The organism is Amycolatopsis sp. WAC 01376 (genome assembly GCF_003947415.1).
Lineage (GTDB): Bacteria > Actinomycetota > Actinomycetes > Mycobacteriales > Pseudonocardiaceae > Amycolatopsis.
Genome location: NZ_QHKL01000003.1, coordinates 680,471 through 790,690, shown reverse-complemented (window position 1 = coordinate 790,690; position 110,220 = coordinate 680,471). Strand labels below are relative to the sequence as shown.

Annotated in this window: 111 protein-coding genes (2 of these 111 only partly in view); 48 read left to right on the top strand and 63 right to left on the bottom strand. The window is 69.0% G+C overall.

Going from position 1 to position 110,220, the window contains the following annotated elements; all coding sequences use genetic code 11:
• The 3 genes in view from DMH03_RS20530 to DMH03_RS20520 are tightly spaced (at most 31 nt apart) and all read left to right on the top strand, a layout consistent with a single transcriptional unit that may run on beyond the window.
• Positions 1–63: the end of a CoA-transferase subunit beta gene (locus DMH03_RS20530; protein WP_125793594.1), read on the top strand. 663 nt of this gene lie to the left of the window's left edge; 63 of the gene's 726 nt are visible here — the last part of the coding sequence; its start codon lies beyond the left edge, outside the window; the stop codon is at positions 61–63.
• Positions 60–1,106 carry a nitronate monooxygenase family protein gene (locus DMH03_RS20525; RefSeq protein ID WP_125793593.1) on the top strand — a complete coding sequence of 349 codons (1,047 nt, stop codon included), beginning with the start codon at positions 60–62 and terminating at the stop codon, positions 1,104–1,106. Before DMH03_RS20530 ends, DMH03_RS20525 begins: the two co-directional genes overlap by 4 nt.
• Before the next feature lie 31 nt (positions 1,107–1,137).
• Positions 1,138–1,929, top strand: a complete 792-nt coding sequence (locus DMH03_RS20520) for an alpha/beta fold hydrolase (RefSeq protein WP_125793592.1) — start codon at positions 1,138–1,140, stop codon at positions 1,927–1,929.
• Between the two features lie 682 nt (positions 1,930–2,611).
• On the opposite strand, the gene DMH03_RS20515 is transcribed toward DMH03_RS20520, so the two are convergent.
• Positions 2,612–3,088, bottom strand: coding sequence for a DUF2000 domain-containing protein (locus tag DMH03_RS20515; protein ID WP_125793591.1), 477 nt, complete (start codon positions 3,086–3,088; stop codon positions 2,612–2,614).
• Between the two features lie 103 nt (positions 3,089–3,191).
• Between DMH03_RS20515 and DMH03_RS20510 the strand changes: the two genes are divergently transcribed.
• Positions 3,192–3,659: an Lrp/AsnC family transcriptional regulator gene (locus DMH03_RS20510; RefSeq protein WP_199745424.1), complete on the top strand. Its 468-nt coding sequence runs from the start codon at positions 3,192–3,194 to the stop codon at positions 3,657–3,659.
• 4 nt (positions 3,660–3,663) lie between these two features.
• Here DMH03_RS20510 and DMH03_RS20505 read toward each other — a convergent pair whose 3' ends face one another.
• The 4 genes from DMH03_RS20505 to DMH03_RS20490 all read right to left on the bottom strand — a co-directional run bounded on the left by DMH03_RS20505 (position 3,664) and on the right by DMH03_RS20490 (position 7,109).
• Positions 3,664–4,221, bottom strand: coding sequence for a sugar O-acetyltransferase (locus DMH03_RS20505; protein WP_125793590.1), 558 nt, complete (start codon positions 4,219–4,221; stop codon positions 3,664–3,666).
• Between the two features lie 209 nt (positions 4,222–4,430).
• Positions 4,431–5,603 (bottom strand): DUF1996 domain-containing protein, encoded by a 1,173-nt coding sequence (locus DMH03_RS20500; RefSeq protein WP_125793589.1) that lies wholly within the window; start codon positions 5,601–5,603, stop codon positions 4,431–4,433.
• A 202-nt stretch (positions 5,604–5,805) separates the two neighbouring features.
• Positions 5,806–6,561 carry an anti-sigma factor gene (locus tag DMH03_RS20495; RefSeq protein ID WP_125793588.1) on the bottom strand — a complete coding sequence of 252 codons (756 nt, stop codon included), beginning with the start codon at positions 6,559–6,561 and terminating at the stop codon, positions 5,806–5,808.
• Positions 6,558–7,109: a sigma-70 family RNA polymerase sigma factor gene (locus DMH03_RS20490; protein ID WP_034317190.1), complete on the bottom strand. Its 552-nt coding sequence runs from the start codon at positions 7,107–7,109 to the stop codon at positions 6,558–6,560. Before DMH03_RS20490 ends, DMH03_RS20495 begins: the two co-directional genes overlap by 4 nt.
• Positions 7,110–7,380: 271 nt before the next feature.
• On the opposite strand from DMH03_RS20490, the gene DMH03_RS20485 reads away from it, so the two are divergent.
• The 5 genes from DMH03_RS20485 to DMH03_RS20465 are packed head-to-tail and all read left to right on the top strand — an operon-like array spanning position 7,381 to position 10,864.
• Entirely contained in the window at positions 7,381–7,941 is a 561-nt protein-coding gene (locus DMH03_RS20485; protein ID WP_125793587.1) for a hypothetical protein, read from the top strand.
• The gene (locus DMH03_RS20480) at positions 7,925–8,695 is read left to right on the top strand and encodes a DUF4142 domain-containing protein (protein ID WP_125793586.1); all 771 of its coding nucleotides are present in this window, start codon (positions 7,925–7,927) and stop codon (positions 8,693–8,695) included. The genes DMH03_RS20485 and DMH03_RS20480 overlap by 17 nt, the downstream gene beginning before the upstream one ends.
• Positions 8,688–9,293 carry a ferric reductase-like transmembrane domain-containing protein gene (locus tag DMH03_RS20475; protein WP_125793585.1) on the top strand — a complete coding sequence of 202 codons (606 nt, stop codon included), beginning with the start codon at positions 8,688–8,690 and terminating at the stop codon, positions 9,291–9,293. The genes DMH03_RS20480 and DMH03_RS20475 overlap by 8 nt, the downstream gene beginning before the upstream one ends.
• A 19-nt stretch (positions 9,294–9,312) precedes the next feature.
• A complete protein-coding gene (locus tag DMH03_RS20470; protein WP_005164337.1) occupies positions 9,313–9,549 on the top strand; it encodes a ferredoxin in 237 nt (78 codons plus the stop codon).
• Positions 9,542–10,864, top strand: coding sequence for an NAD(P)/FAD-dependent oxidoreductase (locus tag DMH03_RS20465; protein WP_125793584.1), 1,323 nt, complete (start codon positions 9,542–9,544; stop codon positions 10,862–10,864). The genes DMH03_RS20470 and DMH03_RS20465 overlap by 8 nt, the downstream gene beginning before the upstream one ends.
• A gap of 463 nt (positions 10,865–11,327) precedes the next feature.
• Here the strand turns inward: DMH03_RS20465 and DMH03_RS20460 are convergent, their stop codons facing one another.
• Positions 11,328–11,840 (bottom strand): helix-turn-helix domain-containing protein, encoded by a 513-nt coding sequence (locus DMH03_RS20460; RefSeq protein ID WP_233611564.1) that lies wholly within the window; start codon positions 11,838–11,840, stop codon positions 11,328–11,330.
• A gap of 68 nt (positions 11,841–11,908) precedes the next feature.
• Between DMH03_RS20460 and DMH03_RS20455 the strand changes: the two genes are divergently transcribed.
• Positions 11,909–13,051 carry an MFS transporter gene (locus tag DMH03_RS20455; RefSeq protein WP_199748948.1) on the top strand — a complete coding sequence of 381 codons (1,143 nt, stop codon included), beginning with the start codon at positions 11,909–11,911 and terminating at the stop codon, positions 13,049–13,051.
• Here DMH03_RS20455 and DMH03_RS20450 read toward each other — a convergent pair.
• From DMH03_RS20450 to DMH03_RS20435, 4 genes are read right to left on the bottom strand one after another with little or no spacing between them, the layout of a single operon-like run.
• The gene (locus DMH03_RS20450) at positions 13,035–14,186 is read right to left on the bottom strand and encodes an acetyl-CoA C-acetyltransferase (protein WP_125793582.1); all 1,152 of its coding nucleotides are present in this window, start codon (positions 14,184–14,186) and stop codon (positions 13,035–13,037) included. The genes DMH03_RS20455 and DMH03_RS20450 overlap by 17 nt on opposite strands.
• Positions 14,179–14,784, bottom strand: a complete 606-nt coding sequence (locus DMH03_RS20445; RefSeq protein ID WP_125793581.1) for a TetR/AcrR family transcriptional regulator — start codon at positions 14,782–14,784, stop codon at positions 14,179–14,181. The genes DMH03_RS20450 and DMH03_RS20445 overlap by 8 nt, the downstream gene beginning before the upstream one ends.
• Positions 14,785–14,791: 7 nt before the next feature.
• Positions 14,792–15,559, bottom strand: a complete 768-nt coding sequence (locus DMH03_RS20440) for an SDR family oxidoreductase (RefSeq protein ID WP_125793580.1) — start codon at positions 15,557–15,559, stop codon at positions 14,792–14,794.
• Positions 15,556–16,674, bottom strand: coding sequence for an acyl-CoA dehydrogenase family protein (locus tag DMH03_RS20435; protein ID WP_125793579.1), 1,119 nt, complete (start codon positions 16,672–16,674; stop codon positions 15,556–15,558). Before DMH03_RS20435 ends, DMH03_RS20440 begins: the two co-directional genes overlap by 4 nt.
• Positions 16,675–16,745: 71 nt before the next feature.
• On the opposite strand from DMH03_RS20435, the gene DMH03_RS20430 reads away from it, so the two are divergent.
• Genes DMH03_RS20430 through DMH03_RS20405 form a run of 6 tightly spaced genes read left to right on the top strand, consistent with a single transcriptional unit; the run spans position 16,746 to position 22,505 of the window.
• A complete protein-coding gene (locus DMH03_RS20430; RefSeq protein ID WP_125793578.1) occupies positions 16,746–18,236 on the top strand; it encodes a FadD3 family acyl-CoA ligase in 1,491 nt (496 codons plus the stop codon).
• Positions 18,233–19,066, top strand: coding sequence for an enoyl-CoA hydratase (locus DMH03_RS20425; protein WP_101606529.1), 834 nt, complete (start codon positions 18,233–18,235; stop codon positions 19,064–19,066). The genes DMH03_RS20430 and DMH03_RS20425 overlap by 4 nt, the downstream gene beginning before the upstream one ends.
• Positions 19,066–20,199: an acyl-CoA dehydrogenase family protein gene (locus tag DMH03_RS20420; protein WP_125793577.1), complete on the top strand. Its 1,134-nt coding sequence runs from the start codon at positions 19,066–19,068 to the stop codon at positions 20,197–20,199. The genes DMH03_RS20425 and DMH03_RS20420 overlap by 1 nt, the downstream gene beginning before the upstream one ends.
• Complete coding sequence (locus DMH03_RS20415; protein WP_125793576.1) at positions 20,196–21,125, top strand: acyl-CoA dehydrogenase family protein; 930 nt, start codon at positions 20,196–20,198, stop codon at positions 21,123–21,125. The genes DMH03_RS20420 and DMH03_RS20415 overlap by 4 nt, the downstream gene beginning before the upstream one ends.
• Positions 21,122–22,093 (top strand): acyl-CoA dehydrogenase family protein, encoded by a 972-nt coding sequence (locus DMH03_RS20410; protein ID WP_125793575.1) that lies wholly within the window; start codon positions 21,122–21,124, stop codon positions 22,091–22,093. The genes DMH03_RS20415 and DMH03_RS20410 overlap by 4 nt, the downstream gene beginning before the upstream one ends.
• Positions 22,094–22,097: 4 nt before the next feature.
• A complete protein-coding gene (locus DMH03_RS20405; protein ID WP_125793574.1) occupies positions 22,098–22,505 on the top strand; it encodes an HIT family protein in 408 nt (135 codons plus the stop codon).
• Here DMH03_RS20405 and DMH03_RS20400 read toward each other — a convergent pair.
• A complete protein-coding gene (locus tag DMH03_RS20400; protein WP_125793573.1) occupies positions 22,496–23,392 on the bottom strand; it encodes an RNA polymerase subunit sigma-70 in 897 nt (298 codons plus the stop codon). The genes DMH03_RS20405 and DMH03_RS20400 overlap by 10 nt on opposite strands.
• An 88-nt stretch (positions 23,393–23,480) precedes the next feature.
• Here DMH03_RS20400 and DMH03_RS20395 point away from each other — a divergent pair, with 88 nt between their 5' ends.
• Complete coding sequence (locus DMH03_RS20395; RefSeq protein ID WP_125793572.1) at positions 23,481–23,849, top strand: nuclear transport factor 2 family protein; 369 nt, start codon at positions 23,481–23,483, stop codon at positions 23,847–23,849.
• Positions 23,850–24,193: 344 nt separating this feature from the next.
• Here the strand turns inward: DMH03_RS20395 and DMH03_RS20390 are convergent, their stop codons facing one another.
• Positions 24,194–25,201 carry a MerR family transcriptional regulator gene (locus tag DMH03_RS20390; protein ID WP_125793571.1) on the bottom strand — a complete coding sequence of 336 codons (1,008 nt, stop codon included), beginning with the start codon at positions 25,199–25,201 and terminating at the stop codon, positions 24,194–24,196.
• Positions 25,202–25,882: a HEAT repeat domain-containing protein gene (locus tag DMH03_RS20385; RefSeq protein ID WP_125793570.1), complete on the bottom strand. Its 681-nt coding sequence runs from the start codon at positions 25,880–25,882 to the stop codon at positions 25,202–25,204.
• A 134-nt stretch (positions 25,883–26,016) separates the two neighbouring features.
• Here DMH03_RS20385 and DMH03_RS20380 point away from each other — a divergent pair, with 134 nt between their 5' ends.
• Positions 26,017–27,054: an acyl-CoA desaturase gene (locus DMH03_RS20380; RefSeq protein WP_125793569.1), complete on the top strand. Its 1,038-nt coding sequence runs from the start codon at positions 26,017–26,019 to the stop codon at positions 27,052–27,054.
• On the opposite strand, the gene hsaB is transcribed toward DMH03_RS20380, so the two are convergent.
• From hsaB to DMH03_RS20355, 5 genes are read right to left on the bottom strand one after another with little or no spacing between them, the layout of a single operon-like run.
• On the bottom strand, positions 27,020–27,574 hold the full coding sequence (hsaB, locus tag DMH03_RS20375) for a 3-hydroxy-9,10-secoandrosta-1,3,5(10)-triene-9,17-dione monooxygenase reductase subunit (RefSeq protein ID WP_125793568.1): 555 nt from the start codon (positions 27,572–27,574) through the stop codon (positions 27,020–27,022). The two genes, DMH03_RS20380 and hsaB, sit on opposite strands and share 35 nt — an antisense overlap.
• The gene (hsaC, locus tag DMH03_RS20370; protein ID WP_125785496.1) at positions 27,571–28,485 is read right to left on the bottom strand and encodes an iron-dependent extradiol dioxygenase HsaC; all 915 of its coding nucleotides are present in this window, start codon (positions 28,483–28,485) and stop codon (positions 27,571–27,573) included. Before hsaC ends, hsaB begins: the two co-directional genes overlap by 4 nt.
• Positions 28,485–29,333 carry a 4,5:9,10-diseco-3-hydroxy-5,9,17-trioxoandrosta-1(10),2-diene-4-oate hydrolase gene (gene hsaD, locus DMH03_RS20365; protein WP_125793567.1) on the bottom strand — a complete coding sequence of 283 codons (849 nt, stop codon included), beginning with the start codon at positions 29,331–29,333 and terminating at the stop codon, positions 28,485–28,487. Before hsaD ends, hsaC begins: the two co-directional genes overlap by 1 nt.
• Entirely contained in the window at positions 29,333–30,508 is a 1,176-nt protein-coding gene (gene hsaA / locus DMH03_RS20360; RefSeq protein WP_125793566.1) for a 3-hydroxy-9,10-secoandrosta-1,3,5(10)-triene-9,17-dione monooxygenase oxygenase subunit, read from the bottom strand. The genes hsaD and hsaA overlap by 1 nt, the downstream gene beginning before the upstream one ends.
• Positions 30,509–30,551: 43 nt before the next feature.
• Positions 30,552–32,150, bottom strand: a complete 1,599-nt coding sequence (locus tag DMH03_RS20355; protein ID WP_125793565.1) for an FAD-binding protein — start codon at positions 32,148–32,150, stop codon at positions 30,552–30,554.
• A 99-nt stretch (positions 32,151–32,249) separates the two neighbouring features.
• Here DMH03_RS20355 and kstD point away from each other — a divergent pair, with 99 nt between their 5' ends.
• The 7 genes from kstD (at position 32,250) to DMH03_RS20320 (ending at position 38,853) form a co-directional block, all read left to right on the top strand.
• Positions 32,250–33,920 (top strand): 3-oxosteroid 1-dehydrogenase, encoded by a 1,671-nt coding sequence (gene kstD / locus DMH03_RS20350; protein WP_125793564.1) that lies wholly within the window; start codon positions 32,250–32,252, stop codon positions 33,918–33,920.
• Positions 33,917–35,056: a Rieske 2Fe-2S domain-containing protein gene (locus tag DMH03_RS20345; protein WP_125793563.1), complete on the top strand. Its 1,140-nt coding sequence runs from the start codon at positions 33,917–33,919 to the stop codon at positions 35,054–35,056. The genes kstD and DMH03_RS20345 overlap by 4 nt, the downstream gene beginning before the upstream one ends.
• Positions 35,053–35,313, top strand: a complete 261-nt coding sequence (locus tag DMH03_RS20340; protein ID WP_125785490.1) for a hypothetical protein — start codon at positions 35,053–35,055, stop codon at positions 35,311–35,313. The genes DMH03_RS20345 and DMH03_RS20340 overlap by 4 nt, the downstream gene beginning before the upstream one ends.
• Complete coding sequence (locus tag DMH03_RS20335) at positions 35,310–36,335, top strand: ferredoxin--NADP reductase (protein ID WP_125793562.1); 1,026 nt, start codon at positions 35,310–35,312, stop codon at positions 36,333–36,335. Before DMH03_RS20340 ends, DMH03_RS20335 begins: the two co-directional genes overlap by 4 nt.
• A gap of 119 nt (positions 36,336–36,454) precedes the next feature.
• Entirely contained in the window at positions 36,455–37,318 is an 864-nt protein-coding gene (locus DMH03_RS20330; RefSeq protein ID WP_125793561.1) for a MaoC/PaaZ C-terminal domain-containing protein, read from the top strand.
• A 52-nt stretch (positions 37,319–37,370) separates the two neighbouring features.
• Positions 37,371–38,120: a class I SAM-dependent methyltransferase gene (locus DMH03_RS20325; RefSeq protein ID WP_125793998.1), complete on the top strand. Its 750-nt coding sequence runs from the start codon at positions 37,371–37,373 to the stop codon at positions 38,118–38,120.
• 274 nt (positions 38,121–38,394) lie between these two features.
• A complete protein-coding gene (locus tag DMH03_RS20320) occupies positions 38,395–38,853 on the top strand; it encodes a riboflavin kinase (RefSeq protein ID WP_125793997.1) in 459 nt (152 codons plus the stop codon).
• Positions 38,854–38,902: 49 nt separating this feature from the next.
• Here DMH03_RS20320 and DMH03_RS20315 read toward each other — a convergent pair whose 3' ends face one another.
• The 7 genes from DMH03_RS20315 to DMH03_RS20285 all read right to left on the bottom strand — a co-directional run bounded on the left by DMH03_RS20315 (position 38,903) and on the right by DMH03_RS20285 (position 45,734).
• Positions 38,903–39,466: a DUF5134 domain-containing protein gene (locus DMH03_RS20315; protein ID WP_125793560.1), complete on the bottom strand. Its 564-nt coding sequence runs from the start codon at positions 39,464–39,466 to the stop codon at positions 38,903–38,905.
• Positions 39,467–39,540: 74 nt separating this feature from the next.
• On the bottom strand, positions 39,541–40,710 hold the full coding sequence (locus DMH03_RS20310) for a lipid-transfer protein (RefSeq protein WP_125793559.1): 1,170 nt from the start codon (positions 40,708–40,710) through the stop codon (positions 39,541–39,543).
• Complete coding sequence (locus DMH03_RS20305; protein WP_125793558.1) at positions 40,710–41,105, bottom strand: MaoC family dehydratase; 396 nt, start codon at positions 41,103–41,105, stop codon at positions 40,710–40,712. Before DMH03_RS20305 ends, DMH03_RS20310 begins: the two co-directional genes overlap by 1 nt.
• Positions 41,102–42,016 carry a bifunctional MaoC family dehydratase N-terminal/OB-fold nucleic acid binding domain-containing protein gene (locus DMH03_RS20300; protein WP_125793557.1) on the bottom strand — a complete coding sequence of 305 codons (915 nt, stop codon included), beginning with the start codon at positions 42,014–42,016 and terminating at the stop codon, positions 41,102–41,104. The genes DMH03_RS20305 and DMH03_RS20300 overlap by 4 nt, the downstream gene beginning before the upstream one ends.
• Entirely contained in the window at positions 42,013–43,185 is a 1,173-nt protein-coding gene (locus DMH03_RS20295; RefSeq protein WP_125793556.1) for an acyl-CoA dehydrogenase family protein, read from the bottom strand. Before DMH03_RS20295 ends, DMH03_RS20300 begins: the two co-directional genes overlap by 4 nt.
• Before the next feature lie 4 nt (positions 43,186–43,189).
• Complete coding sequence (locus DMH03_RS20290) at positions 43,190–44,254, bottom strand: acyl-CoA dehydrogenase family protein (protein ID WP_125793555.1); 1,065 nt, start codon at positions 44,252–44,254, stop codon at positions 43,190–43,192.
• Positions 44,255–44,342: 88 nt separating this feature from the next.
• A complete protein-coding gene (locus DMH03_RS20285) occupies positions 44,343–45,734 on the bottom strand; it encodes a wax ester/triacylglycerol synthase family O-acyltransferase (protein ID WP_125793554.1) in 1,392 nt (463 codons plus the stop codon).
• Between the two features lie 66 nt (positions 45,735–45,800).
• Here DMH03_RS20285 and DMH03_RS20280 point away from each other — a divergent pair, with 66 nt between their 5' ends.
• Entirely contained in the window at positions 45,801–47,048 is a 1,248-nt protein-coding gene (locus DMH03_RS20280; RefSeq protein ID WP_125793553.1) for an alpha/beta hydrolase, read from the top strand.
• A 543-nt stretch (positions 47,049–47,591) separates the two neighbouring features.
• Here DMH03_RS20280 and DMH03_RS20275 read toward each other — a convergent pair.
• The 3 genes from DMH03_RS20275 to DMH03_RS20265 all read right to left on the bottom strand — a co-directional run bounded on the left by DMH03_RS20275 (position 47,592) and on the right by DMH03_RS20265 (position 53,732).
• Entirely contained in the window at positions 47,592–48,776 is a 1,185-nt protein-coding gene (locus DMH03_RS20275) for an SWIM zinc finger family protein (RefSeq protein ID WP_125793552.1), read from the bottom strand.
• Positions 48,776–51,541, bottom strand: a complete 2,766-nt coding sequence (locus DMH03_RS20270; RefSeq protein ID WP_199748947.1) for a DEAD/DEAH box helicase — start codon at positions 51,539–51,541, stop codon at positions 48,776–48,778. The genes DMH03_RS20275 and DMH03_RS20270 overlap by 1 nt, the downstream gene beginning before the upstream one ends.
• A 115-nt stretch (positions 51,542–51,656) precedes the next feature.
• Positions 51,657–53,732, bottom strand: a complete 2,076-nt coding sequence (locus tag DMH03_RS20265; protein ID WP_125793550.1) for an acyl-CoA dehydrogenase — start codon at positions 53,730–53,732, stop codon at positions 51,657–51,659.
• A gap of 149 nt (positions 53,733–53,881) precedes the next feature.
• Here DMH03_RS20265 and kstR point away from each other — a divergent pair, with 149 nt between their 5' ends.
• Entirely contained in the window at positions 53,882–54,529 is a 648-nt protein-coding gene (gene kstR, locus DMH03_RS20260; protein ID WP_034322562.1) for a cholesterol catabolism transcriptional regulator KstR, read from the top strand.
• 70 nt (positions 54,530–54,599) lie between these two features.
• Here the strand turns inward: kstR and DMH03_RS20255 are convergent, their stop codons facing one another.
• Genes DMH03_RS20255 through icmF form a run of 3 tightly spaced genes read right to left on the bottom strand, consistent with a single transcriptional unit; the run spans position 54,600 to position 59,709 of the window.
• Positions 54,600–55,589, bottom strand: a complete 990-nt coding sequence (locus tag DMH03_RS20255; RefSeq protein WP_125793549.1) for a TIGR03557 family F420-dependent LLM class oxidoreductase — start codon at positions 55,587–55,589, stop codon at positions 54,600–54,602.
• Positions 55,586–56,431: an LLM class F420-dependent oxidoreductase gene (locus DMH03_RS20250; RefSeq protein WP_125793548.1), complete on the bottom strand. Its 846-nt coding sequence runs from the start codon at positions 56,429–56,431 to the stop codon at positions 55,586–55,588. The genes DMH03_RS20255 and DMH03_RS20250 overlap by 4 nt, the downstream gene beginning before the upstream one ends.
• 41 nt (positions 56,432–56,472) lie before the next feature.
• Entirely contained in the window at positions 56,473–59,709 is a 3,237-nt protein-coding gene (icmF, locus tag DMH03_RS20245) for a fused isobutyryl-CoA mutase/GTPase IcmF (protein WP_125793547.1), read from the bottom strand.
• A gap of 135 nt (positions 59,710–59,844) precedes the next feature.
• Here icmF and DMH03_RS20240 point away from each other — a divergent pair, with 135 nt between their 5' ends.
• The 4 genes from DMH03_RS20240 to DMH03_RS20225 all read left to right on the top strand — a co-directional run bounded on the left by DMH03_RS20240 (position 59,845) and on the right by DMH03_RS20225 (position 62,093).
• Positions 59,845–60,183 (top strand): helix-turn-helix transcriptional regulator, encoded by a 339-nt coding sequence (locus DMH03_RS20240; protein WP_125785473.1) that lies wholly within the window; start codon positions 59,845–59,847, stop codon positions 60,181–60,183.
• The gene (locus tag DMH03_RS20235; protein ID WP_125793546.1) at positions 60,176–60,619 is read left to right on the top strand and encodes an SRPBCC domain-containing protein; all 444 of its coding nucleotides are present in this window, start codon (positions 60,176–60,178) and stop codon (positions 60,617–60,619) included. The genes DMH03_RS20240 and DMH03_RS20235 overlap by 8 nt, the downstream gene beginning before the upstream one ends.
• Positions 60,616–61,266, top strand: coding sequence for a DUF899 domain-containing protein (locus DMH03_RS20230; RefSeq protein ID WP_125793545.1), 651 nt, complete (start codon positions 60,616–60,618; stop codon positions 61,264–61,266). Before DMH03_RS20235 ends, DMH03_RS20230 begins: the two co-directional genes overlap by 4 nt.
• 269 nt (positions 61,267–61,535) lie before the next feature.
• Entirely contained in the window at positions 61,536–62,093 is a 558-nt protein-coding gene (locus DMH03_RS20225) for a dihydrofolate reductase family protein (protein ID WP_125793544.1), read from the top strand.
• Between the two features lie 36 nt (positions 62,094–62,129).
• Here the strand turns inward: DMH03_RS20225 and DMH03_RS20220 are convergent, their stop codons facing one another.
• Genes DMH03_RS20220 through DMH03_RS20205 form a run of 4 tightly spaced genes read right to left on the bottom strand, consistent with a single transcriptional unit; the run spans position 62,130 to position 67,347 of the window.
• Positions 62,130–62,693: an ATP/GTP-binding protein gene (locus DMH03_RS20220; RefSeq protein WP_125785469.1), complete on the bottom strand. Its 564-nt coding sequence runs from the start codon at positions 62,691–62,693 to the stop codon at positions 62,130–62,132.
• A 28-nt stretch (positions 62,694–62,721) separates the two neighbouring features.
• On the bottom strand, positions 62,722–63,468 hold the full coding sequence (locus DMH03_RS42360; RefSeq protein WP_199748946.1) for a DUF742 domain-containing protein: 747 nt from the start codon (positions 63,466–63,468) through the stop codon (positions 62,722–62,724).
• 7 nt (positions 63,469–63,475) lie between these two features.
• Entirely contained in the window at positions 63,476–63,928 is a 453-nt protein-coding gene (locus DMH03_RS20210; protein WP_005166055.1) for a roadblock/LC7 domain-containing protein, read from the bottom strand.
• A complete protein-coding gene (locus DMH03_RS20205; protein WP_125793543.1) occupies positions 63,925–67,347 on the bottom strand; it encodes a nitrate- and nitrite sensing domain-containing protein in 3,423 nt (1,140 codons plus the stop codon). Before DMH03_RS20205 ends, DMH03_RS20210 begins: the two co-directional genes overlap by 4 nt.
• Before the next feature lie 978 nt (positions 67,348–68,325).
• Between DMH03_RS20205 and DMH03_RS20200 the strand changes: the two genes are divergently transcribed.
• Positions 68,326–68,748 (top strand): DUF485 domain-containing protein, encoded by a 423-nt coding sequence (locus DMH03_RS20200; protein WP_125793542.1) that lies wholly within the window; start codon positions 68,326–68,328, stop codon positions 68,746–68,748.
• A complete protein-coding gene (locus DMH03_RS20195; RefSeq protein WP_125793541.1) occupies positions 68,745–70,319 on the top strand; it encodes a cation acetate symporter in 1,575 nt (524 codons plus the stop codon). Before DMH03_RS20200 ends, DMH03_RS20195 begins: the two co-directional genes overlap by 4 nt.
• A 221-nt stretch (positions 70,320–70,540) precedes the next feature.
• Here DMH03_RS20195 and DMH03_RS20190 read toward each other — a convergent pair whose 3' ends face one another.
• On the bottom strand, positions 70,541–71,110 hold the full coding sequence (locus DMH03_RS20190; protein WP_125793540.1) for a TetR/AcrR family transcriptional regulator: 570 nt from the start codon (positions 71,108–71,110) through the stop codon (positions 70,541–70,543).
• A 137-nt stretch (positions 71,111–71,247) separates the two neighbouring features.
• Between DMH03_RS20190 and DMH03_RS20185 the strand changes: the two genes are divergently transcribed.
• The gene (locus DMH03_RS20185) at positions 71,248–72,669 is read left to right on the top strand and encodes an MFS transporter (RefSeq protein WP_233611563.1); all 1,422 of its coding nucleotides are present in this window, start codon (positions 71,248–71,250) and stop codon (positions 72,667–72,669) included.
• Here DMH03_RS20185 and DMH03_RS20180 read toward each other — a convergent pair.
• The 5 genes from DMH03_RS20180 to DMH03_RS42355 all read right to left on the bottom strand — a co-directional run bounded on the left by DMH03_RS20180 (position 72,666) and on the right by DMH03_RS42355 (position 75,605).
• Positions 72,666–73,019 carry a DUF3817 domain-containing protein gene (locus DMH03_RS20180; RefSeq protein ID WP_125785463.1) on the bottom strand — a complete coding sequence of 118 codons (354 nt, stop codon included), beginning with the start codon at positions 73,017–73,019 and terminating at the stop codon, positions 72,666–72,668. The genes DMH03_RS20185 and DMH03_RS20180 overlap by 4 nt on opposite strands.
• Before the next feature lie 24 nt (positions 73,020–73,043).
• The gene (locus DMH03_RS20175) at positions 73,044–73,415 is read right to left on the bottom strand and encodes a hypothetical protein (protein WP_199748945.1); all 372 of its coding nucleotides are present in this window, start codon (positions 73,413–73,415) and stop codon (positions 73,044–73,046) included.
• A 185-nt stretch (positions 73,416–73,600) separates the two neighbouring features.
• Positions 73,601–74,488 carry a lytic transglycosylase domain-containing protein gene (locus DMH03_RS20170; protein WP_125793539.1) on the bottom strand — a complete coding sequence of 296 codons (888 nt, stop codon included), beginning with the start codon at positions 74,486–74,488 and terminating at the stop codon, positions 73,601–73,603.
• Between the two features lie 131 nt (positions 74,489–74,619).
• Positions 74,620–75,099, bottom strand: a complete 480-nt coding sequence (locus tag DMH03_RS20165) for a helix-turn-helix transcriptional regulator (RefSeq protein WP_125793538.1) — start codon at positions 75,097–75,099, stop codon at positions 74,620–74,622.
• 350 nt (positions 75,100–75,449) lie between these two features.
• The gene (locus tag DMH03_RS42355) at positions 75,450–75,605 is read right to left on the bottom strand and encodes a hypothetical protein (protein WP_162182762.1); all 156 of its coding nucleotides are present in this window, start codon (positions 75,603–75,605) and stop codon (positions 75,450–75,452) included.
• Positions 75,606–75,736: 131 nt separating this feature from the next.
• On the opposite strand from DMH03_RS42355, the gene DMH03_RS20160 reads away from it, so the two are divergent.
• Positions 75,737–76,522 (top strand): crotonase/enoyl-CoA hydratase family protein, encoded by a 786-nt coding sequence (locus DMH03_RS20160; protein ID WP_125793537.1) that lies wholly within the window; start codon positions 75,737–75,739, stop codon positions 76,520–76,522.
• A 10-nt stretch (positions 76,523–76,532) separates the two neighbouring features.
• Entirely contained in the window at positions 76,533–77,069 is a 537-nt protein-coding gene (locus DMH03_RS20155; protein ID WP_125793536.1) for a GNAT family N-acetyltransferase, read from the top strand.
• Here DMH03_RS20155 and DMH03_RS20150 read toward each other — a convergent pair.
• Together DMH03_RS20150 and DMH03_RS20145 are read right to left on the bottom strand one after the other, a co-directional pair.
• A complete protein-coding gene (locus DMH03_RS20150) occupies positions 77,066–78,208 on the bottom strand; it encodes a CaiB/BaiF CoA-transferase family protein (protein ID WP_125793535.1) in 1,143 nt (380 codons plus the stop codon). The genes DMH03_RS20155 and DMH03_RS20150 overlap by 4 nt on opposite strands.
• 32 nt (positions 78,209–78,240) lie before the next feature.
• On the bottom strand, positions 78,241–79,392 hold the full coding sequence (locus DMH03_RS20145) for an acyl-CoA dehydrogenase family protein (protein ID WP_125785522.1): 1,152 nt from the start codon (positions 79,390–79,392) through the stop codon (positions 78,241–78,243).
• Between the two features lie 104 nt (positions 79,393–79,496).
• Here DMH03_RS20145 and DMH03_RS20140 point away from each other — a divergent pair, with 104 nt between their 5' ends.
• The 3 genes from DMH03_RS20140 to DMH03_RS20130 all read left to right on the top strand — a co-directional run bounded on the left by DMH03_RS20140 (position 79,497) and on the right by DMH03_RS20130 (position 82,734).
• The gene (locus DMH03_RS20140; protein WP_199748944.1) at positions 79,497–80,111 is read left to right on the top strand and encodes a TetR/AcrR family transcriptional regulator; all 615 of its coding nucleotides are present in this window, start codon (positions 79,497–79,499) and stop codon (positions 80,109–80,111) included.
• A gap of 103 nt (positions 80,112–80,214) precedes the next feature.
• Positions 80,215–81,003, top strand: coding sequence for a hypothetical protein (locus DMH03_RS20135; protein WP_125793534.1), 789 nt, complete (start codon positions 80,215–80,217; stop codon positions 81,001–81,003).
• 117 nt (positions 81,004–81,120) lie between these two features.
• Positions 81,121–82,734 carry a succinic semialdehyde dehydrogenase gene (locus tag DMH03_RS20130; protein WP_125793533.1) on the top strand — a complete coding sequence of 538 codons (1,614 nt, stop codon included), beginning with the start codon at positions 81,121–81,123 and terminating at the stop codon, positions 82,732–82,734.
• Between the two features lie 69 nt (positions 82,735–82,803).
• On the opposite strand, the gene DMH03_RS20125 is transcribed toward DMH03_RS20130, so the two are convergent.
• The 8 genes from DMH03_RS20125 to DMH03_RS20090 all read right to left on the bottom strand — a co-directional run bounded on the left by DMH03_RS20125 (position 82,804) and on the right by DMH03_RS20090 (position 92,588).
• Positions 82,804–85,827 (bottom strand): helix-turn-helix transcriptional regulator, encoded by a 3,024-nt coding sequence (locus DMH03_RS20125; protein WP_125793532.1) that lies wholly within the window; start codon positions 85,825–85,827, stop codon positions 82,804–82,806.
• Positions 85,828–85,890: 63 nt separating this feature from the next.
• Positions 85,891–86,103, bottom strand: coding sequence for a hypothetical protein (locus DMH03_RS20120; RefSeq protein WP_125785453.1), 213 nt, complete (start codon positions 86,101–86,103; stop codon positions 85,891–85,893).
• 155 nt (positions 86,104–86,258) lie between these two features.
• Positions 86,259–86,477: a DUF397 domain-containing protein gene (locus tag DMH03_RS20115; protein ID WP_125785452.1), complete on the bottom strand. Its 219-nt coding sequence runs from the start codon at positions 86,475–86,477 to the stop codon at positions 86,259–86,261.
• A gap of 12 nt (positions 86,478–86,489) precedes the next feature.
• Positions 86,490–87,377 (bottom strand): helix-turn-helix transcriptional regulator, encoded by an 888-nt coding sequence (locus tag DMH03_RS20110; protein WP_125793531.1) that lies wholly within the window; start codon positions 87,375–87,377, stop codon positions 86,490–86,492.
• A 459-nt stretch (positions 87,378–87,836) separates the two neighbouring features.
• The gene (locus DMH03_RS20105; protein ID WP_125793530.1) at positions 87,837–88,736 is read right to left on the bottom strand and encodes an acyl-CoA thioesterase II; all 900 of its coding nucleotides are present in this window, start codon (positions 88,734–88,736) and stop codon (positions 87,837–87,839) included.
• A 330-nt stretch (positions 88,737–89,066) separates the two neighbouring features.
• Complete coding sequence (pyk, locus tag DMH03_RS20100) at positions 89,067–90,491, bottom strand: pyruvate kinase (RefSeq protein ID WP_125793529.1); 1,425 nt, start codon at positions 90,489–90,491, stop codon at positions 89,067–89,069.
• A gap of 108 nt (positions 90,492–90,599) precedes the next feature.
• Positions 90,600–91,265, bottom strand: a complete 666-nt coding sequence (locus DMH03_RS20095) for a DUF2461 domain-containing protein (protein ID WP_125793528.1) — start codon at positions 91,263–91,265, stop codon at positions 90,600–90,602.
• Between the two features lie 99 nt (positions 91,266–91,364).
• On the bottom strand, positions 91,365–92,588 hold the full coding sequence (locus tag DMH03_RS20090) for a glycoside hydrolase family 18 protein (protein WP_125793527.1): 1,224 nt from the start codon (positions 92,586–92,588) through the stop codon (positions 91,365–91,367).
• Between the two features lie 163 nt (positions 92,589–92,751).
• Between DMH03_RS20090 and DMH03_RS20085 the strand changes: the two genes are divergently transcribed.
• A complete protein-coding gene (locus tag DMH03_RS20085; protein WP_037304077.1) occupies positions 92,752–93,060 on the top strand; it encodes a metalloregulator ArsR/SmtB family transcription factor in 309 nt (102 codons plus the stop codon).
• Here the strand turns inward: DMH03_RS20085 and DMH03_RS20080 are convergent.
• Complete coding sequence (locus tag DMH03_RS20080) at positions 93,054–93,395, bottom strand: helix-turn-helix domain-containing protein (RefSeq protein WP_125785446.1); 342 nt, start codon at positions 93,393–93,395, stop codon at positions 93,054–93,056. The two genes, DMH03_RS20085 and DMH03_RS20080, sit on opposite strands and share 7 nt — an antisense overlap.
• 105 nt (positions 93,396–93,500) lie before the next feature.
• Between DMH03_RS20080 and DMH03_RS20075 the strand changes: the two genes are divergently transcribed.
• The 3 genes from DMH03_RS20075 to DMH03_RS20065 all read left to right on the top strand — a co-directional run bounded on the left by DMH03_RS20075 (position 93,501) and on the right by DMH03_RS20065 (position 95,961).
• Positions 93,501–93,971, top strand: coding sequence for a group II truncated hemoglobin (locus tag DMH03_RS20075; RefSeq protein WP_125793526.1), 471 nt, complete (start codon positions 93,501–93,503; stop codon positions 93,969–93,971).
• Between the two features lie 38 nt (positions 93,972–94,009).
• Positions 94,010–95,452: an aromatic amino acid ammonia-lyase gene (locus DMH03_RS20070; protein WP_125793525.1), complete on the top strand. Its 1,443-nt coding sequence runs from the start codon at positions 94,010–94,012 to the stop codon at positions 95,450–95,452.
• A gap of 71 nt (positions 95,453–95,523) precedes the next feature.
• A complete protein-coding gene (locus DMH03_RS20065; protein ID WP_125793992.1) occupies positions 95,524–95,961 on the top strand; it encodes a VOC family protein in 438 nt (145 codons plus the stop codon).
• Positions 95,962–95,965: 4 nt separating this feature from the next.
• On the opposite strand, the gene DMH03_RS20060 is transcribed toward DMH03_RS20065, so the two are convergent.
• Entirely contained in the window at positions 95,966–97,477 is a 1,512-nt protein-coding gene (locus DMH03_RS20060; protein WP_125793524.1) for an amidohydrolase family protein, read from the bottom strand.
• 133 nt (positions 97,478–97,610) lie between these two features.
• Positions 97,611–98,636 (bottom strand): 6-phosphofructokinase, encoded by a 1,026-nt coding sequence (locus DMH03_RS20055; RefSeq protein WP_125793523.1) that lies wholly within the window; start codon positions 98,634–98,636, stop codon positions 97,611–97,613.
• Positions 98,637–98,918: 282 nt separating this feature from the next.
• Here DMH03_RS20055 and DMH03_RS20050 point away from each other — a divergent pair, with 282 nt between their 5' ends.
• Positions 98,919–99,995, top strand: a complete 1,077-nt coding sequence (locus tag DMH03_RS20050) for a 3-deoxy-7-phosphoheptulonate synthase (protein ID WP_125793522.1) — start codon at positions 98,919–98,921, stop codon at positions 99,993–99,995.
• Positions 99,996–100,348: 353 nt separating this feature from the next.
• Here the strand turns inward: DMH03_RS20050 and DMH03_RS20045 are convergent, their stop codons facing one another.
• Together DMH03_RS20045 and DMH03_RS20040 are read right to left on the bottom strand one after the other, a co-directional pair.
• Positions 100,349–100,834 carry a polyadenylate-specific 3'-exoribonuclease AS gene (locus tag DMH03_RS20045; RefSeq protein ID WP_034322519.1) on the bottom strand — a complete coding sequence of 162 codons (486 nt, stop codon included), beginning with the start codon at positions 100,832–100,834 and terminating at the stop codon, positions 100,349–100,351.
• Positions 100,835–100,854: 20 nt separating this feature from the next.
• Positions 100,855–101,616: a 1-acyl-sn-glycerol-3-phosphate acyltransferase gene (locus tag DMH03_RS20040; RefSeq protein ID WP_125793521.1), complete on the bottom strand. Its 762-nt coding sequence runs from the start codon at positions 101,614–101,616 to the stop codon at positions 100,855–100,857.
• A gap of 214 nt (positions 101,617–101,830) precedes the next feature.
• Between DMH03_RS20040 and DMH03_RS20035 the strand changes: the two genes are divergently transcribed.
• The 3 genes from DMH03_RS20035 to DMH03_RS20025 are packed head-to-tail and all read left to right on the top strand — an operon-like array spanning position 101,831 to position 104,264.
• On the top strand, positions 101,831–102,601 hold the full coding sequence (locus DMH03_RS20035; protein WP_125793520.1) for a carboxylesterase: 771 nt from the start codon (positions 101,831–101,833) through the stop codon (positions 102,599–102,601).
• Entirely contained in the window at positions 102,598–103,101 is a 504-nt protein-coding gene (locus DMH03_RS20030; protein WP_125793519.1) for a hypothetical protein, read from the top strand. Before DMH03_RS20035 ends, DMH03_RS20030 begins: the two co-directional genes overlap by 4 nt.
• A 20-nt stretch (positions 103,102–103,121) precedes the next feature.
• Positions 103,122–104,264, top strand: coding sequence for a glutamate--cysteine ligase (locus tag DMH03_RS20025; protein WP_125793518.1), 1,143 nt, complete (start codon positions 103,122–103,124; stop codon positions 104,262–104,264).
• A 63-nt stretch (positions 104,265–104,327) separates the two neighbouring features.
• On the opposite strand, the gene DMH03_RS20020 is transcribed toward DMH03_RS20025, so the two are convergent.
• The 7 genes from DMH03_RS20020 to DMH03_RS19990 are packed head-to-tail and all read right to left on the bottom strand — an operon-like array spanning position 104,328 to position 109,468.
• Entirely contained in the window at positions 104,328–105,200 is an 873-nt protein-coding gene (locus tag DMH03_RS20020; RefSeq protein WP_125793517.1) for an NUDIX domain-containing protein, read from the bottom strand.
• 4 nt (positions 105,201–105,204) lie between these two features.
• Positions 105,205–106,164 carry an ROK family protein gene (locus DMH03_RS20015; RefSeq protein WP_125793991.1) on the bottom strand — a complete coding sequence of 320 codons (960 nt, stop codon included), beginning with the start codon at positions 106,162–106,164 and terminating at the stop codon, positions 105,205–105,207.
• Positions 106,165–106,180: 16 nt separating this feature from the next.
• A complete protein-coding gene (locus tag DMH03_RS20010; RefSeq protein WP_125793516.1) occupies positions 106,181–106,603 on the bottom strand; it encodes a hypothetical protein in 423 nt (140 codons plus the stop codon).
• Positions 106,600–107,778 carry an ArsA family ATPase gene (locus tag DMH03_RS20005; RefSeq protein ID WP_125793515.1) on the bottom strand — a complete coding sequence of 393 codons (1,179 nt, stop codon included), beginning with the start codon at positions 107,776–107,778 and terminating at the stop codon, positions 106,600–106,602. Before DMH03_RS20005 ends, DMH03_RS20010 begins: the two co-directional genes overlap by 4 nt.
• Before the next feature lie 14 nt (positions 107,779–107,792).
• Positions 107,793–108,233: an SRPBCC family protein gene (locus DMH03_RS20000; RefSeq protein ID WP_125785432.1), complete on the bottom strand. Its 441-nt coding sequence runs from the start codon at positions 108,231–108,233 to the stop codon at positions 107,793–107,795.
• Positions 108,234–108,260: 27 nt separating this feature from the next.
• Positions 108,261–109,049: a metallophosphoesterase gene (locus DMH03_RS19995; protein ID WP_125793514.1), complete on the bottom strand. Its 789-nt coding sequence runs from the start codon at positions 109,047–109,049 to the stop codon at positions 108,261–108,263.
• A gap of 8 nt (positions 109,050–109,057) precedes the next feature.
• A complete protein-coding gene (locus DMH03_RS19990) occupies positions 109,058–109,468 on the bottom strand; it encodes a polyketide cyclase / dehydrase and lipid transport (protein WP_125793513.1) in 411 nt (136 codons plus the stop codon).
• A gap of 125 nt (positions 109,469–109,593) precedes the next feature.
• Between DMH03_RS19990 and DMH03_RS19985 the strand changes: the two genes are divergently transcribed.
• Positions 109,594–110,220: the 5' end (the start) of a long-chain fatty acid--CoA ligase gene (locus DMH03_RS19985; protein ID WP_125793512.1), read on the top strand. The gene runs 1,164 nt beyond the window's last position; the window shows 627 of its 1,791 coding nt (coding positions 1–627); the start codon lies at positions 109,594–109,596; the stop codon falls past the right edge of the window.

Sequence of the window (110,220 nt, the reverse complement as noted above, 5' to 3'; positions counted from 1 at the left end):
CTGCTGTTGATCCGCACCAGCCTGGATCCGAAGTCCTTGCGGGACAAGGAAGTCCCGTCGTGAAGACCGCGCTGACCGAGCTGGCCGGGATCCGGCATCCGATCGTGCAGACCGGGATGGGCTGGGTCGCCGGGCCGCGGCTGGTGTCCGCGACGGCGGAAGCGGGCGGCCTCGGCATCCTCGCGTCCGCGACGATGACCTACGACGAGCTGGCGGCGGCCATCAGGGAGGTCAAGAGCCGCACATCCCAGCCGTTCGGCGTCAATCTCCGCGCGGACGCCGAAGATGCCGCGCGCCGGGTGGAACTGCTCATCACCGAGGAGGTCCGCGTCGCGTCCTTCGCGCTCGCGCCGAAGAAGGACATGATCGCGCGACTCAAGGACAACGGCGTCCTCGTCGTCCCTTCGGTCGGCGCGGCCAGGCACGCGGAGAAGGTCGCGGGCTGGGGCGCCGACGCCGTCATCGTGCAGGGCGGCGAGGGCGGCGGGCACACCGGCGGGGTCGCGACGACACTGCTGCTGCCGTCGGTGCTGGACGCCGTCGACATCCCGGTGGTCGCGGCGGGCGGCTTCTTCGACGGCCGGGGGCTGGCCGCCGCGCTCGCCTACGGGGCGGCCGGCGTCGCCATGGGCACCCGGTTCCTCCTGACGAGGGAAAGCACCGTGCCCGACGAGATCAAGCAGGCCTACCTCGCCCGTGACCTCAACGGCACCGTCGTCACCCGCAAGGTGGACGGGATGCCGCATCGCGTCCTCCGCACGGAACTGGTCGACGCGCTCGAGTCCGCCGGTCCGGTGCGCGGGCTCGCCAGGGCCGCCCGCAACGCCTCGAAGTTCCGGAAACTGACCGGGCTGTCGTGGCGCTCGCTGGCCATCGAGGGAGTGCGGATGAAACGTGGCGGCGACCGGACCTGGTCGCAGGTCCTGATGGCCGCCAACACGCCGATGCTGCTGCGCGCCGGGCTCGTCGAGGGCGACCGGAGCGCCGGGGTGCTGGCGTCCGGGCAGGTCGTCGGCCTGCTCGACGACCTGCCCGCGGTCGGCGACCTCATCGAGACCATCGTGGCCGACGCCACCGGCATCCTGCGGCGGCTGGCCTCGGAGTGAGGGGCCGAACGCGCTGTGCTTGACTTCGGCCATGATCTCGGAGAGTCGTTGTCCGGTCGAGGACGGTGAGCTGTACGTCCGCAGCACCGGCGAAGGGCCGCTTCTGCTCCTGATCGCCGGTGGGCTGGGCTCGGCGGACACGTTCCGGGCGATGACGAAGCTGCTCGCCGACGACTACACCGTCGTCACCTACGACCGGCGTGGTCACTTCCGCAGCACCGACACCAGCACCGGTCCGGTCAGTGTGCCGAAGCAGGCCGACGACGCCCACGCGGTTCTTCAGCACGTCGGCGGCGGGCCCGCCAGCGTGTTCGGGACCAGCGCGGGCGCCATGATCGGTCTCGACCTCGTCGCCCGCTACCCGGACGCGGCGACCGTGCTGGTCGCCCACGAGCCCCCCGCCATCCAGCTGCTGCCGGACGCGCTCGGCTGGCTCGACGAGGCCAACGCGCAGGTCCGGCTCGCTCAGGCAGGCGACCTGATGGGGGCGTTCAAACGGTTCACCGACGGGATCGCCGGCGCCGCGCTGCCCGAACTGCGCGCGATCCGGCTGCCGAACGAGGAGGACTGGAAACGGCTCTTCGGCCGCGAACTGGCCGAGATCCTCGACTACCTTCCCGACCTTCGGGCGCTGCGGAAGACGAGGACCGAGATCGTCCCTGTCGCGGGCGTCGGCAGCCGGGGGCACTACCACTACCAGCCCGCGAAGGTCCTCGCGCTCGAACTGGGTCTGCCGTTCACCGAGATGCCCGGGGCACATCTGGCGCCACAACGGAACCCCGCCCAGTTCACCGAAGCGCTGCGGGACCTCCTCGAAGGCTGAAGCCGGCGTCGGTACAGGTGGTCGTGAGTGGCGTTTCGGGTTAGGGCCGACCGTGTTCCAGGTGCCTACGGCGGGTGGGTCGGGATCGCGGGTCCGTGAGGGCCTCCTTCCCTACCCTGAAGATCAGGGTCCCTGCAAAGTCGCATAACCGCTGGTGAGGTGAGTGGCGAGTGACAATTCGGGTTCTGATGACGGGTGCGGGCCCGTCACAGTGGCCTGACACCTCCTCGACTGTCCACAGGGGACCCTTTCCAGGTAACAGTGCCCGATTCGGGCGCTTTGTGAAGGGGTCGTGAGTGGCAATGATCGTTCTAACGATCATTGCCACTCACGACCCCCATCAAGAACCGCACATCCAGCCATCAATCAGACATTTCACCGCTCGAAAGTGTCCCTTATGGACACCCAGGGGCTTGGCGCACGCCTCGAGTAGCACACGACCCAGAACCGAACAGCGATTATGCGACTTTGCCGGGACCCTGCCCCTGAGCTCAGCCTGGCCCGAGGCAGACGGGCGGGCAGGAACGCCCCCTGGAGCCTCGGCACTACAGCGACAGCGCGTGAAGGCCCCCTTCCCTCGGCTCAGCCGAGGAAACTCGACCTTCACCCCTTCCTGCAGGTGGCGTTTCGGGTTAGAACACGAATCGCCACTCACGACCACCTGTACCGAACGGCCACCCGCTCACGGCATCAGCGGCAACTTCCCGACCAGTTTGTCGATCCGGTTGCGCGGGCCGACGATGCCGATCGCGCAGAAGTCCATCTCCTCGGTCGGGATCTCCTTCATCGTCGCGAGGAAATCGGTGTAGACCCGGATCTGCTGGGCGACGGCTGGCATGTCGGCGACGTGGCACCCCGGCGAGGCCGCGGCCTTGGCACGGATGGCGCGCAGCTTCTCCGCGTCGGCCGACAGAATCGAGCAGCCGACCCAGGGCAGGCCGGTGTAGTGCTCGCCGTTCGCGTCGACCGCTTCGTCTCCCAGGAGACCGGTCACGGACTTCGCCGTGGCGACGGCGGTGCAGACCGCCGCGTTGACCGCACGGCCGGGCGGCAGCTCGCTGTTGACCACGATGACCCACTTCAACCTCGCCGATCGGGTGGACGCGGTGAGGTCGATCTCGTCGGGGGTGAATCCGATGGCCGTACCGTACTCGGACATTCAGCTGATCTCCTGCTCACATCAACGGATGAACAAGGCCAAGCTAAGAGGACATACGAGTACAGTCCACCGTACTCGTACTTAATACGGTGGAAGGGCTGAGATGGCGCGCTTGGACGAACTTGATAAGGCGATCCTGGCGCAATTGCAGTCGGACGCACGGAAGACCAACCGCGAAGTGGCCGCCGCGGTGGGCGTTTCGCCGACCACCGCGCTGGACCGCACCCGCGGGCTGCGGGAACGCGGCGTCATCCGCGGCGCGCTGCTGGACGTGGACCTGCCGTCGATCGGCCGCGGGGTGCAGGCGCTCATCGCGGTGCGGGTGCGCCCGCCCTCGCGACGGAACATCGAAGGCTTCCGGAACTGGGTCAACGCCCTCCCCGACCTCGTCGGGCTCTACGTGACCACCGGGACCGAGGACTTCATCCTGCATGTCGCGGTCCCGGACAACGACAGCCTCTACGCCTTCGTGATCGACAAGCTGACCGAACGCCCCGAGGTGGCCGACGTGCGCACCTCGATGGTGTTCGAGCACAGCCGGCGCACGCGGATCACGCCGGTGGACCGGTAGAACCTCAGAGCTCGCGGATGACGCGGGCCGGGTTGCCCGCCGCGAACACTTTCGACGGCAGGTCGCGGGTGACCACACTCCCCGCGCCCACCACGGTGTCGTCGCCGATGGTGACCCCGGCGCAGACGATGACGCCGCCGCCGAACCAGACGTTGTCCCCGATGGTGATCGGCGCGGCCGATTCCCAGCGAGCCCGCCGCAGTTCGTGGTCCTCCATCGGATGCAGCGCGGTCAGCAGCTGGCAGCGCGGGCCGATCGAGCAGTCCGAGCCGATCTTGATCGGCGCGCAGTCGAGCAGGATGGCGTCGTAGTTGAGGAAACTGTTGGCGCCGATCTCGATCAGATAGCCGTAGTCGCACTGGAACCGCGGCATGATCCAGGAACCTTCGCCGAGTTTGCCCAGCAACTCACGCAAAATCGTGTCCCGCTCACCGGTCTCTTCGCCGCCTGTGCCGTTGAACCGGTCGACGAGCGCCTGCGCACGCCTGCGGTCCGAGACCAGTTCAGGGTCGTTGTCCCGGTACAGCTCCCCGCGCAGCATGCGGTCCTTTTGCTCACCCATACCGCCAACCTACCGAAAGTGCCCCGCCGGCGAGCCTCCCTCGGGAAGCCGCCGACAGGGCGGGTGAACGCTTGCGGAGCGTTCTTCAGTTGTGTCGATCCGTTTTCCGGGGAGGGCCGGCCCGGCGGGTGGGTGAGGTGTAAGGGGGGACCCGCCGGGCCGGAGTATCTTCCTTTCTCTTCGCAGGTTCCTGCTTCCGTTTCAGTGCGTCATTCGCGGCACTTGCGGCCTTCGTTGACGCAGTCGACGAGCCGGTCCATGATCTGGTCCGACATCACGTTCGCGAAATCGTCGTGATCGGAGAACGGGTTGTGGTCCTCTTCGGGGAAAGAGTCCACTTTGTACTGGCCGTTGACCTGGATCTGCCGGGGGATCTCGTAGGTCAGTGAGATCGTGAGCTCCGGGACGGCGGTGAGGCCGTTCGCGCATTCGCCGTTCTCGTCCGGGTACTTGATGTGGTCCCGGTGATTCTCGCTGTCGATGTTGTTGCCGTCGAGACAGCTCGGGAACGTGTGCACCCGCTTGACGTCGCTGCCCTCGGGGCAGATCGGGTACTGCTTGATCACCCTGTTCTCGAAACCGGTGCAGGTCCAGCTCTCCCGCGCGTTGGCGGGACCGTTGGTGGTGACTTTCGCGTCACCGTAAAGGATCCGGAGGAACTTCGGCATCTCCTGCACCTTCTCCTGGGCATTGCCCTTGAAGGTGATGTCGACGACCGCGGGCCGCTGGATCTCCCCGTCGTTGCCGGCGAGTTCGTTGTCCGCGTTCGGCTCTTCCAGTTGAGCCTGGTTCTGCTGGTCCTGGTTCTGGTTGTTCTGCTGGTTCTGCTGGTCGTTGTCCTGGTTCCGCTGCCGGTTCCGGTCACCGTCGCGGTTCTGGTCCCGGCCACTCTGCTGCTGATCCTGGTTCTGGTTCTGTCGCCCTTCGGCTTCCTCCGCGGTGTCGATCCGCACCACCGGCCAGAAGTACGTCGACTCGTCACCGTTCTCGCAGGTGGTGCCGGCGCCCAGCAGGCTGTCGTTGTCCGAATCCGCGTTCGTGGAAAGGTTTCCGACGTAATCGTGCAGATGCTGGGCACCGTTGCGGACACCCGGCTGCGCGATGAAGTTGTCGGGATTGAAATGCCCGTTCTCGTTCTTGCCGCAGTCGACGGTGAACGAACCCGTGGAGGCGTTCCGGCCCGGTTCCGGCTTGTCGACGTTCGGCCGGACCTGGGTGATGTCCACGAACTGCGACTTGTCCACCTCGTCCGCGGCGGCGCTGTCGGAGTCGCCGGTCGTGGTGGACACCACCAGCCCACCGACCGCGATCGACAGGCCGAACAACGCGGTCGCGATCTTGGTCCTGCGGGCGATGCGATGGCGCCCTTGATTTCGTGCCATTGACTTGCTCACCTCATTACGTTTCCGGGCACGCGAACAATCGCGCCCAGGCATGAGCCACGCCTTTGTCGAATAAGCGGATTCCCGATTTCGCGGCGAACCTTCCGTTCGCCCGCCGAGGGACATCCGGCTACTGGGAGATACGGCTCCAGCCGGGAGGCGGTTCAAAAAGCGATCTCGCCGTTATCTTTCCGTTATAAGACTAGCGGCGCACGATGGCCAACACGGTGCCGTCCTGCTTGTGCACCTCGAAGCGTTCGATGTCGGCCTTCTGCAACGCCGTCGAACCGGTGATGACGAGGGGATCCGGGGAACCGGGGACGCCGTATCCCTTGGACGGCACGCTCCAGTTGTTGACGACGTACGCCTCTCCGCCGTGGGAGTAGGCGAAAAGCTGGCAGACCATCGGGCCGATGAGGCCGCGCAGTTCGAGTTCGACGGCGCTGCCCCACTCCTTCTCCTGCACCGTGACCTCCGCGGCGACCGCGTTGCCCGCTTCGGACCAGCCGAACGGGGCGGCGCCGCCGTCCGGGCCCGCGTCCCGTTCCCGGGAGGAGGAGGGCGCAGGCACCACCGACGTGACGACGGTGGGAGCGGCCTGCGTGATGACCGGTTCACGGTCGGTGAGCGACAGAACGGTGAGCGGGCCGCCGACGACGAGCACGAGTACGGCGGCGGCCGTCGCGAGCCGGATGACCTTGCGCCGGCGGCCCGCCTTGGCGGCGTCCGCGAGCAGCATCCGCAGCACCCGCGGCCCCGGGCCCTTCACGGGCGGATCCGGCCAGCTCTTCTTGACCATGTCCAGGATGTCGGGCAGGTGGTACATCTCCACCAGTTCGACCTGACACTCTGGACACTCCAGCAGATGCGCCTCGAACCTCGCGTGATCCTCCTCGCCGAGGACGCCGAGCACGTAGGCGGCGATGTCCGTGTGGACGGTTCCGGACACGTCGCTCACCCCCGCTCCTGCAACGCCCTGCGCAACGCGCGCACAGCGTGGTGGATCCGCGATTTCACCGTACCCGGCGGAACCCCCAGCGTCGCCGCGACCTCGTTCACGGTGCGGTCACGCAAGTAGGTCTGCTGGACGGCTTCACGTTGCTCCGGGGAAAGATTGCGCAGGGCCTCGTAAACGATCATGGCCGCGAGCGTCTTCTCCGATTCGTCCGGCACTCCGATCGAATCCGACTCCAGTTCCTCCACCTCTTGAGGGCGGGCGCTCCGGCTCCGCCAGCCGTCGATGACGATGCGCCTGGCCACGGTGAAGAGCCAGGCACGCAGCATTTCCGGCTGCCGGTCGAGTTTGCCGGCGTTGCGCCACGCCTTGATGAGCGTCTCCTGGACCACGTCCTCGGCCCACTGGCGATCGTGGCCGGTCAGCTTCAGCACGAACGCCATCAGGCTCGATCCGAACTCCTGGTACAACGCCCTGATGAGGTCGTCATGCCCGTTCGACGCGGGTTCATGATCGACTATTGGCTGCAGTATCCGAGAGTGGCGTCCCACGCGGCACATCTTTGTGTGCGCGAGGGCGATAAGTCCAGTACCAAAACCGTTCGGACCCCGTTCTCCGAGGACGGGAAAGTTTTTTGAACCGTTTCCGACTCGTGACCGTATCCCCTACCGAAGGCCCCGACCCGGCGCTGTCCCCCGCATCGCCGAAATCCACTGTGGATCTTGAGTGTCCCTCTTGAGTGTCCACAGTGGAGTCAAACCTGCCTGCACACCATCTCCCCGCGGTGATGGCGTTCTCCTCTTCCCCGACAGGAGGATTTCCGTGAACCCCGTGTCACGCTCGGTCATACCTCTGACCCTCACCTTGGCCGCGATCACGCTGACCGCGGCCTGCACCACCGGTACCGCGGGACCGAACGGCTCTCCGGGTACGGCCCCGGCCGCCGGAGCGGCGGAAATCCCGGGAATGCCCGACCCCGCGGCCGAAGCGGCGCCCGGTGTCGCCGCGGCGATCCTGTTCGACCTCGGACCGATCGTCACCGACACCAACGGCTTCACGCTTTACCGCTATGACAAGGACTCGGTCGACCCGCCCAAATCGAATTGCACCGAAACCTGTTCTCGGACCTGGATTCCCGCCAAAGCGGACGGCGAACTCGTGGTCACCGGAATCGATCGGGCCCTCGTCGGCACCGTGACCAGGGACGACGGCAGCAAGCAGGTCACGCTCGCGGGCTGGCCGCTCTACCGCAACGCCGACGACGCGATGCCCGGCAACACCGGCGGGCAGGGCGTCGACGACGCGTGGTTCCCCGCCAAACCGGACGGGACGAAAGTGCTGCTCACCGCGGACACCTGGCAGGCCGATGACCTCGGCATCTGACACCCCTCGCGGGTTCTTTCGCCTGGTGCTCGTCCTGGTGACGACAGCCGCGGTGACGTTGCTCGGCCCCGTCGGTGACGCGCACGCCCAAGAACTCTCCGCGGCGGACAAGAACCTGATCGTCAACGTCAAACTGGCGGGCCTGTGGGAAATGCCCGCCGGGATGTGGGCGCAGGAGCGCGGGAAGAGCCGGCGGACCCGTGAAGTCGGCCGCACGCTGATGATCGACCACGGCAGGCTCGACACCGCGACGCACGTCATCGCCGACCGTTTCGGCATCGCCCTTCCGCGCGAACCGTCGGATCAGCAGTCCGCGTGGCTCGGCGAGATGAAGGCCGCCCGCGACGACAGCGAGTTCGACCGGATCTTCGCGAACCGGCTCCGGTACGCGCACGGGGTGCTGTTCCCCGTCATCGCCCAGGTCAGGGCCGGAACCCGCAACGACGTCGTCCGTGACTACGCCACCACGGCCAACCAGGCGGTGCTGCGGCATATGACCCTGCTGGAGAGCACCGGCGTCGTCGACCAGTCGCTGCTGCCGGAGGCCCCGGTGCCGCAGTCGAATTCGGCCAACAGCGCGATGGACGTCGGCTTCGGCGACTTCGCCCTCGGCCTGCTGCTCGCCGTGGTGCTCGGCGGCGGGCTGTTCTACGCCCTCCGGACGCTGCGCAGCAAGAACACCCGGACCCGCGAACGCGCGGCCGCCGCCGAACCGGAACCGGTTCCCAGTGCCCCAGGAGAGATCAATGTATGACCAGTGGTCCGAGGTGGTGATCGTCCTGACCCAGAGAACGGACACCGACACCGGCATCAAGGGCATGGCGCAGACCTCCGCCCGGATCTCGTACGGCTTCATGTGCCTCACCCTGTGCTGGGGTGTGTTCACGGCGACCGGCTGGATCAAGTCGCTGACCGGGCGGAAGGCGCTGCGGAACTCGCATATGGTGCTCGGCATCCTGACGCTGTCGTTCGGCGTCGTGCACGCGATGTCGTTCCTGTTCCTGCCCGACGGCTTCACGCTCGCGCAGATCACCATCCCGCTCCTGCCGGGCACGCTGGCGCGGCACGAACTCGGTGTCCTCGGGCTCGAGGTCATGATCGCCGTCGCACTGACCGGCGGGATCAGCCGGTTCAGCTCCTACCGGCGCTTCCTGTGGATCCACCGGCTCGCCTATCCGGCGGTCGCGATCACCGCGCTGCACGCCTTCTTCGGTGCCATGGCCAACGGGCACCTCGGCCTCCTGTGGTTCGGCGGGATCACGCTGCTGGTCCCCGTGGTGGTGCTGACCGCGCTGCGGTTCACGCCCACCCGGTACCTGGAACGGCTGGGCCTGGTCGAAGAACTGGTCTGACGACTTGGAGAAACGAAAAATGATCTTCGGAAGCGTACGGCGCGGCACTCGCGTCAGCGTCGACAACGAGCGGTGCGAGATCTTCGGCTTCTGCGAGATGGAAGCGCCGGCCACCTTCAAGATCGGACCGGACGGCAAGCTCCGCATCCGCCGGATGGTCGACCGGGACGGGTTGGACCAGGCCATCTCCGCCGCCCGGCTCTGCCCGAAACAAGCCATCAGAGTCAAGGGAGAAGGGGCGTACGACGATGAGTGACGGAGATCGGATCGTCATCGTCGGTGCCGGCGTCGCCGGTCTCCGCTCCGCGGAACGGTTGCGGGAACTAGGTTTCGACGGCGAGATCGTGCTGGTCGGCGACGAGCCGCGCAAGCCGTACCACCGGCCGATGGTGTCGAAGGAACTCATCACCGGCGGGGTGAAACCGGTGGCCGCGAGCCTGGAGCCGTACCTCGATTTGGATGTCCACTGGCGGCTCGGCACCCGCGCGACCTGGCTCGACACGAAGGAACGCACGGTGCACCTGCCGGGCGGGGAATCCCTCTGGTACGACGGCCTGATCGTCGCGACCGGCGTCTACCCCCGGCATCTGCCCGGCTCGCCGCGCCACGACCCCCGGGTCCGGGTGCTGCGCACGGTGGAGGATTCGCTGGCCGTGCGGCGGGCGTTGGGGAACAGCAACAAATCCGTCGTGGTGATCGGCAGCGGCCTGATCGGGAACGAGTTCGCCGCGTCGATGCGGTACATGGGCCGGGACGTCACCCTCATCGGTCACGCGAAGGCGCCTTTGCACCGCTTCGGGGAGCGGATCGCGTCGGCGCTCACCAAGGAACATCAGCACCATCGCGCCAAGCTGGCGATGAACACCGAGGTGCGGAACTGGATCAGCACCAAGGAGACGGTCGGGCTGCACCTGACCAACAACCAGTTCCTGGTGGCCAGCTGCGTGGTGCTCTCGATCGGCAGCGTGCCCGCCGTGGACTGGCTGCGCGGCTCGGAACTGACCATCGACGACGGCGTCCTGTGCGAATCGACCCTGTTCGCCGTCGGGGCGGAGGACGTCGTGGTCGCCGGCGACGTCGCGAAATGGCCGAACCTGCGCATCGACGAGACGCCGCGGCGGGTCGAGCACTGGATGAACGGCGTCGAATCCGGCCGCGCCGCGGCGGAAAGCCTGATGCTGGGCCGCGGCAACGCCCGGCCGTACACGCCGCTCCCCCGCGCCTGGTCCTCCCTGTACGACGCGCGGTTGCAGACCGTCGGGATGCCGTCGCTGGGCAAGGACACGATCGAACTCTCCGACGGGGTCACCGGTTTCGTCCGCGACGGAAGGCTCATCGGCGCGGCGGGCTGGGACCGGCCGAAGGCGATGATCCACTGGACCGCCGAACTCGACCGGCGGCTGCCGGTGCCCGAGCCGGTGTCCCCCGCCCCCGCCGCGCCTTCGTTCGCGGCGACGCCGATCGGGGAGGACATCCTGGCCCCGTTCGAGCGGGACTTCCTTTCCGAAACGCCGACCGAAGCCGTTCCCGCGCCGGAAAGGATGCCCTGGGCTCGCGTTCCCGCCGGGTGACCCGGGATCGCGATCGGACCGGGGCCGCGCGCGGCGGCCGCGGTCCCTCAGGTGGCGGTGGGTCGCCGGGCCTCCGCGCCCACCGCCACCCCCTTCGGGGACGCCGGGAGGAACCGGGACCGACGGTGATTCGGGCTCCGTCGGAACCCCGCCCTCCGGGCTCCCCTTATCCGGTCGGGGCCCTTCCAGGCATGACTCACCTGGGAGGGCCCCGATCCATACCGCTCGGCTCCCGCGATCCTGGGTCATTGAGGGATTGGTCGGGGGTGTGTGGAAATAGGGACGTTGAGTGTCCCTATTTCCACACACCCCTTTATGACAGGGGCGCCCACGCCATGACCTGCCCGTGGAGGCGAGGCTCCTCTTAGGCGCCTGCTGCGTGACCCGCGGCGCTTCGTGCGTGATGCCAGGTTGAAGTACATGAAGGACCCCTTCCTGCACCTAGGCGCAAGGATGGGGTCCTTCATGTACTGGGGAGGTAGTGAACGGCCCCTTCCCTACCTTCAGGGTAGGCAAGGAGGCCCTCACGGACCGGCGCCTTCACGACCACGGTGTCGTCCGGCCCGACGACACGTCCGTCCGCTGCCCGGACCTCGAGTCCGCGCAGCGGACGTCCACCGTCCCGGTCCACCAGTTCCGACCGCGGCTCGCCCTCGGCGAAGAAGTGCGCCTCTCCCCATTGCCGCAGCGCGACGATCACCGGGAACAGGTCGCGTCCCTTCGGCGTCAGGGCGTATTCGCTGTAGGCGCTCCCGTCGGAGGCCGGGACCACGTCGAGGACCCCGTGCCCGACGAGCGCCCGCAGTCGCGCGGACAGGATGTTCTTCGCGACGCCCAGGCTGCGCTGGAACTCGCCGAAGCGGCGGACGCCATCGAAGGCGTCGCGCACGATCAGGAGTGACCACCAGTCGCCGATCGTGTCGACCGAGCGCGCCACCGGGCACGAAGCTTCGTCGAACGTCGTCCGCTTCACCATGGTTGCATCTTACAACCACGATGCTCTACCGTCCGAGTGGTAGCAACTTGAAACCACTTGGAGGATTCGTGCACCGCGGGGTCGTCCTGTTGTTCGCCGTGGCCGCCGGGACGGCCGTCGCCACGATCTACTTCGCCCAGCCGTTGCTCGTCACCATGGGCGCGGATCTCGGTATCGCCGCGTCGACCGTGGGCGGCATCGTCACGCTCACCCAGCTCGGCTACGGGCTGGGTCTGTTCCTGCTTGTCCCGCTCGGCGACCTGCTCGACCGGCGGCGGCTCGTCGTCGGGCTGCTGACGTTGCTGGCGATCGCCGAACTGGTCGCCGCGACCGCCGCGAACGGCGTGGTGCTGCTCGCCGGCATGGCGGCGATCGGTGTGCTCGCGGTGGTCACGCAGCTCCTGGTCGCGTTCGCGGCGTCGCTGGCCGAGCCCGCCGAACGCGGGCGCGTGGTCGGTCTCGTGACGACCGGCGTCGTCCTCGGGATCCTGCTCGCGCGCACGGTGTCCGGCACGCTGGCGGACCTCGCCGGCTGGCGCGCGGTGTACGTCGTGTCCGCGGGCGTGACCGTGCTGATCGCGATCGTTCTGTACCGGATACTTCCCGCCACAGCTCCGGGAAACGCCATGAACTACGGGCGGCTGCTGCGTTCCACGTTGTCGCTTTTCGCCGAAGAACCCGTCTTCCGGACACGCGGCACGCTCGCGCTGCTGATCTTCGCCGCGTTCGGCACCTTGTGGAGTTCGGTCGCCTTGCCGCTCAGCGAGGACGGCCTGTCGCACACCGCCATCGGCGCTTTCGGGCTCGCCGGGGCGGCGGGCGCGCTGGCGGCGGCACCCGCGGGTCGGCTCGCGGACCGCGGCCGGGCGCAGTGGACGACCGGGTTCGCGCTCGGGCTGCTCCTGCTGTCGTGGGTGCCGCTGGGTTTCACCCGCGCGTCACTGTGGGCCTTGGTGGCGGGCGCGATCCTGCTCGACCTCGCCGTCCAGGCCGTGCACGTCTCGAGTCAGACCCTGATCTACCCATTGCGCCCGGACGCCGGGAGCAGGCTGATCGGCGGGTACATGATCTTCTACTCGGTCGGCAGCGGCGTCGGGGCCATCAGTTCGACGGCCGTCTACGCCGTCGCGGGCTGGACCGGCGTTTGCCTGCTGGGCGCGGGTTTCAGCGCATTGGCACTCGGCGTGTGGAGCGTCAAAGGCGCTCGATGATCGTCACGTTCGCCGTCCCGCCGCCCTCACACATCGTCTGTAGCCCATAGCGCCCGCCTCGCCGTTCGAGTTCGTGCAGCAGGGTCGCGAACAGTTTCGTGCCGGTCGCCCCGATGGGATGACCGAGCGCGATGCCGCCGCCGTTGACGTTGACGCGGTCAGGATCGGCGCCCGTCTCCTCGATCCACGCCAGGACGACACTCGCGAACGCCTCGTTGACCTCGAACAGGTCGATGTCGTCGATGCCCAGTCCGGTTTTCCGCAGCGCGTGCGCGGTCGCCGGGATGGGCCCGGTCAGCATCCACACCGGATCGGCCGCCCGCACGGACAGATGGTGGATCCTGGCGCGCGGGGTGAGACCGTGTTCCTCGACGAACTTCTCCGACGCGATGAGCGTCGCGCTGGCACCGTCCGAGATCTGGCTGGCCACGGCCGCGGTGATACGGGAGCCCTCGCTCAGCGGTTTCAGCCCGGCCATCCGTTCCACACTGGTGTCGCGCCTGGGCCCCTCGTCCAGGGCGGCACCGGCGAACGGCGTGATCTCGGCGGCGAACCGGCCTTCGTCGATGGCCGCGATCGCCCGCTGATGACTGCGGAAGGCGTACTCCTCCATCGTTTCGCGGGTCAGATCCCAGTGTTCGGCGATCATGTCGGCGCTGCGGAACTGCGAAACCTCGACGCTGCCGTAGCGCTCCTGCCAGCCCTTCGAGCCGGAGAACGGGTCTTCGAAGCCGTACTCGCGCCCCGCCAGCATCGCCGCGCTGATCGGGATGGCGCTCATGTTCTGCACGCCGCCGGCGAGCACGAGATCCATCGTCCCGGACAGCACCGCCTGCGCGGCGAAGTGCACGGCCTGCTGGCTCGAACCGCACTGCCGGTCGATCGTCACGCCCGGCACGTGGTGCCCGAAGCCCGCCGCGAGCCACGCCGTCCGCGCGATGTTCCCGGACTGCGGCCCGAGCGTGTCGCAACAGCCGAGGATGACGTCGTCGACCAGATCGGCCTCGACACCCGCTCGTTCGACGACGGCCTGGATGACGTGGGCGCCGAGGTCGGCGGAATGGACACCGCTGAGGGCTCCCCCGCGTTTGCCGACCGGTGTCCGGACGGCGTCCAGCACATATGCCTCAGCCACGGCGTCTCCTTGTCTTCGTCGCGATGCCGTCCAGAAGGATCCCGAGGTACTGCTGCGCGACGTCGTCCGCGCTCAGCGTGCCGCCGGGGTTGTACCAGCGCACCGCCACCCAGACGGTGTCGCGGATGAACCGGTAGGTGAGTTCGACGTCGAGGTCCTCGCGGAACACGCCTGCCGCGATGCCGTCGGTGAGGATCCCGTTCCACAGCTTGCGGAATTCGGTGTTGCGGTCGGTGAGGTAGTCGAAACGAGACAACTGCATCAGATGCTTCGCCTCGGACTGGTAGATCGCCACCTCGGCGGGCCGCCGGTGAATGGATTCGAACGACGCCACGACGACGGCTTCGAGTGTTTCCCGCGGCCCTTTCCCTTCCGCCACGATCTCGGCGTAGGCACCGAAGAGTTCGTCGAGGAATCCGGTCAGGATCTCGTCGGCCATCGACTCCTTCGAGTCGAAATGGTGGTAGAGGCTGCCCGACAGGATCCCGGCCGCGTCCGCGATGTCCCGCACGGTGGTGGAGACGTAGCCGCGCTCGGCGAACAGCTTCGCCGCCAGTGCGAGCAGTTCGGCGCGGCGGGACCCGGGGCTGGCTTTCATCGATACCTCACGCGTGCTGGGAGCTGACAGAGACGACCTCGCCGGTGAGGTACGACGAGTACTCACTGGCGAGGAACACCATCACATTCGCCACCTCCCACGGTTCCGCCGCCCTCCCCGAGACCTCGCGCGCGGTGAGCTCGGTGAGCAGTTCCTCGCTGGTCACCTTGGCCAGGAACGGATGCATGGCCAGGCTCGGCGCGACGGCGTTGACCCGGATGCCGTGTTCGGCGACGTCGACGGCCGCACATCGGGTGAGCGCCATGACGCCCGCCTTCGCGGCGGCGTAGTGGGCCTGCCCGGCCTGCGCCCGCCACCCGATCACGGACGCGTTGTTGACGATCACGCCGCCGTCGCCCTGCGCGATGAACCGGTTCACCGCGGCCCTCGTCGCGCGGAAGGTGCCGTTGAGGGTCACATCGATGACCCGGGCCCATTCCTCGTCCGTCATGTCCACAATGGACTTCGTACCGCCGAGCCCGGCGTTGTTGACGAGCACGTCGACCCGGCCGTAATGCGCGGCGGCTCCATCGATGAGCGCCTGCACCTGCTCTTCTCGCGTGACGTCACACGGGATCGCGTGGACGTCGCCGAGTTCGGCCGCCTTCTCGCCGAGGCGCCGCTCGTGCCAGTCGCTGATCACGACGCGGGCACCTTCCTCCAGCGCGCGTTTCGCCACCGCGGAACCGATCCCGGTGCCGGCCGCCGCCGTCACCACGACCACCTTGTCCCGCAGGAGGTTCGCCCCCTCGGGGTACTTGGGTACCGGAATCACGGTCGCACCTCCCGTGGCAGGCCGAGCACGCGCTCGGCGATGACGTTGCGCTGGATTTCGTTGGAGCCGCCGTAGATCGTGTCGGCGCGGGTGAAGAGGAAGAGCCGCTGCCAGGCGTCGAGCCCGTCTTCCGCGAGCATGCCCCGCGCGCCGCGGACGAGCATCGCCAGCTCCCCGAGGTCGCGGTGCCAGTTCGCCCAGATCAGTTTGGACACTTCGGCCACCCCCGGTGACGAGTCACCGAGGGTGCGGATCGCCTGCGCCCTCATGACCTCCAGGCCGACCCAGGCGCGGTCGATCCGCTCGGCGATCACCGGGTCGCCCGGGGCGATCCTGGTGAGTTCTTCGAGTTCCCGGCGGAAGCCGACCTGCTGCCCGAGCGTCGCGACACCGCGCTCGAACGCGAGTGTGCCCATGGCCACCCGCCAGCCGTCGCCGGGCTCGCCGACGACGAGGTCTTTCGCCGTGCGGGCACCGTCGAAGAAGACTTCGTTGAACTCGGAGGTCCCGGTGAGCTGCTGGATCGGGCGGACCTCGACCCCTGGCTGCCGCATCGGAACGAGCAAATAGGACAGTCCTTTGTGGCGTTTCGAACCGGGTTCGGTGCGGGCGAGCACAAAACACCAGTCGGCCACGTGCGCGAGCGACGTCCACACCTTCTGGCCGTTCAGCACCCACTCGTCGCCTTCCAGGGTCGCGGTGGTCGACACGGCCGCGAGATCGGAACCGGCGCCGGGTTCGGAATAGCCCTGGCACCACAGTTCCTCGACGGCCACGATCGGCGGCAGAAACCGCTTCTGCTGCTCCGGCGTGCCGAACGCGATCAAGGTGGGACCGAGGAGTTCCTGGGCCAGGTGGCTCACTCTGGCCGGCGCGCCCGCTCGCGCGTACTCCTCGTGGAAGACGACCTGCTGTTCCAGCGTCGCACCCTGGCCGCCGTGCTCGACCGGCCAGCCGACGCAGGTCCAGCCCGCCGCCGCGAGCCGCCGTTCCCATTCCACGCGTGCGTCGAAGGCCTCGTGCTCCCGCCCCGGACCGCCCAAACCGCGTAGTTCCGGCGGCAGGTTGTCCGCCAGCCAGGTGCGCACACGGTCACGGAAACCGTCCTGAGCCACGCCTGCCTCCTCTAGCCAAACCAGAGCCTGCTGCGTAGGCTACCCTACCAAGCACTTGCTAGGGAGGCTCGATGTCCGAGGGGACCATCCCGGCGGCACTCGACAGGGCCACGGAGCGCTTCGCCGGGCGGGAAGCGCTGGTCGACGGCGAAGTCCGGCTCACCTATGCCGAACTCGCCCGCCGGGTGCGTCAGGCGGCGCGATTCTTCGAAGGCCACGAACGGGTCGCGATCTGCTCCCCCAACACGTGGCACTGGGTCGTCGCCGGGCTCGGCGCGCTGTACGCCGGGGCGACGCTCATTCCGGTCAACACCCGCTTCACCGCCCGCGAGACCATCGACGTCCTCGATCGCGCGAAGGTGTCCGCGCTGGCGATCACCGGCACATTCCTCGGCACGGATCGGCTGGCGGATCTCGGCTCCTCCCGCCCCGGCACTGTCTTGCGCATCCCAGTCGAGGGCGTCGAAGAACCCGTCGACGGCGTCACGGAATGGGACACCCTCGCCGGTCTCGACAGCGATCTCGTCAGTCCCGCGAAACCGGACGACGTCAGCGACATCCTGTTCACCTCCGGGACCACCGGCCGCAGCAAGGGCGCGATGAGCAGCCACCGGCAGGCGCTGAGCGTCGCCGAAGCCTGGGGCGATTGCGGTGGCCTGACCGAGGAAGACCGCTACCTCGTGATCAACCCGTTCTTCCACAGCTTCGGTTACAAGGCCGGGATTCTCGCCGCGGTGCTGCGTGGCGCGACGATCCTGCCGCAGCGCACCTTCGACGTCCGGGAAACCCTGCGACTCGTCGAATCCGAGCGGATCACCGTGCTGCCCGGGGCGCCGACGATCTACCAGGTCCTGCTGGACGCGCCCGAACGCGCGAACCACGATCTGTCCAGCCTCCGGCTCGCCGTCACCGGCGCCGCCACCGTGCCGGTCACACTCGTCGAGCGGATGCGGAAGGACCTGAACTTCGACACCGTGCTCACGGCGTACGGCCTGACGGAAGCCGTGGTGGCCACGATGTCCCGCCCCGAGGACGCCGCCGATCTCGTGGCGAACTTCTCGGGCCGCGCGACAGCGGGCTTCGAGGTGAAACTCGGTGAGCACGACGAAGTCCTGCTGCGCGGGCCGAACGTGATGCTCGGGTATCTCGACGATCCGGACGCCACCGCGAAGGCCGTCGACGCCGACGGCTGGTTGCACACCGGCGATGTCGGCGTGCTCGACGAGCGTGGTTACCTGCGGATCGTCGACCGGATCAAGGACATGTACGTCTGCGGCGGGTTCAACGTCTACCCGGCCGAGATCGAGCAGGTGCTGAGCCGCCTGGACGGCGTCGCGGAAGCCGCCGTCGTCGGTGTGCCGGACGAACGGCTCGGCGAGGTCGGCAAGGCTTTCGTCCGGCTCAGCCCGGGAGCCGAACTGTCCACAGAGGAAGTCTTGAGTCATTGCGAGGGCGAATTGGCCAACTACAAGATCCCTCGATTTGTCGACTTCGTGGCGGAACTTCCGCGAAACCTGTCGGGGAAGGTGCTGAAACGCGTGTTGCGGGAGGAGAACGGATGACCGTCGAGTACGAGCGACGCGGGCCGGTGGCCGTCGTCACGATGAACCGGCCGGAGTACCGGAACGCGCAGAACTCGGCGATGACCTACGCGCTCGACGCCGCGTTCACCCGCGCCGTCGACGATCCCGAGGTCAAGGTGATCGTGCTGGCCGGGGCGGGCAAGCATTTCTCCGCCGGGCACGACATCGGGACGCCGGAACGCGACGTGGACGTCTCCTTCGAGCGCAAGGCGGTCCTGTGGTGGGACCACGTCGGCGCGGAAGGCGGCGACCAGCGGTTCGCCCGCGAATCCGAGGTCTACCTCGGCATGTGCCGCCGGTGGCGCGAGATCCCGAAGCCGACCATCGCGAGTGTGCAGGGCGCGTGCATCGCGGGCGCGCTCATGCTGGCTTGGGTATGCGACATGATCGTCGCCTCCGACGACGCGTTCTTCGCCGATCCCGTGGTGCGCATGGGGATTCCCGGTGTCGAGTACTTCGCGCACCCGTGGGTCCTCGGTCCGCGCGCGGCCAAGGAGGTGCTGTTCACCGGCGAGCGCTTCACGGCGCAGCAGGCCAAGGAATGGGGGATGCTGAACCGCGTCGTCCCGCGCGCCGACCTCGAAACGGAGACGATGGCGTTGGCGGAGAAGATCGCGGTGATGCCGAGGATGGGGCTCGCGCTCGCCAAGAAGGCCGTGAACCAGGCCGAGGACCTGATGGGGCTCCGGTCCGGAATGGACTCCGTGTTCGGGCTGCACCACTTCGCGCACGCGCACAACGCCGAGATGTCCGGCGGCGATTCCTTGGGCGGGCAGGACGCGCGCTCGATGCGAGACGCGAGTTCGTGATGAACCTCGACCTGGACGAGCGGACACTCGCCTTCCGTGACGAGGCCCGCGCCTGGCTCGCCGCGAACGTTCCCGCGGAGCCACTGAAATCGTTCGACACCGCCGAGGGATTCGCGCAACACCGCGAGTGGGAGGCCAAGCTGACCGACGCCCGGTGGTCGGTCGTCTCGTGGCCGCGCGAATTCGGCGGGCGAGACGCGAGCCTCCTGGAATGGGTACTGTTCGAAGAGGAGTACTACGCGGCAGGCGCACCGCTGCGGGTCAACCAGAACGGCATCTTCATGCTCGCGCCCACACTGTTCTCCCATGGCACGGAAGAACAGCAACGCCGCGTCCTGCCGAAGATGGCGTGCTCGGAGGAGGTCTGGGCGCAGGCCTGGTCGGAACCCGAGGCGGGCAGCGACATCGCCGCTCTCCGGAGCACCGCCACACGCTGCGACGGCGGCTGGCGGGTCAGCGGGCAGAAGACGTGGAGCTCGCGGGCCACGTTCGCCGATCGGGCGTTCGGGCTCTTCCGCAGCGATCCGGATTCGGTGCGGCACAAGGGTCTCACCTATCTCATGGTGGATCTGCGGGCCGAGGGCGTCACCGTCCGGCCGATCCCCCAGCTGGACGGTGAACCAGGGTTCGCCGAGATCTTCTTCGACGACGTCTTCGTCCCCGACGAGGACGTGATCGGCACGCCGGGCGAGGGCTGGCGGGTCGCGATGACGACGGCGAACAACGAACGCGGCCTGTCCTTGCGCAGTCCCGGCCGGTTCCTCGCCGCGGCCGACAGGCTGGTCTCGCTCTGGCAGGACGCCGGACGTCCCGCGCACACCGCGGACCGGGTCGCCGACGCCTGGATCGGCGCGCGGGCCTACCAGCTGTACACCCTCGGCACGGTCACCCGCCTTTCCGACGGTGCCGAACTCGGCCCGGAGTCGAGTGTCAACAAGCTGTTCTGGTCGCATCTCGACGTCGCCCTGCACGAAACCGCGCTCGACGTCCTCGGCCCGGACGCCGAACTGCGGGGCCCGTGGAGTGACGGCTGGCTGTTCTCCCTGGCGGGCCCGATCTACGGCGGGACCGACCAGATCCAGCGGTCCATCGTCGCCGAACGGCTGCTCGGCCTGCCGAAGGGGGCTCGATGAGGTTCACGCTCGCCGATGAGCAGGAGCAGTTCTCCCGCAGCCTGCACGATCTTCTGTCCGGTGTGGACAGCGACTCGGCAAACCGGTCCTGGGCGGCGGGCGATCACGGCCCCGGTCTCAAGATCTGGCGACGCCTGGCGGAACTCGGCGTGACCGCGCTGGCCGTCCCCGAGAAGTACGACGGGCTCGGCGCCACCCCGGTGGATCTGGCCGTCGGCTTCGAACGGCTCGGCTACCACTGCGTTCCCGGGCCGTGGACCGACACCGTGGCCGTCCTGCCGTCCTTGCTGGACGACGAACTGCTGACCTCCGTCGCGTCCGGTGAGACGCTGGCGTCGGTGGCCTACGCGCCACATGTGCCGTATGCCTTGGACTCCGACGTCGCGGACGCGCGTCTCGCCGTCGAGAACGGCAGGCTGCGCGCGTTCACCCCTGGCGCGCTCTTGTCCTCTGTGGACGGTTCACGACGGCTGTTCCCGCCGGTGACGGGCGACGATCTCGGCACGGCGCTCGACGCGGATCGCGCGTTCGAACTGGGCGTCCTCGCCACCGCCGCGCAGCTGCTCGGCGCGGGACGGTGGCTGCTCGACACGTCCGTCGCGTACGCCGCGCAACGCAAGCAGTACGGCCGGGAGATCGGCGGCTACCAGGCGGTCAAACATCTGCTCGCCGACGTCGCGACCGGGCTCGCGCTGGCCGAACCACTGCTGTTCGGCGCGGCCGTCACCCTGGACCGGCGCGACGTCTCCGCGGCCAAGGTGGCGTGCGGCGACGCCGCGCATCTCGCCGCCCGGACCGGGCTGCAGGTGCACGGCGCGATCGGCTACACCGCGGAACACGCGCTCGGCCTCCGATTGACCAGGGTCCGCGCGCTGGTCGGCGCTTGGGGCACGCCGCGGTTCCACCGGGAGCGGGTGCTGTCATGACCTTCACCGCCGAGCAGCACGCGTTGCGGGACAGCGTGCGGAAACTGCTGGACCGGGAAGCGGATCCCTGGCCGGAACTGTGCGAACAGATCGGCGTGGCGGCGCTGGCCGTCCCCGAACGGTTCGGCGGGCTCGGCGCCGGGACAGTGGAACTGCAGGTGGTCGCCGAAGAACTGGGCAGGGTCCTCGCCGACGTCCCGTTCCTCGGTTCGGCCGTCCTCGCCGTGCACGCCGTCCTGGCCACCGGCAACGACGAGGCTTGCGAGCGGCTGCTCCCCCGCCTCGCCGAAGGTGTCGTCGGCGCGGTGGCCTGGACCGACGCCGAAGGCTCATGGAGCGAGCCGGCCTGCCGCGTCGTCGACTCCGCGGTGGAGGGTGAAGCGCACTACGTCCTCCACGGTGACGAGGCCGAGATCCTCCTGGTGGTGGCCGGCGGCTCGCTGTACGAGGTCTCCGATGCCCGTCGTGTCCGGACGCCCGCGATGGACGAAACCCGGCGACTGGCCCGCGTGACCTTCGACCGCACTCCTGCCCGGCTGATCGGCCCGGTCGACCTCCGCGCCCTCCGCGACGTCGCGTGCGCCGTCCTGGCCGCCGAACAGGCCGGAGCCGCGGCACGCGCGTTCGAGCTGACGGTGGAGTACAGCAAGCAGCGGCACCAGTTCGGCAGGCCGATCGGCGGCTTCCAGGCGCTGAAGCATCGGATGGCCGATCTCCACGTCCTGGTCGAGACAGCGCGTTCGGCGGCCTACGCGGCCCCGGAGTCGAGCAGGCTGGCCGCGGTGGCGAAGGTGCACTGCTCGGAAGCGCTGGCGACCGTGGCGGGTGAGATGATCCAGCTGCACGGCGGGATCGCGATCACCTGGGAGCATCCGGCGCACCGTTATTTCAAGCGGGCACACGGCGCGGCGCACTTTTTCGGTTCGCCCGGCGACCACCTCGGACGGGTGCGGCCGCCGTTATCGTGAGCCGGTGGACTGCGCGATCTGTGCCAAGCACCGCGGTGAGGGCCCGCTGGTGGGACCGGTCGTCTCGACGGAAGACCTGGTCGTCGTGTCACACCGGCCCGGCGACTTCCCCGGGTACCTGTTCGTCGAGACCCGGCGGCATGTGGCGGCGCTGGACGAGCTGACCGCGGACGAGGTCTCGGCGGTGTCGCGGGCGGCCTGGTGCGCGGCTCGCGGCCTGCGGGCGGAGCTGGCTCCGGAACACGTGTTCTCCGCCATCGCCGGACGGAGTGTCGCGCATTTCCATCAGCACGTTTTCGCGCGGCATCAGGGAACGCCCGCGGAGGTCGGCTGGCTGGATGGTCCTTTGTGGACCGGTGCGCCGGTGGTGGACGTCGACGCGCTCTGCGGCCGGTTGGCGGGCTATTTCTGATCCAGGAACCGGGTGATGGCACGGATACGGTCACCGTCGAGGGTGAGGACCATCAGCCCTGCCGGTGTCTCGCCGTGGCGGCAGAGGAAGGCGGGCTGGTTGTTCGCCCGCGTCGGCGTCATGGTGAACCCCTGCACCGGAATGGCCATGGTGACGCGAAGGAAACCGGCGATCGCTTCGAGACCGTGGTACTCGTGCGGCGCCGGCGGCATGGCGAGCCAGGCGTCATCGGTGAGCAGGCTGAGGACGCCGTCGAGGTCGCTCGCGGTGAAGGCGTCGGCGAACCGCTTGGTCAGCTCGCGTTCCTGAGGTGAAGGGCGGTGGCCCGCGCCGTCGCGATGCTTGTCGAGCGAGGCGCGGGCGCGCTGGAGGATGCCCTTGACCGCCGTCTCGGTGGTGCCGAGCATGCTCGCGACCTCAGCGGCGGAAAAGCACAGCACGTCCCGCAGGACGAGTGCGGCGGCCTGGCGCGGCGGGAGGAGCTGGAGTCCCGTGATGAAGGCGAGTTCGACCGCCTCCCTGGTGCTGTAGCGCGCTTCGGGGCCGGGCTCGCCGGCGGCGAGTTCGTCCGGATACGGCTGCAACCAGGTCACCTCACCGCGGCGGCTCGGCTCCGGCGGGTCGAACGGCGGCACCGGTTCGGGTGGCCGACGGCGGCCCGCGGTCCGCAGGAGGTTGAGGCAGCGGTTGGTGGCGATGCGGTACAGCCAGGTGCGAAGCGACGAGCGGCCCTCGAAGCCGTCGAGGCCCTTCCAAGCGGCAAGGAGCGTCTCCTGGACGGCGTCCTCGGCGTCGGTGAGGGAGCCGAGGATCCGGTAACAGTGCAGGTGCAGCTCATGCCGATAGGTGTCCGTGAGCTCGCGAAACGCCTGCTCGTCCGTGCCCATGAGCCGATCGTGTCACTTTCGCGGCGCACCGTTCCGTTCGGGGCGGGGTTGGTGTCTGACGGAGTGAAGATCGACGAAAGGAACCATCATGACCAGTCCCGCCTTGGATGTCGCGCTCTCCTACCACCGCGCGTGGACGGGTAAGGACTTCGAGAAGGCGATGACGCACGTCGCCGACGACATCGTCTGCCACACACCCGCCGGGCGGCTTTCCGGCGCGGAGGCGTTCCGCGGGTTCATGGGCCCGTTCACCGAGATCCTGACCGGCTCGACCCTGCTTTCGGCGTTCGGGGACGAAACGACCGCGTTGCTGATGTACGACACGGCGACCCTTCCGGTGGCGAGCGCGCCCGGAGCCGAATTGCTGACCGTGCGGGAGGGGAAGATCGTGGAGCTGCGGATCATCTTCGACCGGGCTCCCTTCGATGCGGCACGGGAGGCTGCCCCGGGATCGTGAGTGACAAAGACGGTTCTATCGAGGGGTAAGTCAAAGTGGCGTTACCGGGTCTCTGTCGCGAGGTCAGCCAGTCCTTGACTATCCACAAAGGACGCCTCCTCGGAGCCAAATGCCCGATTGGCGCCTATATGGGCGTTTCTTGACCGGGGTCGTGAGTGGTAATGAGCGTTCTAACGCTCATTACCACTCACGACCCCTTCTCGAATCACGAGTCACTGCCGCCGTCCAACCAGGCCCGAAGGCGTCCATCACCGCATCAGACGCAGCGAAGGGAGCCTTCGCCCCACCACTGACCTCGCCCGGGAACGCGACACGTTCGCCTTACGGGTCAATAACCGCCCACCTCACTCACCAGCCTCGAGCAGCCCCCTGAGTGCCGAGGCGAGAAGGGCGACGGCGCGGTCCTCGTCTTCGGCCAGGTTCCGCAGGACGTCCCGCGCGAGGGCGGGCGGCATCTCGGCGAGGGCCTGGGTCAGGCGCATCCGCGTCGCGGAGTCGGCGGTGGGGGCGGCGAGCTCGTCGGCCAGCGCGCTCATGATCCGGTCCGCGCGGCCCGCGTCGCGCGCCAGGGTTCCGAGGACTTCGGCCGCCTCGACGTCGAGAGTGCCCTCGACCACCATGCGGACGAGGGCCGGCACGGCCGCGGTCTCACCGCGCGAACCGACGGCCAGCGCGGCACGGCCGCGGACCGTCTCGTCCGAGTCGCCGAGCGCCTCCGCCAGCACCGCGGTCGCCTCGTCGCCGGACATCCCGGCGAGCGCCAGGATCGCGCGCCGCCGGACGTCGACGTTCTCCGAACGCGCGCCGGCCGCCAGGCTCGCCACGCCGTCACCGCCCGCCCTCGCCAGGGCCCACCGCAGGGCACCGGCGACGTTCAGATCGGCTTCGCTGAGGACAGCCTCCGCCAGCAGCTCGGTGGGCACCGGCAGGTCCTCAGCCGGCACCAGGACGGTCTGCTGCCGTCGCGCGGCATGGGGCGAATTGAGCCCGTGCAGCAGGTCGACGATGCGGAGGACACCCTCCCAGCCCAACGGCGCCGAGGCGTCGACCGCGCGGAGCCGTTCAAGCAGCTCCTGCTCCCGCTTCAGTCGCTCCTCGGTCCGCCGGATGAGGTCGCCGACCAGATCGGACGGCTCGAAGGCGGGGTCCTCCAGGGCACGGCCGATCTGGCGCAGCGACAGGCCGAGGGACCGCAGGGCTTCCACATGGAAGATCCGGCGGATGTCCTCGTCGGAATACTCACGGTAGCCACCGACGGTGCGGCCGGTCGGCCGCACCAGCCCGAGCGAGTCGTAATGCCGGAGCATCCGGCTGCTCACCCCCGAGCGGCGCGCCACCTCACCGATCAGCATTCACGCTCCCTCCGCTCGTTCCGGGCCGAGCGCGACGATCCGTTTCGCCTCGTCGACGGCCGGATCGAAGTCGGCGTCCGGGTCGCGCAGGAGCCGTTCCGTGGCGCGGGCGTGCGCGCGCACCTCCGGATCGGCGCTCGCCAGGCCCGTCCGCAGGGCGGGCTCGATCTCGTCACCGAGCGCGACGAGCGCCCTGCTGAGACTCAGCCGCACCTTCCGGTCGCCGCGGCCGAACTGCGCGGCCAGGTCCACGGCCAGCCGTTTCCGCTCCCCGTCGGGGACGAGGACGACGGCGGCACGCCATGCGCTCCGCGCGACCTCGTCGTCGGCGTCGTGCAACAGCGACCGGGTGATCGCGGGCCACGCGGTGACGTCCCCGATCTTGGACAATGTGTGCAACGCCTGGCTCCGCGCCTGCGGGACGTCGGAACCGAGCTCCTCCAGCAGCGCAGGCACCGTGTTCTCCGCCGGGAGCCGGGTCAATGCCCAGGTCAGCATGTCCCGCACGAAGAAGTCCGGCTCGACCGCGCACCGTGCCATGAGCGCGTCGACGAACCGGGCGTCCGGGTGCGTCCCGGCCGCCAGGGCCGCCTGGAGCCGCGTCGACGAGCTTTCGGAGCTCAAGGCGTCGAGCAGCCGCGTGTCCGGGGTAGCCCGTTGTGTCGTGTCGATGACGATCACCTCCTGCCCACCAGTGAAGACCTTGTCACGATGTCAAGGTCAAGCGCGAACCCGGCGGCGCGGGGTAGGGCCAGCCCCAGCAGGGACCCACCGGCGCACCGCATTCACCCTGGCGTGCCCCATGGACCAGACTCATGACGGTGACCGCAAACCTCCGCACAGGCAGCGATTTCGCCCGCCTGTCCCGCCGCGTCAGCGAAGCGGGCCTTCTCGACCGCCGTCCCGGCTATTACGTCTTCCGCATCGGGCTGGTGGCCACCCTCTTCGTCGCCGGCTGGATCGCCTTCTTCGCGATCGGGGATTCCTGGTGGCAGGTCGGGATCGCCGTCTTCCAGGCGGTGATGTTCGGCCAGATCGCCCTGTTGTCGCATGACCTGGCACACCGTCAGGTGTTCCGGACCCGCCGCCCGGCCGAGATCGCCGGCCGCATCGCGGGGAACCTCGGCGTCGGCATGAGCTACGGCTGGTGGATGGACAAGCACACCCGCCACCACGCGAACCCGAACCACGAGGGCCTCGACCCCGACGTCGATCCGGACATCCTCGTGTGGTCGAAGGACCAGGCGCGGGCCAGCAAGGGCATCCCCCGGTTCATCGGCCGCTACCAGGCGTTCCTGTTCTTCCCGATGCTCACCCTCGAAGGCCTGAACCTGCACGTCTCCGGTATCCGCGCGGTTTCGAAGCCGGGCATCCGGGCCCGCTGGCTCGAAGCGGCCTTGCTGCTGACGCATTTCGCGCTCTACTTCAGCGCGCTGCTCCTGGTCCTCTCCCCCGCCAAGGCGCTCGTCTTCTTCATCGTCCACAAAGCACTGTGGGGCGTCTACATGGGATCGATCTTCGCGCCCAACCACAAGGGGATGCCGATCCTGTCCGGGGACACCGAACTCGACTTCCTCCGCAAGCAGGTGCTCACGTCACGCAACGTCCGCGGCGGCCAGGTCGTCGACGTCGCGCTCGGCGGGCTCAACTACCAGATCGAGCACCATCTCTTCCCGAGTATGCCGTCGCCGCACCTGCGCCGCGCCCGGCCCATCGTCCAGGAGTACTGCGCCGAGCTCGGTGTTCCGTACCACGAGACGGGGCTCGCCGAGTCCTACAAGCTCGCGTTGCGCAGCCTGCACGAGGCCGGCGAGCCGATCAGAGCCAATCGTCAGGACGCGGCCAGGGCATGAGCGCCGCGAGTTCGTCGGCCACCGGCTCGGTCACCGTGTACCGGCCACGATGGAACAGCAGCGGACGATCGTCCGAAGGTTCCCCGAGCGCGGTGACCCTGCCGACGACGACATAGTGGTCACCCGCCTCGTGCACGGTTTCGAGCGTGCAGTCGATCCACGTCAACGCCCCGGTCAGCAAAGGGGATCCGGACGGGGCGGGGGTCCAGTCGATCGACGCGAACTTGTCCGCCCCCCGCGCGCCGAACACGGCGCTGACGTCCTGCTGGTCCTCGGCGAGCACGTTCACGGCGAACCGGCCGGACTCGGCGAGGACCGCCCAGGTCCGGGAAGTCTTGGCTGGGCAGAAGAGCACCAGCGGCGGATCGAGGGAAAGCGCCGCGAACGACTGGCACGCGAACCCCACCGGCGCCCGGCCGTCGTGCCCGGTCACCACCGCGACACCGGTGCAGAAATGCCCGAGCACCGTCCGGAACCGCGCCGGTTCGATCTCCGCGCCGAGGTCCGTCACCGGGGTCACGACTGCCCCGGTGGGCGGGCGCCGACTGAAAAGTCGTGTCCCCACAAGGAAACCGCCGTACTCTCTCGGGCGATCCAGCTCTCGTCGTCCACTTGACGCCCCTCGCAGCCGTATTCGACGTCGAATCCGCCGGGGGTCTTCATGTAGAACGAGAGCATCAGATCGTTGACGTGCCGCCCGAGGGTGGCCGACATCGGCACCTTCCGGCGGATGGCCCGGTCGAGGCAGAGGCCGACGTCGTCGGTGTTCTCCACTTCCACCATGAGGTGCACGATGCCGCTGGGAGTCGGCATCGGGAGGAACGCGAGGCTGTGGTGACGCGGATTGCAGCCGAAGAACCGCAGCCACGCCGGAGCGCCGTCGGCGGGCCTGCCGACCATCTGCGGCGGCAGTTTCATCGAGTCCCGCAACCGGAATCCGAGCACGTCACGGTAGAACCGCAGAGAAGCGTCATCGTCGTGTGTGGACAGTACGACGTGTCCGAGACCTTGCTCGCCGGTGACGAACTTGTGCCCGTACGGGCTCACCACGCGCCGATGCTGCAACGCGACGCCGTGGAACACTTCGAGCGTGTTACCGGAAGGGTCCTCAAAGGACACCAGACCGTCGACCCGGCGATCGGCCAGCTGATCCGGGGTGCCTTCCTTGTACGGCACCGAATGTGCGTCGAGCGATGCCCGGATCTCGTCGAGTTCGCCGGCGTTGGCGACCTCCCAGCCCGCGACGGCGAGCCGGTCGTGCTCGCCGGGGAAGATCACGAGCCGCGCCGGGAAGTCGTCCATGCGCAGGTAGAGCGCTTCCGGATTCGTGCCGGAGCCCTCGACCATGCCGAGGACCTTCAGTCCGTATTCGCGCCACGCGGCCATGTCGGTGGCTTCGATGCGGAGGTAGGCGAGCGAACGGATACCCATCAGGAGGCTCCCAGGAAGTCGAGTGCCAGCCGGTTGAACTCGTCGAACTTCTCCAGCTGCGCCCAATGGCCGCAGCCGCCGAACACGTGCAGCTGGGCACGCGGGATCGTCTTGAGCGCGAGCAGGGCACCGTCGAGCGGGTTGACCCGGTCTTCCCTGCCCCAGATGAGCAGCACCCGCTGGCGCAGGCGATGCGCCTCACGCCACAGCATGCCCTCCTCATAAGTGTCGGGCTGGGCGAACGACTTGCCCATCGCCTTCATCGCCGCCAGGGACTCCGGCGCGCTCGCGGCGGCGAACCGCTCGTCGATCAGCTCGTCGGTGATCAGGGACTGGTCGTGCACCATGATCCGCAGGAAGGCTTCGAGCTTCTCGCGGGTCGGCCCCGGCGGCGCGCTGAACCGGCCGAGGTTCTTGATGCCCTCGGTGGGATCGGGCGCGAACAGGTTCAAGCTCAAGCCGCCCGGCCCCATCAGGACAAGGCGTCCGGCGCGCTTCGGATGGTTGAGCGCGAGCCGCACGGAGGCGCCACCGCCGAGCGAGTTCCCGACGAAATGGGCGCGTTCGATGCCGAGTTCGTCCATCAGGCCGACCACGGCGTCCGCGCTGTGGCGGAAGTACTGCGGATGCTCGGTCGGCTTGTCCGACCGGCCGAACCCGGGCTGGTCGATCGCCAGCGTCCGGTAATTCTTGCCGAAGACCGGCAGGTTGCGGCCGAAGTTGCTCCACGCCGACGCGCCGGGCCCGCCGCCGTGCAGCAGGATCACCGTCTCCGGATGTTCCGCGCCCGCCTCGTGGTAGTGCAGCTTGAGTCCATCTCGGATGGTGACGTACTTGCCTTCGGCCATCAGACCATCGCATTCTCGACGGGCAGCCCGAAGGCGCCGGTTCCGAACATGACGTAGGCGCGTTCGGCGTCGTTCGCCGCGTGCACCCGGCCGGCGTGGGCGTCACGCCAGAACCGTTGGATCGGGGTTCCGGCTTGCAAGGCCCGGCCGCCGGAGTTCTCGAAAAGCCGGTCGATCGCGAAGATCGCACGTTCCGTGCCTCGGACCTGGTCACGGCGCACCCGCAGCCGCGTGGGGAACGGCAGCTTCTCCCCCTTGCACGCCAACTGGTACAGCTCGTCGATGTTGTGCGTCAGCTGGAGCCAGGCCGCGTCGATCTCGCTCGCCGCCTCGGCGATCCGCACCTTGGCGAACGGGTCCTCTTTGGACTGTTCACCCGCGTACGCCGCGCGGACGCGCTTGCCCTGATACTCGACGTGCGCGTCGTAGGCGCCTTGCGCCATCCCGATGATCGGCGCGGTGATCGTGCTCGGATGCACCGAACCGTAGGGCAGTTTGTACAGCGGCCCGGGGTTGATCTCCTGTCCGGGCGTTTTGCACTTCGACGTCGCGATGAAACTGAGCGCGCGGTGCTTCGGCACGAAGACGTCGTTCACGATGATGTCGTTGGACCCGGTGCCGCGCAGGCCCACGGTGTCCCAGACGTCCTCGATCGTGTAGTCGGCGATCGGCACCAGGTAGGTGCAGAAGTCGACCGGTTTGCCGTCCTTGAACACCGGACCGCCCAGCAGCACCCAGGTCGCGTGGTCGCAGCCGGAGGAGAAACTCCAGCGCCCGCTGAGCCGGTAGCCGCCGTCGACGACGTCCGCCTTGCCCATCGGCGCGTACGACGAGGAGATCCGGACGTCGGTGTCGTCGCCCCAGACGTCCTGCTGCGCCTGCGCCTCGAACAGGCCGAGGTGCCAGGGGTGGACGCCGAGGATGGAGGCGACCCAGCCCGTGGACCCGCACGCGCTCGCGACGAGTTTGACCGCGGTGTAGAAGCTCACCGGGTCGGCTTCGAGGCCACCGAACGTCTTCGGTTGCAGGAGTTTGAAGAACCCGGTCTCCTGCAAGGATTTGACGGACTCTTCGGGAACGCGCCTGGCGTCCTCCGCCTCCTGCGCCCGCTCCCGCAGGACCGGCAGCAGCTCCCGGATCCCCGCGATCACGTCCTGCGCGGCGTGCTCGCTCATATGCGTTCCCTCTCTCGCCGTACTCGGTGAACCGAGTCCAAGACTAGAACACGTTCTCGTTTTTGTCGACCGATCCCCGGTCGAGCGCACTGTGCAGTCCGGCACGCCGACCGGAAAACACGCAGTCGGCCAGCGACAGGCCGCTCACGTAAGACCTAGAACAGATTCCCACCGCGGTCCGTCCTGCCGCGTACAGCCCGCGGATCGGAGTGCCGCCGGCGGAACGCACCACCCCGGTCTCCTCGTCCACGACCAGGCCGCCCAGCGTCAGCATCGGGCACGGATAACCGAGGTTCGGCTTGATCGAGACGTCGATCAGCGAGTACGGCGCCTGATCCAGCGGCCGCGCGAACTCCGCCGGTTTGCCCGTCGGATCCGCGCCGGACCGTGCGGCCTCGACACTGGCGGCCAGCCCGCCGGGGTCGACGCCCGCCTTGCGCGCGACCTCGTCGAGCGAACCGGCGACGACGCGTTGCCGCAGCAGATATCGCACCTGAAGTCCTTGGAACCATTGACTTTGCCCGCGCGCGTCCCGCTGGACCTCCCGGACGATGGCGTCGTCGACCAGCAGCCAGCCACGCCCTTCGTGTCCGGTGATCATGCGTTCGCCGACGGCCGCGCCGTACCGGGATTCGTCGATGATCCGGCCGCCCGTCTTGTCCACGAGCAGGCCGCCCAGGAACGCCGACGGCGGCGTGATGAACCGCCAGGCGGAGATCCGCCCGAGTTCGGCGGTCGCCCCGCCGGCCTCGACCCCCATCCGGATGCCGGATCCGTCGTCGGCCGACGTCCCGAGCGCCAATCCGCCGCGATACGCGGGCGCGTGCTCACGCACCATCTCGCGGTTCGCGATGAACCCGCCCGCCGCGAGGACGACCCCGCGCGAGGCCGAAATCCGCAGCTCACGGCCGTAGCGACGCTCGATCCGCTCCGCCCGCCGGTGCAGCGATTTCCGCATTGACGGCACGTAGATCCCCGGTTTCGCGGCATACGCCGACAGCCTCCGGTGCGCGGCCCGCACGCGAGCGGGCGCGTCTCGCAGGGTGGACACGACGACGCCGGTCACGGCACCGTCGGCGTCCACGATCAGGTTCCGCGCGGCGGTCTGCGGCAGCACCTGGATCCCACGGCTCCGGACGGCCTCCATGAGCCGTTTCATCAGCAGCTTTCCCGACGTACCCGGCCCTTTGACGCGATGTCCGCGCGGCGCGGGCTTGGCGGCATCGCGGAAACCGCCCGCAGCCTCGCTGCCCGAGTAGTACAGATAGTGCTTGTCGCTCGGGTAAGACGTCTTGTACGGGCACAGGCTCCCCTCGAACGGGACACCATTGCCCTCCAGCCAGGTCACCATCTCCGTACTGCCCGCGCAAAACCGCCGCAGGGTTTCTTCGGAGACGACGTCGCCGACCTCGAGCCGCAGGTAGTCGTACATCGCGTCGACACTGTCGTCGACGCCCGCGTCCCGCTGCTGCGCCGTCCCGCCACCGGCGTAGACGACACCACCGCTGACCGCGCTCGCGCCACCACCGGAAAACCGGTCCAGCACCAGCACCCGGGCACCGGCGTCGGCGGCCTCGATCGCCGCACAGGCGCCTGCCGCTCCGAAGCCCACGATCACCACATCCGCGACGAGGGAGTCCATGACCCCACCCTAGAACTAGAACACGTTCTCGTCTATGGTGACTGGAGCAGCGCGGATGCTGCTACATGCTTCCTACAACGTGTTTCAGGTGAGGGGCGTATGGAGTTCGACGTGATCGTGGCGGGCAGTGGTGCCGCCGGGATGACCGCCGCACTGTCCGCAGCCCACCGGGGACTCGAGGTCCTGGTCGTGGAGAAGGCCGCCCACTTCGGCGGCTCGACGGCGCGCTCCGGCGGCGGCGTCTGGATCCCCGGCAACCACGCGCTGCGCGCGGCCGGGATCTCCGAACCCCCGGAGCGGGCGCACGAATACCTCGAAGCGATCGTCGGTGACGTCGTCCCCGCCGAACTCCGGTCGGCCTTCCTCGACCGCGGCCCCGAGGTCCTGTCCTTCGTCTGTGACAAGACGCCGTTGCGCTTCCGCTGGGTCCGCGGCTACTCGGACTACCACCCGGAGGCCCCGGGCGGGCGCGCCGGCGGCCGGTCGGTCGAACCGGCCGCGCTCGACGGCAACCTGCTCGGACCGGAGCTGGCGAAGCTGGAGCCGCCGTACAGCGCTCCCCCGCTCGGCGCCCCGATCACCCAGGCGGACTACCGGTGGCTGAGTCTGCTCGCCCGGCATCCGCGCGGCATCCTCCGCGTGTTCGGTCTCGGCGGCCGCTGGCTGGCGGGCCGGATCCGGCGGCAACGGCTGCTTTCCATGGGGCAAGCGCTTGCGGCCGGTCTGCGTGAGGGCCTGCGCCGGGCGGAGGTCCCCGTCTGGCTGAACACGCCGCTGGTGGATCTCGAGATCGAAGGCGACCGGGTGACCGGCGTCGTGGTCCGCCATGAGGGTGAGGAGAAGACGATCCGCGCGCGGCTCGGCGTCGTCCTCGGCGCGGGCGGATTCGAACGCAACGAGGAGATGCGGGCCAAGTACCAGCGGGCCCCCATCGGTACGGAGTGGACCGTCGGCGCCGAGGCCAACACCGGCGACGCCATCGACGCCGGGCTCAAACTCGGCGCGGCCGTCGACCTGATGGACGACGCGTGGTGGGGTCCGTCCATCCCGCTGACCGGCGGCCCGTGGTTCGCGCTCGCCGAACGGTCGCGGCCGGGCTGTCTGATGGTCAACGCGCGCGGCGAACGCTTCGTCAACGAGTCGGCGCCGTACGTCGAGGCCGTGCACGCGATGTACGGCGAGGGTGACGGCCCCGGCGCGAACATCCCGACCTGGCTGGTGTTCGACCAGCGCAACCGCAACCGGTACATGTTCACCGGCCTCGGCCCGCGCCAGCCGCTGCCCGGCCGCTGGTTCAAAGCGGGCATCGCGGTCAAAGCGAGCACGATCGCGAAACTCGCCGAACGGATCGAGGTCCCGGCCGACGCGCTGGAAGCCACCGTCCGGCGGTTCAACGGCTTCGCGAAAAGCGGCGTGGACGAGGACTTCCACCGCGGGCGCAGCGCGTACGACCACTACTACGGCGACCCGCGGAACAAACCCAACCCGAGCCTGGGCCCGCTGGACGTCGCGCCGTACTACGCGGTGAAGATCGTGCCCGGCGACCTGGGCACCAAGGGCGGTTTGAGGACCGACCGGCACGCGCGCGTCCTGCGCGAGGACGGGTCGGTGATCGACGGACTTTACGCGGCGGGCAACACGAGCGCGGCGGTGATGGGCCGCACCTACGCCGGCCCCGGCGCGACGATCGGCCCGGCGATGGTGTTCGGCTACCTTGCGGCCGAGCATCTCGCGCAGCAAGATCACGGTCAAACGGGAGGCAGCCGATGACGACGGAATCCGTACGGCAGATCGACGCGGGCGCGCCCCCTTCGCGGTTCGCGCGCGGCTGGCACTGTCTCGGCCTGGCCGAGCCGTTCCGCGACGGGAAACCGCACGCCATCACGGCGTTCGGGACGAAACTGGTGGTCTTCGCCGATTCGTCCGGCAAGCTGAACGTGCTCGACGGGTACTGCCGTCACATGGGCGGCGACCTCACCCAGGGCGAGGTCAAGGGCGACGAGATCGCCTGCCCGTTCCACGACTGGCGCTGGAACGGCAACGGCAAATGCGTCTCGATCCCCTACGCCAAGCGGGTTCCGCTGCGGGCGCGGACGAAGTCGTGGACCGTGCTGGAGGAGAACAAGCAGCTGTTCGTCTGGCACGACCCGGAGGGCAACCCGCCGCCCGAGGACGTCGTCATCCCGCGGATCGAGGGCGTGTTCAACGGCGAGTGGAGCAACTGGACCTGGGACTCGGTGCTGATCGAGGGCTCCAACTGCCGCGAGATCATCGACAACATGGTCGACATGGCGCACTTCTTCTACATCCACTACGCCTTCCCGACCTACTTCAAGAACGTGTTCGAAGGCCACATCGCCACGCAGTACCTGAACACGAAAGGCCGTCCGGACAAGGGAATGGCGTCCAACTACGGCGGCGAGGAGAACCTGCTGCGGTCGGAGGCGTCGTACTTCGGGCCGTCGTACATGATCAACACGCTGCTCAACACGTACCAGGGTTTCGAGATCGAGAACGTGCTCATCAACTGCCACTACCCGGTCACCGAGAACTCGTTCGTGCTGCAGTGGGGCGTGAGCGTGAAGAAGTTCGAGGGCGTCTCGGACGAGCACGCGGACAAGATCGCCGGGAAGTTCGCCAAGGGCATCGGCGTCGGCTTCCTGCAGGACGTGGAGATCTGGCGCAACAAGACGCGGATCGACAACCCGTTGCTGTGCGAGGAGGACGGGCCCGTCTACCAGCTGCGCCGCTGGTACGACCAGTTCTATGTGGACGCGGCCGACGTCACCGAGGACATGACGCGGCGGTTCGAGTTCGAAGTGGACACCAGCCGCGCCAACGAGGTCTGGGCGGCGGAGGTGGCCGAGAACCTGGCGCGGCAGCAGTCGGAAGAGGCCGGGGTGTGAAGCCCGAAACGGTCGAGTTCCTCACCGCCGGGCTGCGGCCGCTGAGCTGCCGCGCGTGCGGAACGTGCGTGCTGGTCAAGAAGAACAGCATGCAGCACACCAGTATCCAGTGGACGAGCGACGCGTCCCGGAGCTGCCCGGTGTTCGCCGAGCAGAAGGCGTCGGGCGCGCAGACGGCGTTGCTCGACACCTGCGGCAATCTCAGCGAAAGCATCGACGCCGCGTTGAAGGACGGCTTGCTGGAGGTGCCCGAATGAGCGGTCCCGTCACCGTGACCGTGGCCGAGGTGATCACCGAGACGGCCGACGCGCGCTCGATCGTGTTCGAGATCCCGGCCGAGCACGCCCCCGTTTTCGCTTACACCCCAGGGCAGTTCCTCACCGTGCGCGTCCCGAGCGAGCGGACCGGGTCGGTGGCCCGCTGTTACTCGCTCTCCAGCGCGCCGCACGAGAACCGGGTGCAGGTCACCGTCAAACGCACCGCCGACGGCTACGGGTCGAACTGGCTCTGCGACAACCTCCAGGCCGGTCAGGAGGTCCAGGTCCTCCCGCCGGCCGGGGTGTTCAGCCCCGCGTCGCTCGACGAGGACTTCCTGCTGCTCGCGGGCGGCAGCGGCATCACGCCGGTGATGTCGATCCTCAAGTCCGCGCTGGAACACGGAACCGGCAAGGTGATCCTGCTGTACGCCAATCGCGACGAGCGATCGGTGATCTTCGCGCGGGAGCTGGCGGACCTCGCCGCTCGGCACCAGGACCGGCTGGTCGTCGTGCACTGGCTCGAAAGCCTGCAAGGACTTCCGACCGAGGCACACCTTCGCGCCCTGGTGGCGCCGTACACCACGCACGAGGCGTTCATCTGCGGTCCCGGCCCGTTCATGGACGCCGCGCGCACGGTGCTCAAGGACCTCGGACTGCCGCGCAAGCGGATCCACCTGGAACGCTTCCTGTCCTTGGGCGGGAATCCGTTCGAGGTGGCCGAGCCCATCGCCGTCGAAGAAGCCGAGACCCCGGCGGAGGTCGAAGTCACCCTCGACGGTGAGACCAAGAAGCTCGACTGGCCCCGCCGGACGAAACTGCTGGACCTGTTGCTGGAAAAGGGTTTCGACGCGCCGTACTCGTGTCGCGAGGGCCAATGCAGTGCCTGCGCTTGCCGAGTCACCTCCGGTGAGGTGAAGATGCTGAACAACGAGGTCCTCGACGGCGACGACATCGCCGAAGGCATCGTGCTGGCGTGCCAGTCCCTGCCGCTGACCGACGAGGTCACCGTCACCTACGAGTAGGAGATGCCGGTGGTTTCTTCAGGCAAACCGCGAGTTCCGCCTTCAATCACGCGAGTTACGCCCTCAATCACGCGAGTTACGCCTGCCCCGAACAAACCCACAGCACCGTAGGAGTCCCTGTGCCCATCGACCCCACAGTCGCGATCGGCGCCGACCTCGGCGAGGTGAGTTTCGCCTGGACCGCGTCGGACGTGCAGCTCTACCACCTGGCGCTCGGCGCGGGCGCGGATCCGACGAACCCTCGGGAACTGCGCTACACCTACGAGGACGGCCTCCAGGTGCTGCCGACGTTCGCCACCGTGGCGGCGAACCTGCGCGTGTTCGAACCGCCGGCGGTCTCGTTCCCCGGTGTCGAGGTCGACCTCGGGAAGGTATTGCACGGCAAGCAGGAAGTGATCGCGCACCGGCCGATCCCGACCTCGGGCAAGGCGGTGGCGCGCACCCGGATCGTGGACGTCTTCGACAAGGGCAAGGCGGCCGTGATCGTGAACGAAACGGTCGCCACCGACTCGGACGGCACTCCACTGTGGACACTGCGGTCGAGCATCTTCGCCCGTGGCGAAGGCGGTTTCGGCGGCGAACGCGGCCCGTCCGACCGCGTCGAACTCCCGTCGCGCGAACCGGACGCGGTCATCGACACGCCGACGTTGCCACAGCAGGCGCTGCTCTACCGGCTCTGCGGCGACCGCAACCCCCTGCACGCCGACCCCGCGTTCGCCGCGGCCGCCGGGTTCGACAAGCCGATCCTGCACGGCCTGTGCACCTACGGCGTCATCGCGAAGGCCGTCACCGACGAGTTCCTCGACGGCGACGCCTCGCGCGTCGCGTCGTTCTCGGCCAAGTTCGCCGGCGTCGTCTTCCCCGGCGAACCGCTGCGGACCCGCGTCTGGCGCGAGCCCGCCGGGCTGCTGATCACCACCACGGCACCGGACCGGGACGAGGCACCCGTCCTTTCCGACACTTTCTTGACCACGACAGACTGAATCATCGTTCCCGCAGGTAGCGGCTCTGGCTAGACTCGGCCAAGTGCGCCCCTTGATCTCGGACCCGTATGCCGAACTCGGCCGGGACTACGCGCGATCAAGACGCCCGGATCCCCGCATCGCCGCCGCCGTCACCGCCGCCCTCGGTGACGCGCGCTCGGTGGTCAACGTCGGGGCCGGAGCCGGTTCCTACGAGCCGGAAGACCGCGACGTGGTGGCCGTCGAGCCGTCGAGCCGGATGATCGCGCAGCGTCCGGCCGCCGCGGCTCCCGCCGTGCAGGCGTGCGCGGAAGAGCTGCCGTTCCCCGACGGCGCCTTCGACGCGGCCCTCGCGGTGCTCACCGTGCACCACTGGACGGACGTGACCGCCGGGCTGGCCGAGCTGCGGCGCGTGTCCCGCCGCCAGGTGATCGTGACCTGGGATCAGGCGGTGTTCGCGCGGTTCTGGCTGGTGCGGGACTACCTGCCGGAGATCGCCGAACACGAGAGCAGGCTCGCCTGTCTCGACCGGGTCGTCGAGGAGCTGGGCGCGGCGGGCGTGACACCCACGGTGGCCCCGCTGCCGGTGCCCTCGGACTGCGTCGACGGGTTCCTCGGCGCGTATTGGCGCAGGCCGGAGGCGTACCTGTCGGAACGCGTGCGCGCGGGGATGTCCGGGGTGGCGCTGCTGGACCAGAACGTCGTCGCGACGGCGGTCGAGCGCCTGCGTGCCGACCTGGCCGACGGACATTGGCATCGGCACCACGTCGGTCTGCTCGGCCGGACGGAACTGGACTTGGGGTATCGCCTCGTCACGGCGTGATCGCGGCCGGACGGCGGAGCTGAGATGTACCCGGCAAGGGACATTACCCAGGAATCCGCCTCCGGCCGAAGGCCCCGCTGTCGCGGTGGCAGGGCGCCCTGTCCCCCGTCGTGACATAGATGACCAGGCGGCGCCCTGCCGACGTCGACCGCGGACGCGGGTTCTTCCAGGTGATTCAGTACACAGTGGACACTCTCGGGGCGTGGACGGCGGTCGACCCCGGGTGCGGGGCGTGGTATTCATGGCTCTCGTGACGACTGCGACGGGGAGCGGCATGACGGCGGAGTACTTCGTGGTCCGTGGCCAGGTGGAGAAGGGCGATCAGCGGGGCCGGGAACTGGGCTTCCCGACCGCCAACATCGCGCTGCGCGACCAAGACGGCCAAGTCGGCGACGGAGTGTGGGCGGGTTGGGCCGAACGCGCCGACGGCACCCGGATCGCGGCGGCGGTCTCGGTCGGCAGGCGGCCGACCTACTACGGCGCGGACGGCTACCGGCTCGTCGAGGCGCATCTGCTGGAGTTCAGCGGCGACCTCTACGGCGAGGTGCTGACCGTGTGGCTGGGCCACCACCTGCGCGAGCAGGAGGCGTACCCGTCGTCCGAGGCGCTGATCGTCGCGCTCAACAAGGACATCGCCGACGCCGCGAAGTGGGCCGCGGACAACCCTGCCGACGGCCTGCCGGACGCGGGCACCGCCGAGGCGGGGGTCGTGCGCCGCGTCCTCGGCAATTAGTCATCTGCTTGCGCTCGCCGACCGCGCAAGCCGGTGACTGGTTGCGGGGTCAGACGGCGGCGCCCAGCAGCATGTAACCCATCCCCAGCCCCATGACGACCCGGCACACCCGCCGTGACGTCTGCGCGGAGTCGCCGTCGCCCCGCGCCGCCAAAACGCCGGCAAGCACCGCGTCCGCGGCGAAGTACGCGGCCACGACACCGAAGACCAGCGAAAGCCACAGCGCCGAAGGGCCGCCGGGGCCGGACATCACCAGCCACGGACCGTGGGTGACGTCGCTGTGCGGCATGAACGTCACCATGAACAGCATCGCGGTGGCGGAGACGGCGTGATGCCCGCACGCGGCGTGCCCGGAGCGTCGTCCCTTCCACCACGCGACGGCGAACCAGCCCGCGGTCAGCGCCAGGACCGCCTGCCAGCCCGCCGCCGGGATCGGGCCGCCGACCGGGGACAGCATCGCGACCATGGCGACGACGAGCAGCAGTTCGGCCAGGTCACCGTTGCGGATCGCCGCGCCCTGCGTGCCATAGTCCAGCCGGACGAGTCTCAGCACGCACGGCAGGACCAGCGCGGCGAACACCGCGGTGAGTGTCCAAGCGACGATTCCGGACATGGCACCTCCCGGGCGGTGGTCCCTTTCACCGTCGCAGGTAGCGCTCTAGTACACCATCGGACATTGAGGTGATCTCAGCCCGTGGTCAAGACCAATCCGCTCGTAGGTACGCCGGTGCCGGCGGTCACCAGCACGCGTGCGGCCCCGTCGACCTGGTTGACGGCGTCGCCTCGCAGCTGGCGGACCCCTTCGGCGATCCCGTTCATCCCGTGGATGTAGGCCTCCCCGAGCTGCCCGCCGTGCGGGTTGAGCGGGAGCTTCCCGTCCAGCTCCAGGGTGCCGCCGCCGATGAAGTCCTTGGCCTCGCCCTTCCCGCAGAAGCCGAGTTCTTCCAGCTGCATCAGGACATAAGGGGTGAAGTGGTCGTACAGCACGGCAAGGTCCATGTCGCCGGGCCCCAGCCCGGACTGCGCCCACAGCTGCCGTCCCACGACACCCATTTCGGGCAGCGCCGGGAGATCGTCGCGGTAATAGCTGGTCATCACGTACTGGTCCGGCCCGCTGCCCTGCGCGGCGGCCGCGATCACGGCGGGCCGGTGCGGCAGGTCGCGCGCCCGTTCGGCACTGGTGACCACCAGTGCGACGCCGCCGTCGCTCTCCTGGCAGCAGTCCAGCAGGTGCAAGGGTTCGGCCACCCAGCGGGACGCCTGGTGGTCTTCGAGCGTGATCGGCTTGCCGTAGAACCAGGCCTTCGGGTTCGTCGCCGCGCGGGCGCGGTCGATGACGGCCACCCGGCCGAAGTCCTCGCTGGTCGCGCCGTACTCGTGCATGTAGCGCCGGGCGAGCATGGCGACGGTCGCGGCCGGGGTCGCGATGCCCATCGGGTAGTGGAACGCGTTGTCGACACCGGAGGAGTTCACCTGGCCGGCCGCCGCCGAGGAGACCTGCCCGAACCGCATCCCGGACCGTTCGTTGAAGGCCCGGTACGCGACGACGACGTCCGCGACGCCGGTCGCGACGGCCATCGCGGCCTGCTGGACGGTCTCGCCGGCCGCCCCGCCGCCGTAGTGGATCCGGCTGAAGAACTTGAGTTCGGGGATGCCGAGCTCCCGCGCCACGGCGATCTCGCTGTTGCCGTCCATGGTGAACGACACCAAACCGTCCACATCGGACGGAGTGAGCCCGGCGTCCTTCAACGCGCTCGAAACCGCTTCGGCCGCCAGCCGCAGCTCGCTGCGACCTGAGTCCTTGGAGAACTCCGTGGCGCCGATCCCGGCGATGGCCGCACGTCCGGACAGGGTCATCACTCGCCTCCCAACGTGAGCGCCACGGTGCCCACCACGTGTTCGCCGAGACTGTCCACACCGGACACCGCGACCACCACGTCGTCGCCGTCCCGTTCCGTGACCCTGCCGGTGAAGGTCAGGGTGTCGTAGGCGTAACAGGGCACGCCGAGCCGGATCTTGATCGACCGCACGAACGCCTCCGGACCCGCCCAATCGGTCACGAAGCGTTGCACCAGACCGGTGTCGGTGAGGATGTTGAGGAAGATGTCCTTCGATCCGCGCCGCTCGGCGGCGTCGCGGTCGTGGTGGACGTCCTGGAAATCCCGCGTCGCCAGCGCAGTGCTCACCACGAAGGTCGGGGTGGCCTCGATCTTCAGTGGCGGCAACTCGGTGCCGACCGAACAGTCCCTCATCGCGCGACCCTCCAAGCGGGCAACGTCAGTTCCTCGTCGATCTTCACGAAGGCGGCCTCCACCGGAAGTCCGATGTGGACGGACTCGGGATCGGCGTCGAGCAGCTCGCCCATCACCCGGATGCCCTCCTCCAGCTCGACGAGCGCGACCACGAACGGCAGCTGCTTGCCGGGGACCTTCGGATGGTGGTGCACCACGTAGCTGTAGACCGTTCCGCGGCCGCACGCGACGACGTAGTCCGGCTTGACGTCGAGATCACCGTCCGGCGGCATCGGGCCGGGCGGATGCCGCAGGGTCTCGCCCCACCGCTGGATCCGCAGTTCCCCTTCACGAAGGCCTTCCCAGAAGAACTCGGTGTCCTTGCTGATCACCGGTCGCAGCACCGGGGCGGCCGCCTTGGCGGGCTCGACGCCGGGCGGACGGAACTTCAGCACCCGGAACACCATGTCCGCGACGGCCTCGTCGCCGACGTACCAGGTGGTCTTCGTCGTCACGAACCAGCCTTCGCCGAGCGCGGTGCGTTTCGGCCCGACGACGCTCTCGAGTTTCGCGGTCGCTTCGACCCGTTCACCGTGCCGGAGATAGCGGAAGTAGTTCTGCTCGGAGTTGGTCGCGACGACCGAGGTGAACCCGGCTTCGTCGAGCACCTCCATCATCGCGCCGAGCGGATCGTCCGACGCCCTCGTCCAGTGCAGGCCGCCCATCGTCCACACCTGCGCCATCGCCGGCGGCGCGACGAGTCCCTTGTGGACACTCCGGGCGGCGAACTCCTCGTCGACGTACACCGGATTGCGGTCGCCGATGGCTTCGACCCAGTTGTTCACCATCGCCTGGTTGACCGCGTCGCGGGCGGCCCTCGGCGCGGATTCCCCGCGCGCGGAGATGCGTTCGGCGGCTTCCTGGATGCTCATCGCGGCACCCTCGGCAGGCCGAGTCCGGCGGTGGCGATCAGCTCGCGCTGGATCTCGCTGACACCGCCGCCGAAGGTCAGCACCAGATTGCGTTTGGCCACCACGTCCAGCCACCGCGCCAGTTCCGCGGTTTCGGCGTCGGCCTGATCGCCGTGTCGCGCCACGATCTCCTCCAGTCTCCTGGTCAGCCGCTGGATGCGTTCGGAGCCGACGATCTTGGTGGCCGACGCGTCGGCCACCGCCACCGGTCCGGTCGCCGACGACGCCGCGACCTGCCAGTTCAGCAGTTCGTTGATCCGGGCGGTCGCCAGGGTTTCCGCGAGGACGGCCCGGACGTCGGGCAGCTGGAGCAACGGCGTGCCGTCCGGGGCCTTCCTGACCGCCGCCCATTCGCGGACGCGGTCGTGGAGCCCGCCGATCCGCCCGGCGGGGCCGAGCATGACGCGTTCGTGGTTCAGCTGCGTGGTGATCAGCCGCCAGCCCTCGTTCTCCTTGCCCACCAGCATGTCCGCCGGCACCCGGACGTCCGAGTAGTAGGTGGCGTTCACGTGGTGCGCGCCGTCGCAGGTGATGATCGGCGTCCACGAATAGCCGGGATCGCGGGTGTCCATGATGAGGATCGAGATCCCCTTGTGCCGGGGAGCGTCGGGCGCGGTGCGCACGGCCAGCCAGATGTAGTCGGCGTCGTGCCCGCCGGTGGTGAAGATCTTCTGGCCGTTGACGACGTACTCGTCGCCTTCGCGCACCGCCGTCGTGCGCAGCGCCGCGAGGTCCGTTCCCGCGTCGGGTTCGGTGTAGCCGATGGCGAAATGCACCTCGCCCGCGAGGATCTTGGGCAGGAACAAGGACTTCTGCGCCTCGGTGCCGAACGCCTGCAACGTCGGCCCGACGGTCTGCAGGGTCACCGACGGCAGCTGGACGTCGGCCCTGGAGGCCTCGTCGACGAAGATGTGCTGCTCGATCTCGCCGAAACCCCGGCCGCCGTACTGTTCCGGCCAGCCGACGCCGAGCCAGCCGTCACGGCCCATCCGCCGGACGATCTCGCGGTACACCGTCCCGTGCCGCTCCCGCAGCATCGCGCGCCGTTCGTCGGCGCTCACGAGCCCGGCGAAGTACTTCCGCAGTTCCGAGCGCAAGTGGTGTTGCGCCGTGGTCAGTTCGATCAGCATCGGTTCACCCCGCCACCAGTTCGCCCAGTCCGGCCAGCCGATGAGCGGCGCCGCCGAGCGTTCGTCCCATATCCTTGACCGCCGACGAGAACCGGTGCAGCGGATACGTTTCGTCCACGCCGATCCCGCCGTGCAGGTGGTGGCAGACGGCCAGCGCCGCGGGCGCCTCCGCCGCCAGCCAGTACGCCGCGATGTCGAGTTCCGCCTCGGCGTCGAGCCCTGCCGCGAGCCGCCAGACCGCCGACCGCGCGGCCAGCTGGACCGTCCTCGAAGCGACGTAGACGTCCGCGATCTGTTGCGCCACCGCCTGGAACGCCGCCAGCGGGCGCCCGAACTGTTCGCGTTCGCCGATGTGTTTCGTGGTCAGCGCCAGCGCGCCGGCGAGCAACCCGTCGCCGAACGCCACGGCACCCGCGAGCGCGAACCGGTGCAGGGTCGCGATCGACTCGCCGGGCCCGTGCCCGTTGAGGAGATCGGCGTCGGTGACGGTCACGGCGTCCAGCGTCATCGTGTAGTCCGGTGTGCCGGAAGAGGTTCTCGTCGGCGTCAGCGTCACGCCGTCCGCGCGGGGATCGACGAGGAAGACGCCGGTGCCGCCGGGCAGCGAGGCAGGCGTCAGGATCCGGGTCGCCTCCGCGGCGAACGGCACGCCTACCTTGACCCCGCTCAGCCGCCAGTCCCCCGCCGATTCCGCGACGGTCGCGGGGCGGGTGGTGAACGGCGCGGAAGGTTCGTTCAGCGCGGCGGTGAGCACGGCTTCGCCCGCGGCGACCGGCGGGAGCAGCGACGCGCGCTGGTCCGGTCCGCCGAGCGCCGTGACCGGCAGGACGCCGAACGCCAGCGACGCCAGCGCGGGCGTCGGCGAGGCGACCCGGCCGAGTTCGGTCAGCACCAAGGCGACTTCGGCGACGCCGAGTCCGTCACCGCCGAGTTCTGCCGGCAGCGCCAGCGCGAGCAGACCGGCGTCCGCGAGCGCACGCCACGTGCCGGCGGGCTCGCGCTCCTTGCCGAGCACGCGCGCGGCCAGCGCGGTGACCTCGGTCTGCGTCTCGTCGAACTGGAAGTCCACACTGGCTCCTCACCGGGGCGAACGGGCACAATATTGAAACCTGTTCTAGTCTTAACCGGAAGGAGGCGTGACGGCAAGGGGTGCGGATCTAGGAGATGGCTTTGAGCAGTTCCGCGAGCGCGTCGGGGAAGTGGTCGGCGAGCGGCCACAGGTCACCGGTGAGTTCGCGCGCGCCGAGCAGGTCGCCGCCGACCCGGCCCGCGTTGGACAGCACGGTGACGTTGAGCCCGGCGCCGTGGAACACCGGGCCGAGCGGGTAGAGCCCGGTGATCCGGCAGCCCAGCAGGTACAGCGGCATCGGCGGACCGGGCACGTTGGAGACCACCAGGTTGTGCACCACCGGATGCCGTTCGGCCAGGCGCAGCGCGGAATACGCGCGCACCGCGAGGCCGAACATGGTCGCCGCCGAGAACTGCGCCCAGTCCTGGAGCATGTCGGCGTCGATGTCGTGATGATGGTCCTTGGAATGCCGGTTCGACTCCGCGAGCATGAACACCCGCGCGGCGGGATCCTCCAGATGGGTGGGCAGCGACGCGAAGAACGCCGAGACCTTGTTGGTGCCGTGCTCGCGTTCGGTGCGGGCGTGCACGGAGACCGGCACGGTCGCCACCAGCGGATCTTCCGGCAGTTCGCCCCGCTCTCGCAGGAACCGCCGCAGCGCACCGGAAACCACGGCGAGGACGACGTCGTTGACGGTCACCCCGAAGGCGTTCTTGACCCGTTTGACCTCGTCGAGGTCGAGAGAGGCGTAGGCGACGCTGCGGTGCGCGGTGATCGTCCCGTTGAACGACGTGCGCGGCGCGGTGAACGGGACCGGCATTCCCTTGCCCTGCAACGCTTTACCCAGCCAGCTCGGGACGAGCTCAAGCAGGTCGGGGAGCAGTTTCACCAGCTCGGCGGGGCGTTTCACGAACGACGTCAGCCCGGCGCCGAGCAGCGCGCGCCTGCCGGGGACGTCCCCGTTGCGGCGTTCGTCGTGCGCGACCTCCGGCGGCGGGGCGTCCGCTTCGAGGCCGGCGAGAGAAGTGATCAGACTGGCGCCGCCGACCCCGTCGACACTGGCGTGGTGCATCTTCAGCAGGACAGCGATCCCGCCGTCCGCCAGGCCTTCGATGACGTACAACTGCCAGAGCGGCTGCGTGCGGTCCAGCCGTTGTCCCGCGATGTGGGCACAGAGTTCGGCCAGCTCCCGCCGGTCGCCGGGGGCGGGTACGCCGATCCGGTGAACGTGGGCTTCGAGGTCGAAGTCCTCGTCCTCGACCCAGACCGGATGCGTGAGATTCCAGAGTGGATTGTGCAATTTGCGCCGGAACGCCGGGATCAGGTCGACCCGTTCGGCCAGTTTCTCCTTGAAGCGTTCGAAATCGTAGCCACCGGGCAAGGTCGAACCGTCCAAGGTGAGCAGTCCGCACACGTGCAGCACCTGGGCCGGTGTCTCCAAGTAGAGGAAACTCGCGTCCAGACCACTCAATCTCCGCATAAGAATCACCTTAAGTGAACTTTGCAACCGGTTCTAGGCTGTCACCCGGCGGTAGGATCGGTGCCCATGCAGCCGAGTTTCGTCGTCCGCCAGGCACTCCAGCTCGCGCTCACCGCGAACGCGCTGAAGCCGCCGAGAGGCGCCAGGACGGCGGTTCCGGCGTTCTTCGCGGGCTGGCTCACGGGGGAGCTCGCCCCGCATCTGCTCGCGCTCACCACGGCCGACGTGGCGGCGCATGTCGCCCGGCACCGGGGCGGTTCGAGCAAGGCCGGACTCGCGCTCGCGGCAGCGTCGGCGGCCGGGCTCGGCACGCTGATCGCGCAGTCCCAGCGGGCCCGCGGCGAGATCGAGACCGCGCTGACCGAAGGCATCGGCAAGGCCTACACCGACGAACTCGAGCATCCGCCGAGCCCGACCGACCTCGCGACACCGTGGGGCCAGCTGGCCATGCCGTTCCGGATGCGCGACCCGGACGTCCGGCGGACCCGCAACGTCGCCTACGCGCCCGGCGGGAAGCGGTTCCTGCTCGACGTCTACGCCCCGCGCGAACCGGTCACCGGCGCGCCGATCCTGCTGCAGGTGCACGGCGGCGCGTGGGTGATCGGCAACAAGGATCAGCAGGGCCTGCCGTTGATGCTGCACATGGCCAAACGCGGCTGGATCTGCATCGCGATCAACTACCCGCTCTCCCCCGCCGCCCGCTGGCCCGCGCACATCATCGCGGCGAAACGCGCGCTGGCCTGGATCCGGGACAACGCCGAGTCCTACGGCGGCGACCCGTCGTTCGTCGCCGTCACCGGCGGTTCCGCGGGCGGGCATCTCGCCGCGCTGCTGGCACTGACCGCGAACGATCCGGCGTTGCAGCCCGGCTTCACCGAGGCCGACACGAGCATCCAGGCGTGCGCCCCGCACTACGGCGTGTACGACTTCGCCGCGACCAGCGGGCGGCGCTCCAGCCAGACCCGGCTCAAGACGCTCATCGCCCGGCACGTCTTCGAGGCGGACCGGGACCCGGTGAACTTCCTCGACGACTACATCGCGGCGTCACCACTGGACCGCATCACCGAGGACGCGCCGCCGTTCTTCGTCATCCACGGCGTCCACGACTCACTGGTGCCGGTCGGCGAGGCCCGCGAATTCGTGCGGCGTCTCCGGGAGAAGTCCCAGCGTGAAGTCGCGTACGCGGAGATCTCCGGCGCGCAGCACGCCTTCGACGTCTTCCCCTCGATCCGCAGCGCGCACGTGGTCCGCGGGGTGGAGCGGTTCCTGGAGTGGAGCTACCGCACCTGGCGGCGCGGGGCCACAGGTCCGTGAAGGCCTCCTTGAGGGACTCTGGGTCCCTCAAGGAGGCCTTCACGGAACACACGGCTGTAGCCCAGTAGTCCCACCAGGCTCAACGATGGCGCGCGAAGGGCCCCTTCACGTACTTCGAGCGACCAGGGTGCCGAAAAGCGTCGTTCAGGGTGGTCGCGAGTGGCGATTCGGGTTAGCCAACAGTGTTCTAAGTGCCTACGACGGGTGGGCCGGGATCGCAAGTCCGTGAGGGCCTCCTTCCCTACCCTGAGAGTAGGGAAGGAGCCCTTCACGGCATGCCGGGCCGGGCCGAGGCTGCGGGCGGGCAGGAACGCCCCCTGGAGCCTCGGCACTACAGCGACAGCGCGTGAAGGCCCCCTTCCCTCGGCTCAGCCGAGGAAACTCGACCTTCACCCCTTCCCGCAGTACATGAAGGACCCCATCCTTGCGCCCAGGTACAGCAAGGGGTCCTTCATGTACTTCACGCAAGAAGCGCCACAGGTACCTAAGAGGAATCGCCACTCACGACCACCGCGACCCAGGCTCTCCCCAGGTTGCTCGTGGTCAGGGTGGGTAGATCACGTCGGTCGGCCGCGCGGACGGCGGGCCGTCGACCCGCCAGCCCTCGCCGTCGCGCACGAAGCGGTACCACCGTTCGTCACGGCCGTAGCGCAGCTGCAGGTCTCCCTGGGTGATCCGGTTCCGCCAGGTCTTCGGCGTTCCCGGCAACCCCGATTCGGCGAGATCAGCTGTGGCCTGCGCGAGCGGTGCCTGCCCCGGCCGCCAGGGCTCCCGCACCACCGCCATCCCGCCCCGGCCCGCCTCGCGCCAGGCCTGTGCCCAGACGGCCAGATCCCGCACCGGGACTCCCGCGGCCTCGGCGAGTTCGGCGACCACGTGAGGATCGCCGGCCGCCGCACGCCGGGCAAGGTCCTCCTCGAACGTCAGCTCCACTTCGCGCTCGGGCCCCATCACCAGCAGTTCCCAGGCCCGCGCGGCGGCATCGGCGGCCAGTTCGACGAACATGTCGCCGCTCCAGCCCGTGCGGTGCGGCGGGTCGAGGTCGAGGACCGCGGGCGGTCCGACCATGCCGGGAACGGCCGGTCGCGGCGGGAGCGCGGCGATCCGCCGGGTGTAGGCACGTTTCGGATCCACCCCGGGTGCGGCGGGGGCACGCACCCGTTTACCCGGTTCGCTCGCGGGAGCACGGCGGGACCGCAGTTCCGCGAGCACGGCCTCCCTCGGCCTGCCTCTGAGCAGGAACAGCGCGAACGGATCGGTGTCGACCTCGTCCGCGACCAGGTAGTACACCGCGGCGACATGTTTGCACGGGTTCGCACTGTCGGGACAGGAGCATTTCGGCCGCAGATCGCCGGGGCCGGGGAGCAGATCCGCGCCGGCGGCCCGCGCGTCCTCGGCCAGCTCGCCGGGCAGTTCGCCGTCGAGGAGGGCCGCGACGTGCCCGAGACGGGAACCGACCATGCGGAGCAGGCTCTCCCACTGTGCCTCGGTGAACGCCCGCATGCGGATGGTCACCCGGTACGGCACCGCCCGGCTGCCCTGTACCCACGCGGTCACCTCGCCCGCGCCGACCGCGAGTTTGCTGACCGTGCCTTTGCGCGCGTACGTGCGCCCGCGCGGCAGCCTGTTCGGATCGAGCTTGGCGCGCTCCTCCAGGGCTTCGACCCAAGCCTTGCCCCACCACGTGTTGCCGAAGGTGCGCCGCTTCCGCCCTGTCGCGCTGGGCATCAGGTCTCCCCGAGGCGGACGAGGTCGGCGAGTTCGTCGTCGGACAGTTCGGTGATCCAGTTCTCGCCCGCGCCGATGAGCGCGTCGGCCAGCCCGCGTTTGGTCTCCAGCACCGTGGCGATGCGCTCCTCGAGCGTGCCCTCGGCGATCAGCCGGTGCACCTGGACCGGCCTGTCCTGCCCGATCCGGTACGCGCGGTCGGTGGCCTGGTCCTCGACCGCCGGATTCCACCAGCGGTCGTAGTGGATCACGTGGGTCGCCTTGGTCAGGTTGAGCCCGACCCCGCCCGCCTTGAGCGACAACAGGAACACCGGCACCTCGCCCGCCTGGAACCGGGCGACCATGTCCTCCCGGCCCTTGGGCGTGCTCGACCCGGACAGCAGCATCGTCGGCAGGCCGCGTTCGGCAAGGCGTTTCTCCAGCAGGCGGCACAACTGGACGTACTGGCTGAACACGAGCACGCTGTCGCCCTCGTCGAGGATGACGTCGAGCAGCTCCTCGAACGCGGCGAGCTTGCCGGAGCGGCCGTGCAGCACCCCGGATTCCTTGAGGTACTGCGCCGGGTGGTTGCAGATCTGCTTGAGCTCGGTGAGCAGTTTGAGCACCTGCCCGCGCCGGGCCACCCCGTCCAGCTCGCGGATCATCGCGAGGTTCTCCCGGACCACGGCCTCGTACAGCGTCGTCTGCTCGGCGGTGAGCGGGACGAACCGGTCGGTCTCGGTCTTACGCGGCAGTTCAGGCGCGATGTCGGGGTCGGTCTTCTTGCGGCGCAACAGGAACGGCCGGACGGTCGTGGCGAGCCGCTCGGTGGCGGCGACGTCGCGGTCGCGTTCGATCGGGCGGGCGACCTTGCGGCGGAACCCGTCGAGCGAGCCGAGCAGACCCGGTGTCGTCCAGTCCATGATGGACCACAGCTCGGTGAGCCGGTTTTCCATCGGCGTGCCGGTCAGCGCGACCTTCGCGGCGGCCGGGATCTTCCGCAACTCCTTGGCGGTGACCGAAAGCGGGTTCTTGACGTGTTGCGCCTCGTCGGCCGCGATCATCCCCCAGTCCACTTCGGACAGTGTCTCGCGATCCCGGCGGAGAACACCGTACGTGGCGAGCACGACCTCGTCCGGCGCGACCTCGTCGAGATGCCGTCCGCCGCCGTGGAACCGGCGCACCGGGATGTGCGGCGCGAACCGGGCGAACTCGCGTTCCCAGTTGCCGAGCAACGACGTCGGGCACAGGACGAGCGTGGGGCCTTCACCTCGCGGGCGGCGGTGCAGATGCAGGGAAATGAGCTGGATCGTCTTGCCAAGCCCCATGTCGTCGGCCAGGCAGGCGCCGAGACCGAGCCCGGTCATCGTCGACAGCCACCCCAGGCCCGCCTTCTGATACGGCCGCAAGGTGGCCTTCAGGTCCGCGGGTTGCTCGATCGGTTCGGCGGCGCTGTCACGGATTCGCTGGAGCAGCCCGGTGAGCGCCGACGGGGCGGTGAACTCGACCTTCTCGCCGTCCAGTTCCAGTTCGCCGGTGAGCGCCGCGGCCAGCGCCTCGGCCCCGGACAGCTTCTTCGCGCGATGGGCACGCACCTTCGCGATCAGCCGTGCGTCGACCTTGACCCATTTACCCCGCAGCCGCACCAAGGGCCGTTTCGCCTCCGCGAGCGCGGTGACCTCGGCGTCGGTGAGGTCCTCGTCGCCGAGGCTCAGCCGCCAGCGGAACTGCAGGAGGCTCTTGAGCGTGAACTCGGGCCCGGTGACACTGCCCGGGACCTGGGTCGCGCTCGCCTTCGCCTTGAGCTCGCCCGCGAAGAGATCCTTCGGCCACTGCACCTCGATGCCGGCGCCGCCCAGCGCCGCGTCCCCGTGGGTCAGCAGGTCGACGACCTCGTCGTACTCCAGCATCAGCCCGGTCGGCGCGGCGGACCGGAGCATGCGGCCGAGCGGCGCCCATGCCCTGGCGCCCCGGCGGAGGCCGAGCAGCAACTGGGTCTCGACCTGCTCGCCCATCCGTTCCAGCACCGCTTCGGGCGCGTCCCAAAGTGTCGCCGCTTCGACGATCAGGCTCGGATCGGCGGCGCTCCGCACGGCGAGGACGGCGGCGAACGTGGGCTCTTCTTCGGGGCTCTCGGGCTCGTTCACCTCCATGCGCAGGACGAGATGCGCGCCCTGCGCCTGCCGGGCACTCAGCTCCGCGAGCCACGCGGCACCGTCCGGACCGACCAGCGTCGGCTCCGCCGAGGCGAACGCGGGCCCACCCGCCGTGACACTCGCGGCGGGCGTGCGGACCAGCACATCCGCCGTGGCGTCCCAGAACGCGCGGATCAACGACTCCGGCGAATGCAGCCGGATCCGTTTCAGCCCGGACAACGGCAGCGCGTGCGCCTCGGGAGGCAGCGCGGCGGCGAGCCCGCGCAACATCTCCTCGTCGGCGACGTCGAGCGGGCCGACCCGCCACGAATCCACCCCGCCGGGTGAGGCCGCGGGCAGCAGCCTCCCGCGGGCGATGAGGTTCACCCCGGCTTCGGCGACGGCCGACCACGCGGCGATGGCCGGGCTCAGGTCACCCTCGGCGGTCAGCAGCCGCGGAATCGCGCGTGACAGCGGGACGAGTGCCGCGTCGACCTTCGTACGCCGGAAGACCTTCCCCACCGGCAGTACGAGTTCGATCGCGGTGTCACCCGCTACGCCGTCTCCCCAGAGCGCCAGCACGCCGTCCCGCGGGGGATCCGAGGGGACGAAGGTGGCTTGGGTTCCTGTGCCGAACTCCACGACCCGCACGTTAGAGCACGGGACCGACAGCCGGCGGGCGGCGGTGCTATGAACGGTCCTTTCCTTGCAAATTTTGCAAGGAAAGGACCGTTCATAGCACGACAAAGTGCCGTGACCGGAACTTTCAGGACCGAGGCAGCCCCAGCAACCGCTCGGCCGTCAGCGACAGCAGCACCTGCGTCGTACCGCCCGCGATACTGAGGCATCGCGTCAGCAGGAACTCGTGCTGCGCGGGGTCACCGGCGACGAGCGCGTTCTCCGCCAAAGCCTCCAGCGCGAACTCCGCCACCGCCTGCCGATGCCGCACTCCCAGCAGTTTGCGCACACTCGACTCGGCGCCCGGATCCTGGCCGTCGAGCCGCCGCAGCGTGGCCCGCAGGTCCAGGACCGAACACGCGCTGCCGTCGGCGATCAGCGCACCGAGCCGTTCCCGATCGGCGTCATCGCCCAGCGTGGCGAGCAGGTTTTCGACCCCCTCCCCCACCGCGGATCCGCTCCCGAGGGCCACCCGCTCGTTGGCCAGCGTCGTCCGCGCGAGCCGCCAGCCGCCGTCGACCTCCCCGACCACCATGTCGTCCGGGACGAAGACGTCGTCGAGGAACACCTCGTTGAAGACGGCGTCGCCGGTGATCTCACGCAGCGGACGCGTACTGATCCCGCCCGCGGTCATGTCGACGAGGAAGTAGGTGATCCCCTGGTGTTTCGGGGCTTCCGGGTCGGTTCGCGCCAGGCAGATCGCCCAGTCGGCTTCGCGGGCGAGCGAGGTCCACACCTTCTGGCCGTTGAGCAGCCAGCCGCCGTCGACGCGGCGGGCCGTCGTGCGGAGCGACGCGAGATCCGAGCCCGCCTCGGGCTCGCTGAACAGCTGACACCAGGTGATCTCGCCGCGCAAAGTGGGCGCGGCGAACCGTTCGCGTTGTTCCTCGGAGCCGTGTTCCAGCAGTGTCGGGACCGCCCAGGCGCCGATGACCAGGTCGGGACGACGGATGCCGGCACCGGCGAGGGCGGTGTCGATCCGCAGTTGCTCGGCGGCGGTCGCGCCTCTGCCGTACGGCGCGGGCCAATGCGGGGCCAACAGTCCCGAATCGGCCAGCGCGACGCGCTGTGACTGCTCGGGTAAAGCGGCGATTTCGCTTACCAGGTCACGGAGTCCGGCGTCTTCGCCGACGTCGACACTCAATGTCCGGCGGTCGCCGCGCAGCGCGAGTCCGGCGGCACGACGTCGCCAGCGGGCGGAACCGCCCAGCCATTGCCGCAGCGCTACGGCGCGCCGCAAGTAGAAGTGCGCGTCATGCTCCCAGGTGAAGCCGATGCCGCCGAGGACCTGGATGCAGTCCTTCGCGTTGGCCACGGCCGCGTCGAGTGCGTAAGCCGCCGCCGTGGCGGCCGCGAGGGCGTGCTGCGCCGGGTCTTCGGCCGCTCTCGCCGCGTCCCACGCGAGCGCGTCGGTGGCTTCGGCCCGGCACAGCATTTCCGCGCACAGATGCTTGATCGCCTGGAACGACCCGATGGGACGCCCGAACTGCTCTCGCACCTGCGCGTACTCGACGGCGGTCCGAAGACACCATCGGGCGATCCCCGCGGCTTCGGCGGCACCGAGAGTGGCGGCGTAGGAATCCACCGGCAGAGCCTCGAAAACCGCTTCGGGCCGCACCTTCGCGCATCGGATACGGCCGACGGGCCGGGACACGTCGAAGGGCTCGCAGTAGTCGATGTCCATTCCGGACGTCCCGGGTGGAATGAGCGCGGAGACGTCGCCGTCGGAGACCAACGTCCATGCCGACGGGTGAACGTCGAGAGCCGGTCCCGACTCGCCGTCGACGACCGAGCCCGAGATGCGGAAACCCCGGCCCAGCACCACCGCCATCCGTTCGGTCCCGTCCGCGAGACCGGGCAGGATCTCCTTGGCGGCTTGGGGAACCGTCGCGAGCAGCGCGCCGCCCAACGCCGTCCCGAGGACAGGCCCCGGCACGAGTGCTTCGGCGGCTTCGGCGAGCCCGGCGCTCAGGTCGGTGACCGTACCGCCGGCGCCGCCGACGTCTTCGGGAATCGCCACGCCGAACAGGCCGAGCTCCGCCAGTCCTGCTGGTGGCTCGGTGATCCGGCCATTTCGGACGGCGTCGACGGGGCGGGCGGAAGCCGCCCAGGCCCGGATCGACGCGGCCAGCGCCGCCTGTTCCTCGGTGAGCGCGATCGACACGGGTGAGACCTCCTGCTCGGACCTACCCGCGAGTGTAGAACGTGTTACAGTTTCTTGCCCAGTGGGTCACGTCTTGAACAGTTCGTCCGCTTAGGTACGCTACGCGGGGAAAGTGGAACAAGTTCCGTTCGATGAAGGGGGACGTGGCGATGCCAGGGAAGGCCAAGGCGCCCACGAGCGCGAAGGCGCGAAGCGGCAACGGTCTCTCCGCGCTGGGCGGCGAGGAACTGGGCTCCGCGGCGCAACGCGACCGGCGGCGCCGCATCATCGACGCGACCCTGACCCTCGCCGCGAAAGGCGGGTACGACGCGGTCCAGATGCGGGCGGTCGCCGAGAAGGCGGACGTCGCGCTCGGCACGCTGTACCGCTATTTCCCGTCGAAGATCCACCTGCTGGTTTCCGGGCTGGCCAGGGAATTCGAACGCGCGCAGGAGAAACTCGACCGCGCGGCCATCCCCGGCGAAACCCCGAGCGAGCGGCTGATGTTCGTCCTCGGCCGCAACACCCGGCTGATGCAGCGGGACCCACACCTGACCGAAGCCATGGTCCGTGCGTTCATGTTCGCCGACACGACCGCGGCCGCCGAGGTCGAACAGGTCGGACGGCTGATGGAGAACATGTTCGCCAAGGCCATGGGCATCGAGGACCCGACCGAGGCCGATCGCGACATCTTCCACGTCATCGCCGACGTCTGGATGGCGAACCTGGTCGCGTGGGTGACGCGGCGCGCTTCGGCGGCCGACGTCGCGAACCGGCTCGAACTGTCGGTGCACCTGCTGCTGGACAAGAACGTCTGACCCTGCCCAAGCGCTATGAAAGGTCCTTTCCTTGCAAAATTTGCAAGGAAAGGACCTTTCATAGCGCGCGTCAGGCGGTCAGCTTCGGCAGCACGTCCCGCCCGAAGGTCTCGATGAACTCGTCCTGGTTCCGGCCCACGTTGTGGATGTAGATCCGGTTGAAGCCGGCGTCGACGTACTTCTGCAGCGCCGCGCGGTGCACGTCCGGATCGGACGAGACGACCATGCGGCCCTCGAAGTCCTCACGCCGCACCAGTTTCGCCATCTGCGCGAAGTCGAACGGCGAGCGGATGTCGGCCTTCGGGAACTTCATGCCGCCGTTGGGCCACTGGTCCATCGCGTTGGCCCACGCCGTCTCGTCGTCCTCGGCCCACGACAGGTGCACCTGCAGCAGCTTCGGCATCGTGTCCGGGTCCTTGCCCGCCTTGCGCGCGCCGGTGCCGAAGTTGTCGAGGATCCCCGCCAGTTTCTCGATCGACGCGCCCGGCGTGATCAGCCCGTCCGCGAGCTCACCGGTCTTGCGTGAGGTGTACGGGCCCGCCGACGCGATGTAGATCGGCGGCGGCTCGTCCGGCAGCGTCCACAGCCGGGTGGTGTGCAGCTTGAAGAACTCGCCGCTGTGCTTGACGTCCTTACCGGTGAACAGTTTCCGGATGACTTCGAGCGCCTCGAACATCCGCCGTACCCGCTCGGGCGCTTCGGGCCAGTAGCCGCCGATGATGTGCTCGTTGAGCGCTTCGCCGGAGCCGATGCCGAGCCAGGTGCGGCCAGGATAGGTCGCCTCCAGCGTCGCCGCGGCCTGCGCGACCATCGACGGGTGCAACCGGAACGACGGGCAGGTCACGCCCGGCCCGAGGTCACCGGTGGTGTTCTCCGCCAACGAGGCGAGCACGCTCCACACGAAGGACGCTTCACCCTGTTGAGGGACCCACGGCTGGAAGTGGTCGGCGGCCATCTGGCCGGAGAATCCGTGCTGTTCGGCCAGCGCCGCCAGCCGGATCGACTCGCGCGGCGAGAACTGCTCGAGTGCCGCGGCCAAGCCGATTTGTACCTCAGTCACGCCTGCTGCCCCTTTCGAAAGCTTTCGGCGACCTTCGCGTACTGGTCGAGTCGTTCCAGTGTCGCCGCTTCGGGCTCTGTCGGCAGGAAGAGCGTGGCCTCGTCGACGCCACCGTCGACCAGCCTGCTCAGCGCGTCCTCCTCCGGGGTGGCGCCGAAGGCCGAGAACTTGAGGTCACCACGGCCCTGGTCGGCCAGCCACTGACGAGCCCGGCGAAGCTCCTCCGGCGGGGTGTGGGCGTGCGGCAGCCAGCCGTCGCCGTACTTGGCGATCCGCTGCATCGCCTTCTCCCCCGCGCCACCGATGTAGATCGGCGGATGCGGCTTCTGCACCGGCTTGGGCCACGCGAAGATCGGGTCGAAGTCGACGAGCTCGCCGTGGAACTCGGCCTCGTCCTTGGTCCAGATCTCCTTCAGCGCGGCCAGTTGCTCGTCCACGAGCACACCACGGGTGCGCGGATCCGTGCCGTGATTGCGCATTTCCTCCCGGTTCCAGCCGACGCCGACCCCGAAGACGAACCGGCCTCGCGAAACCAGGTCGAGCGAAGCGACCTCTTTCGCCGTGTGGATGACGTCGCGTTGCTGCAGCAACGCGACGCCCGTGCCCAGTTTCAGGTTCGACGTGGCCCCCGCCGCCGCCGTCAGCGCGACGAACGGGTCCAGGGTCCGGTAGTACACGCGCGGCAGCTCGCCACCGCCCGGATACGGCGATTCCCGGCTGACCGGGATGTGGGAATGCTCCGCGATGTGAAGCGAGCTGAACCCGCGCTCTTCGACGGCTGCGGCGAGGACGTCCGGCCTGATGCCTTCATCGGTGATGAAGGTGGCGATTCCGATCTCCATGTTCAGCAACTACCCGAACACGCCCCGCGATATTCCCGCCGCTACACGTTGCGCCGGTACTGCCCGCCCACCTCGAAGAACGCCTCGGTGATCTGACCGAGCGAGCACACCCGCGCGGCGTCCATCAGCACTCCGAACAGGTTGCCGCCGCGGGTCGCGGCCTCGCGCAGCGTCTTGAGCGCCGCCTGCGCCTCGGCCTGGTGGCGGCGCTGGAAGTCCTCGAGCCGCTCCAGCTGCGACCGCTTCTCGTCCTCGGTGGCCCGCGCGAGTTCGACCTCGACGTCGTCCTCGCCGGCGTTCGGGTTGCGGAAGGTGTTGACGCCGATGATCGGCAGTGTGCCGTCGTGCTTCTGGCGTTCGTAGAGGATCGACTCGTCCTGGATCTTGCCGCGCTGGTAGCCGGTCTCCATCGCGCCCAGCACGCCGCCGCGTTCGGAGATGCGGTCGAACTCCAGCAGGACGGCCTCTTCGACCAGGTCGGTCAGCTCGTCGATGATGAACGAACCCTGCAACGGGTTCTCGTTCTTCGACAGGCCCCATTCCTTGTTGATGATCATCTGGATGGCCATCGCGCGCCGCACCGAGCTCTCCGACGGCGTCGTGATCGCCTCGTCGAAGGCGTTGGTGTGCAAGGAGTTCGCGTTGTCGTAGAGCGCGCACAGCGCCTGCAGCGTGGTGCGGATGTCGTTGAAGCTCATCTCCTGCGCGTGCAGCGACCGGCCGGAGGTCTGCACGTGGTACTTGAGCTTCTGCGAACGCTCGTTGGCGCCGTAGCGCTCCCGCATCGCGACCGCCCAGATCCGGCGGGCGACCCGGCCCAGCACCGAGTACTCGGCGTCCATGCCGTTGGAGAAGAAGAACGACAGGTTCGGCGCGAAGTCGTCGATGCTCATCCCGCGCGCGAGGTAGCTCTCGACGTAGGTGAAACCGTTCGACAGGGTGAACGCCAGCTGCGAGATCGGGTTCGCCCCGGCCTCGGCGATGTGGTAGCCCGAGATCGACACCGAATAGAAGTTCCGGACGCCGTGCTCGATGAACCATTCCTGGATGTCGGCCATCATGCGCAGGCTGAACTCGGTGGAGAAGATGCAGGTGTTCTGCCCCTGGTCCTCCTTGAGGATGTCCGCCTGCACGGTGCCGCGGACGTTGCGCAGCGCCCATTCGCGCAGTTCGGCGGCCTCGGCTTCGGACGGCTCGCGGCCGTGCTCGGCCTTGAACGCCGCCGTCCGCTGGTCGATCGCGGTGTTGAGGAAGAACGCGAGGATCGTCGGCGCCGGGCCGTTGATCGTCATCGACACCGAAGTGCTCGGCGAAGTCAGGTCGAAGCCGTCGTAGAGCACCTCCATGTCCTCGAGGGTCGCGATGGAGACACCCGACGTGCCGACCTTGCCGTAGATGTCGGGACGGGTGTGCGGGTCGTGGCCGTAAAGCGTCACGGAGTCGAAGGCGGTCGAAAGGCGCTTCGCCTCGGAGTCGGCGGAGAGGAGCTTGAACCGCTTGTTGGTGCGGAAGGGGTCGCCCTCGCCCGCGAACATCCGCGCCGGGTCCTCACCCTCGCGCTTGAACGGGAAGACGCCCGCGGTGTAAGGGAAGTATCCGGGAAGGTGCTCGCGGCGCAGGAACGACAGCAGCTCGCCGGACTCGGTGTAGCGCGGCAGCGCCACGCGCGGGATCCGGTTGCCGGACAGCGTGTCGCGCCAGAGCTGGGTGTGCAGTTCCTTGTCGCGGATCTTCACGACCAGTTCGTCGGCACGGTAGGACTCGGCCAGTTCCTGGAAGCGGTCCAGCAGATTCGTCGTTTCACCGTCCACATCGGACTCGGCGGCGGCGAGCAGGCCGTCGAGCGCGTCGGTGCTCGCGTCGACGGCGGCCAGCGCCTCCTTGGCGACGGCGAAGTGCTCACGTTTGCGCAGCGCGGCGACCTGCTGCTCGGTCTTCGCGTGATAGCCGCGGAGGGTCTCGGAGATCTCGGCGAGATAGCGCGACCGGTTGGCCGGGATGATCGTGCTGGCGTCGGTGGACACCTTGCCCTCGACCTTCGGGAGCACGCCTGCCGAGACGGTCAGGCCACGCTCGGCGAGGGTGTCGCGCAGGTGCTGGTAGAGCGCGGTGACGCCGTCGTCGTTGAACTTCGCGGCGCTGGTGCCGTAGACCGGCATGTCCTCGGGCGAGGAGCTGAACGCCTCGCGGTTGCGGACGAGCTGGCGCGCGACATCGCGGCGGGCGTCCTCGGCGCCGCGGCGCTCGAACTTGTTGATCGCCACCGCGTCGGCGAAGTCGAGCATGTCGATCTTCTCCAGCTGCGACGCCGCGCCGAACTCCGGCGTCATGACGTACAGCGACTGGTCCACGTAGTCGACGATGCCGGCGTCACCCTGGCCGATACCCGGCGTCTCGACGATCACCAGATCGAAGCCGGCGGCCTTGCAGGCGAGGATCGACTCGGAGAGACCGGTCGGGATCTCGCCGCTGGTGGTGCGGGTGGCCAGCGAACGGAAGTAGACCGGGCTGCCGTCGAGGCAGTTCATCCGGATGCGGTCGCCGAGCAGCGCTCCCCCGCCCTTGCGGCGCGACGGGTCGACGGCGAGCACGGCGATGCGGAGCTTGTCCTCCTGGTCCAGCCGGAACCGGCGGATCAGCTCGTCGGTGAGCGACGACTTCCCGGAACCACCCGTACCGGTGATCCCCAGGACCGGCACCGTCCGCGACTTGGCGGCCTCGGTGATCTTGTCGAGCGCGTCCTGCGGCAATGCCTCGCGCTGAAGCTGCGTGATGACCCGGGACAGCGCCGGGATGTCACCCGAAAACAGTTTGTCCAGCGAACCGGGCGACTGCGCGGACAGATCCGTGTCGCAGGCTTTGATCATCAGGTTGATCATGCCGGGGAGGCCCATCTCGTAGCCGTCCTCCGGCGAGAAGATCCGCGCGACTCCTCGTGAGTGCAGCAGGTCGATCTCCTCACGGACGATGACCCCGCCACCGCCGCCGAACACCTTGATATGCCCGGCGCCGCGCTCGTGGAGCAGCTCGACCAGGTAGCTGAAGTACTCGACGTGCCCGCCCTGGTAGGCGCTGATGGCCACGCCCTGGACGTCCTCGGCGATGGCCGCGGTGGCGACCTCGTCGACCGACCGGTTGTGCCCGAGGTGCACGACCTCCGCGCCCTGCGACTGCAGGATGCGCCGCATGATGTTGATGGACGCGTCGTGCCCGTCGAAGAGGCTCGACGCCGTCACGAAGCGAACGGGGTTCACGGGCCGGTGCAGGTCGCAGGTCATCTCTCCAAAATACTTGGACTTCCGACTGTTTTAAACCCATCCACTCGCGTGACGACGCTCTCACTCGTCCTTGACATGCCGACTGGCACCACTATATTCAACCACTAGGTTAATCAACCGACTGATTGAGCAGCGATGACCACTGATCAGCTCAGCGCCACGTTCGCCGCGCTGGCGGACCCCATCCGCCGCGCCATTCTGGCGCGCCTGGCCGGCGGCGAGGCCACCGTGAACGAGCTGGCGGAACCCTTCCCAGTGAGCCTCCAGGCCATCTCGAAGCACTTGAAGGTCCTTGAGCGTGCGGGCCTGATCAGCCGCGGTAAGACGGCTCAATGGCGGCCCTGCCGTCTCGAGGCGGGGCCACTCGGCGACATCTCGGACTGGGTCGAGCGCTACCGCCGGTTCTGGGACGACGGTTTCGACCGTCTCGACGAGCACCTGACCGAACTCCAGAAAGGCAAGCCGAATGAGTGAGAAGGAGCTGACCATCACCCGCGTCTTCGACGCGCCGCGGGAACTGGTGTTCCAGGCGTGGACGGTTCCTGAACAGTTCGCGAACTGGATGGGCCCCAAGGGGTTCACCGCCTCCGGCGTGCAGATGGACCTCGCCGAGGGCGGCGCCTGGCGAGCGACCATCGGCAACGACGAAGGCGTCGAGCACACCTCGGCCGGGGTCTATCGCGAGATCTCCGCCCCCGAACGGCTGGTGTTCACCTTCTCCTGGGTGTCCTCGCCCGAGGAGAAGACGCTGGTGACGATCGACTTCACCGATCTCGGCGACAAGACCGAAATGACCTTCCACCAGGGTGAATTCCCCTCCGAGGAAACCCGCGACGACCACCGTGCCGGGTGGTCCGAAACCTTCGAAGACCTCGCCGCACACCTGACCCGACAGGAGACGAACCGATGACCCCGACCCTCCCCGAAGTCGTGTCGCGCGAAGAATGGCAGGCCGCGCGGGACGCCTTGATGATCAAGGAGAAGGAACTCACCAAAGCCACCGACGCGATCAACGCCGAACGCCGGCGGCTGCCCATGGTCCGCTTCGACGGCAAGTACGAGTTCGAAGGCCCGGGCGGCCGCGTCTCGCTGCTGGACCTGTTCGAAGGACGCCGCCAGCTGATCGTCTACCACTTCATGCTGAATCCCGGCCAGAAGGCGGGCTGCGTCGGCTGTTCGATGGTCATCGACCACGTCGGCCCCCTTGCCCACCTCCACGACCGCGACACGACGTTCACCGCGGTCTCGCCCGCCACGCTTCCCGAAATCGAGAAGTACAAGGAGCGAATGGGCTGGACGATCCCGTGGGTCTCGACGGCGGGCGATGACTTCAACCCCGACTGCGGTCTCGACGGCGGGTTCGGCATCAGCGTCTTCCTGCGCGAGGGCGACGAGGTCTTCCGCACCTACTTCACCTCCGGCAGGGGCGCCGAACAGTTCGTGAGCACCTTCCGTTACCTCGACCTGACGCCGTTCGGGCGGCAGGAGGCGTGGGAGGAGTCCGGCCGCGGGACGGACGGCCCGGGCCACTGGTGGAAACGGCACGACGAGTACTGAGCGATCATGCGGGTCAGACGCTTCCAGAGGACTAAATGCGTAGGGGCCAAAAGTCGCGATTGCGGGCGAGCCCGGGCGGCGGTGAAGTGAAAGCTCCCTTCACCGCGTCCGATGCACCGAAGGACGCCTTCGCCCCTGGGCCCACGGTGGCGAGCCCGGTCGCTACCCCTTGAATAAATTCGTGGGGCCATGTCGAGAACCCCGCGTCCGCTCCGACCCCTCGGTGTCCGGTGCCCGGAAGGCGGGCGCCACACCGAAGGGATCAAGCCATGCGCAAGGTCGTCTACGCCGTCCACACCTCACTCGACGGCCGCATCGAGGGCCCCAATGGCGAGTTCGACTGGACCGAGATGGGCCCCGAACTGTCCGCCCACTCCCAGGAACTGGTCGACCGCGCCGACACCTTCGCCTATGGGCGGCGGGTCTGGGACATGATGTCGTCGTACTGGCCGCAGGCCGAATCGATCTCGGACCACCCGCACGACCTGCGGTTCGCCCCGATCTGGCGGAAGACGCCGAAGATCGTCTTCTCCAGGACGCTGGAGAAAGCGGACTGGAACACCGAGGTCGTCGCCGGCGATCTCACCGAACGCGTGACCGGACTCAAGGCCAGGCCCGGCAAGGATCTGCTGCTGATGGGCGGGGCCGAACTGGCCACCGCGCTCGCCGACCGCGGCCTGATCGACGAGTGCCACGTCATCGTGCACCCGGTGGTGCTCGGCGGCGGCAAGCAGGTGTTCGCGGGCGGAGTGCGCACGGACCTGCGACTGACCGGCACCCGTACTTTCGACGGGCGCTCGGTGCTGCTGACCTACGAAGCGCGGTGAAACCGGGCGGCAGCCCCTACGCTGCCGCCGTCAGGTTCACCTCGCGTTGCTGGCACGCAAGGCGATCCACTGCCGCATCGCGTACTCGACCAGCGTGATCAACGTCTGCTTGGTCGACTCCCGCTCCCGGGCGTCACAGCGGACGATCGGGATGTTGGGGTCGATCGACAGCGCTTCACGCACGTCGTTGATGTCGTGCTCGAGGACGCCGTCGAAGGTGTTCACCCCGACGATGTAGGGCAGGCCCCGGTCCTCGAAGAAGTCGATCGGCGCGAACGAATCGGCCAGCCGTCGCGTGTCGGCCAGCACCACGGCGCCGATCGCGCCGCGGACGAGGTCGTCCCACATGAACCAGAACCGCTGCTGTCCGGGCGTGCCGAACAGGTAGAGGATCAGGTCCGCGTCCAGGGAGACCCGGCCGAAGTCCATCGCGACCGTGGTGGTCGACTTGTTGGGCGTCTGGTCGAGGTTGTCGATCCCCCGACTGGCGTCCGTCATCATCGCCTCGGTGGTGAGCGGGACGATCTCCGACACCGAACCGACGAAGGTCGTCTTACCCGCACCGAAGCCACCCGCCACGACGATCTTCGCGGATGTCATGGTCGGGGGCGCGGTTTCCCGCGGTGCCTTAAAGCCGACGGAGTCCACTCAAAACCCTTTCCATCAACACCAGATGTGCCTCGGCGCCGTCATTGCCCGAAATCGTCTTGTGCACGCTGACCAGTCCCGCGTCCGCCGCGTCGCTGATCAGCACGCGTGCCACACCCAGCGGTACGCGCAGGGTCGCCGCGATCTCGGCGACCGAACGCGGGGTGCGGCACTCTTCGATGATCGAAACGCACTCGATCTGGTCCGCGGCCACCGCGGGGAGGCTACCCGCGGAGACATGGTCCTTGGTGGAGATGAGCGTCTCCAGCTCGAGAGCGTAGTTCGCCTTGGTCCGGCCCCCGGTGAGGGCATAGGGACGGACGATCGCCGTCTCTTCGAGCGGCGACGGCGACTGCTCGAAGACGGCGGGCATGATGAACTCGCCGCTGGGTGGACCCGGGTCGAAAAGACCACCTGGTCTCGGCCCGACGGCGCCTGCGCCGCTGTCGGGTGGAGAGGCAAGTGAGGTCACGCGGTCTCCTTGATCGGTCGGCTGCGGGACTGCCGATTCCCCGGCGGAGTGGGCTCCACCCGGCTGGGAATCCTGGGCTTGCTTGTTCTTCTTGCGCTTCCGACGACCACGGCCCGAATCCAGGGTGAACCCGTTCAGGACGTCGGCGAAGGTGCCGTCGTCCCGTGAACCGGCAGCATGGGCAGCCCCCGCGTGCGGAGGCTGGTGTTCACCCGTCCCCGGCGGTTCGCCGAAGGATCCGGATCCGGTGCTCATCGGGACATCATCCCACCGGTTCGCCGATCAGCGACCCACCGGCGCCCTGCAATTGAGCGCGGAGTTCCGGCGTGAGGATCTGGCCGACGCGGTCGACGAGCATCGTCATCTCGTAGGCGACCTGTCCGATGTCGCAGTTCGGGGCGGCGAGGATGGCCAGGCAGGAGCCGTCGCTGATGGACATCAGCACCATGATGCCGAGTTCCATCTCGACGACGGTCTCGTTGACCGCGCCAGCCTCGAAGCACCGGGCGGCGCCCTGGGTCAGGCTCACCAGTCCGGACGCGACGGCGGCCAGCTGGTCGGCCCGGTCCAGCGGGAGCCTGCTGGACGCGGTGAGCAGGAGGCCGTCCGCCGACACGACCACGGCGTGCGCCACTCCGGGCACCCGCTCGGCGAAGTCATTCACCAGCCACCCGAACTGGTTCTGCTGGGGCTGGGCCGGGTTCGGCGAGGTCATTCACCCTCCAGGGTTTCGTGGTTGGCTTCGGTCGCCTGGGCCGTGCGGTGCCGTCCGCGCTGGATGCCCTGCTGGAAACTGCTCAGGCGACCGCGCACGTCGTGCGCGTCTCGCTGTGGTCGGGGGGTGACCGCCCCGGCGGGCGGTCCCGCGCTGCCCGGAAGCAGTTGCTCCCCGCGGCGGCGCCTGGGTAATCCTGCCGAAGTCATCTTCGAGGGGACAGACTGGGACACCGCTTGGGCTGCTTTCCAGCCTTCGTCGGAGCCGAAGTTCCAGGCGTCCGTCTGCTCGATGGCGGCGACCGGTTCCGGTTCCGGTTCCGCTGCCTGCGGTTTCCGGCTCGGCAACGCGGCGGGCGGGGCCGGACGCGCGGCCGTCTCCGATGTCTCCGCTGTCTTCGCCGTCTCCTGTGTCTTCGCTGCCTTCGCGGGCTCGGAGGCCTTCGGCGGCTCGGGTGCCGCTTCCGGCTCAGGAGTCGCGTCCGGCTGGGTGGCGAGGGCCTCGGCGGGCGCGGTCTTGTCCGCCGCCTCCTTGCGCCCCCGCTTGACGCCCTGCTGGAAGCTGCTCAGCCTGCCGCGCACGTTCGCCGGGTCGCGGACCGGCAGCTCCGACTTGGCGGTGGGTTCGGCGGCCGGGACCGACGACGCCGCGCTGCCCGGCAGGAGCTGCTCGCCCTTGCGGCGGCGGGGCAACCCTGCCTGGGTGAAGGTCGACGGAGCGTTCTGCGAGACCTCCTGCACCGTGCGGAAGGCCTTGTCGCTGGCGAAGTCCCAGGTGCGGGATTCCTGCTCGGCGGTGGGAGCGGACTCGGCCGTCTTCTTCTCTTCGGGTTCCTTCGCCCCCGGCTTCTCCTTCTTCGCCGCGGGTTTGGCCGCGGGCTTTTCCGGAGCGGGCGAACGGAACCACGCCGAGAGCATCTCGTCGAAGATCGGCGTCGTCTCCGACGCGGTGGGCGCGGGCGCGGCTGGGGGCGGCGTGGTCGCCTGGTTCCACCATTCGCTCAGCGTGGTGCTGTTCTTGGCTTCGAACAGTTCCTTGCCGCTGGGCAGCTCGCCTTCCACCGAGGCGGGCTTCTCCGCCTCTTTCGCGACGGGCTCGGGCTCCGCGGCGGGTTCCGGCTCGGGACGACGGGGCTCCGGCGCCGGCGGGCGGGCGGGCGGCGATGCCGTCTCGTCCTTGGGGATCGGGCTGAACAGCGCCGTTCCCGAGATCTCCAGATCCGACGGCGGCCGCGGGTCCTGGGTGTGACTGTGCCCGTTCACGCCGGGTTTGGTGTGGCCCGCCAGGTCGTTCGCCGACGGCCAGCGCTCGCCGCCCTGCGACGGCACGTTCGGCGTTCCCGGCCGCGAGCCGTTCGTGTGGCGTTGGCGGCGGGGCAGGCCGCCCGGCTGCTGCGGCGGCAGCGGCGCGAGGCGCTGGGTGATCGGGCCGGTGGCGGGACCGGGGTCCCCGCCGGGCGGGACCATCACGAGATCCGCCGGGACCGAGACGGTGGCGCGCACGCCGACGATGTCCTTGCCGCCGTGCAGCGAGACACCGATGCGGTGCCTGTTGGCCAGCCGCCCGACCACGAACAGGCCCATCCGGCGTGAGGTGGTGAGGTCGACGTTGGGGGCCTCGGTGAGCCGGGCGTTGGCCTCGGCGACCTCGGCCTCGTTCATCCCGATGCCCTTGTCGAGGATGTCGATGCCGAACGAGCCGTCCTCGACGAGCCTGGTCGCGACGGTCACCTGGGTTTCCGGGGCGGAGAACGCCGTGGCGTTGTCCAGCAGTTCGGCGATCAGGCGCATCAGGTCGTTGGCCGCGTAGCCCACCAGCCGCACCGGCGGCGGGTTCTGCACGGTGACCCGCTGGTACTGCTCGATCTCGGACACGGCCGCGCGCACCACGTCGGTGGCGGAGACCGGCTGGCCGGACCGCCTGCCCGGCTCGGCGCCGGAGAGGACCATCAGGTTCTCGTTGTTACGGCGCATGCGGGTGGCGAGGTGGTCGAGCTGGAAGAGCGTGGCCAGCTGGTCGGCGTCCTCTTCGTCGCGCTCCAGCCGCTCGATCAGCTGCAGCTGGCGCTGCACGAGACTCTGGCTGCGGCGGGAGAGGTTGACGAACACGTTGCTGTAGCCGGTGCGCATCGAGGCCTGCTCGGTGGCCAGGCGCAGCGCCTGGTGGTGCACCTTGTCGAAGGCCCTGGCGACCTCGCCGATCTCGTCGTCGCTGCCGACCGGGACCGGCCGCACGTCGGTGCCCTGCGAGCGGCCTTCCTGGATGTTGCGGACCGCGTCGGGCAGCTGCTTCTCGGCGACGTCGAGAGCGCTGGCGCGCAACACCTTCAGCGAGCGCAGCAACTGGCGGGTGATGAGGAAGACGACGGCGACGGCGAGCACCATCGCGCCGAACAGCAGGACCGCGAGCAGACCCGCGCCGCTGCTGGCGTCGTCGACCAGTTCGGCAGAGACCGCGCTGGTCTCACCGCCGAACTTGTTCGCGACCTCGCCGACCTTGGTGATCACCGCGGTCGAGGCGTCGGTCCAGCCCTGCGCGGACAACGAGCGGAACGCTTGCGCGGACGGGGTTCCCTGTTCGCCGAGCGCGGTTTTCGCGAGCCTGTCACGGTTTTCCATCGCCTCGTCGGTGACGACGGCGCTGAACTCCTGGCGCTGCTGCTCCGAGGCGGCGGCGCGGAAGTCGGTGAACCGGTCGGCCAGCCTCAGTTCGGCGGTGCGCAACCGGTCGAGTTCGCTCGGCGCGAGACTCGACCGGGCGATGCCGAAGGAGACCAGCGCCTGGCTCAGCGACAGTTGTTCCTTCATCACGGCGAGGTCGTGCAGTGCGGTGGGAGTGCCGCCGAGGACATCCTGGCCCGCACCCGCCGCCAGCGCGGTGTCGAGGGCCAGCAGCGCGGTGGTGACATCGGTGTACTCACCGATCGCCTGGACGGGGTCGAGCTGTCCGGAGGAGGCCCGCTGCCGGATGTCGGGCAGCCTGTCGAGCTGGGCTGCGGCCGCTTCCCGCGCCTGACGGAGCGACGGCTCGTTCTCCACCGCCCGGGTGGCGGCGGCGCCGTAGAGAGGAATGGCGGTGTCGACGTCGGCGCGAGCCGAGGCGAGCTCGAGGGTCCCGCCGACGGTGCCCGCGGTCAGCCCGGCGGCGGACTGGGTGCGTTCGCGGCCGAGCCCGTCGGCGAGGGTGCGGATGTGCCCGCTCAACGCGACGAGCCGGTCCAGCCGCTGGTAGCCGTCGGACCGGCCGACCTGGCCGGCGATGGTCGCGATGCCCAGTGCGAGCGCGATGAGGATCGGCACCAGCGTCACGGCCGACAGCTTCACCGGCAGGCTCCAGTCCCGCCAGCGCACGAGCGTGCGCCAGCCGGTGGCCCACCGAGATGGCCGGGGAGTGCGTCCCAGCAGCTCCCCGACAGGCACTTGGCCTTCTCCTGCAACGGTCACGTAGGTGACTCCCTGTCCGGCGTCCTGGCACGGTCTGAGGCGTCCGTTCCCGCGAGACGTCCGCTCGCGGGGAACTCGACCCCGGACTGACCCCGTGATCGATCGCGACGTGAGGGACCCTGTCCGGCGATCCGGGTGTCCCGAGTGTCCCTGGGTACACCGGTCCGCATCGAGAGGTCTTGCACCTGCACGTGCAGGTCGCAACCTGCGAAGTGCATGGTCGTCGAGATCAACTTTTCTTTGCCAATCGGTCACAGCGGGTCAGCCGGGCCAAAGAATCGTACACCAATCCGGGTGCCGTCAATTCCGTTCGGCATACGGGGGCTGACCAGCGAAAAGTGTGTTCACGAACGATCTACGGGGCCCGAAATCCGCCTGCGCGTCACAAACGAGGGAATTCCGGTTACGGCTTGCGCGGATACACAGGGTGCCCTTATCACCCGTTCAGCCCACGTACGGTAGCCGCGTCGCCCGGTCGAACTACTTTCCGTGCCCCCAACGGGTGGGTCAAGCCCAAATATGTGCCCGATGTTGTGGCCTTGCCGCCCAAGCCGGTTCATTGTCGCCCGACGTGGTGATTTCTTTCGAGACGCCCGGTGAAGCGGGGGATCTTCCCCGGTCCGGGATGGCGGGCACGGTATCGGAACCCGTCGCGAGCCGGTAGCGAAACTACGATCTGTCACCAAAACGAGGGACAGAGCGTGGTCACCGTCCATCGTTTGCCGCAGTGGGCCGTTCGGGCGACGACCCGGCGTGACAACCCTGCTCACTATTACGAGTGATAAAGCCGGTTCATTCCGGCCGAAACGATTTCCGGAAACACTAATACGAGGTAAAACCGAATACCGAGCGCTTGCCTTCGCGGAACCGGGGTCGCCTATTCAGAGCGCGTGAAGCCGTAGTTAGTATGTGCGCTCCCGTACCGCGCCACGGATGCAAGCCCCGGAGGAACCCATGCCCGACGTCGCGCGTCCTTACGCGGCGAGCAACGCCCTGGAGGACACCGGGCAGATGCCCGCGCTGTTCGTCCGCGAGCGCCGGCCCGCTCCCCCGCCGCCGCGCGCCACCGGCCCCGACTTCGACCGGATCCAGCACGGCAAGGAGTTCGTCGCGCTGCGCAAGACCTTCCGCCGGTTCGTGTTCCCGATGAGCCTGCTGTTCTTCACCTGGTACATGACGTTCGTGCTGCTGGCGGCCTACGCGCACGACTTCATGAGCCGGAAGGTGTGGGGCGAGGTCAACGTCGGCATCCTGCTCGGGCTCGGCCAGTTCGCCAGCACGATCCTGATCACCATCGCCTACCTGAAGTTCGCTAACAAGCGGCTCGACCCCAAGGTCGAGGCGCTGCGGGCCTCCGTCGGGGCGGGTGAGCGATGAGCATCCCCGACAACAACCCGGTGCTGAACATCGCGGTGTTCGCGCTCTTCGTCGCGATCACCCTGTACGTGGTGTACCGCGTCAGCACGCGCAACTCGTCCACTTCGGACTACTACGCCGCGGGCAGCGCCTTCACCGGACGGCAGAACGGCATCGCGCTTTCGGGTGACTTCCTCTCGGCGGCGTCGTTCCTCGGTATCGCCGGGGCGATCGCGATCCACGGCTACGACGGCTTCCTGTACTCGATCGGGTTCCTCGTCGCGTGGATGGTCGATCTGCTGCTGATCGCGGAACTGCTGCGCAACACCGGCCGCTTCACCATGGGCGACGTGCTCAGCTTCCGCATGAAGCAGCGCCCGGTCCGCGCCGCGGCCGCGACGTCGACGCTGGTGATCTCCTTCTTCTACATGCTCGCGCAGATGGCGGGTGCCGGCGGGCTGGTGGCGCTGCTGCTGGACATCCACGGCGGCATCGGCCAGGCGCTGGTGATCGGCGTCGTCGGTGTCGTCATGGTGCTGTACGTGCTGGTCGGCGGGATGAAGGGCACCACATGGGTGCAGATCATCAAGGCGACCATCCTGCTGCTGACCGGCGCGCTGATCACCGTGTTCCTGTTCGGCAAGTTCGGTTTCAGCTTCTCGAACCGGCTCGCGGCCGCCGCCGACAACAGCCCGCTCGGTGACGAACTGCTGCAGCCCGGCGGCTCTTACGGCAAGAGCGAGGTCACGAAGCTCGACTTCGTCTCGCTGGCGCTGGCACTGGTCCTCGGCGCCGCCGCGCTCCCGCACGTGCTGATGCGCTTCTACACCGTGCCGAACTCGCGCGAGGCGCGGCGCTCGGTGGTCTGGGCGACCGCCTGCATGACCCTCTTCTACCTCTGCACGCTGGTCATCGGCTTCGGCGCGGCCGCGCTGGTCGGCCCGGAGGCGATCAAGAACGCGCCCGGCGGGGAGAACTCGGCGGCGCCGCTGCTCGCGCTGAACATCGGCGGCACCGTCCTGCTCGGCGTCGTCTCGGCGGTGGCCTTCGCGACCATCCTCGCCGTCGTCGCCGGGCTGACGATCACCGCGTCCGCCTCCTTCGCCCACGACGTCTACGCCAACATCTTCAAGAACGGCAAGGCGGAACCGGCCGCGGAGGTCCGGGTCGCCCGGCTGACCGCGGTCGCCGTCGGGGCGTTCGCGATCGTCGGCGGCATCCTGGCGAACGGGCAGAACATCGCGTTCCTGGTGGCACTGGCGTTCGCCGTCGCGGCGTCGGCGAACCTCTCGACGCTGCTGTACTCGCTGTTCTGGAAACGCTTCAACACCACCGGCACGCTGTGGGGCATCTACGGCGGGCTGATCGCGAGCCTGGTGCTCGTGTTCTTCTCGCCGGTGATGTCCGGGGCCGCGGACTCGATCATCAAGAGCGTCGACTTCCACTGGTTCCCGCTGAAGAACCCGGGCCTGGTGTCGATCCCGTTCTCGTTCCTGTGCGGGTTCGTGGGCACCTTCGTCGGCCGCTCGAAGGCCGATCCGGTCAAGCACGCGGAGATGGAGGTGCGGTCCCTCACCGGGATCGGCTCCTGACGCGCGCCCGCCGCGGACCGGCGAGCCTCGCGGCCGCGGCATGCCGCGAAAGCCACTTTCGCGACGTTGAAGGTTGCGAAAGTGGCTTTCGCAACGCGGACGTCGGTCGCTGGGCAGGCTGGGCACAGACGGCGACCGGGCTCGACAAGCGAACGCGCCGAACCCCCTGACGCGCGCCATGAACGGTCCGTTCCTTGCAAAATTTGCCAGGAACGGACCGTTCATGGCGTCCGGAGGCCGTCCAGCACGATCGCGAGAAGCCGCTTCGTGTCCTCCTCCGAAGCCTTGCTCGCCGCCGAACCCAGGCCGTGGCCGAGCCGCAGGATGTCGACGCCGGTGACGTCGGCCCTGAGCGCGCCCTCGTCCTGCGCCGCCTTCACGATCGTGTCGGCGGCGGCCCGCAACCGCGACTGACACCAGCCGAAGACTTCGGAGCCCGCGTCGACGGACGCCTTCAGTGTCATCGCGAGCCCGTGCTTCTCGACCACGTAGATGACGTGCGTGGCCAGCCACGTCTCGAGCGCCTTGCCCGGTGGCAACTCGTCGAGCAGGTCGTAGGCCTGCTGCGCCAATCCGTCGATCTCGTCGCGGTAGACGGCCTCGATCAGTTTGTCGCGCGTCGGGAAGTGCCGGTACAGCGTGCCCGCGCCGACCCCGGCGCGTTTGGCGATGTCGTCGGCGGGCACGTCCACGCCGTCGGCGGTGAAAGCCTCCTTCGCCACGGCCACGATGCGCTCGTAGTTGCGCCGCGCGTCCGCGCGCATGGGGCGGGCCGGATCGGCCGTGACCATCTGCACCTCCTCGGGCGACGAAAACGGAGAGGTTCTCCGAATCCACTTGCGTAAGCGGAGACTGCCTCCATATCATCGCTCACGACCTCAAGTGGAGAGTCTCTCCGCTTCATCTCGTTACGTCTTTGGAGTATTCCTTGACCGAACGAACCCTGCGTGCCGAGCCTAGGCCGGAGACGGCCGGGGCCCTACCACCTCCACACCGGCTGGTCCTCCCCATCATCCTGACCTGCCAGCTCATGCTCATCCTCGACGCGACGGTGATGAACGTCGCGCTCCCCCGCATCCAGTCCGAACTCGGCTTCACCGACACTGGCCTCTCCTGGGTGATGACGGCGTACAGCCTGGTGTTCGGCGGCTTGCTGCTGCTCGGCGGCCGGGCGGGTGACGTGTTCGGGCGCCGCCGGATGTTCGTCGTCGGCGCGGCCGTGTTCACCGCCGCCTCCCTGTTCGGCGGCCTCGCCGGTTCGGCGGAACTGCTGATCGCCGCCCGCATCGCGCAGGGCGTCGGCGCCGCGCTCGCCGGGCCGAGCACTCTCGCGCTGATCACCAGCACCTTCACCGAAGCCAAGGCACGGGTGCGCGCGCTGGCGTTGTTCTCGGCGATGTCCAGCAGCGGTTTCGCGATCGGCCTGCTGCTCGGCGGGCTGCTGACCGAATGGATCTCGTGGCGCGCGGCGCTGTACATCAACGTCCCGTTCGGGCTCGCGATCGTCCTGCTCGCCTCGCGCTACGTCGCCGACCCTCCCCGGCGACGCGCCCGGCTGGACCTTCCCGGCGCGTTCACCGGCACCTTCGGCGTCGGCTCGCTGGTGTTCGCCTTCACCCACGCCGCTTCGCACGGTTGGGGTGACCTGATCACCCTCGGCGCTCTCGCCACGGGACTGGCGCTGCTGGCCGCGTTCGTCACCATCGAGACCAGGGTCAGCGAGCCGCTGATCCCGTTGCGCCTGTTCGCCGAACGCGACCGCGCGGCGGCCTACGTCAACTTCTTCCTCGGGCCGATGGCCATGATGTCGATGTTCTTCTTCCTGACCCAGTTCCTGCAGGACATCGCGGGCTTCGCCGCGCTGGAGACCGGCTTCGCGTTCCTGCCGATGGCGGTCTGCATGTTCGGGCTCAGCAGGCTGATCCCGAAGCTGCTCCCCCGGTTCGGGCCGAAACCACTCGCGCTGACCGGGACCGCGCTGATGACCGGCGGGGTCGTCTGGCTGACCACGCTCACCACGGACGGCGGCTACTTTTCCCATCTGCTCGGCCCGATGCTGCTGATGGGCGTCGGCGCGGGGCTGGCGTTCTCCCCGCTCAGCGTGATCATCATGGCGACGGTCCCGACCGACGACGCGGGGGCCGCGGGCGGCGCCTTGCAGACGTTGCAGCAGGTCGGGGCGACCTTGGGGCTGGCGATCCTGATCACCGTGTTCGGCGCGGTGACGCGGACGCCGTCCGGCACTCCGGCGGAGACCACCGTCGACGGGATGACCGCGGCGTTCACCGCCGCCGCCGTGGTGACGGCGGTGTCCTTCCTGGTGGCGCTGACCTTCCGGCGCCGGGCTTAGAGCTTCGCGCCCGCCTGGACCTTGTGCGTGACCTTGCGCTCCATCACGAAGGAGAAGAACGGGATGCAGCCGGCGATCAGCACGAGGAGGGTGCCCTTCATCGACCAGCGGGCCTTGATCGCGAGGTCGACCGCGAGCAGCAGGTAGACCAGGTAGAGCCCGCCGTGGACCATGGGGATCATCTTCACGAACTGGGGCAGCTCCACGCGGAAGACGTACTGCAGCAGCATCTCGACGACCAGCCCGAGCAGGGCCACACCGGTGGCGTACGCCGCGACGCGGAAGCGGATCAGCGGTCCGCCCAGCGAAACCGGGCGGGCCGGGGCGGCGTCGTCAGTTCGGGTGGTCATAGGGTCTCGAACCTCTCTGGGGAACTACTGATCGCGGGCGTTGAGTTCGCGAAGGTACCTGTTGTACGCGGCGAGCTCGTCGTCCTCGGGGGGCGGCGGCGCCGGGGCGCGCCGCTGCCGGGGCGCGGGCACCTCGGGAACGGCGAGCTCGGCCACCGTTTCCTGGGCGTCGGCCTCGGCGGCCTGACGGCGGAGCTTGCGGATCCGCCAGAACATGAACGCGGGGAACAGCCCGAACAGCGGCCACTGCAACACATAGCCGAGGTTCTGGAACGTCCCGCTCGCCGAGGAGAACCGCTCCCACTGCCACCAGGCGAGCCCGCAGCACAGCGCCAGGCTCACCAGGCAGACGCCGGCGATGCCGAGACGGCGCAGGGTGGCTGACGATGCGGACACGCATCGACGCTAGCACTGGTCGCGGTGGGAAACTTCGCCGACCTGGGCGCTCGGGACCTTGGTCCCGAGCCGGTCCGCGAGGGATGATGCGCCCTCCCCTGGATGTCATGAAAGGGTCGTTCAGGACATTTTTTGTCCTGAACGACCCTTTCATGACATTTCAGAGCGCCCTCACGGACCGAAACTCACGAGCGGCCCGCGGCGACGGCCTTCGCGTAGTCGTCCGCCAGCCCGAAGACCTTCTGCGCGTACTCGGTCGAGTTGTTGTACGACAGGATCCCCTGCCACCAGCCCGAGGCGGCCGACATGTCGCGGTTGTTCACGCACAGGTAGCGCGCCGCCGCCAGTGTCGCGTCGTCGATCTGCTGCGGGTCGCCGACGCCGTCGCGGTTGCCGTCGGCGGCGTAGCGGCGCCAGGTGCTGGGGATGAACTGCATCGGGCCGACCGCGCGGTCGACGGCCGCGTCCCCGTCGAACTGGCCTCGGTCGGTGTCGCCGATCGCCTTCACGCCGGGCGACCCGTCGAGCGGGACGCCGATGATCGGCTTCGATGGCCGTCCGTCCTGGCCGAGGACGGCGCCGCCGTACTGGCCGTGGTTCGACTCGATCCGGCCGATGCCCGCCAGGGTCGCCCACGAGATCTTGCAGCCGGGCTGCATCTGGCGCATCGCCAGTTCGGCGTTGCCGTAGGCGAACAGCGCCCTGGCCGGGATGCCGGTGGCCTGTGCCGCCCGCTCGGTCCAGCCGGTCAGCGGGTCCTTGCCCGGCTTCGGCTGCGCCTGCTGCGGCGCGGTCTGCTGAGTGGCGCCGCCCGCGAGAGTGGCGTTGACCGGGGCGACCGAGCCGGGTTTGACGTCGGCCGCCTTGACCTGCAGCGCGGGGATCTCCATCGTCGTCGGGCTCGCGACCGGGGCGGAAGCCTTGGTCACCAGCCAGATCCCGCCCCCGGCGAGGCCGAGCACGGCCAGCACGATCACCAGCCTGCCGAGTACGGCGGCGCCCACCCCGCGACGTGGCGGAGCGGGCGTGGCCGGGTCGGCGACGAGCTCGTCGTTTTCCGGGGTGGTGCGCACGAAGCGGGTCCTCCAGCGTGGGCGGCGATCACGACCGATGCTCGAACAACGAGCCCGCGCAGGTTAGCGTTACGCGCTGGTCGAGATCGCCCCTGCCACGCCGGTTCACCCGCGTGTGCGAGAAGTTCTCATCAGGCGGACTTCTGCTGCCTCGCCAGCCGCGCCACGCACCAGGCCGGGGCGCTGCCGCGGCGAAGGTGCTGCAAGACGGTCATGGGGCCGAGACGACGGCTCAGGTCGGACGGGGCGAGCCCGGCCGCGCGGTAGTCGAGGGCGCGCTGGTCGAGCGGGCTGATGCCGGCGTCCCACCAGGCTTCGGCCTCGGCGACGCCGCCGACCATCTGCCACCAGCCGGCGGCCGCGACGAGCAGGTCCTGCGGGACCTCCGGGAGCCGGCTGCGCATCGCGTCGAGGTAGCCGGGATCGGCGGCCTCGACCGGCGCCCAGCGCGCCTGACCGGACTGCTGACGCTGGCCGGGAATGCCGGGAGCCTGCCGCACGTCCGCCAGCCACGCCGACGCGATGCGGTCGGCCTCCTGCTCCTCGGGGGTCTGCTCGCGTTCCGCGGCCCACTGCCGGATCAACGCATCGACTCCGGGATCTCCGGTCATCCCTGCCTCCTCATGATTCCCCGACTGACAAGTCCTGACTTACTTGCCCGGCTGAAAGTTCCGCTGCCCTGGGGCTCGCACCTGCGGAAACTCCTCACTCAGGAGGCCGGCTCCGGCGCCTTGAGGACCAACCGATCACGCAATGTGAGCACCGTAGGGGCGCGGAGGTCTTTTCCGCCAGAGCTTCCAGGGCACGAATTCGTCGACCAGCGGGTTTTCGGGGGCAATCCACCCGGATGGTCGAGTCGCTCGACCGAAACCGGAGGCGGGTGACTGTGCGTGATAACCGCTGGTGGCCGCGCACGGTGATCACCGGCGTCAGCGAGGACACCGGTGATCACCGCGGTGGGTCAGGAGAAGAGGCTCCGGACGAACGTGACGATGGCTTCGGCACCGGACCGCAGCCAGCCGAGTGCGGTGTGGACGGCGTCGGCGGATTGGGTCGGCCTGCTGATCAGAAAGAAGAGCACGAGCGCGACAACGGCGATCACAACGAATTTCTTCAAGCCGGGCGACATGGCTCCATCCCATCACACCGTAGTGTCCAGACGATGACTCCGCGCGCACTGCGGACTTTGTCACCACTTTAAGGAGATCGGGGCCCTGTTGCCCACCCGGATTCCCGAGGGAGCGATCGATGAGCGAAAACGTTCTCGTACACCGGGACGGACCCGTGACGACGATCACGCTGAACCGGCCGGGGGCCCGCAACGCGGTGGACGGACCGACCGCGGCCGCGCTGGCGGACGCGTTCCGCGCCTTCGACGCCGACGACGAGGCCGCGGTCGCCGTCCTCACCGGTTCGGGTGACGCCTTCTGCGCCGGAGCCGATCTGAAGGCCGTCGGCACCGGCCGCACCAACTCGCTCGGCCCGGCGGGTGACGGGCCGATGGGGCCGTCGCGGATGACGCTGTCGAAGCCGGTGATCGCCGCGGTCCGCGGGCACGCCGTCGCGGGCGGCCTCGAACTGGCGCTGTGGTGCGACCTGCGGGTCGCCGACAGCACGGCCGTCTTCGGCGTGTTCTGCCGCCGCTGGGGTGTCCCGCTGATCGACGGCGGCACGGTGCGCCTCCCCCGGCTGATCGGGCATTCGCGGGCGATGGACCTGATCCTCACCGGCAGGCCGGTCGACGCCGACGAGGCGCTCGCGATCGGGCTTGCGAACCGGGTCGTGCCCGACGGCGAGGCACTGGCGGCCGCGCAAGCCCTGGCGCGCGAACTGGCCGCGTTCCCCCAGGCGTGCCTGCGCGCGGACCGCAAGTCCGCGTACGGCCAGTACGGGCTCACCGAAGACGAGGCGATGCGGGCCGAGTTCTCGAACGCGCTGATCGGCGGCGGGCTCGCCGAAGAAGCCGTCAAGGGCGCGAGCCGGTTCAGCGACGGCGCGGGGCGTCACGGCAGTTTCGAGGGCGATCCGTCCTAAAGTCTGTCGGATGACAGAAACCGGAGTCGCGCTCAGACCGGTGTACGAAGACGACCTGCCGATGCTCGAAACGCTGACGAACGATCCGCGGGCCGCGGGCGCGTTCGAGTGGCACGGCTGGCACGACCCGCATTTCCTGCGCCGCCGCTGGGCGGAGACCGGCATGCTCGCGGCGGACAACGGGATGCTGATGATCGACCTCGACGGGCAGCGGCTCGGTTTCGTCTCCTGGCACAAGACCAGATCCGGGGCGACGTCGTACTGCTGGAACGCCGGGCTCGTGCTGATCCCCGAGGCCCGCGGCCACGGCCACGGCACCGAGGCCCAGCGGTTGCTGGTCCGCTACCTCTTCGCGCATACGCAGATGAACCGCGTCGAGGCGTCGACGGAAGCGGGCAACGTCGCCGAGCAGCGCTCGCTGACGAAGGCAGGCTTCACCCGCGAAGGCGTGCTCCGCGGCTACGCGTTCCGGGACGGGACCTGGCGCGATCACATCCTCTACTCGATGCTGCGATCGGACCTGGGCCCCGACCCGGAACGCCTCTAGGCGATCGCCCCGGCGGCCTTGAGCCGTTCGATCCCGTCGGCGTCCACACCGAGTTCGGCGAGGACCTCGGCGGTGTCGCCACCCTTGGGCCGCGGCGGTTCCGGCGTCTCGGCAGGCGTGCGGTCGAACCTCGGCGCCGGCGCGGGCTGCATCATGCCGCCGACGTCGACGAACGTCTTGCGCGCGACGTTGTGCGGATGCGACGGCGCCTCCCTCGGGGAGAGCACCGCCGTCAGACACGCGTCGGTGCCTTCGGCCTTCGCGACGAGTTCGTCGCGAGTGTGCTTCGCGACGGCCTCGGCGACGATCTTGCGCAGCTTCGGCCACTCGTTCTTGTCGACGTGGACCGGCGTCTCCTCGGGATCGAGGCCGAGCACCTTCACCAGATCGCCCCAGAACCGCATCTCGATCGCGCCGATGGCGACGTACTTGCCGTCGGCGGTCTCGTAGGTGTCGTAGAACGGCGCGCCGCCGTCGAGCATGTTCTCGCCGCGCCCGCCCGGCCACAGCCCGGAATCCAGCAGTCCGTGCAGGCTGGTGGTCAGCAGCGCCGCACCGTCCACCATGGACGCGTCGACGACCTGTCCCTTGCCGGACGCCTGGCGTTCGAACAGCGCCGCCAGCACGCCCATGGCGAGCAGGAGGCCACCGCCGCCGAAGTCACCGACGAGGTTGAGCGGCACCACCGGCCGCTGCCCGGCGTGCCCGATGGGTTCGAGCGCGCCGGAGATGCCGATGTAGTTGATGTCGTGCCCGGCGACGGTCGCCAGCGGGCCGTCCTGGCCGTAGCCGGTCATCCGGCCGTAGACCAGCCGCGGATTGCGGGCGTGGACCTGTTCCGGCCCGATGCCCATCCGCTCGGCGACGCCGGGACGGAAACCCTCGATGAGCACGTCGGCGTCGTCGGCGAGTTTCAGCACCAGTTCGACGCCCTCGGGGGTCTTGGTGTTGATGCCGATCGAGCGCCTGCCCCGCGCGAGCGGATCGTTCGGGAACCCGATGACGTCGTTGCCCGGTGTCGCCCGGTCGACCCGGACGACCTCCGCGCCGAGGTCGGCGAGGATCGTGCAGGCGAACGGCGCCGGGGCGAGCCCGGCCAGTTCGACGACCTTGAGCCCGCTCAGTGGCCCAGCCTTCATCGCCACGTCCTTTCCTGGTACGGCAACGGGTTTCACAGCGTGCGGGAGATGATTTCCTTCATGATCTCGCTGGTGCCGCCGAAGATACGGGAGATCCGGATGTCGGCCCACGCACGCGCGATCGGGTACTCGGTCATGTAGCCGTAGCCGCCGAAGAGCTGCAGGCAGTCGTCGACGACCTTGTTGACCCGTTCGGTGGTCCACAGCTTCGCCATCGCCGCGCCCTGCACGTCGAGTTCCTTGCGCAGATGCCGTTCGATGCACTGGTCGAGGAACGCGCGGGACACGGCGGCCTCGGTCGCGGCCTCGGCGAGTTTGAACTTCGTGTTCTGGAAGTTGTAGACCGGGCGGCCGAAGGCCTGGCGGTCCTTGGTGTAGGCGATGGTCTGGTCGATCGCGGCCTCCATCCCGGCCACCGCGGTGACGGCGATGATCAGCCGTTCCTGCGGCAGCTGCTGCATCAGCTGGATGAAGCCGAGGCCTTCCTGTCCGCCGAGGAGGTTGGCGGCGGGCACCCGGACGTCGTCGAAGTTCAGCTCCGCGGTGTCCTGGCCCTTGAGGCCGATCTTGTCGAGGACGCGGCCGCGGCTGAAGCCGGGGGTGTCGGTCTCGACGGCGATCAGCGAGACGCCTTGCGCGCCCGCGTCCGGGTCGGTCTTCACCGCGACGACGACGAGGTCGGCGTGGAAACCGTTGGTGATGAACGTCTTCGCGCCGTTGATCACGTAGTGGTCGCCGTCGCGGACCGCGCGCGTCTTGATGTTCTGCAGATCCGAACCCGTGCCGGGTTCGGTCATCGCGACCGCGCCGACCATCTCGCCGGAGGCGAACTTCGGCAGCCACGCCTTCTTCTGCTCTTCGCCGGCGTACTCCAGGATGTAGTGCGCGACGATTCCATTGTGGACGGTGACGCCCCATGCGCTGTCGCCGGATCGGGCCTGCTCTTCGTAGAGCACGGCCTCGTGGGCGAACGTGCCGCCGCCACCGCCGTACTCCTCCGGGATGGACAGGGCCAGCAGGCCGACCTCGCCCGCCTTCGTCCACAGCTCGCGGTCGACCTTCTTCTCGGCCGCCCAGCGCTCCTGGTTCGGCACGAGTTCCTTCTGGCAGAAGGTCCGGGCGAGGTCCCGGAGGTCTTCGAGCTCCGTCGTGCTCCACGAACTCTTCTGGATCTGCAAGGGCACGGCCAACGCCTCCTGATCGGACCTGGAAAACATGACGCTTAGGATGTAAGTTCCAAGCGGAATGTACATCCGTACCGAGCTGCACGTAAAGGGGGCCCGATCCGGTGAGTGTGCTCGGCAGGACCCATCGCACCCAGGCCGAGCGGCGTGAGCAGACGCGCACCGCCCTGCTCGACGCGACCATCGACTGCCTGGTCGACCTCGGTTACGCGCGCACCTCGGTCCAGGAGATCTGCGCCCGCGCGGGCGTCTCGAAGGGCGCCGTGCAGCATCACTTCTCCGCGAAGGCCGAACTCATGGCGGCCGCCGTCGAACATCTGACGGAGAAGTTGCGCGGACGGCTCGCGACGTCGATCTCGGCGCTTCCCGGTGGCGCCTCGGGCGTCGCGGCGGCGATCGACCTGCTGTGGGAGGGCTACTCGGGCACGCTGTCCACGGCCGCCACGGAACTGTGGGTCGCGGCGCGCACCGACCCCGAACTCCGCGAGGCGATCCGCCCGGTCGACCGGGCGCTGGGCCGCTCGACGCTGGAGCACATCACCGCGGTCGCCGGGGACCTGCCGAAGGAGCGCGCGGAAATCCTGTTCTGGCTGACCGTGAACCTCACCCGCGGGCTGGCGCTGGACGCCGAACTCGGTGGCGATCCGAAGCGGCGGCGGCAGTTGCTCGACGAATGGAAACGGATCGCGGTGATGTTGTACGAGGACACCTCCGCGTAGCACGCGCGGGAGCCGCTGACCAGAGCACAGGTGACACTTATCTCGTCGGCCGATTCATGGTGAAATTCCTTGCTGGACAACAAAACCGGCGGAGGAGCCGACCATGAGCGCGCCGCAGCAGCAGCCGTACCAACCGACTGGCCCGTTCGGCGCAGGGCAGCCCGCGCGACCGCCGTCCGACGTGCGGCTCCCCCGGCTCTTCGCCGCGATGATGGGAGTTTTCGCCGGTCTGCTGGTCCTCCTCGCGACTTTTCTCCCGCAGTCGACGTACGAACAGGTCTCCGAAGGCAAGACGGTGTCGAAATTCGCCGAGACCGGCTGGACGCGGAGCTTCGACATCGAGCCGTCGGCGGAGGAGAAGGAGTTCTACGACAAGACGCACGTCGCCCGCTACGGCATCCCGCTGTCCGCCGCCGCGCTGACGCTGTTCGCCGGGGCCGCGGTCGGTTTCGCCTCGTATCGGCGGAGTTCGGGGTCGCCGGCCGCGACGACGTCGAGGACACTGCTGGTCGCAGGCGGGGCGGGGACCGCGATCGGCGTCTGGATGCTCGGCATGGACATCTCGGCGAGCCTGAGCTTCGGGCAGGACACCGGCCGCTTCGTCTCGCGCTACGGCACCGGGAGCGGATTCTGGATCCTGCTCGCGGGCGGACTCGTGGCGTTGCTCACGATCGGGCTGGCGGTCGTGGCCAACCGGCGTGAACCGGCGCCGCCCCCTCAGGCCCCTTACCCGGCCACCTACAGCCCTTACGCTCCCAGCGTCCCTCAGCAGCAATATCCGCAGGCCTACGAGCCGCCGTCACCCCCGACACCACCCGCGGGCTCCGCGTTGCAGCAGCAGGACATCCTGCGCCCGTCGCCGGACAATCCGCCACGGCCCGACAATATGTGAAACTTATTCATATCAGCGGTGGACAGTCTCCATACCGGCAGTATGCTGTACTCGTCGGTAACACCCTGGGCTCTGCGTGGCGCCTTCCGGCTCCACGCCGCATGGAACGGAGACGGCATGACGAGCACGACACCGGCGAGTGCGGGCCAGCACACCGAAGGACCGTCCACCATCGGCGGCGTCCCCGGCGCCCCGGCCATGGCCAGGGCGGAACGGCTCGTGCGGCGGGTCGTGGGCGGCGAGGATTCGGCGCCGGTCCAGATGCGGGCGCCGTTCACCGGGCAGCCGATCGCGACCCTCCCCCAGGCCACCGACGCCGACGTCCGCGCCGTGTACGGCCAGGCGCGGGAAGCGCAGCGCGCGTGGGCCGAACGGCCGGTCGAAGACCGCCAGCGCATCCTGATCCGCCTGCACGACCTGGTCTTGAAGCGGCAGGAAGAAGCGCTCGACCTCGTGCAGATCGAGGCGGGCAAAGCCCGGATGGACGCCTTCGACGAGGTCAGCGCCACCGCGCTCGTAGCCGCCTACTACGGCAAGCACAGCGCGAAGTTCCTTTCGCCGCGTCGCGCCGCCGGGCTGATCCCGGTGCTGACGAAGGTCGGCGAGATCCGGCACCCCAAGGGTGTCGTCGGGATCATCTCGCCGTGGAACTACCCCCTCGCGCTGACCGCGATGGACGTCCTGCCCGCGCTCGCGGCGGGCAACGCCGTCGTGCAGAAGCCGGACAACCAGACCGCGCTCTCGGCGCTGTGGCTGCAGGAGATCGCCGAGGAGGCCGGGCTGCCCGCCGGCGTCTGGCAGATCGTGCTCGGCCGCGGCTCGCGGATCGGCGACGCGCTCGTCGAAGAGTCGGACTACTTGTGCTTCACCGGATCCACGCCCACGGGTAAGGGCCTCGCCGCGAAGGTGGCGGAGCGGCTGACGAGCTACTCGCTCGAACTCGGCGGCAAGAACCCGATGATCGTGCTGCCCGACGCGGACATCGCCAAGACCGCGACCGGCGCGGTGACCGCGTGCTTCTCCTCCGCGGGGCAGCTGTGTGTTTCGGTCGAGCGGATCTACGTCCACGAGTCGATCCGCGAGGAGTTCACGCGGGCCTTCGTCGCCAAGACCTCCGCGCTTCGGCTCGGAGGCGCACTGAACTACCAGGCGCAGATGGGATCTTTGACCTCCGAAGCCCAGCTGGAGACGGTGTCGGGGCACGTCGAGGACGCCCGGTCCAAGGGCGCGAAGGTGCTCACCGGCGGCAAAGCCCGGCCCGACCTCGGCCCGCTGTTCTACGAGCCGACCGTGCTCACCGACGTCACCGAGGACGTCAAACTGTTCGCCGAAGAGACGTTCGGGCCGGTCGTGTCGATCTACGGCTACACCGACGTCACCGACGCGATCGAGCGCGCCAACGACACGAAGTTCGGGCTCAACGCGAGCGTGTGGTCGCGTAACGGCCGCGCGGGCTGGGAGGTCGCGGCGCGGCTGAAGGCCGGGACCGTCAACGTCAACGAAGGCTTCGCGGCGACCTTCGGGACCGTCGGGCTGCCGATGGGCGGGATGAAGGAGTCCGGTGTCGGGCGCCGCAACAGTGCCGAAGGACTGCTCAAGTACACCGAGGCCCAGGCGATCGCGGTGCAGCGCGGGATGCCGCTGCGCCCCGGCCGCGGAATCCCGCCGAAGCTGTGGGCACGGGGTCTGAGCGCCGGCCTCAAGGTGCTTCGCCGCCTCCCGCGCCGCTGACCCACGCATTTCGTCCTCTGAATGCGGTAGTTGCGCGGGCAAGAACCGCATTCAGAGGACTAAACGCGGCTAGGAAGAGGTCGGCGCGGCGAGCAGGCCCCGGTCGTAGGCGATCGCGACCGCCTCGGCCCGGCGGCTCGCGCCGAGTTTCGCCATCACGCGCGAAAGGTGGACGCTCACCGTCTTCTCGCTGATGTACAGCTCTTCGCCGACCTGCCGGTTGGTCCGGCCGAGCGCGACGCGTTCCAGCACGTCGCGTTCGCGATCGGTGAGCGGGTCGACGACGTCACGTCGCGGGGCCGCGGCCTCGCCGGGAAGCTCGACACGCGCCCGGTGGCTGAGCTCGCGGACGGCTTCGCGCAGCGGGCACGCGCCCAGCCGGTCGGCCACCGCGTGCACGGCCAGCAGCTCCGACGTCGCGAGCGCGGTGTCACCGTCGGACGCCAGCAAGGACTTCGCGTGCTGCAGGCGGCATATCGCCTGCTCGTACACCGCGCCGTACCCGAACGCCTCGACCGCCTTCGCCCACAGCTCCGGGTCTCCCGCGCCGCGCAGGCAGCTGCCGAGCGCCTCCAGCCGGGCGAGCCACGCCAGCGCCTCCGGGCCGAGCGACACCGAACGCGGGATGCCGTGTTCGGCGCAGTGGCGGCCGTGGGCGAGCATCTCCTCACCCGCTTTCACCGCCGCCTCGACCGTCGCGACATCGCCGCGCACCTTGGCTTCGGCAGCCTGTGCGACGGCGGCCGCGACGCCGTGCACGCTGATCCGGATCCCGCCGAGCACCGCGGGTTCGGTCTCTTCGAGCCAGTCGATCAGCTCGTGCGCCTGCCGCACCGCGCCCGCGTGGTCCCCCCGCCACGACGCGAGCTGGATGGCGGCGTCACCCGCCGCGAGCGCGATCGAGTAGTCCGCACTCCAGTGCTGACGCAAACTGGGGAGGATCTTGTCCGCGTCCGCGAACCGGCCTTGGCCGACGACGAACTGCGCCCAGATCGCCAGGAACCGCCCGGCGACGACACTCGAAACGCCTCGGCCCGCGCGACCGGCGTCATCGTTTTCCGGCCAGTCTCCGCTGACGTACCGCAGCGTGAGGTGCTTGGTCCGCAGCTCGATCCCGAACGAGCTCCAGGTCAGCCCGGTCTCCTTGGCCCGCTGGATGCCCTTGGCGTAGTACTTCAGCGCGGAGCGGATCTCGGCCCTGTCGTCGTAGCTCAGCCCGAGGAAGTGCAGCGCCCGCAGTTCGCCGTTGAGCGCGCCGGACTCCTTGGCCTTCCGCTCGGCCTCCCGCAGCCGCTCCCGCGCCTCTTCGACGTCGCCAGCCGAATCGGCCAGCGTCCCGAGCGAGACCAGCGCCGCCGCCTCCGCCCCGTCCGCGCCGACGGCCCTGGCGTCGGCGACCGCGGCCAGCGCGCATTGCAGCGCTTCTTCGTGCCTGTCGATCAGCCGCAGGATCCCGGCCCTGGTGGCGAGCACCCAGGCCCGCGCGGAACTCGCCTCGGTGTGCTCGACCAGCTCCCATGCCTTGTCGATCGCCTCGATGACCTCGTCCAGCGTGCCGTCGACCGCAAGCAGCGCCTCCGCGTGCCGTCGCCAGACCTTGGCGGACCGCTCGTTGCCGGTGTCCGGGCCGAGGGCCTCGGTCGCGGACCGCGAATAGGCGGCCGCCCGCTCCGGCTCCCCCGACGTGCTCGCGAAATACGACGCTTCGTGCAGCAACCGGAGTTCGTCGACCTCCGGCGGCCGGTCCGCCGCGGGCACGGCGTCCCAAATGGACAGTGCCTGCTCGACGTGCCGCAGCGCTGAACCGGGCGCGCCCAGCTTCTCCGCCTCGTCCATCGCGCGCAGCAACGCGGCCAGCGCGGTGACGAAGTCCTTGCTCTCCAGGCTGTGGTGCGCGAGCCGCGCGTCCTGGCCGCGCCCCTGCGTCCGGTTGCGGATGCGCGACGCGTAGGCCGCGTGCATGCGCACCCGCTCCCCCGGCAACAGGTCGCCGTAGACCGCTTCCTGCAACAGAGCGTGGCGGAAGGTGTAGAAACCGTTCTCGATCACCAGTACGTGATGTTGCACCGCTTCGCGCAGTGCCTCGTCGAGTTCGAGTTCGTCCAGACCGGAGATCTCGGCGAGCGCGGCGTGCGCCACCGCGTCCTTGGCGACCGAGACCACACGCAGCACGCGGCGGGTGATCTGGGAAAGCTGTTCCACCCGGGCGAGCAGCACTTCGGCAAGCCCGGCGGGGAGTTCACGGCAGTCCTTCGCCGACGCGAGCAACTCCTCGACGAAGAACGGATTGCCCTCGGAGCGGGCGACGATGTCGGCGATCATGTCCTGCGCGATCGGCTCGTCGGCCAGCGCCTCGACGAAGGCGCGCGCGTCCTCGGCGCCGAACGGTTTGACCTCGACGCGTTCGACCGCGCCGAGGCGCACCACCTCGGACAGCACGGCCCGGAGCGGATGCCGCCGGTGGACGTCCTCCTCGCGGTAGCTCGCCACCACCAGCAGCCGCTGGGTGCGCAGCCTCGTCAGCAGGAAGGACAGCAGGTTCCGGGTGGAGCCGTCGGCCCAGTGCAGATCCTCCAGCAGGATCACCACGGGCCGGCGTTGCGCGATGACGGTCAGCACCCCCAGTACCGCGTCGAACAGCTGGAGCTGGCCGAGGTCCTGTTCGGGCCGGAGCCGTTGCGTCGACACCCGTTCGCTCGCGGTGAGCTGACCGTCTTCGATGGCGGGGTAGTCCTCCGCCTGCTGCATCTGCGGGAGCAGCCTGCCCAGCGCCGGCCGGGCCCGGACCGCGGCGGTGACCGCGGGATCGGACGTCGTCGCCAACGGCGCGAGCGCCTCGGCGAACGGAAGATAAGGAAGACCGCCCTCATGGACGTCGATACAGCGCCCGGTGAGCACCAGGGCGACCGCGCCCGCGGCGAACTCGCCGAGCGCGGTCAGCAGTCGGGTCTTGCCGACGCCGGCGTCACCGGAGAGCAGCACCGCGCCGGCCTCGGCCCGTTCTGCACGGGCGAAGGCGGCGCGGAGCTGCCGCATCTCCTGAGTGCGGGCGACGATCGGGATTCCGGAGCCAAGACGGGGCACGAGGTGCATTCTTGCCTACCGGGCCGACAACTTCGCCTGTGTTTTAGCCGAGAGCTTCATCGCACTCGACCTCTACCGGGTGATCTCGCCGCTGCGGGCGGGCGCCTGTCGCGCCTCGCGCCGCTGCTGGGCGGGCACCCGTACTTCGGCGCGGTGCGCGCGGATGCGCTTGCCCGCCCGGCGGGCCCGGTCGACCCACACGCTGCGGCCCGCTCGCTGGAGCTCTTCGCGGCGGTACTCGACCTCGGCCAGTACTCCGGTGAGTAGAGCGTCGTTCGTGTTCATCACTGTTTCCCCTTAGGAACTCACTGCCTTGGTTGGTAGTGATGAGATTCGTCCTGAGGGGTGCCCTGCGGCATCGGGTGATCACCTACACCCGGACGTGATTCGACCCCTTACGCCGGCCTATCCCCTGCTCGGGCGGCGTAAGGGGTCGAGTTTCAGTGGTTCTGGGCGTGACCCGGGCCACTCGGCCGCACGGCGCCGAGCAGCCCCCGCCAAGCCTGCGGCGAGAGGCGGAAGGCACCTCCCTCGGGGTCCTTGGAGTCCCTCAGGGCGGCACCGGAACCGGTGAAGGCGACCTCGACGCAGTCGTTGCCGCCGCCACTGTGGCTGCTCTTGAACCACCGGGCCTGGGAAAGATCATCGTTGGGCGTCATGCTCCCCACTCCTTACTTTGTTTCCAGGGACTTCTCCGAGAGGGCCGCCCGTTCGGCGAACCTTCCGGCGGCCTCGGCGATCACCTCGACCGAGTCGTCCGGCTTCAACGCGGCGGCACGCAGATGGTCGAACATCAACGCGTATCGCCGGACGTCCGGGGGTTCCTCCAGGTAGAGCCCAGTGGAGGTGCTGTCGACGTAGACCACGTCGGTGTCGGCCAGTTCGGGGAAGCCCATGATGAGGAACGGACCCTCCATCCCGGGATGGGCCCCCGCGCCGAACGGCACGATCTGGACGGTCACGTTCGGCTGCGCCGCCATCGTGACCATCCGGTACAGCTGTTCCGCCATCACCTCGGGGCCGTCGACCGTGCGATGCAGGACCGCTTCGTCCATGACGGCCCAGTACTCCGGCGGCGAAGGATCGGTCAGCAGCTCCTGCCGCGCCATCCTCGCCGCGACCCTGCGCCTGATCTCGGCGTCTTCGGCGTCGGGCCGCATCGCCCTGATCACGGCCTTGGCGTAGCGCTCGGTCTGCAACAGTCCCGGCACCAGCAGCGCCTGGAACGCCCGCAGTGAACTCGCGTCCGCCTCCAGGCCGACGAAGGTGCCGGTGAACACCTCGTTATACGCATGCCACCAGCCGCGTTTGCGGGCTTCCCTGGCCAGCTGGACGAGCGCTTCCTGCTCGTCGCCCGCGATGCCGTACAGCTCGAGCATGTCGCGCGCGTCGCGCGGGGTGACGCCGACGTGCCCGGTCTCGATCCGGCTGACCTTCGACGCCGAGCATTCGAGCTTCTCGCTCACCTCGTCGATGGTGAGATCCGCCGCCTCGCGCAACCGCCTCAGCTCGCTCGCCAGCCGTCGGCGGCGCACGGTGGGCCCCTGACCCCTCGTCATCACGGCACCTCCACAGGGCTGTCCGAGCACCATCGATCGCGACACGGCGAGGAGAACAGTGTTCAGTAACGCCGCACGAAGCACATCTAACCAGCCCGAGACACATTCGGTGAGATGGTCACACCAGCATTTTCCGGCCCGGCCGGATTTTCATCCTGCAATTTGCAGATTGCCGTTGTAGGTTGAGCATTGTGCAACGCGGTACGCCCGCCTTCACCGGCGGCAGCGGACCCGTTCGCGGCACTGGCGCGGGGCCGCGAGCTGCACCGATGGGTTTCCGGAAGGATACCCGTCAAGGCCGGATTCACCCCCGGAGCAGGGCCGGAGCCGTCCCCCGATCGGTTCCGGCCCTCCCTTTATCTCCACCATTCCGTAATGCTCTGGCTCCAGATGTTAATGCGTTTCGCCATTCCCTCTAAAGGGTGGACAAGACGCCTCTCCGATGCGGAACGTCACCGTTCACACCACCCGGAGAAGACCTTCCTGCACGACGGTCGCGATATGCGTTCCGTCCGCGGCGAAGAACCGGCCGGTCGCCAAGCCGCGGGCACCCGACGCCGTCGGCGACGCGCTGTCGTAGAGGAACCACTCGTCGGCCCGGAACGGGCGATGGAACCAGAGCGCGTGGTCGAGGCTCGCGCCGATCACCTTGTCGAGGTCCCAGTAGACGCCGTGGCGCGCGAGGACCGAATCCAGGAGCGTCATGTCGGAGGCGTAAGTCAGGACGCAGACGTGCAGCAACTGCTGATCCGGGAGCTTGCCGTCGGCCCGCATCCAGACCTGGTTCCTGGCGGGCCGCTCGCCCGATTTCCTGGTCACCCACGGCGGGTCGTTGACGTATCGCAGGTCGATCGGGCGCGGCCGGTCGAGATTGCCCATGAAGTAGCCCTCGGCGCGCTCCTGCAACGTCGGGAGCGACTCGGGGTCCGGGACGTCCGGCATGCCCTCGGAGTGCTCGATGCCGCCCTCGTCCTTCTGGAACGAGGCGGACAGGGAGAAGATCGCCTTGCCGTGCTGGATGCCCACGACGCGGCGGGTGGTGAACGAACGGCCGTCGCGGATCCGGTCGACCTCGTAGACGATCGGGACACTCGGGTCGCCGCCGCGGATGAAATACGCGTGCAGCGAGTGGACCTTCCGCTCCTCGGGGACCGTGCGGCCCGCGGCGACCAGCGCCTGCCCGGCGACCTGCCCGCCGAACACCCGCACCGGCGAGTGGGCGGGCGAGACCCCGCGGAAGATGTTCTCCTCGATCTTCTCCAAGTCCAGCAACGCGACCAGCCGGTCGAGCACGGGCTGGCCGCCCACTCCGCCGGCGTTGTCGAAACCGGCCGCGGCTTCCCTGGCCATCTCAGTCATGTCCTGAACTTTAGGCCGTAAGGGTGCCCCGGTCCCGGGTGAGGCGGGACGTTTGTCGCGAAGGCCACCTTCGGGACAGGTGAGGACAACTCACGGCTCGCGGTGGTCGGTGTCTCTGGTGAGGGCGCGTACAGGTGGTCGTGCGGCCGAACTCCCCCGCGAGGCGTCCGCCTGATCACGCGTGTCGTCCATTCAGACACGCGTGTCGTCCATCCAGTCACGCGAGCCCACTCGACCACCCCAGCCCCGACGTAGTGAAGGCCTCCTTCCCTACTTTGAAGGTAGGGAAGGAGGCCTTCACGGCATAGTCGCGGCCTGGCGTGACCAGGGTCAGGCGTGGTCGTCCTCGCCGAGGCGGTGCACCCGGATGAGGTTGGTCGAGCCGACGGTCCCGGGCGGGGAACCGGCCACGATGACCACCAGGTCGCCCTTGGCGTACTTGCCCATTTCGAGCATCGCGTGGTCGACCTGCTGGATCATCTGGTCGGTGGAACCCACCTTCGGCACGATCCGCGTCGTGGTGCCCCAGGTCATCGCGAGCTGACTGCGGACGCTTTCCTCCGGCGTGAACGCCAGCAGCGGCAGCCGCGTGTGCAGCCGCGCGAGCCGGCGGACGGTGTCACCGGACTGGGTGAAGGCGACCAGCGCCTTGGCGTTCAGCCGCTCACCGATGTCACGGGCCGCGTAGGAGATGACGCCACGCTTGGTGCGCGGGACGTGCGAGAGCGGCGGCACGACCGGCGAGTCGGTCTCGACGGCCTCGATGATCCGGCCCATGGTCTGGACGACCTCGATCGCGTAGCGGCCGACGCTGGTCTCACCCGACAGCATGAGGGCGTCCGCGCCGTCGAGCACCGCGTTGGCGACGTCCGAGGCTTCGGCGCGGGTCGGCCGGGAGCTGTTGATCATCGACTCGAGCATCTGCGTCGCGACGATGACCGGCTTCGCGTTCTCGCGGGCGATCTGGATGGTGCGCTTCTGCACCAGCGGGACCTGCTCCAGCGGGAGTTCCACGCCGAGGTCACCACGAGCGATCATCACCGCGTCGAAGGCCAGCACGATGGCTTCGAGGTTGTAGACCGCTTCGGGCTTCTCGATCTTCGCGACCACCGGGAGGCGTCCCTTGCCGACGCGGTCCATCACCTGGTGGACCAGGTCGATGTCGGCGGGCGAGCGGACGAACGACAGCGCGATGAAGTCCACGCCGAGTTCGAGCGCGAACTCGAGGTCTTCGATGTCCTTTTCGGACAGCGCGGGGACGGAGACGTCCATCCCCGGCAGGGAAACGCCCTTGTTGTTGCTGACGGGGCCGCCTTCGGTGACCTCGCAGACGACGTCCGGGCCCTCGACCTGCTTGACGACGAGGCCGACCTTGCCGTCGTCCACGAGGAGACGGTCGCCGGGCTTCGCGTCGTCGGCGAGTCCTTTGTAGGTGGTCGAGACGCGGTCGTGCGTACCCGCGACGTCCTCGACGGTGATGCGCACGATGTCGCCGTTGTGCCACTCGACCGGACCGCCCGCGAAGGTGCCGAGACGGATCTTCGGCCCCTGAAGGTCGGCGAGGATGCCCACGGCGCGGCCGGATTCGGCGGCGGCGTTGCGGATGAGGTCGTAGACCTGCTTGTGGTCGCTGTGCGTCCCGTGACTGAAGTTCATCCTCGCGACGTCCATCCCGGCGTCGACGAGTTGCCGCATCTTCTCCGGCGTAGCGGTCGCGGGGCCCAGGGTACAAACGATCTTCGCGCGTCGGCTCACGTTCGTACAGCGTAGTCCCTCATCGCGGATACGTCTGTACCGATACCGAAAGTTCAAGAAAAGTGTCAGTTCACCTGGGATGGACAACCGCTGATCGGGGTTCGACGGTTATCGTCGCGGCTTCTCGCTCGGCCCGACCCGGTCACGGGCCCACTCGTTGAACGCGCGGACCTGCCGCCATGCCTTTCGCACCCGGTCGAGCGCGCCCCGTTCGTGCAGGACGTCGTCCGGTTCCCAGCCGCGGACGGCGTACACCGAGCGGTACCTCAGCAGGTCGATGCGGGGATGATCCTCGGCGAACCCGCGCGGCTTCGACTTGAGCCTGTCCCCCTTGACCTCCCAGCCCGCCTTCTCCAGCTTCGCGAGGATCTTGGCCAGTTCGGCGCCGCGCAGTTCGGTGTCGACGGCCTTGCGGAAGCGGGCGAGCTGATCGGACTCGAAGTGGAAGCAGCCGCCACCGACACGCAGCCCGGCCGGGCCGACCTCGACGTAGTACGCGCCGCCACCGCGGCCCTGCTCGATCACCGCGCCGCAATGGGTCTTGTACGGCGTCTTGTCCTTGGCGAACCGGACGTCGCGATACGGGCGGAACACCTTTCCCTCGCCGAAGCCGTCGCCGAACTCCGGCACCAGCTCGGCGAGCAGCGCCTCCATCGGCGCGCGGACGTCGGCCTTGTAGGTGGCGAGGTTCGCGTCCCAATAGGACTTGGAGTTGTCCGCCTCGAGACCGTCGTAGAAGTCGATGGCGTACTCGCCGAAACCCTCGAAACCCATGCGGTGACGTTAATCCCCACCCCCGACAGAAGCGCGTGAAGGCCCCCTTCCCTCGGCTGAGCCGAGGGAAGGGGGCCTTCACGCGCGCCCGAGAGAGGCTTACTTGGCCAGCGCGGTGATCAGCTCGCCGTCGGTCGTGTCACCGGACAGCTCCCAGAAGAAGGCACCGCCGAGACCCTGGTTCTTGGCGTAGGCGACCTTGCCGCCGATGGTCGCCGGGGTGTCGTAGCTCCACCAGTTGTTTCCGCACTTCGCGTACGCCGTACCCGCGACGGTGCCGGTGGCCGGGCACGTGGTCTTCAGGATCTTGTAGTCCTCGATACCCGCCTCGTAGGTGCCCTGCGCCGCGCCGGTGGCGGTGCCGGTGGTGGCGTCCTGGGTGACACCGGTCCAGCCGCGGCCGTAGAAACCGATACCCAGCAGCAGTTTGCCCGCCGGAACGCCCTTGCTCTTCAGCTTCTGGATCGCCGCGTCGGAGTGGAAGCCGGCGGTCGGGATGCCCGCGTAGTCGTTCAGCGGCGAATGCGGCGCGGTCGGGCCCTGCGCGGCCCAGGCGCCGAAGTAGTCGTAGGTCATGACGTTGTACCAGTCGAAGTACTGCGAAGCGCCGCCGTAGTCCGCGGCGTCGATCTTGCCGCCGTCGGTGCCGTCCGCGGTGATCGCGGCGGTGACGAGCTTCGAGCCGAACTTCTCCCGCAGGGCCTGCGCGAGGTTCTTGATGGCCGCCGCGCCGCTGGTGTCACAGGAGAGACCGCAGGCGTTCGGGTACTCCCAGTCGATGTCGATGCCGTCGAAGACGCCGGCCCAGCGCGGGTCGTTGACCAGGTTGTAGCAGGACTCCGCGAACTTGGCGGGGTTCTTCGCCGCCTCGCCGAAGCCACCGGACCAGGTCCAGCCGCCGAAGGACCACAGCACCTTGAGGTTCGGGTGCTTGACCTTGAGCTTCTTCAGCTGGTTGAAGTTCCCGCGCAGCGCGCCGTTGTCCCAGCTGTCGGCGACCCCGTCGACACTGCCGGCGGCGTCGTAGAACTTGCTGGTCGCCGCTTCCGCGTCGCCGATCGCGCAGCCACCGTTCGTCACGTTGCCGAACGAGTAGTTGATATGCGTCAGCTTGTTCGCCGAACCGGAGGTGTCGATGTTCTTCACATGGTAGTTCCGCTGGTAGACGCCCCATTCGGCGAAGTACCCGAGTACCTTGCCGACCGAGGCGTCCGGTGCGTCGGGAGCGGCGGTCGCCTGCTGCGCCGGGGCGGCGACGGCCAGCGCGCCCAGCGCGACGGCCGCGGCACCCACGATCGCGGTGAGCCTGCTCAAACGGGACATCGTTCTCCCTTCACGGTCACCTGCGGTGACGAGAGGACTGCGGCGGGACACGCACAAATTAAGTGGACTAGACCACTTCGTCAATGGTTCAGACCGCGACTTTCGGATGGACATTTTCGAACATTCCTTGACGGAAATATGCCGCGCGGGGCACATTTCCCGGATGATGCAGACTTTCGAGATCCTCGCCGAGCCGCGGCGGAGGACCATCCTGGACCTCTTGCGCGATGGCGAACGGTCGGTCAACGAGCTGGTCGAGGTCCTCGAATTGAGCCAACCGGCCGTATCGAAGCACCTGCGTGTCCTACGCGAGGCGGGTCTGGTCACCGTCCGCGTCGCCGCCCAGCGCCGCTGCTACCGGCTCCGCCCGGAGCCGCTCGCGGAGGTCGACGCCTGGCTCGCGCCGTACCGCCGGTTCTGGGAAGGCCGGATCGACGCGCTCGAGCGGCACCTCGACGAAGACAGTCAGTGAATAGGTAACGGCTCGAACGGGATTCCGCGGTCGGCCGCGCGCCGCGTCCCCCAGTCGTAGAGCGCCTGGAGTGCGGGGCGTAACCGCTCCCCTTCCTCGGTGAGCCGGTACTCGACGTGCGGCACCCGGCCTTCCCGGCTCTCGCGGAGCACGAGGCCGTCCGCCTCCAGTTCGCGCAGGTGCTGGGTCAGCATCTTCTCGCTGACGCCCGGCATCCGGCGCCGCAGTTCGCCGTACCGATGCACCCCTTCCTTCAGATGCGAGAGGATCACCGGCTTCCACTTGCCGCCGATGACGTCGACGGCGAGCTCGACCGCGCAGTGGTACCGCTTCATCGCCACTCCCGTTGGTACGCACCGAAAAGTAAGCGGTTGTCCGGAGCGGCCGGAGGATGGTTGCCTTGCCCGACCGGGAGATCATCGCCGCTGGGAGGACCCTACGTGACCGAGACGCCGACGTTGTACGAATGGGCGGGCGGGCTGGACGCCTTGCGACGGCTGACGGCCGTCTTCTACGGCCACGTGCTGAAGGACCCGTTGCTGGAGCCCGTCTTCCGCCAGATGGACCCCGGCCATCCCGAGCACGTGGCGGTCTGGCTCGCCGAGGTGTTCGGCGGCCCCGAGACCTACAGTCACGACCACGGCGGTCACCGGCACATGGTCGGACGGCATCTCGGTCGCGCCATCACCGAAGAGCAGCGCCGCCGTTGGGTGAACCTGCTCTTCGACGCCGCCGACGAGGCAGGGCTGCCCGCCGACCCCGAGTTCCGCTCCGCGTTCGCCGCCTACGTCGAATGGGGCAGCAGGCTCGCGGTGATGTTCTCCCAGCCCGGCCGCGAGGTCACCGTGCCCGAGCCGATGCCGAAGTGGGACTGGGGCAACCGCCCGCCCTGGCAGCCGCCGTCGGACTGAGTGCGGTCATAGTGGGGCGGTCGGGAAAGGAGGCCGCCGTGATCCGGGTCGACGGCCGGACCCTGCGCTGCGCGGACGTCGTGACCGCCGCGGGCACCGAGGGGCCGCTGGGCATTGACGTTTCCATCGCCGCGCTGCGCGGCGCCGAAAGCGCGTGGAAACTCGCCGAGGAGCTGAGCACGCGGCGGATCGTCTACGGCCGCACCACCGGCGTCGGCGCCAACAAGGAGGATCCGGTCGGCGAAGGCGAGTCGCCGGATCACGGGCTGCGGCTGCTGCGCAGTCACGCCGGCGGCAGCGGCGATGTCATGTCCCCCGCCCAGACCAGGGGGATGATGCTGATCCGGCTCAACCAGCTGCTGGCCGGACGGTCCGGGCTCAGCCCGGAGCTGATCGGGGCGCTGGCCGCCGCGGTGCGGACCGGGTCGCTGCCGCTGGTGCACCGGCTCGGCGCGATCGGCACCGGCGACCTCGCCCCGCTCGCGGAGACCGCGCTCGCCCTCACCGGCGAACGGCCGTGGCTGACCGGCGGTGTGCCGCCGGTACCCGTGCAGGCCGGTGACGCGCTCGCGTTCATGAGCAGCAACGCCGCCACCCTGGCCGAAGCGACGCTCGCGGCGATGCGGCTCGACACGCTGACGCGGGCGAGTCACGTGGTCGCGGCACTGACCTACATCGCGCTCGACGGGAACCCGGAGGCGTACGCGACTCCTGTGCACGAAGCGCGTCCGCACGCCGGGCAGGTCGCGTGCGCGGCGGAGATGCGGCGACTGCTCGGGATGGAGGGCACGCCCAAACCCGGCAGGCGCATCCAGGACCCGTTCGGGCTCCGCGCTTTCCCGCAGGTTCAGGGGCCGGCGCTGGACGCGATCCACTATCTGCGCGACGTGCTCGCGGTGGAGATCAACGCCAGCACCGAGAACCCGATGATCTCGACGGTGCACCAGGACGCCTACCACCACGCGCATTTCCACACCGCGTACGTCTCGACCGCGCTCGACCAGGTGCGGGCGACCGTCCACCAGGTCGCGGAGCTGTCGGTGGCCCGCCTCGGCGACCTGGTGGAACCGGAGTTCACCGGGCTGCGGCCGTTCCTCGCGGCCGGGCCGTCGGGCAGTTCGGGCGTGATGATCCTGGAGTACGTCGCCCACGACGCGCTCACCGAACTCCGGCAGGCCGCGCTCCCGGCGACGCTGGGCACCGCCGTCGTCTCGCGCGGGATCGAAGACCACGCGAGCTTCTCCACCCAGGCCGCGCGGGCGGCGACCGCGGCCGGGACGGCCTACCAACAGGTCCTGGCGTGTGAGCTGGTCGCGGCCGTCCGGGCGCTGCGGATGCGGAAGGCCGAACTCGTCTCCCTGCCCGCGCGGGACGCCTACGAGACCGCCGCCGCCGTGCTCGATCCGAGCGTCGAGGACCGGCCACTCACCGAGGACATCGCGCGCGCCGTCTCGCTTTTGGACACCTTCTCGCTCATCTGACTCCTCCGATGTCGAGAACCGCCGGACGGCGTCGTCCCCGGGGCAGCACACACCACAGCGAGGAGATCACCATGGGCATCCGGCAGCTGGACCACGTCGGCGTCATCGTCAGCGACCTCACGGCCGCCGTCGCGTTCTTCGTCGAGTTCGGCCTCGAACTGGAAGGCAAGATGACGATGGAGAGCGACCTGGCGGACCGCATCACCGCGGTCGGGCAGGCCAAATCGGAGATCGCGATGGTGCGCGTCCCCGGCGGCGACGGGCGGCTCGAGCTCATCCAGTACCTCACCCCCGAGTCCCACTCCGGCGACTCGCACGCTCCGGCCAACACGCTCGGTCTGCGCCACCTCGCCTTCCAGGTCGACGACATCGAAGGCGTCCTCGACCGGGTGCGGCCCCACGGAGGCACGCTCGTGGGCGAAGTCGTGAACTACGAGGACACCTTTCGGCTCTGCTACCTTCGCGGCCCCGACGGGATCATCATCGAGCTGGCCGAGAAGCTCGGCTGACACCTCAGCAGCAACAACCCCGCCGGGCGAGGGCCCGGATCCGGGGACTCGTCGCGGGCCGGTTCGCGGCGGCCTCGACGGCGGCGAGCATCCGCCCTCGCTCAGCCCTGTCGAGCACGCGGCCGCGGGTGATGACGGTGTCGATCTTCGCGACGTTGCGGATGTCGGCGGCCGGGTTCGCGTCCAGCAGCACGAGATCCGCCTCCTTCCCCGCCGCGACGGTGCCCGAAGTCCTTTCCCTGCCGAGGAACTTCGCGGCGTCGCCGGTGACGGTCTTCAACGCCCGCACCGGCGAAAGCCCGGCCTCGACCAGGAAGCCGAGCTCCTCGTGCAGTCCGCTGCCGGGGAAGGTGTACGGGTTGAGGCAGTCGGTGCCGCCGATGAGCCCGACGCCCGCTTCGTGCGCGACGCCGACCAGCCGCAGCGTCTCCTGGTAGTACCGCTCCTGAAGGGCGATCTCCGACGGCGTCTTCGGCGCGAACAATTCGATGCCCTTGACCCAGCTCTCGCGCAGGTCCGCGGGGACGTATTTCAGCCGGGGGTCCTGCTGGTGGGTTTCGGCGGGCTGGGTGACCACCCGGTTGATCGTCAGCGTCGGCGAGTGCCAGGTGCCGTTGCACCGCAGCCCGCCGAAGTAGGCCCGCGCCACTCCGGGGTCGTACGTGGTGACCGATTCGAACTCCAGTTGCCGCGCGAGGTTGAAGAAGGCACGCGGAGCCGCTGGGTCGTACGGCGTCGTTTTCAGCCTGCCGAGGATCTCGTCGCGCCGGGACGAACAGTGGACGGACACCCCGAAGAAATGCTCGAAGCTGTGCTGGCCGAGGTCGCTCGCCTCGCGGTGCGACAGCTTGTACGGCCAATGCCCGGAGAACCTCAGGCCCTGGTGGCGCGCCTCGTCCGCGATCGCTCGCACGGCGTCGGACCCGAGGTAGGAGTAGGTCTTCACGAACTCGGCGCCCGCGGCCTTCTCCGCGCGGACGGCGGCCCGCGCCTCGGCCGCCGTCGTCACCTGGAGCACCGGCGGGCCAAGGAGCGTGACCGGCCCGTCGACGATCCCGCTCGCCAGGACGAACCGCGGGCCGAGCAGCTCGCCGCGTTCGATCTTGTCCCTGGTCGCGCGGTTCTCCGCGTACCCCCACATCTCACGGGCGCCCGTGACGCCGTGGACGAGGTGCAGCGGCGGGACGATCTCTTCCAGGTCCGCGCCGTGGGTGTGCATGTCCCAGAGCCCGGGGATGAGGTACTTGCCGCGGCCGTCGATCACCCGGGCGCCACCGGTTTCCGGAACCTGGCCGGAGGCGCCGACCCAGGCGATCCGGTCGCCGGCGAGCACGACCGAGACGTCACGCCGCGGCGCCGAACCCGTGCCGTCGATCAGCGTGACCCGGTCGATGACGACGATCTCGACCGTGTCCGCGGCGGCTGTACCGGGCAGCAGCCCGGCGAGCGCCACCCCGGTCCCGCCGGCGGCCAGCCATCTCAGGAACTCGCGCCTGCTGGATCCCGCACCCGCCATGAGAACCGCCGCCCTTCCACCCAGATCCCCCAGGCGGCCGATTCAACTCGCCGAGATGGAGGCGCCGCAAGGAAAGCGAAGGCCCCTTACCCGAGCTCAGCACAAAGTAAGGGGCCTTCTCCTGAAACACGGCTCAGCCGAAGAAGACCTCGGCCTCTTCGTACCGCTCGACCGGGACGGTCTTCAGCTCGGCGGTCGCCTCGGAGAGCTTGACGCGGACGATGTCGGTGCCGCGCAGCGCGGTCATCACGCCGAAATCACCGTCGGCGACGGCGTCGACGGCGTTGAGCCCGAACCGGGTGGCGAGCACGCGGTCGTACGCCGTCGGGGTGCCGCCGCGCTGGACGTGCCCGAGCACGACCGCACGGGACTCCTTGCCGGTGCGGGCGGCGATCTCGTCGGCCAGCCAGGTGCCGATGCCGCCGAGCCGGACATGCCCGAAGGCGTCCTTCTCACCGGTCAGCAGCTTCTCCTCGCCGCCCTCGGGCAGCGCGCCCTCGGCGACCACGATGATCGGCGCGTACTCCTTCTCGAAGCGGCGCTCGACCCACGAGACGACCTGGTCGACGCTGAAGTGCCGCTCCGGCACCAGGATCACGCTCGCGCCCCCGGCGAGACCGGAGTGCAGCGCGATCCAGCCCGCGTGACGGCCCATGACCTCGACGACGAGGGCGCGGTGGTGCGACTCGGCCGTGGTGTGCAGCCGGTCGATGGCCTCGGTGGCGATCGAGACAGCCGTGTCGAAGCCGAACGTGTAGTCGGTGGCGCCGAGGTCGTTGTCGATCGTCTTGGGCACCCCGACGACGCCGATACCGTCGTCCGTGAGCCGCTTCGCGACGCCGAGGGTGTCTTCGCCGCCGATCGCGATCAGCGCGTCGACCTGCTGCTCGGCGAGCACGGCCTTGATCTTGTCGACCCCGCCCTCGACCTTGTACGGGTTGGTCCGCGACGAACGCAGGATCGTGCCGCCGCGGGTCAGGATGTCCTCGACGTCGTTCAGGCCGAGCGGGCGGCTGTCCCCGGTGAGGGGACCGTTCCAGCCGTTGCGGAACCCGACGATGTCCCAGCCGTGTACCTCGATGCCCTTGCGCACCACAGCGCGGATCACCGCGTTGAGCCCCGGGCAGTCGCCACCGCCGGTCAGCACACCGACACGCATGAGAAGCCTCCGTCTTGTGTTCCGTAGAGATGACAGTCACATGTCCCGCCGCCAGCGTAGCGGGAGTTCTCTGGATCGGTGCAGGGCGGACCACCTCGGGAATCGGTCCACGTCCGCGATGTGCTAGCTTGGCGCCGTGCAGCGCTATTTCTGGTTTACGAAGCCGGCCCCGGGTGGGCACGGCGGCGTGAACCTGCGCTGACCTCCACCCCGAGCCGGAATCACACCGGCTCGGCGTGTTCCCGCGGGTCGGTATCCCTTTCGAAAGGAACCAGACCCGCGATGTCTCCCTCCGCTGACACCCTGATCGCCCTCGACGGGCACCGCACGGCGGCCATCGACCCGCTGCTGTCGCCCGCGATGCTGCGGCACGAACATCCGATGACGGCGGAAATCGCCGATACCGTCCTAGCCGGGCGGGCCTCGGCCGTCGACATCCTCGACGGCCGGGACGACCGGCTCCTCGTCGTCGTCGGGCCCTGCTCGGTGCACGACACGGACGCCGCGCTCGACTACGCCCGCCGCCTCGCCGCCAAGGCCGAAGAACACCGCCGCGACCTGCACATCGTCATGCGCGTCTACTTCGAGAAGCCGCGGACCACGCTCGGCTGGAAGGGCCTGATCAACGACCCCGGCCTCGACGGCACCTACGAGGTCAACCACGGTCTCCGGATGGCGCGCAAACTGCTGCTCGACATCTCGGCGCTCGGGCTGCCGGTCGGCTGCGAATTCCTCGACCCGATCACCCCGCAGTTCATCTCCGACACCGTGACCTGGGGTTCCATCGGCGCGCGGACCGCGGCGAGCCAGGTGCACCGGCAGCTGTGCAGCGCGCTGTCGATGCCGGTCGGGATCAAGAACTCGACCGAGGGCGACGTCCGGGTCGCCGTCGACGCCACCCGCGCGGCCGGCGCGAGCCACGTCTTCGCCGGGATCAACCCCGACGGGCTCGCCGCGCTGATCACCACCGCGGGCAACGAGGACTGTCACGTGATCCTGCGCGGCAGCTCCGCCGGTCCGAACTACGACGCCGCGACAGTGGCGGACACGCTGGCGCGGCTCGCGAAGTCCGGGCTGCCGGAGCGCGTGATCATCGACGCGAGCCACGGCAACAGCGCCAAGGACCACGTGCGCCAGGCTTCGGTCGTCCGCGAACTCGCCGGGCGGATCGGCGCCGGTGAGCGGGGCATCGCGGGGCTGATGCTGGAAAGCTTCCTGGTGGCGGGCCGGCAGGACCTGACGCTGGGCTCGGCTTCGTCGCTGACCTACGGGCAGTCGATCACGGACGCCTGCCTCGGCTGGGAGACGACCGCGGAACTGCTGGACACGCTCGCGAAGGCGGTGGACTCGCGCCGCTGACGGATCCCGGCGGCTGCAATGAACGGTCCTTTACTTGCAAAATTTGCCATGAAAGGACCGTTCCTTGCATGGCGCGGCGGGGTGGGAGGCCAGGGGCTTAAGCCGCGAAGGGAGCTTTCGTCGCATGGCACGCGGGGATGGCGTCCTTTGCGTCAGGCCCATTCGTAGTGAGGGCCTCCTTCCCTACCTTGAGGGTAGTGAAGGAGGCCTTCACGGACTCTGGACCGCCACTCCAGTCCCAGCAGCCGCACCAGTCACAAGCGCCGCACGTGAAGGCCAGCCCAAGTACATGAAGGACCCCATCCTTGCGCCTAGGTACAGGAAGGGGGCCTTCACGTACTTCAGGCAGGGACCTACCGGTGCCAGTAAGACTCGATGATCTGCCACCGCTGGTAGTTGTGCCGCGCGTCGGCCAGCGCGTCGTGCTGGTCGTCCGGGGCGGCGGGCAGCTTCGGCTTGCCCGCGTCCTCCCAGCGTTGCCGCAGGTCACGCGTGAAGCGCGGCAGCTGGCGCGGCAGCGCGGGCATCGGACCCCACAGTTGCGCCAGCGCGACGTGGTCGTAGGCGGCGAACCAGGCCCACAGTTCGATCCCGCCTGGCGGCTTGCCGAAGAACTCGAGCAGGTCCGTGCGGATCTTCTCGCGGCTGCGCCACGCCGGGTCGGCTGGCGACGGGAGTTTCGGGAGCACGTGGTCGCGGACCCAGGGGCCCGCCTTGCCGGGATCGAAATCGGTCGAGACCGCGTAGAACTCGCGGCCTCTTTCGTCCACGACACCGATCGACACCAGATCGATGGTCACGCCGTCCTCAATGAATTCGGTGTCGTAGAAAAAGCGCACCGGAGAACCCTAGTGGGGCCTCAGCCGACCTTGGTGTCCGGGATACGGGCGACGTCGTGGGCGGACGGCTGCGCGGGCACCTTGGGGCGGATTCCCGCCTCCTCGGCGGCGAGCAGTTCCTTCGCCTTGGCGGCGTAGATGTCGACGTACTCCTGGCCGGAGAGCTCCATGAGGGCGTACATGATCTCGTCGGTGATGGACCGCTCGATGAACCTGTCGCCGGCGAGGCCTTCGTAGCGCGAGAAGTCGAGCGGCTTGCCGAAGCGGATCTCGAGGCGGCGCGGCCACCACATCTTCGAGCCGATCGGGTTCACCTTGTCGGTGCCGACCATGGCCACCGGGACCACGACGCCGCCGGACTCCAGCGCGATCCGCGCGACGCCGGTCTTGCCCTTGTACAGGCGGCCGTCCGGGGAGCGGGTGCCTTCGGGGTAGATGCCGAGGAGGTGCCCTTCGCGGACCAGCCGGGTCGCGGTGTCGAGCGCGGCCTGTGCGGCGTTGCCGCCGGAACGGTCGATCGGGAACTGGCCGACGCCGGTGAAGAACCACTTCTTCAACAGGCCCTTGAAGCCTCTTTCGGTGAAATACTCCGATTTGGCCGGGAAGGTCACCTTGCGCTTGACGCGCAGCGGCATGAAGAAGGAGTCGGCCACCGCGAGGTGGTTGCCCGCGAGGATCGCGCCACCGTCGTCGGGGATGTTCTCCGCGCCGACGACTTTGGTGGGCCACAGCGCCTTGAGCAGTGGCCCGATAAACACGTGTTTCATGAGCCAGTACAGCACTGCGAAAACTCCTCCTAGCAGCTCAACCCCCGCGCCCGATGGTCAAGACTACGAATCGCGCACTCTTGGCACAACGAAGTCCACCCGGTTACCCGCGGCCAGCGACGGATCTCACACCCGATCCGGCCTGATTCCGGCAGTGGCCGGGGGCCCACAAGCCGCTCCGGTCGTGCGAACATAGTAGACCTACCCAGCTCTCACGGAAGGCGATCGCATGGCCGTCCTCGCCGGCGCGGAACCGTTCGCTCACACCGGTTCGTCCGAAGCAGGGTTCCTGCTGTGCCACGGGTTCACCGGCACCCCCGCGAGTATGCGGCCCTGGGGCGACCATCTGGCCGAGGCCGGTTACACGGTGCGTTGCCCGCTGCTCCCCGGGCACGGGACCCGGTGGCAGGACATGAACCGGACAGGCTGGGAAGACTGGTACGGCGCGGTCCGCGAAGAGCTGCTGGCGCTCTTCTCGACCTGCGACACGGTGTTCGTCGCCGGGATGTCGATGGGCGGGACGCTGACGCTGCGGCTGGCCGAGGAGTTCGGCGACCGGATCGCCGGCATCGTGCTGGTGAACCCGTCGGTGCTGACCCTGCGGTGGGACGCCAAACTGCTGCCCGTCCTGTCGCGGATCCTGCCGTCGGTGCCGGGCGTGGCCAACGACATCGCGAAGCCGGGCGAGACGGAGCTGGCCTACTCGCGGACGCCTGTGCGCGCCGCGGCGAGCCTGGCGAAGCTGTGGAAGCTCACCCGCGCGGATCTGGGCAAGGTGACCCAGCCCGTGCTCCTGCTCCATTCGGCCGTCGACCACATCGTGGAGCCGGTCAACTCCCAGGTGATCCTCGACGGGATCGGCAGCGATGACGTGACCGAGGTGGTGCTGGAGAACAGCTTCCACGTCGCCACGCAAGACCACGACGCGGGCCTGATCTTCACGCGTACGGTGGACTTCGCCCGGTCCGTGCGCCGGGCGGGACAGGTGGACGCCGGATGAGCAGAGGCAAGGACGGGCCGGAGGACGTCGACGCGACGTTCGCCGAGATCGTGGCCGACCTCCGTGCGGAGGGCGTCGGGCTGTTCCCGGAAGACGACCTGGAGAAACCGGCCGGGAAGACGAGGGAAAAGCCCGCCGAGAAGGCACCCCGGCCCGAGCAGTCGGACGCCGAATCCGAAGCGGGCTGGCGAGGCGGCGGCACCAGCTGGGACAAGACCCTCTTCGAGGACGATCCCGCCGGGCCGGGTGAGGACGAGGGCCACTTCGTGCCGCCCGAGCCGCCTCCCCTGCCGCGTCCGCGCAAGGGCGCCTTCATCGTCCTGCTGTTCTTCGTGGTCGGCCTGCTGCTCCTGATCGCGCCCAATCTGATCGGCATGGGCACGCGGCTCGGCACCCCGCTCGGCATCCTCGCCCTCGCGACCGCGATCGCCCTGCTCCTGCTGCGGGTTCGCCAGGGGCCGCCGCCCGGCGCGGATCCGCACAACGGCGCCCAGGTCTGAACTGCCGGACAATTCCGATCATGAAGATCGACTTCACTCCCTCGCGCCGGTCGACGGTCGGCGCGGAATGGGAGCTCGCCCTCGTCGACCGGCGGACCGGTGAGCTTTCGTCGGTCGCGGAGCAGGTGCTGGACGCCGTCCGGCCCGACGGCGAGGAGGAGCACCCGAAGATCAAGCAGGAGCTGCTGCTCAACACCATCGAGGTGATCAGCGGGATCTGCGACACGATCGCCGAGGTCAAGGCCGATCTGAACGAGTCGCTGGACGTCGTCCATTCGGTCCTCGACCCGCTGGGCGTCGAGCTGTTCTCGGCCGGGTCGCATCCGTTCTCGACGTGGTACCAGCAGAAGGTCACCGACAAGGAGCGCTACGCCAAGCTCATCGACCGGACCCAGTGGTGGGGGCGGCAGATGCTGATCTACGGCGTCCACGTGCACGTCGGCGTCGACCATCGCGACAAGGCCCTGCCGATCCTGGACGCGCTGCTCAACTACGCGCCGCACCTGCAAGCGCTTTCGGCGTCTTCGCCGTACTGGGGTGCGGAGGACACCGGCTACGCGTCGAACCGCGCGCTGATGTTCCAGCAGCTGCCGACGGCCGGGCTGCCGTTCCAGTTCCGGAAGTGGACCGAGCTGGAGAGCTACGTCGACGACATGTTCACCACGGGCGTGATCGACCACTTCTCCGAGATCCGCTGGGACGTCCGGCCCGCCCCGCATTTCGGGACGATCGAGATGCGGGTGTGCGACGGATTGCCGACGCTGGAGGAGGTCGGCGCGATCGCGGCGCTGACGCAATGTCTCGTCGACGATTTCAATTCCCGCCTCGAAGACGGCGAGATCCTGCCGACGCTGCCGCCTTGGCACGTCCAGGAGAACAAGTGGCGCGCGGCGCGTTACGGCGTCGACGCGATCATCATCCTCGACGCGGCCGGAAACGAACGGCTCGTCACCGACGACACCTACGACCTGCTGGAGCGGCTCGAACCGGTCGCCCGGCGCCTGGACTGCGTCGACGAACTGCGGTCGGTCGAGACGATCCTGGCCTACGGGCCCAGCTACCTGCGTCAGCGCGCGGTGGCGAAGCACTACAACGGCAGCCTTCGCGCCGTCGTCGCTTCACTCATCGCCGAAATGCGGGACGGAAAGATCGCGCGCCCCTGACCTCCGACCGCATTTAGTCCTCTGAATGCGGTAGTTGCGCGTGCAAGGACCGCATCCAGAGGACTAAATGCGGGAGTCGAGATGCCCAAGGAGGGTGCTCGGGCCGAAGGTCGAAGCACCCAGCGCCTCGACGCGGGAACGCAGCTCGCGATCGGCGGTCACCACGACGACGTGGTCGTCCGGGCCGGCCTCCCTGGCCTTCCGCGCGACGGCCACGATCTGGGAGTCCCCGTCGGACTCGGCGTCGACGACCTCGACGCCGGGCACGGCCGCGACTCCCCGCGCCTTCCCCTCGACGACCAGCACGACCCTCGGCCACCACGACCATTCGCCGCCACCCGGGAGCGCCGGATCGGCGAGCCCGGTGCCGGCCAGGGTCGCGAGCTTGTCCCGCAACCGTTCCGCGGCGCCACGCCGGTCGCGCCACCAGCCGTCCGGCCGCGACCCGACGACGTTCGCGCCGTCGACCACCAGTACCAGTTCGCGATCCAAGTGTTCCTTCAATCCCGGCCACGCCACCGCGAAATCGCGGTGCAGCCGGAAGTCCGCGACCTCGCCCGCCCGGACCCACCGCAGTTCCGCGCTCTCCGCGTTCTTCACCCTGGCCGAAAGCGTGCCGATCGGCGCGGCCAGGATCGTGGTGTAGCGCCAGTTCCCGTGGTCGACGTGCGACGCGGCCAGCGCGCGGACGCCCGACGGCGGGATGTCGGCCTCTTCGTGCGCCTCGCGGGTGGCGGCCTCACGCGGGCTCTCCCCCGCCTCGACGGCGCCCCCTGGCAGCGCCCACGTACGCCCGTGATGCACCCACCAAGCCCGGCGTTGCAGCAGGACACCGCGCGCGGGATCGGACAGCAGCAGCCCGGCGGCGCCGTTCAAACCCCAGTGGAGATGCCCGAAGTCGCATTTCACGAAGCCGTTGCCGTCTTGCCGGGTCACGGCTTCAGCCTGTCACACCGACTTCGGCGCCGGGAGCCTTCGCCGCGTCGACGGCGAGCGCCGCCGCGCCGACGATCGTGCTGTCGTCCCCGTGGTGCGCGGTGCGGATCCGGGCCAGCGGCCGGTGCCCGGCGCCGGTGATCTTGCCCGCGTACTGCTCTCGCGCCTCGTCGAGGAACAGCGGCGCCGATTCGGACACCCCGCCGCCGATCACGATGATCTCCGGGTCGAAGACATCCGCGACCAGCGCCAGCCCTTCGGCGAGCCACTTGCCCAGTTCGGTCATCGCGCGCTGGGCGATCGGGTCGCCGTCGCGGGCGGCACCGGCGACCCGGCGGCCGGTGACCGAACCGGGGTCTCCCCTGGTCTCCCGCGCCAGCACGGTCGACCGGCCGGGGTGCCGGGCGAGCAGTTCCACCGCGGTCGCGGCCAGCGCGGTCCCGCTGCAGTACCGCTCCCAGCAGCCGTACTTGCCGCACGGGCAGGGCCGCCCGCCGGGAACGACCGTGAGATGCCCGAGTTCGGGGGCGACGCCGTACGCGCCCCGGTAGATCTTGCCGTCGAGCAGCAGACCCGCGCCGATCCCGGTACCGAGCGCGATCAGCGCGGCCACCTGGGCGCCGCGGGCGGCCCCGAAGCGGTACTCGCCGATCGCCGCGGCGTTCACGTCGTGTTCCAGGGTCACCGGCAGGCCGACGCGTTTCTCGATCCGTTCGGCGACCGGCGCGGCACGCCAGGACAGATGCGGCGCGAACATCACCGTCCGCCGGTCCTTGGCGACGAACCCGGCGACCGCGAGCCCGACACCGGAGACCTCGTGCCGGTTGCGGAGGTCTTCGACCACGCCGGCGATGGCGTCTTCGAGCGCGTCCTCCCCGCTGGGCGTGCCGACCCTGGCGGTGTCCATCAGCGAGCCGTGCTCGTCCACCACGCCGGCGCGCACACTCGTGCCCCCGACGTCCACCCCTACCGTCAGCAACTCAGTTCTCCCGGTCCGGCTGCCAAGCGTCGCGCCTGGTCACCGTGATGTGCTGGACCCGCGAAGCTCCCACCGGCGCATCTTCCCGCGCCGGCTCCTTCCGCGCAGGCTGGAACCCCGGCATGTGCACCCCGCCCTCGGGCTCCCAGCGATCGGCGAGCACCGCCCGCAGCAGCGCGACGAGCTGCGCGGCCTGCTCCATCAGCCGTGCCACGAACTCGGGCCGCTCCCCTCGGAAGACGCCGACGACCGCGCAGAGCGGGCACCAGCCGCCGTCCGTGTCGTGTTCCGAGCAGCCGTGCCCGGCGGAGATCAGGCCCTCCAGCCACGGCGCCGCGTGCTCGACGACGAGTTCGACCAGCAGCCGGATCTCTTCGGCCAGTTTGAGGCCGTCGGCCTCCGTGTGTTCGCTGTACTCGCTCACCCGGGTCCCCGGTTCCCGGCCAGGCTCACGACCAGGCCGTGCGCGTCGGATTCCGCACCGGTGATCCGGCACGGGCGCAACATCTCCGGCAGCGCGATCAGCCGCCGGAAACCGTCCACGGTGACGGCGAGATCATCGTCCACTCTGGCCAGGTCCACTTCGGAGTCACGGTGCAGCGGCACCGCGATCCGCAGCTGATAGCCACCGTCCGATTCGGACACCTGCAGCAGCGGGGTGACACCTTTTTCGTTGCCTGCCAAGGGATCAAGCCCCTGATAAAGCTCGTACGCGATTTCTTGCAACGCCTCGAGCCCCACCGGCTCGACGGCGCGGTGCTCGACGGGCTTCACCTGTCCGGGCCCGAAACCGGCGTCGGCGAGCTCGGCGAGGACGGCGTTCTGCTGGGTGCGCCTGGTCCGCATCCACGAGGCCGCGGCGCCGCGCCAGAACCCGGGCGCGGGCATCAGCCGGTTGACGATCAGGCCGTCGACCAGGATCCCGCGCAGGGCAAGGGAACTGAGGGTGCGGCGGGCTTCCGCGACGACCACGCGCTCCGGCGTCAGCACGAGCCGTACGGTGGTGGTGGCCGGGTCGGTGAGCAGGGTGCGAAGCGACTCCAGATGCGCGCCGAGCCGCCCCGCGTCGGCCGCCGTCCGCCGCGCGCCCGGTTTGAACATCCTCGACAGATAGCCGGAGACGGCTTCGGGCAAAGCCAGCAGGCGCAGCGTTTCCGCGGTCGGTCCACAGTCGACGACGACCGTCTCCCATGGACCGTGTTCGGCGAGGCGCTGGACCTCGGTGAGCGCGAGGAGTTCGTCCACGCCGGGCACCACGGTGAGTTCTTCGGCGTCGAGCGAGTCGAGGCCCGCCCCCGCGAGCGCGGTCTGCAATTCCTGCCGGAGTTCGCGCCAGGTGCTGTCGACGAGGCCGCGGGTGTCGATCTGGGCGGCGTGGAGAAGTCCCGACGTACTCCCTACCGCGGAGGGACCGACGATATCGTCCACTTCGGACGGTGCGGCGCCGAGCGCGCGGCCGAAGGCGTCACCGAGGGAATGGGCCGGGTCGGTCGAGACCACGAGCGTCTTCCTGCCCCGCCCGGCGAGTGCCGCCGCCGTCGCCGCGGCGAGCGTGGTCTTGCCGACACCCCCCTTGCCGGTGAACAGCAGGATCCGCATGCCTACCCTTCGACTCAGGACGCTTCAGCGCGCTTCTTGAGCTCCTTGAGCGCGGTGTCCATGACCATCTTCTCGGCCTTGCGGCGCAGCAGCCCGATCATCGGCAGCGCCAGCTCGACGGACAGCGTATACGTGACCTTGGTGCGGCCGGCGCCCAGCGCTTCGAGCGCGTAGCGGCCGTTCTGGGCCTTCTGCATCTGCCCCTTGACCAGGTGCCAGCTGACCCCGTTGCCGTCGGCGTCCCAGTCGTACTCGAGGGTGTAGACGTCCTTGATCGGCCCGGCGTCGAGGGTGAGTTTCACCTGCTTGGCGCGGCCGTTGTCATCCTCGCCGAGTACCTCGGTCTCCCGGACGGCCTTGGCCCATTCCGGGTACGCGGGGAAGTCGGCGATGACGGCCATCACCCGCGCGGGCTCGGCGTCGACCTCGATGGACTGCGTGGACTGCTCGGCCATGGTCCAAACTGTAGCCGCAGCCGAGGGTCACCAGCGCAGCACGTACGGCTGTGCCGTCTCTTTGAAGTGACCGACGTTACGGCATTCGGTCCTGCCGAGCCTCGTCCGCGGGGTCAGCGGCTGGTGGACGTGCCCGAACACCGACCAGCGCGGCCGCTGCTCGCGGATGAGACCGACCAGCGCCGCCGACCCGATCTCGGACCGCCGCGCGATCACGTCGTAGGTCAGTTCCGGGATGGCGGGCGGGATGTGGGTGCACAGGACGTCGACGTTCTCCAGCGCGCCGACCGCGACGTCGTACTCCTCGCGGGTGCGCAGGTACGGCCGCCAGAAGCCGTTGCGGCGCGGGACCACGTTCGGCGGGAGGAGCGCGCCGCCGACGAACCCGAACCGCAGGCCGCCGAACTCGGCGACCTCGCCGTCGACGACGGTGATGCCGTCGCCGGCGAACTCCGGCCACAGCGACGGGTCGTCGACGTTGCCGGGGGTCGCGAACGTCGGCGCGGTCAAAGCGCCGAACAGGACGGCGTACTGATCATGGATCGCCTCGCCGACGGCGGCGGCGGGATCGGCCAAAGTGGCCCACAACGATCGCGAGAAGGCAACGGTCTCATCACGAGTGCCCTCACGCCGGAGCCTCGCGAACTCGCCGACCTTCTCGGCGCCGAACAGCGCGCCCATGATGCCCTTGTCGTGCTCGCGGTAGTCGACGAAGTCCAGCAGGTCGCCCAGCACGATCAGCGCGTCGGCGCCGTCGCCCGCGCGTTTGAGCGCGTCGGCGTTGCCGTGCACGTCCGACACCACGTGAACCCGCATGCTCTCCCCTACCCGGCCCGGGGACCGACCCCGGGCTCGCGCCCGTCCTCGAGGACCTCTTTGAGCCCGAGCGCGATCGCCTTGGCCGCACGGGCCCTGCGATCGAACTCCCGCCGCAGGTCACGGGCCTGGAGCACAAGAGGCTCCCCGTCCGGACCGGCGGGAGTGGCGCGCAGGAAGTAGTGCAGCAAAGTGCCGTCGAGCACCGGCTCGAGCCAGACCTCCATGGTACCGATCAAGGCACCGCGCACGGTCCAGCGCAATCCTTGGTCGCCACGGTCGGTGTAGACCTCCAGAACGAGGTCCGGCCAGTAACGTGACCAAGATCGCGGATCGGCGAAAGCGGCGGCCACGGTGGACGGCGGGACCACGAGGAAGGTCTCGTCAACGATGTCGAGAGCTGGCGGCGCCTGGTTCACAGCGGCAGAATGTCATGCCCTGGGTATGGCCGATTCGTCAGCATGGTCTTAAGGTGCACGGCACGCTAAGTTGACTGGCGGGTAACACCGGTCACACCACTTGCACGCGAACACGGAGGTTCCTCGTGCGCGAATACAGCGCCCCCGCCGCCAATCCGGTGACCGACGACGAGAATCTCGCCGACGTCGTCTGGGCGAACGCGGAGCGGTTCTCCGATGTCGTGAGTTTCCGCCGCCAGGTCGACGGTACCTGGTTGGACATCACCGCCAAAGACTTCGCCGCCCAGGTTCTGGCCATGGCCAAGGGAATGGCACAGGCGGGTATCGCTCCGGGCGACCGGATCGGGCTCATGTCCAAGACCCGGTACGAATGGACCCTGATCGATTTCGCGATCTGGGCCGCCGGCGCGGTCACCGTCCCGATCTACGACACCTCCTCGGCAGAGCAGGTGCACTGGATCCTCTCGGACTCGGCGGCGAAGGGCGTGTTCGTCGAGACCGACGAACACCTCGCGACGCTCGAATCCGTCAAGGGACGCCTCGACACGCTCGAGCACACCTGGCAGATCGAGGCAGGCGCCGTCGACCAGCTCACCGAGCAGGGTTCCGCGCTGAGCGACGACGATCTGCACGAGCGCCGCCGCACGGTGAAGGCGGGCGACCTGGCCACGATCGTGTACACCTCGGGCACGACCGGCCGCCCCAAGGGCGTCGAGCTGACCCACCGGAACCTCCTGGCCGAGATCCGCGCC

What these genes read in the sequence shown, in the direction of transcription:
- DMH03_RS20520 (WP_125793592.1), top strand. Translation starts at nt 1,138, where the DNA reads ATGATCTCGGAGAGTCGTTGTCCGGTCGAGGACGGTGAGCTGTACGTC.
- DMH03_RS20515 (WP_125793591.1), bottom strand. Translation starts at nt 3,088, where the DNA reads ATGTCCGAGTACGGTACGGCCATCGGATTCACCCCCGACGAGATCGAC.
- DMH03_RS20510 (WP_199745424.1), top strand. Translation starts at nt 3,192, where the DNA reads ATGGCGCGCTTGGACGAACTTGATAAGGCGATCCTGGCGCAATTGCAG.
- DMH03_RS20505 (WP_125793590.1), bottom strand. Translation starts at nt 4,221, where the DNA reads ATGGGTGAGCAAAAGGACCGCATGCTGCGCGGGGAGCTGTACCGGGAC.
- DMH03_RS20500 (WP_125793589.1), bottom strand. Translation starts at nt 5,603, where the DNA reads ATGGCACGAAATCAAGGGCGCCATCGCATCGCCCGCAGGACCAAGATC.
- DMH03_RS20480 (WP_125793586.1), top strand. Translation starts at nt 7,925, where the DNA reads ATGACCTCGGCATCTGACACCCCTCGCGGGTTCTTTCGCCTGGTGCTC.
- DMH03_RS20475 (WP_125793585.1), top strand. Translation starts at nt 8,688, where the DNA reads ATGTATGACCAGTGGTCCGAGGTGGTGATCGTCCTGACCCAGAGAACG.
- DMH03_RS20470 (WP_005164337.1), top strand. Translation starts at nt 9,313, where the DNA reads ATGATCTTCGGAAGCGTACGGCGCGGCACTCGCGTCAGCGTCGACAAC.
- DMH03_RS20465 (WP_125793584.1), top strand. Translation starts at nt 9,542, where the DNA reads ATGAGTGACGGAGATCGGATCGTCATCGTCGGTGCCGGCGTCGCCGGT.
- DMH03_RS20460 (WP_233611564.1), bottom strand. Translation starts at nt 11,840, where the DNA reads ATGGTGAAGCGGACGACGTTCGACGAAGCTTCGTGCCCGGTGGCGCGC.
- DMH03_RS20445 (WP_125793581.1), bottom strand. Translation starts at nt 14,784, where the DNA reads ATGAAAGCCAGCCCCGGGTCCCGCCGCGCCGAACTGCTCGCACTGGCG.
- DMH03_RS20430 (WP_125793578.1), top strand. Translation starts at nt 16,746, where the DNA reads ATGTCCGAGGGGACCATCCCGGCGGCACTCGACAGGGCCACGGAGCGC.
- DMH03_RS20425 (WP_101606529.1), top strand. Translation starts at nt 18,233, where the DNA reads ATGACCGTCGAGTACGAGCGACGCGGGCCGGTGGCCGTCGTCACGATG.
- DMH03_RS20420 (WP_125793577.1), top strand. Translation starts at nt 19,066, where the DNA reads ATGAACCTCGACCTGGACGAGCGGACACTCGCCTTCCGTGACGAGGCC.
- DMH03_RS20415 (WP_125793576.1), top strand. Translation starts at nt 20,196, where the DNA reads ATGAGGTTCACGCTCGCCGATGAGCAGGAGCAGTTCTCCCGCAGCCTG.
- DMH03_RS20410 (WP_125793575.1), top strand. Translation starts at nt 21,122, where the DNA reads ATGACCTTCACCGCCGAGCAGCACGCGTTGCGGGACAGCGTGCGGAAA.
- DMH03_RS20400 (WP_125793573.1), bottom strand. Translation starts at nt 23,392, where the DNA reads ATGGGCACGGACGAGCAGGCGTTTCGCGAGCTCACGGACACCTATCGG.
- DMH03_RS20395 (WP_125793572.1), top strand. Translation starts at nt 23,481, where the DNA reads ATGACCAGTCCCGCCTTGGATGTCGCGCTCTCCTACCACCGCGCGTGG.
- DMH03_RS20390 (WP_125793571.1), bottom strand. Translation starts at nt 25,201, where the DNA reads ATGCTGATCGGTGAGGTGGCGCGCCGCTCGGGGGTGAGCAGCCGGATG.
- DMH03_RS20380 (WP_125793569.1), top strand. Translation starts at nt 26,017, where the DNA reads ATGACGGTGACCGCAAACCTCCGCACAGGCAGCGATTTCGCCCGCCTG.
- hsaC (WP_125785496.1), bottom strand. Translation starts at nt 28,485, where the DNA reads ATGGGTATCCGTTCGCTCGCCTACCTCCGCATCGAAGCCACCGACATG.
- hsaD (WP_125793567.1), bottom strand. Translation starts at nt 29,333, where the DNA reads ATGGCCGAAGGCAAGTACGTCACCATCCGAGATGGACTCAAGCTGCAC.
- hsaA (WP_125793566.1), bottom strand. Translation starts at nt 30,508, where the DNA reads ATGAGCGAGCACGCCGCGCAGGACGTGATCGCGGGGATCCGGGAGCTG.
- DMH03_RS20355 (WP_125793565.1), bottom strand. Translation starts at nt 32,150, where the DNA reads ATGGACTCCCTCGTCGCGGATGTGGTGATCGTGGGCTTCGGAGCGGCA.
- kstD (WP_125793564.1), top strand. Translation starts at nt 32,250, where the DNA reads ATGGAGTTCGACGTGATCGTGGCGGGCAGTGGTGCCGCCGGGATGACC.
- DMH03_RS20345 (WP_125793563.1), top strand. Translation starts at nt 33,917, where the DNA reads ATGACGACGGAATCCGTACGGCAGATCGACGCGGGCGCGCCCCCTTCG.
- DMH03_RS20335 (WP_125793562.1), top strand. Translation starts at nt 35,310, where the DNA reads ATGAGCGGTCCCGTCACCGTGACCGTGGCCGAGGTGATCACCGAGACG.
- DMH03_RS20320 (WP_125793997.1), top strand. Translation starts at nt 38,395, where the DNA reads ATGACGGCGGAGTACTTCGTGGTCCGTGGCCAGGTGGAGAAGGGCGAT.
- DMH03_RS20315 (WP_125793560.1), bottom strand. Translation starts at nt 39,466, where the DNA reads ATGTCCGGAATCGTCGCTTGGACACTCACCGCGGTGTTCGCCGCGCTG.
- DMH03_RS20310 (WP_125793559.1), bottom strand. Translation starts at nt 40,710, where the DNA reads ATGACCCTGTCCGGACGTGCGGCCATCGCCGGGATCGGCGCCACGGAG.
- DMH03_RS20305 (WP_125793558.1), bottom strand. Translation starts at nt 41,105, where the DNA reads ATGAGGGACTGTTCGGTCGGCACCGAGTTGCCGCCACTGAAGATCGAG.
- DMH03_RS20300 (WP_125793557.1), bottom strand. Translation starts at nt 42,016, where the DNA reads ATGAGCATCCAGGAAGCCGCCGAACGCATCTCCGCGCGCGGGGAATCC.
- DMH03_RS20295 (WP_125793556.1), bottom strand. Translation starts at nt 43,185, where the DNA reads ATGCTGATCGAACTGACCACGGCGCAACACCACTTGCGCTCGGAACTG.
- DMH03_RS20285 (WP_125793554.1), bottom strand. Translation starts at nt 45,734, where the DNA reads ATGCGGAGATTGAGTGGTCTGGACGCGAGTTTCCTCTACTTGGAGACA.
- DMH03_RS20280 (WP_125793553.1), top strand. Translation starts at nt 45,801, where the DNA reads ATGCAGCCGAGTTTCGTCGTCCGCCAGGCACTCCAGCTCGCGCTCACC.
- DMH03_RS20275 (WP_125793552.1), bottom strand. Translation starts at nt 48,776, where the DNA reads ATGCCCAGCGCGACAGGGCGGAAGCGGCGCACCTTCGGCAACACGTGG.
- kstR (WP_034322562.1), top strand. Translation starts at nt 53,882, where the DNA reads ATGCCAGGGAAGGCCAAGGCGCCCACGAGCGCGAAGGCGCGAAGCGGC.
- DMH03_RS20250 (WP_125793548.1), bottom strand. Translation starts at nt 56,431, where the DNA reads ATGGAGATCGGAATCGCCACCTTCATCACCGATGAAGGCATCAGGCCG.
- icmF (WP_125793547.1), bottom strand. Translation starts at nt 59,709, where the DNA reads ATGACCTGCGACCTGCACCGGCCCGTGAACCCCGTTCGCTTCGTGACG.
- DMH03_RS20240 (WP_125785473.1), top strand. Translation starts at nt 59,845, where the DNA reads ATGACCACTGATCAGCTCAGCGCCACGTTCGCCGCGCTGGCGGACCCC.
- DMH03_RS20235 (WP_125793546.1), top strand. Translation starts at nt 60,176, where the DNA reads ATGAGTGAGAAGGAGCTGACCATCACCCGCGTCTTCGACGCGCCGCGG.
- DMH03_RS20230 (WP_125793545.1), top strand. Translation starts at nt 60,616, where the DNA reads ATGACCCCGACCCTCCCCGAAGTCGTGTCGCGCGAAGAATGGCAGGCC.
- DMH03_RS20225 (WP_125793544.1), top strand. Translation starts at nt 61,536, where the DNA reads ATGCGCAAGGTCGTCTACGCCGTCCACACCTCACTCGACGGCCGCATC.
- DMH03_RS20220 (WP_125785469.1), bottom strand. Translation starts at nt 62,693, where the DNA reads ATGACATCCGCGAAGATCGTCGTGGCGGGTGGCTTCGGTGCGGGTAAG.
- DMH03_RS42360 (WP_199748946.1), bottom strand. Translation starts at nt 63,468, where the DNA reads ATGAGCACCGGATCCGGATCCTTCGGCGAACCGCCGGGGACGGGTGAA.
- DMH03_RS20210 (WP_005166055.1), bottom strand. Translation starts at nt 63,928, where the DNA reads ATGACCTCGCCGAACCCGGCCCAGCCCCAGCAGAACCAGTTCGGGTGG.
- DMH03_RS20200 (WP_125793542.1), top strand. Translation starts at nt 68,326, where the DNA reads ATGCCCGACGTCGCGCGTCCTTACGCGGCGAGCAACGCCCTGGAGGAC.
- DMH03_RS20195 (WP_125793541.1), top strand. Translation starts at nt 68,745, where the DNA reads ATGAGCATCCCCGACAACAACCCGGTGCTGAACATCGCGGTGTTCGCG.
- DMH03_RS20190 (WP_125793540.1), bottom strand. Translation starts at nt 71,110, where the DNA reads ATGGTCACGGCCGATCCGGCCCGCCCCATGCGCGCGGACGCGCGGCGC.
- DMH03_RS20180 (WP_125785463.1), bottom strand. Translation starts at nt 73,019, where the DNA reads ATGACCACCCGAACTGACGACGCCGCCCCGGCCCGCCCGGTTTCGCTG.
- DMH03_RS20165 (WP_125793538.1), bottom strand. Translation starts at nt 75,099, where the DNA reads ATGACCGGAGATCCCGGAGTCGATGCGTTGATCCGGCAGTGGGCCGCG.
- DMH03_RS20160 (WP_125793537.1), top strand. Translation starts at nt 75,737, where the DNA reads ATGAGCGAAAACGTTCTCGTACACCGGGACGGACCCGTGACGACGATC.
- DMH03_RS20155 (WP_125793536.1), top strand. Translation starts at nt 76,533, where the DNA reads ATGACAGAAACCGGAGTCGCGCTCAGACCGGTGTACGAAGACGACCTG.
- DMH03_RS20150 (WP_125793535.1), bottom strand. Translation starts at nt 78,208, where the DNA reads ATGAAGGCTGGGCCACTGAGCGGGCTCAAGGTCGTCGAACTGGCCGGG.
- DMH03_RS20135 (WP_125793534.1), top strand. Translation starts at nt 80,215, where the DNA reads ATGAGCGCGCCGCAGCAGCAGCCGTACCAACCGACTGGCCCGTTCGGC.
- DMH03_RS20130 (WP_125793533.1), top strand. Translation starts at nt 81,121, where the DNA reads ATGACGAGCACGACACCGGCGAGTGCGGGCCAGCACACCGAAGGACCG.
- DMH03_RS20125 (WP_125793532.1), bottom strand. Translation starts at nt 85,827, where the DNA reads ATGCACCTCGTGCCCCGTCTTGGCTCCGGAATCCCGATCGTCGCCCGC.
- DMH03_RS20120 (WP_125785453.1), bottom strand. Translation starts at nt 86,103, where the DNA reads ATGAACACGAACGACGCTCTACTCACCGGAGTACTGGCCGAGGTCGAG.
- DMH03_RS20115 (WP_125785452.1), bottom strand. Translation starts at nt 86,477, where the DNA reads ATGACGCCCAACGATGATCTTTCCCAGGCCCGGTGGTTCAAGAGCAGC.
- DMH03_RS20110 (WP_125793531.1), bottom strand. Translation starts at nt 87,377, where the DNA reads ATGACGAGGGGTCAGGGGCCCACCGTGCGCCGCCGACGGCTGGCGAGC.
- DMH03_RS20105 (WP_125793530.1), bottom strand. Translation starts at nt 88,736, where the DNA reads ATGACTGAGATGGCCAGGGAAGCCGCGGCCGGTTTCGACAACGCCGGC.
- DMH03_RS20095 (WP_125793528.1), bottom strand. Translation starts at nt 91,265, where the DNA reads ATGGGTTTCGAGGGTTTCGGCGAGTACGCCATCGACTTCTACGACGGT.
- DMH03_RS20090 (WP_125793527.1), bottom strand. Translation starts at nt 92,588, where the DNA reads ATGTCCCGTTTGAGCAGGCTCACCGCGATCGTGGGTGCCGCGGCCGTC.
- DMH03_RS20085 (WP_037304077.1), top strand. Translation starts at nt 92,752, where the DNA reads ATGATGCAGACTTTCGAGATCCTCGCCGAGCCGCGGCGGAGGACCATC.
- DMH03_RS20080 (WP_125785446.1), bottom strand. Translation starts at nt 93,395, where the DNA reads ATGAAGCGGTACCACTGCGCGGTCGAGCTCGCCGTCGACGTCATCGGC.
- DMH03_RS20065 (WP_125793992.1), top strand. Translation starts at nt 95,524, where the DNA reads ATGGGCATCCGGCAGCTGGACCACGTCGGCGTCATCGTCAGCGACCTC.
- DMH03_RS20060 (WP_125793524.1), bottom strand. Translation starts at nt 97,477, where the DNA reads ATGGCGGGTGCGGGATCCAGCAGGCGCGAGTTCCTGAGATGGCTGGCC.
- DMH03_RS20055 (WP_125793523.1), bottom strand. Translation starts at nt 98,636, where the DNA reads ATGCGTGTCGGTGTGCTGACCGGCGGTGGCGACTGCCCGGGGCTCAAC.
- DMH03_RS20050 (WP_125793522.1), top strand. Translation starts at nt 98,919, where the DNA reads ATGTCTCCCTCCGCTGACACCCTGATCGCCCTCGACGGGCACCGCACG.
- DMH03_RS20035 (WP_125793520.1), top strand. Translation starts at nt 101,831, where the DNA reads ATGGCCGTCCTCGCCGGCGCGGAACCGTTCGCTCACACCGGTTCGTCC.
- DMH03_RS20030 (WP_125793519.1), top strand. Translation starts at nt 102,598, where the DNA reads ATGAGCAGAGGCAAGGACGGGCCGGAGGACGTCGACGCGACGTTCGCC.
- DMH03_RS20025 (WP_125793518.1), top strand. Translation starts at nt 103,122, where the DNA reads ATGAAGATCGACTTCACTCCCTCGCGCCGGTCGACGGTCGGCGCGGAA.
- DMH03_RS20005 (WP_125793515.1), bottom strand. Translation starts at nt 107,778, where the DNA reads ATGCGGATCCTGCTGTTCACCGGCAAGGGGGGTGTCGGCAAGACCACG.
- DMH03_RS20000 (WP_125785432.1), bottom strand. Translation starts at nt 108,233, where the DNA reads ATGGCCGAGCAGTCCACGCAGTCCATCGAGGTCGACGCCGAGCCCGCG.
- DMH03_RS19995 (WP_125793514.1), bottom strand. Translation starts at nt 109,049, where the DNA reads ATGCGGGTTCACGTGGTGTCGGACGTGCACGGCAACGCCGACGCGCTC.